Annotated in this window: 107 protein-coding genes, 1 tRNA gene, 2 pseudogenes and 1 other annotated feature (1 of these 111 running past the window's edge); of the genes and pseudogenes, 54 read left to right on the forward strand and 56 right to left on the reverse strand. The window is 53.2% G+C overall.

Features of this window, described 5'->3' with window-relative positions:
* The 7 genes from dnaA to U0026_RS00035 all read left to right on the forward strand — a co-directional run bounded on the left by dnaA (position 1) and on the right by U0026_RS00035 (position 8855).
* Entirely contained in the window at positions 1–1398 is a 1398-nt protein-coding gene (dnaA, locus tag U0026_RS00005; protein ID WP_062776670.1) for a chromosomal replication initiator protein DnaA, read from the forward strand.
* 4 nt (positions 1399–1402) lie between these two features.
* Complete coding sequence (dnaN, locus tag U0026_RS00010) at positions 1403–2503, forward strand: DNA polymerase III subunit beta (RefSeq protein ID WP_062776672.1); 1101 nt, start codon at positions 1403–1405, stop codon at positions 2501–2503.
* Positions 2503–3576 (forward strand): DNA replication/repair protein RecF, encoded by a 1074-nt coding sequence (gene recF, locus U0026_RS00015; RefSeq protein WP_062776674.1) that lies wholly within the window; start codon positions 2503–2505, stop codon positions 3574–3576. Before dnaN ends, recF begins: the two co-directional genes overlap by 1 nt.
* 28 nt (positions 3577–3604) lie before the next feature.
* Positions 3605–6019, forward strand: a complete 2415-nt coding sequence (gene gyrB / locus U0026_RS00020; RefSeq protein WP_062776675.1) for a DNA topoisomerase (ATP-hydrolyzing) subunit B — start codon at positions 3605–3607, stop codon at positions 6017–6019.
* 169 nt (positions 6020–6188) lie between these two features.
* Positions 6189–6590, forward strand: a complete 402-nt coding sequence (locus U0026_RS00025; protein ID WP_062776677.1) for a YidB family protein — start codon at positions 6189–6191, stop codon at positions 6588–6590.
* Between the two features lie 121 nt (positions 6591–6711).
* A complete protein-coding gene (gene yidA / locus U0026_RS00030; RefSeq protein WP_062776678.1) occupies positions 6712–7524 on the forward strand; it encodes a sugar-phosphatase in 813 nt (270 codons plus the stop codon).
* A gap of 104 nt (positions 7525–7628) precedes the next feature.
* Positions 7629–8855: a DUF3748 domain-containing protein gene (locus tag U0026_RS00035; RefSeq protein WP_062776679.1), complete on the forward strand. Its 1227-nt coding sequence runs from the start codon at positions 7629–7631 to the stop codon at positions 8853–8855.
* 1 nt (position 8856) lies between these two features.
* On the opposite strand, the gene U0026_RS00040 is transcribed toward U0026_RS00035, so the two are convergent.
* Positions 8857–9186 carry a YceK/YidQ family lipoprotein gene (locus U0026_RS00040; RefSeq protein WP_062776749.1) on the reverse strand — a complete coding sequence of 110 codons (330 nt, stop codon included), beginning with the start codon at positions 9184–9186 and terminating at the stop codon, positions 8857–8859.
* A 243-nt stretch (positions 9187–9429) separates the two neighbouring features.
* Positions 9430–9506: a sequence feature (ROSE (Repression Of Heat Shock gene Expression) occurs in the 5'-region of heat shock genes and acts as an RNA thermometer to modulate expression.), on the forward strand.
* Here U0026_RS00040 and ibpA point away from each other — a divergent pair.
* The 3 genes from ibpA to U0026_RS00055 all read left to right on the forward strand — a co-directional run bounded on the left by ibpA (position 9500) and on the right by U0026_RS00055 (position 12379).
* The gene (gene ibpA, locus U0026_RS00045) at positions 9500–9913 is read left to right on the forward strand and encodes a small heat shock chaperone IbpA (RefSeq protein ID WP_062776681.1); all 414 of its coding nucleotides are present in this window, start codon (positions 9500–9502) and stop codon (positions 9911–9913) included. Its footprint overlaps the feature before it by 7 nt.
* Positions 9914–10132: 219 nt before the next feature.
* Positions 10133–10561 carry a small heat shock chaperone IbpB gene (gene ibpB / locus U0026_RS00050; RefSeq protein WP_062776682.1) on the forward strand — a complete coding sequence of 143 codons (429 nt, stop codon included), beginning with the start codon at positions 10133–10135 and terminating at the stop codon, positions 10559–10561.
* A gap of 156 nt (positions 10562–10717) precedes the next feature.
* On the forward strand, positions 10718–12379 hold the full coding sequence (locus tag U0026_RS00055; RefSeq protein WP_062776684.1) for a putative transporter: 1662 nt from the start codon (positions 10718–10720) through the stop codon (positions 12377–12379).
* Here the strand turns inward: U0026_RS00055 and U0026_RS00060 are convergent.
* On the reverse strand, positions 12336–13085 hold the full coding sequence (locus tag U0026_RS00060) for a GntR family transcriptional regulator (protein ID WP_062776686.1): 750 nt from the start codon (positions 13083–13085) through the stop codon (positions 12336–12338). The two genes, U0026_RS00055 and U0026_RS00060, sit on opposite strands and share 44 nt — an antisense overlap.
* 298 nt (positions 13086–13383) lie before the next feature.
* Here U0026_RS00060 and U0026_RS00065 point away from each other — a divergent pair, with 298 nt between their 5' ends.
* The 6 genes from U0026_RS00065 (at position 13384) to U0026_RS00090 (ending at position 18763) form a co-directional block, all read left to right on the forward strand.
* Complete coding sequence (locus U0026_RS00065; protein WP_062776688.1) at positions 13384–15006, forward strand: alpha-glucoside-specific PTS transporter subunit IIBC; 1623 nt, start codon at positions 13384–13386, stop codon at positions 15004–15006.
* On the forward strand, positions 15003–16325 hold the full coding sequence (locus U0026_RS00070) for a 6-phospho-alpha-glucosidase (protein WP_062776690.1): 1323 nt from the start codon (positions 15003–15005) through the stop codon (positions 16323–16325). Before U0026_RS00065 ends, U0026_RS00070 begins: the two co-directional genes overlap by 4 nt.
* Before the next feature lie 147 nt (positions 16326–16472).
* A complete protein-coding gene (locus tag U0026_RS00075) occupies positions 16473–16820 on the forward strand; it encodes a YidH family protein (protein ID WP_062776691.1) in 348 nt (115 codons plus the stop codon).
* Complete coding sequence (locus tag U0026_RS00080) at positions 16810–17172, forward strand: DUF202 domain-containing protein (RefSeq protein WP_062776693.1); 363 nt, start codon at positions 16810–16812, stop codon at positions 17170–17172. The genes U0026_RS00075 and U0026_RS00080 overlap by 11 nt, the downstream gene beginning before the upstream one ends.
* On the forward strand, positions 17169–17843 hold the full coding sequence (locus U0026_RS00085) for a radical SAM protein (protein WP_241973920.1): 675 nt from the start codon (positions 17169–17171) through the stop codon (positions 17841–17843). Before U0026_RS00080 ends, U0026_RS00085 begins: the two co-directional genes overlap by 4 nt.
* Positions 17844–17950: 107 nt before the next feature.
* Positions 17951–18763 carry a helix-turn-helix domain-containing protein gene (locus U0026_RS00090; protein WP_062776695.1) on the forward strand — a complete coding sequence of 271 codons (813 nt, stop codon included), beginning with the start codon at positions 17951–17953 and terminating at the stop codon, positions 18761–18763.
* A 45-nt stretch (positions 18764–18808) separates the two neighbouring features.
* On the opposite strand, the gene U0026_RS00095 is transcribed toward U0026_RS00090, so the two are convergent.
* The 4 genes from U0026_RS00095 to dsdX all read right to left on the reverse strand — a co-directional run bounded on the left by U0026_RS00095 (position 18809) and on the right by dsdX (position 24246).
* On the reverse strand, positions 18809–20107 hold the full coding sequence (locus U0026_RS00095) for a BNR repeat-containing protein (protein WP_062776697.1): 1299 nt from the start codon (positions 20105–20107) through the stop codon (positions 18809–18811).
* The gene (locus U0026_RS00100) at positions 20107–21378 is read right to left on the reverse strand and encodes an MFS transporter (RefSeq protein WP_062776699.1); all 1272 of its coding nucleotides are present in this window, start codon (positions 21376–21378) and stop codon (positions 20107–20109) included. Before U0026_RS00100 ends, U0026_RS00095 begins: the two co-directional genes overlap by 1 nt.
* A gap of 190 nt (positions 21379–21568) precedes the next feature.
* A complete protein-coding gene (gene dsdA / locus U0026_RS00105) occupies positions 21569–22891 on the reverse strand; it encodes a D-serine ammonia-lyase (protein WP_062776701.1) in 1323 nt (440 codons plus the stop codon).
* Positions 22892–22908: 17 nt separating this feature from the next.
* Positions 22909–24246 carry a D-serine transporter DsdX gene (gene dsdX / locus U0026_RS00110; RefSeq protein ID WP_062776703.1) on the reverse strand — a complete coding sequence of 446 codons (1338 nt, stop codon included), beginning with the start codon at positions 24244–24246 and terminating at the stop codon, positions 22909–22911.
* Between the two features lie 228 nt (positions 24247–24474).
* Between dsdX and dsdC the strand changes: the two genes are divergently transcribed.
* Positions 24475–25401 carry a DNA-binding transcriptional regulator DsdC gene (gene dsdC / locus U0026_RS00115; protein WP_062776753.1) on the forward strand — a complete coding sequence of 309 codons (927 nt, stop codon included), beginning with the start codon at positions 24475–24477 and terminating at the stop codon, positions 25399–25401.
* 73 nt (positions 25402–25474) lie between these two features.
* Here the strand turns inward: dsdC and emrD are convergent, their stop codons facing one another.
* Both emrD and U0026_RS00125 read right to left on the reverse strand, forming a co-directional pair.
* Positions 25475–26659 (reverse strand): multidrug efflux MFS transporter EmrD, encoded by a 1185-nt coding sequence (gene emrD / locus U0026_RS00120; protein WP_062776755.1) that lies wholly within the window; start codon positions 26657–26659, stop codon positions 25475–25477.
* 177 nt (positions 26660–26836) lie between these two features.
* Positions 26837–27670 (reverse strand): DMT family transporter, encoded by an 834-nt coding sequence (locus U0026_RS00125; RefSeq protein WP_062776705.1) that lies wholly within the window; start codon positions 27668–27670, stop codon positions 26837–26839.
* Positions 27671–27890: 220 nt separating this feature from the next.
* Between U0026_RS00125 and ivbL the strand changes: the two genes are divergently transcribed.
* The 7 genes from ivbL (at position 27891) to uhpT (ending at position 35193) form a co-directional block, all read left to right on the forward strand.
* Positions 27891–27992 (forward strand): ilvB operon leader peptide IvbL, encoded by a 102-nt coding sequence (ivbL, locus tag U0026_RS00130; protein WP_126440945.1) that lies wholly within the window; start codon positions 27891–27893, stop codon positions 27990–27992.
* A gap of 105 nt (positions 27993–28097) precedes the next feature.
* Complete coding sequence (gene ilvB, locus U0026_RS00135; RefSeq protein ID WP_062776707.1) at positions 28098–29786, forward strand: acetolactate synthase large subunit; 1689 nt, start codon at positions 28098–28100, stop codon at positions 29784–29786.
* Positions 29787–29789: 3 nt separating this feature from the next.
* Complete coding sequence (gene ilvN, locus U0026_RS00140; protein ID WP_062776709.1) at positions 29790–30080, forward strand: acetolactate synthase small subunit; 291 nt, start codon at positions 29790–29792, stop codon at positions 30078–30080.
* A 153-nt stretch (positions 30081–30233) separates the two neighbouring features.
* Entirely contained in the window at positions 30234–30827 is a 594-nt protein-coding gene (uhpA, locus tag U0026_RS00145; RefSeq protein WP_062776711.1) for a transcriptional regulator UhpA, read from the forward strand.
* The gene (gene uhpB, locus U0026_RS00150) at positions 30824–32326 is read left to right on the forward strand and encodes a signal transduction histidine-protein kinase/phosphatase UhpB (RefSeq protein ID WP_062776713.1); all 1503 of its coding nucleotides are present in this window, start codon (positions 30824–30826) and stop codon (positions 32324–32326) included. Before uhpA ends, uhpB begins: the two co-directional genes overlap by 4 nt.
* Before the next feature lie 9 nt (positions 32327–32335).
* Positions 32336–33655 carry an MFS transporter gene (gene uhpC, locus U0026_RS00155; protein ID WP_062776715.1) on the forward strand — a complete coding sequence of 440 codons (1320 nt, stop codon included), beginning with the start codon at positions 32336–32338 and terminating at the stop codon, positions 33653–33655.
* Positions 33656–33801: 146 nt separating this feature from the next.
* Positions 33802–35193, forward strand: coding sequence for a hexose-6-phosphate:phosphate antiporter (gene uhpT, locus U0026_RS00160; RefSeq protein WP_062776717.1), 1392 nt, complete (start codon positions 33802–33804; stop codon positions 35191–35193).
* A 138-nt stretch (positions 35194–35331) separates the two neighbouring features.
* Here the strand turns inward: uhpT and U0026_RS00165 are convergent, their stop codons facing one another.
* The gene (locus U0026_RS00165; protein ID WP_062776719.1) at positions 35332–36237 is read right to left on the reverse strand and encodes a LysR family transcriptional regulator; all 906 of its coding nucleotides are present in this window, start codon (positions 36235–36237) and stop codon (positions 35332–35334) included.
* A 105-nt stretch (positions 36238–36342) separates the two neighbouring features.
* Here U0026_RS00165 and U0026_RS00170 point away from each other — a divergent pair, with 105 nt between their 5' ends.
* Complete coding sequence (locus U0026_RS00170; RefSeq protein ID WP_062776721.1) at positions 36343–36795, forward strand: DUF1198 family protein; 453 nt, start codon at positions 36343–36345, stop codon at positions 36793–36795.
* 102 nt (positions 36796–36897) lie between these two features.
* Positions 36898–37422 (forward strand): SRPBCC family protein, encoded by a 525-nt coding sequence (locus U0026_RS00175; protein ID WP_062776723.1) that lies wholly within the window; start codon positions 36898–36900, stop codon positions 37420–37422.
* Positions 37423–37447: 25 nt separating this feature from the next.
* Here the strand turns inward: U0026_RS00175 and U0026_RS00180 are convergent, their stop codons facing one another.
* Both U0026_RS00180 and U0026_RS00185 read right to left on the reverse strand, forming a co-directional pair.
* Positions 37448–37771 carry a helix-turn-helix domain-containing protein gene (locus U0026_RS00180; protein WP_062776725.1) on the reverse strand — a complete coding sequence of 108 codons (324 nt, stop codon included), beginning with the start codon at positions 37769–37771 and terminating at the stop codon, positions 37448–37450.
* Complete coding sequence (locus tag U0026_RS00185; protein WP_062776727.1) at positions 37755–38114, reverse strand: type II toxin-antitoxin system RelE/ParE family toxin; 360 nt, start codon at positions 38112–38114, stop codon at positions 37755–37757. The genes U0026_RS00180 and U0026_RS00185 overlap by 17 nt, the downstream gene beginning before the upstream one ends.
* A gap of 213 nt (positions 38115–38327) precedes the next feature.
* Here U0026_RS00185 and nepI point away from each other — a divergent pair, with 213 nt between their 5' ends.
* Entirely contained in the window at positions 38328–39515 is a 1188-nt protein-coding gene (gene nepI, locus U0026_RS00190) for a purine ribonucleoside efflux pump NepI (RefSeq protein WP_062776728.1), read from the forward strand.
* 110 nt (positions 39516–39625) lie between these two features.
* Here nepI and U0026_RS00195 read toward each other — a convergent pair whose 3' ends face one another.
* The 4 genes from U0026_RS00195 to U0026_RS00210 all read right to left on the reverse strand — a co-directional run bounded on the left by U0026_RS00195 (position 39626) and on the right by U0026_RS00210 (position 43205).
* The gene (locus U0026_RS00195) at positions 39626–41008 is read right to left on the reverse strand and encodes a carbohydrate porin (RefSeq protein WP_062776730.1); all 1383 of its coding nucleotides are present in this window, start codon (positions 41006–41008) and stop codon (positions 39626–39628) included.
* A 162-nt stretch (positions 41009–41170) separates the two neighbouring features.
* The gene (locus U0026_RS00200; protein WP_153741826.1) at positions 41171–41470 is read right to left on the reverse strand and encodes a PTS lactose/cellobiose transporter subunit IIA; all 300 of its coding nucleotides are present in this window, start codon (positions 41468–41470) and stop codon (positions 41171–41173) included.
* 84 nt (positions 41471–41554) lie between these two features.
* Entirely contained in the window at positions 41555–42877 is a 1323-nt protein-coding gene (locus tag U0026_RS00205) for a PTS sugar transporter subunit IIC (RefSeq protein ID WP_062776734.1), read from the reverse strand.
* 13 nt (positions 42878–42890) lie between these two features.
* A complete protein-coding gene (locus U0026_RS00210) occupies positions 42891–43205 on the reverse strand; it encodes a PTS sugar transporter subunit IIB (RefSeq protein ID WP_062776735.1) in 315 nt (104 codons plus the stop codon).
* A 286-nt stretch (positions 43206–43491) separates the two neighbouring features.
* Between U0026_RS00210 and U0026_RS00215 the strand changes: the two genes are divergently transcribed.
* Entirely contained in the window at positions 43492–44439 is a 948-nt protein-coding gene (locus U0026_RS00215; RefSeq protein ID WP_062776737.1) for a LacI family DNA-binding transcriptional regulator, read from the forward strand.
* A 150-nt stretch (positions 44440–44589) separates the two neighbouring features.
* Here the strand turns inward: U0026_RS00215 and U0026_RS00220 are convergent, their stop codons facing one another.
* Positions 44590–44880: a YicS family protein gene (locus tag U0026_RS00220; RefSeq protein WP_062776739.1), complete on the reverse strand. Its 291-nt coding sequence runs from the start codon at positions 44878–44880 to the stop codon at positions 44590–44592.
* Between the two features lie 210 nt (positions 44881–45090).
* On the opposite strand from U0026_RS00220, the gene U0026_RS00225 reads away from it, so the two are divergent.
* Positions 45091–45981, forward strand: a complete 891-nt coding sequence (locus tag U0026_RS00225) for an Rpn family recombination-promoting nuclease/putative transposase (RefSeq protein WP_062776741.1) — start codon at positions 45091–45093, stop codon at positions 45979–45981.
* Between the two features lie 42 nt (positions 45982–46023).
* On the opposite strand, the gene U0026_RS00230 is transcribed toward U0026_RS00225, so the two are convergent.
* From U0026_RS00230 to U0026_RS00265, 8 genes are all read right to left on the reverse strand, one after another.
* Complete coding sequence (locus U0026_RS00230; RefSeq protein ID WP_062776742.1) at positions 46024–46926, reverse strand: EamA family transporter; 903 nt, start codon at positions 46924–46926, stop codon at positions 46024–46026.
* A 91-nt stretch (positions 46927–47017) separates the two neighbouring features.
* Positions 47018–48469, reverse strand: a complete 1452-nt coding sequence (gene murP / locus U0026_RS00235) for a PTS N-acetylmuramic acid transporter subunit IIBC (RefSeq protein ID WP_062776744.1) — start codon at positions 48467–48469, stop codon at positions 47018–47020.
* Between the two features lie 22 nt (positions 48470–48491).
* Positions 48492–49391 carry an N-acetylmuramic acid 6-phosphate etherase gene (murQ, locus tag U0026_RS00240; protein WP_062776746.1) on the reverse strand — a complete coding sequence of 300 codons (900 nt, stop codon included), beginning with the start codon at positions 49389–49391 and terminating at the stop codon, positions 48492–48494.
* 165 nt (positions 49392–49556) lie between these two features.
* Positions 49557–50720 (reverse strand): multidrug effflux MFS transporter, encoded by a 1164-nt coding sequence (locus U0026_RS00245; RefSeq protein WP_062776747.1) that lies wholly within the window; start codon positions 50718–50720, stop codon positions 49557–49559.
* 437 nt (positions 50721–51157) lie between these two features.
* Entirely contained in the window at positions 51158–52522 is a 1365-nt protein-coding gene (locus U0026_RS00250; RefSeq protein ID WP_062779199.1) for an efflux transporter outer membrane subunit, read from the reverse strand.
* 3 nt (positions 52523–52525) lie between these two features.
* The gene (locus U0026_RS00255; RefSeq protein ID WP_062779196.1) at positions 52526–55633 is read right to left on the reverse strand and encodes an efflux RND transporter permease subunit; all 3108 of its coding nucleotides are present in this window, start codon (positions 55631–55633) and stop codon (positions 52526–52528) included.
* Positions 55633–56754: an efflux RND transporter periplasmic adaptor subunit gene (locus U0026_RS00260; RefSeq protein WP_062779193.1), complete on the reverse strand. Its 1122-nt coding sequence runs from the start codon at positions 56752–56754 to the stop codon at positions 55633–55635. Before U0026_RS00260 ends, U0026_RS00255 begins: the two co-directional genes overlap by 1 nt.
* A 134-nt stretch (positions 56755–56888) precedes the next feature.
* The gene (locus tag U0026_RS00265) at positions 56889–57458 is read right to left on the reverse strand and encodes a TetR/AcrR family transcriptional regulator (RefSeq protein ID WP_062779190.1); all 570 of its coding nucleotides are present in this window, start codon (positions 57456–57458) and stop codon (positions 56889–56891) included.
* A 192-nt stretch (positions 57459–57650) separates the two neighbouring features.
* Between U0026_RS00265 and U0026_RS00270 the strand changes: the two genes are divergently transcribed.
* Entirely contained in the window at positions 57651–58067 is a 417-nt protein-coding gene (locus U0026_RS00270; protein WP_062779187.1) for a GNAT family N-acetyltransferase, read from the forward strand.
* A gap of 73 nt (positions 58068–58140) precedes the next feature.
* Here U0026_RS00270 and U0026_RS00275 read toward each other — a convergent pair whose 3' ends face one another.
* Positions 58141–59655, reverse strand: coding sequence for an MDR family MFS transporter (locus tag U0026_RS00275; RefSeq protein ID WP_062779184.1), 1515 nt, complete (start codon positions 59653–59655; stop codon positions 58141–58143).
* A 79-nt stretch (positions 59656–59734) separates the two neighbouring features.
* Between U0026_RS00275 and U0026_RS00280 the strand changes: the two genes are divergently transcribed.
* Complete coding sequence (locus U0026_RS00280) at positions 59735–60385, forward strand: TetR/AcrR family transcriptional regulator (protein ID WP_062779181.1); 651 nt, start codon at positions 59735–59737, stop codon at positions 60383–60385.
* Positions 60386–60434: 49 nt separating this feature from the next.
* Here the strand turns inward: U0026_RS00280 and U0026_RS00285 are convergent, their stop codons facing one another.
* Together U0026_RS00285 and U0026_RS00290 are read right to left on the reverse strand one after the other, a co-directional pair.
* Positions 60435–61832 carry a glycoside hydrolase family 1 protein gene (locus U0026_RS00285; protein WP_062779178.1) on the reverse strand — a complete coding sequence of 466 codons (1398 nt, stop codon included), beginning with the start codon at positions 61830–61832 and terminating at the stop codon, positions 60435–60437.
* A gap of 240 nt (positions 61833–62072) precedes the next feature.
* Complete coding sequence (locus U0026_RS00290) at positions 62073–62330, reverse strand: hypothetical protein (protein ID WP_126440946.1); 258 nt, start codon at positions 62328–62330, stop codon at positions 62073–62075.
* Positions 62331–62498: 168 nt separating this feature from the next.
* Here U0026_RS00290 and U0026_RS00295 point away from each other — a divergent pair, with 168 nt between their 5' ends.
* Positions 62499–63488 carry a lysozyme inhibitor LprI family protein gene (locus tag U0026_RS00295; protein ID WP_062779205.1) on the forward strand — a complete coding sequence of 330 codons (990 nt, stop codon included), beginning with the start codon at positions 62499–62501 and terminating at the stop codon, positions 63486–63488.
* 205 nt (positions 63489–63693) lie between these two features.
* Here U0026_RS00295 and U0026_RS00300 read toward each other — a convergent pair.
* From U0026_RS00300 to U0026_RS00330, 7 genes and pseudogenes are all read right to left on the reverse strand, one after another.
* A pseudogene (locus U0026_RS00300) lies at positions 63694–65790 on the reverse strand (flagellar biosynthesis protein FlhA).
* Positions 65777–66910 (reverse strand): flagellar biosynthesis protein FlhB, encoded by a 1134-nt coding sequence (flhB, locus tag U0026_RS00305; RefSeq protein ID WP_062779175.1) that lies wholly within the window; start codon positions 66908–66910, stop codon positions 65777–65779. The pseudogene U0026_RS00300 and the gene flhB overlap by 14 nt, the downstream one beginning before the upstream one ends.
* Entirely contained in the window at positions 66910–67683 is a 774-nt protein-coding gene (gene fliR / locus U0026_RS00310) for a flagellar biosynthetic protein FliR (protein WP_062779172.1), read from the reverse strand. The genes flhB and fliR overlap by 1 nt, the downstream gene beginning before the upstream one ends.
* A 5-nt stretch (positions 67684–67688) precedes the next feature.
* Positions 67689–67961 (reverse strand): flagellar biosynthesis protein FliQ, encoded by a 273-nt coding sequence (fliQ, locus tag U0026_RS00315; protein ID WP_062779169.1) that lies wholly within the window; start codon positions 67959–67961, stop codon positions 67689–67691.
* Between the two features lie 2 nt (positions 67962–67963).
* Entirely contained in the window at positions 67964–68719 is a 756-nt protein-coding gene (fliP, locus tag U0026_RS00320; RefSeq protein WP_062779166.1) for a flagellar type III secretion system pore protein FliP, read from the reverse strand.
* Entirely contained in the window at positions 68716–69114 is a 399-nt protein-coding gene (gene fliN, locus U0026_RS00325) for a flagellar motor switch protein FliN (protein ID WP_062779163.1), read from the reverse strand. Before fliN ends, fliP begins: the two co-directional genes overlap by 4 nt.
* A complete protein-coding gene (locus U0026_RS00330) occupies positions 69107–69991 on the reverse strand; it encodes a FliM/FliN family flagellar motor switch protein (protein ID WP_062779160.1) in 885 nt (294 codons plus the stop codon). The genes fliN and U0026_RS00330 overlap by 8 nt, the downstream gene beginning before the upstream one ends.
* Positions 69992–70508: 517 nt before the next feature.
* On the opposite strand from U0026_RS00330, the gene U0026_RS00335 reads away from it, so the two are divergent.
* The 11 genes from U0026_RS00335 (at position 70509) to U0026_RS00385 (ending at position 81445) form a co-directional block, all read left to right on the forward strand.
* Positions 70509–71540 carry a sigma-54 interaction domain-containing protein gene (locus U0026_RS00335; protein ID WP_062779157.1) on the forward strand — a complete coding sequence of 344 codons (1032 nt, stop codon included), beginning with the start codon at positions 70509–70511 and terminating at the stop codon, positions 71538–71540.
* 19 nt (positions 71541–71559) lie between these two features.
* Entirely contained in the window at positions 71560–71928 is a 369-nt protein-coding gene (locus U0026_RS00340) for a flagellar hook-basal body complex protein FliE (protein ID WP_062779154.1), read from the forward strand.
* A gap of 10 nt (positions 71929–71938) precedes the next feature.
* Positions 71939–73636: a flagellar basal-body MS-ring/collar protein FliF gene (fliF, locus tag U0026_RS00345; RefSeq protein WP_062779151.1), complete on the forward strand. Its 1698-nt coding sequence runs from the start codon at positions 71939–71941 to the stop codon at positions 73634–73636.
* The gene (locus tag U0026_RS00350; RefSeq protein ID WP_062779148.1) at positions 73608–74633 is read left to right on the forward strand and encodes a flagellar motor switch protein FliG; all 1026 of its coding nucleotides are present in this window, start codon (positions 73608–73610) and stop codon (positions 74631–74633) included. The genes fliF and U0026_RS00350 overlap by 29 nt, the downstream gene beginning before the upstream one ends.
* A 2-nt stretch (positions 74634–74635) precedes the next feature.
* Positions 74636–75394, forward strand: coding sequence for a flagellar assembly protein FliH (gene fliH / locus U0026_RS00355; RefSeq protein ID WP_062779145.1), 759 nt, complete (start codon positions 74636–74638; stop codon positions 75392–75394).
* The gene (gene fliI / locus U0026_RS00360; RefSeq protein WP_062779142.1) at positions 75381–76700 is read left to right on the forward strand and encodes a flagellar protein export ATPase FliI; all 1320 of its coding nucleotides are present in this window, start codon (positions 75381–75383) and stop codon (positions 76698–76700) included. The genes fliH and fliI overlap by 14 nt, the downstream gene beginning before the upstream one ends.
* Positions 76701–76706: 6 nt before the next feature.
* A complete protein-coding gene (fliJ, locus tag U0026_RS00365) occupies positions 76707–77153 on the forward strand; it encodes a flagellar export protein FliJ (RefSeq protein ID WP_062779139.1) in 447 nt (148 codons plus the stop codon).
* Between the two features lie 2 nt (positions 77154–77155).
* On the forward strand, positions 77156–78607 hold the full coding sequence (locus tag U0026_RS00370; RefSeq protein ID WP_241973921.1) for a glycosyltransferase family 2 protein: 1452 nt from the start codon (positions 77156–77158) through the stop codon (positions 78605–78607).
* Complete coding sequence (locus U0026_RS00375; RefSeq protein WP_062779136.1) at positions 78594–79535, forward strand: hypothetical protein; 942 nt, start codon at positions 78594–78596, stop codon at positions 79533–79535. The genes U0026_RS00370 and U0026_RS00375 overlap by 14 nt, the downstream gene beginning before the upstream one ends.
* A 93-nt stretch (positions 79536–79628) precedes the next feature.
* On the forward strand, positions 79629–79961 hold the full coding sequence (locus U0026_RS00380) for a glycosyltransferase family 25 protein (RefSeq protein WP_241973924.1): 333 nt from the start codon (positions 79629–79631) through the stop codon (positions 79959–79961).
* An 86-nt stretch (positions 79962–80047) separates the two neighbouring features.
* The gene (locus U0026_RS00385) at positions 80048–81445 is read left to right on the forward strand and encodes a glycosyltransferase family protein (protein WP_241973925.1); all 1398 of its coding nucleotides are present in this window, start codon (positions 80048–80050) and stop codon (positions 81443–81445) included.
* A 107-nt stretch (positions 81446–81552) separates the two neighbouring features.
* Here U0026_RS00385 and U0026_RS00390 read toward each other — a convergent pair.
* The 9 genes from U0026_RS00390 to U0026_RS00430 form a co-directional block, all read right to left on the reverse strand.
* Positions 81553–82250, reverse strand: a protein-coding gene (locus tag U0026_RS00390; RefSeq protein WP_223364178.1) for an IS1-like element IS1B family transposase whose coding sequence is annotated in 2 segments (ribosomal slippage) — positions 81553–82001 and positions 82001–82250 — 699 coding nt in all. Because the reading frame shifts where the segments join, the coding sequence is not laid out codon by codon here.
* Between the two features lie 74 nt (positions 82251–82324).
* Positions 82325–82888, reverse strand: coding sequence for a DUF6680 family protein (locus U0026_RS00395; protein ID WP_062779862.1), 564 nt, complete (start codon positions 82886–82888; stop codon positions 82325–82327).
* A 189-nt stretch (positions 82889–83077) separates the two neighbouring features.
* Positions 83078–83989, reverse strand: a complete 912-nt coding sequence (locus U0026_RS00400) for a sce7725 family protein (RefSeq protein ID WP_062779860.1) — start codon at positions 83987–83989, stop codon at positions 83078–83080.
* On the reverse strand, positions 83941–84837 hold the full coding sequence (locus tag U0026_RS00405) for a sce7726 family protein (protein WP_062779858.1): 897 nt from the start codon (positions 84835–84837) through the stop codon (positions 83941–83943). The genes U0026_RS00400 and U0026_RS00405 overlap by 49 nt, the downstream gene beginning before the upstream one ends.
* A gap of 405 nt (positions 84838–85242) precedes the next feature.
* Positions 85243–87576, reverse strand: coding sequence for a primase-helicase zinc-binding domain-containing protein (locus tag U0026_RS00410; protein ID WP_126440947.1), 2334 nt, complete (start codon positions 87574–87576; stop codon positions 85243–85245).
* A gap of 14 nt (positions 87577–87590) precedes the next feature.
* A complete protein-coding gene (locus tag U0026_RS00415) occupies positions 87591–87911 on the reverse strand; it encodes a DUF5375 domain-containing protein (protein WP_062779900.1) in 321 nt (106 codons plus the stop codon).
* On the reverse strand, positions 87908–88135 hold the full coding sequence (locus U0026_RS00420) for a hypothetical protein (RefSeq protein WP_062779898.1): 228 nt from the start codon (positions 88133–88135) through the stop codon (positions 87908–87910). The genes U0026_RS00415 and U0026_RS00420 overlap by 4 nt, the downstream gene beginning before the upstream one ends.
* Positions 88132–88689: a host cell division inhibitor Icd-like protein gene (locus U0026_RS00425; protein WP_062779896.1), complete on the reverse strand. Its 558-nt coding sequence runs from the start codon at positions 88687–88689 to the stop codon at positions 88132–88134. The genes U0026_RS00420 and U0026_RS00425 overlap by 4 nt, the downstream gene beginning before the upstream one ends.
* The gene (locus U0026_RS00430; protein WP_062779894.1) at positions 88686–88952 is read right to left on the reverse strand and encodes a helix-turn-helix transcriptional regulator; all 267 of its coding nucleotides are present in this window, start codon (positions 88950–88952) and stop codon (positions 88686–88688) included. Before U0026_RS00430 ends, U0026_RS00425 begins: the two co-directional genes overlap by 4 nt.
* 551 nt (positions 88953–89503) lie before the next feature.
* On the opposite strand from U0026_RS00430, the gene U0026_RS00435 reads away from it, so the two are divergent.
* The 3 genes from U0026_RS00435 to U0026_RS00445 are packed head-to-tail and all read left to right on the forward strand — an operon-like array spanning position 89504 to position 91137.
* Positions 89504–90307 (forward strand): capsid protein, encoded by an 804-nt coding sequence (locus U0026_RS00435; RefSeq protein WP_126440948.1) that lies wholly within the window; start codon positions 89504–89506, stop codon positions 90305–90307.
* Positions 90304–90546: an ogr/Delta-like zinc finger family protein gene (locus U0026_RS00440; RefSeq protein ID WP_062779951.1), complete on the forward strand. Its 243-nt coding sequence runs from the start codon at positions 90304–90306 to the stop codon at positions 90544–90546. The genes U0026_RS00435 and U0026_RS00440 overlap by 4 nt, the downstream gene beginning before the upstream one ends.
* A gap of 15 nt (positions 90547–90561) precedes the next feature.
* Positions 90562–91137 carry a phage polarity suppression protein gene (locus U0026_RS00445; RefSeq protein WP_126440949.1) on the forward strand — a complete coding sequence of 192 codons (576 nt, stop codon included), beginning with the start codon at positions 90562–90564 and terminating at the stop codon, positions 91135–91137.
* Positions 91138–91370: 233 nt separating this feature from the next.
* Here U0026_RS00445 and U0026_RS00450 read toward each other — a convergent pair whose 3' ends face one another.
* From U0026_RS00450 to U0026_RS00465, 4 genes and pseudogenes are all read right to left on the reverse strand, one after another.
* A complete protein-coding gene (locus U0026_RS00450; RefSeq protein ID WP_062775924.1) occupies positions 91371–93155 on the reverse strand; it encodes a P-loop NTPase fold protein in 1785 nt (594 codons plus the stop codon).
* A 33-nt stretch (positions 93156–93188) separates the two neighbouring features.
* Positions 93189–94364 (reverse strand): tyrosine-type recombinase/integrase, encoded by a 1176-nt coding sequence (locus U0026_RS00455; protein WP_062775922.1) that lies wholly within the window; start codon positions 94362–94364, stop codon positions 93189–93191.
* 162 nt (positions 94365–94526) lie between these two features.
* Positions 94527–94621, reverse strand: a tRNA-Sec gene (locus U0026_RS00460).
* A gap of 388 nt (positions 94622–95009) precedes the next feature.
* Positions 95010–95102: pseudogene (locus U0026_RS00465) on the reverse strand.
* 290 nt (positions 95103–95392) lie between these two features.
* Between U0026_RS00465 and U0026_RS00470 the strand changes: the two are divergent.
* Both U0026_RS00470 and yicI read left to right on the forward strand, forming a co-directional pair.
* Positions 95393–96787, forward strand: coding sequence for a glycoside-pentoside-hexuronide family transporter (locus U0026_RS00470; protein ID WP_062775920.1), 1395 nt, complete (start codon positions 95393–95395; stop codon positions 96785–96787).
* An 11-nt stretch (positions 96788–96798) separates the two neighbouring features.
* A complete protein-coding gene (yicI, locus tag U0026_RS00475) occupies positions 96799–99117 on the forward strand; it encodes an alpha-xylosidase (protein ID WP_062775918.1) in 2319 nt (772 codons plus the stop codon).
* Positions 99118–99356: 239 nt separating this feature from the next.
* Here yicI and U0026_RS00480 read toward each other — a convergent pair whose 3' ends face one another.
* Both U0026_RS00480 and U0026_RS00485 read right to left on the reverse strand, forming a co-directional pair.
* A complete protein-coding gene (locus tag U0026_RS00480; RefSeq protein WP_062775916.1) occupies positions 99357–101033 on the reverse strand; it encodes an AsmA family protein in 1677 nt (558 codons plus the stop codon).
* Between the two features lie 120 nt (positions 101034–101153).
* Entirely contained in the window at positions 101154–102545 is a 1392-nt protein-coding gene (locus U0026_RS00485) for a nucleobase:cation symporter-2 family protein (protein ID WP_062775914.1), read from the reverse strand.
* 284 nt (positions 102546–102829) lie between these two features.
* On the opposite strand from U0026_RS00485, the gene gltS reads away from it, so the two are divergent.
* Positions 102830–104032 (forward strand): sodium/glutamate symporter, encoded by a 1203-nt coding sequence (gene gltS, locus U0026_RS00490; protein WP_062775912.1) that lies wholly within the window; start codon positions 102830–102832, stop codon positions 104030–104032.
* A gap of 133 nt (positions 104033–104165) precedes the next feature.
* Here the strand turns inward: gltS and glpK are convergent, their stop codons facing one another.
* Both glpK and U0026_RS00500 read right to left on the reverse strand, forming a co-directional pair.
* Complete coding sequence (glpK, locus tag U0026_RS00495) at positions 104166–105674, reverse strand: glycerol kinase GlpK (RefSeq protein ID WP_062775910.1); 1509 nt, start codon at positions 105672–105674, stop codon at positions 104166–104168.
* A 21-nt stretch (positions 105675–105695) separates the two neighbouring features.
* Positions 105696–106544 carry an MIP/aquaporin family protein gene (locus U0026_RS00500; protein WP_062775908.1) on the reverse strand — a complete coding sequence of 283 codons (849 nt, stop codon included), beginning with the start codon at positions 106542–106544 and terminating at the stop codon, positions 105696–105698.
* 424 nt (positions 106545–106968) lie between these two features.
* Here U0026_RS00500 and zapB point away from each other — a divergent pair, with 424 nt between their 5' ends.
* From zapB to U0026_RS00520, 4 genes are all read left to right on the forward strand, one after another.
* The gene (gene zapB / locus U0026_RS00505) at positions 106969–107208 is read left to right on the forward strand and encodes a septal ring assembly protein ZapB (RefSeq protein WP_062775906.1); all 240 of its coding nucleotides are present in this window, start codon (positions 106969–106971) and stop codon (positions 107206–107208) included.
* 210 nt (positions 107209–107418) lie between these two features.
* A complete protein-coding gene (sbp, locus tag U0026_RS00510; RefSeq protein ID WP_062775903.1) occupies positions 107419–108408 on the forward strand; it encodes a sulfate/thiosulfate ABC transporter substrate-binding protein Sbp in 990 nt (329 codons plus the stop codon).
* Positions 108409–108615: 207 nt separating this feature from the next.
* Positions 108616–109371, forward strand: coding sequence for a CDP-diacylglycerol diphosphatase (locus U0026_RS00515; RefSeq protein ID WP_062775902.1), 756 nt, complete (start codon positions 108616–108618; stop codon positions 109369–109371).
* A 73-nt stretch (positions 109372–109444) separates the two neighbouring features.
* On the forward strand, positions 109445–110749 hold the full coding sequence (locus U0026_RS00520; protein ID WP_062775901.1) for an SLC13 family permease: 1305 nt from the start codon (positions 109445–109447) through the stop codon (positions 110747–110749).
* Positions 110750–110864: 115 nt separating this feature from the next.
* On the opposite strand, the gene tpiA is transcribed toward U0026_RS00520, so the two are convergent.
* Both tpiA and U0026_RS00530 read right to left on the reverse strand, forming a co-directional pair.
* Positions 110865–111632: a triose-phosphate isomerase gene (tpiA, locus tag U0026_RS00525; protein ID WP_062775899.1), complete on the reverse strand. Its 768-nt coding sequence runs from the start codon at positions 111630–111632 to the stop codon at positions 110865–110867.
* A gap of 108 nt (positions 111633–111740) precedes the next feature.
* Complete coding sequence (locus U0026_RS00530; protein WP_062775898.1) at positions 111741–112337, reverse strand: DUF1454 family protein; 597 nt, start codon at positions 112335–112337, stop codon at positions 111741–111743.
* 111 nt (positions 112338–112448) lie between these two features.
* Between U0026_RS00530 and U0026_RS00535 the strand changes: the two genes are divergently transcribed.
* Complete coding sequence (locus U0026_RS00535) at positions 112449–112880, forward strand: DUF805 domain-containing protein (protein ID WP_062775896.1); 432 nt, start codon at positions 112449–112451, stop codon at positions 112878–112880.
* Here the strand turns inward: U0026_RS00535 and fpr are convergent.
* The 3 genes from fpr to recG all read right to left on the reverse strand — a co-directional run.
* A complete protein-coding gene (fpr, locus tag U0026_RS00540) occupies positions 112871–113617 on the reverse strand; it encodes a ferredoxin--NADP(+) reductase (RefSeq protein WP_062775894.1) in 747 nt (248 codons plus the stop codon). The genes U0026_RS00535 and fpr overlap by 10 nt on opposite strands.
* Before the next feature lie 95 nt (positions 113618–113712).
* Positions 113713–114723, reverse strand: a complete 1011-nt coding sequence (gene glpX, locus U0026_RS00545; RefSeq protein WP_062775893.1) for a class II fructose-bisphosphatase — start codon at positions 114721–114723, stop codon at positions 113713–113715.
* A 67-nt stretch (positions 114724–114790) separates the two neighbouring features.
* Positions 114791–115343, reverse strand: the 3' portion of a protein-coding gene (gene recG / locus U0026_RS00550) for an ATP-dependent DNA helicase RecG (protein WP_062775892.1). The gene runs 1529 nt beyond the window's last position; 553 of the gene's 2082 nt are visible here — the last part of the coding sequence; the start codon falls outside the window, past its right edge; the stop codon is at positions 114791–114793.

Below are 115343 nucleotides of genomic sequence, written 5' to 3' on the forward strand. Positions count from 1 at the left end.
GTGTCACTTTCGCTTTGGCAGCAATGTCTTGCCCGATTGCAGGATGAGTTACCAGCCACAGAATTCAGCATGTGGATCCGCCCGTTGCAGGCGGAACTAAGCGATAACACGCTGGCCCTGTACGCGCCAAATCGTTTTGTGCTCGATTGGGTGAGAGATAAATACCTCAATAACATCAATGGATTGCTGAATGATTTCTGCGGTGCTGATGCCCCGCAACTGCGTTTTGAGGTTGGCACCAAACCGGTCACCCAGACCGTCAGAGAGACGGCAAACGTCAGCGCTCCGGCGCAGGCAGCACAGGTTTATGCACCGCGCGTTGCGCCGGCCCCACGCTCGGGTTGGGATAACGTTCCGGCCCCCGCAGAACATTCCTACCGTTCTAACGTCAACGTTAAGCATACCTTTGATAACTTCGTTGAAGGTAAATCAAACCAATTGGCTCGCGCGGCGGCGCGTCAGGTTGCGGATAACCCAGGCGGGGCGTATAACCCGCTGTTTTTGTACGGTGGTACGGGTTTAGGTAAAACGCACCTGTTGCATGCTGTGGGCAACGGCATTATTGCCCGTAAACCCAATGCAAAAGTGGTGTATATGCACTCCGAGCGTTTTGTCCAGGACATGGTAAAAGCCCTGCAAAACAATGCGATCGAAGAGTTTAAACGCTACTACCGTTCCGTTGATGCCCTGCTTATCGATGACATCCAATTCTTCGCCAATAAAGAACGATCCCAGGAAGAGTTTTTCCACACCTTTAACGCCCTGCTGGAAGGTAATCAGCAGATCATCCTGACATCGGATCGCTATCCGAAAGAGATCAATGGTGTCGAAGATCGTCTGAAATCCCGCTTTGGTTGGGGTTTGACCGTGGCTATCGAACCGCCTGAGCTTGAGACCCGCGTCGCTATCCTGATGAAAAAAGCTGACGAAAATGATATTCGTCTGCCAGGTGAGGTGGCGTTCTTTATTGCCAAGCGTCTACGCTCTAACGTGCGTGAACTTGAAGGGGCGCTGAACCGCGTTATCGCCAATGCCAACTTTACCGGCCGGGCGATCACCATCGATTTCGTGCGTGAAGCGCTGCGCGATTTGTTAGCGCTGCAAGAAAAGCTGGTCACCATCGACAATATTCAAAAGACGGTGGCGGAGTATTACAAAATCAAAATTGCGGACTTGCTCTCCAAGCGACGTTCTCGCTCGGTGGCGCGTCCGCGCCAGATGGCGATGGCGTTGGCGAAAGAGCTCACCAACCACAGTCTGCCGGAGATTGGCGATGCGTTTGGTGGTCGTGACCATACCACCGTGCTGCACGCCTGCCGTAAGATTGAGCAGCTGCGTGAAGAAAGCCACGATATCAAAGAAGACTTTTCCAATTTAATCAGAACATTGTCGTCGTGATCCTATGAAATTTACCGTAGAACGTGAACATTTATTAAAACCGTTACAACAGGTGAGTGGCCCGCTTGGCGGGCGTCCGACATTGCCGATTCTGGGTAACCTGCTGTTGCAGGTGGCGGATGGCACGCTGTCGCTGACCGGTACCGATTTAGAAATGGAAATGGTAGCGCGTGTTACGCTGCTGCAACCGCATGAACCGGGCGCGACTACCGTCCCGGCGCGTAAATTCTTCGACATTTGTCGTGGCCTGCCGGATGGTGCGGAGATCGTTGTTCAGCTCGAAGGCGACCGCATGCTGGTGCGCTCTGGCCGCAGCCGCTTCTCGCTGTCCACGCTGCCTGCTGCTGACTTCCCGAACCTCGACGACTGGCAAAGCGACGTGGAATTCACGTTGCCGCAAGCGACGATGAAACGCCTGATTGAAGCCACCCAGTTCTCAATGGCGCATCAGGACGTTCGCTATTACTTAAACGGCATGCTGTTTGAAACCGAAGGTGAAGAACTGCGTACCGTGGCAACCGATGGTCACCGTCTGGCGGTCTGCTCAATGCCGGTGGGACAATCTCTGCCAAGCCATTCGGTGATCGTGCCACGTAAAGGTGTGATTGAGCTGATGCGTATGCTCGACGGTGGTGATACACCGCTGCGCGTGCAGATTGGCAGCAATAATATCCGTGCCCACGTCGGTGACTTTATCTTCACATCGAAGCTTGTTGACGGTCGTTTCCCGGATTATCGCCGCGTGTTACCGAAAAATCCGGATAAACACCTCGAAGCCGGTTGCGATATCCTCAAGCAAGCATTTGCCCGTGCGGCGATTCTCTCAAACGAGAAATTCCGTGGTGTGCGTCTGTTTGTGCGTGAAAACCAGATTAAAATCACCGCCAACAACCCGGAGCAGGAAGAAGCAGAAGAAATTCTGGACGTCTCCTACCCTGGCACCGAGCTGGAAATCGGCTTTAACGTGAGCTACGTGCTGGATGTGTTGAACGCGTTGAAGTGTGAAACCGTCCGCATTCTGCTGACTGATTCTGTCTCTAGCGTACAGATTGAAGATGCTGCCAGCCAAAGCGCGGCCTATGTTGTTATGCCAATGAGACTGTAATGTCGCTCACCCGCCTGTTGATCCGCGATTTTCGCAATATTGAAAACGCGGATCTCGCTTTATCCCCTGGCTTTAACTTCCTGGTTGGCGCCAACGGCAGTGGCAAAACCAGCGTACTGGAAGCCATTTACACGCTCGGCCATGGCCGGGCGTTTCGCAGTTTGCAGATTGGCCGTGTGATTCGCCACGAGCAGGATGCGTTTGTGCTGCACGGTCGTTTGCAGGGTGAAACTCGCGAAACCGCCATCGGCCTGACCAAAGACAAGCTGGGTGACAGTAAAGTCCGAATCGACGGCACCGACGGTCACAAAGTTGCTGAGCTGGCGCTACTGATGCCGATGCAGCTGATTACGCCTGAGGGGTTTACTTTACTCAACGGCGGCCCCAAATACAGAAGAGCCTTCCTTGATTGGGGATGCTTCCACAACGAAGCGGGATTCTTCACCGCCTGGAGCAACCTTAAGCGGTTGCTAAAACAGCGTAACGCCGCGCTACGTCAGGTAACCCGCTACGAACAGCTACGACCGTGGGATAAAGAACTTATCCCGTTGGCTGAGCAGATTAGCCGCTGGCGTGCTGAATACAGCACCGGTATTGCCGAAGATATGGCGGATACCTGCAAACAATTTCTCCCGGAGTTCTCCCTCGCTTTCTCCTTCCAGCGTGGCTGGGAAAAGGAAACCGACTATGCCGAAGTGCTAGAGAGAAGCTTCGAACGCGACCGTATGCTGACCTACACCGCACACGGTCCGCACAAGGCTGATTTCCGCATTCGCGCCGATGGCGCACCTGTGGAAGACACCTTATCGCGCGGGCAGTTAAAACTGCTGATGTGCGCACTACGTCTGGCGCAGGGTGAGTTTCTGACCCGCGAGAGCGGGCGGCGCTGCCTGTACCTGATAGATGATTTTGCCTCGGAACTTGATGATGCGCGGCGTGGCCTATTGGCCAGCCGTTTAAAAGCGACACAATCACAGGTTTTCGTCAGCGCAATTAGCGCTGAACACGTTATAGACATGTCCGATGAAAATTCGAAGATGTTTACCGTGGAAAAGGGTAAAATAACGGATTAACCCAAGATTAAATGAGCGAGAAACGTTGATGTCGAATTCTTATGACTCCTCCAGTATCAAAGTCCTGAAAGGGCTGGATGCGGTGCGTAAGCGCCCGGGTATGTATATCGGTGACACGGATGACGGCACCGGTCTGCACCACATGGTATTCGAGGTTGTGGATAACGCTATCGACGAAGCGCTCGCGGGTCACTGTAAAGACATCGTGGTGACGATTCACGCTGACAACTCCGTGTCCGTGACCGATGATGGCCGTGGTATTCCAACCGGTATTCACCCGGAAGAAGGCGTTTCTGCGGCCGAAGTTATCATGACCGTTCTGCACGCAGGCGGTAAATTTGATGATAACTCCTATAAAGTGTCCGGTGGTTTGCACGGCGTAGGTGTTTCGGTTGTTAACGCCCTGTCGCAGAAACTGGAATTGCTGATCCGCCGCGAAGGCAAAGTACATCAGCAAACTTATGTCCACGGTGTGCCACAGGCTCCGCTGGCGGTAACCGGTGAAACGGAAGCGACCGGTACACAGGTGCGTTTCTGGCCAAGCCACGAAACCTTCACCAACGTAATCGAATTCGAATATGAGATTCTGGCAAAACGTCTGCGCGAGCTGTCATTCCTGAACTCCGGCGTTTCCATCCGTCTGCGCGATAAGCGTGACGGCAAAGAAGACCATTTCCACTATGAAGGTGGTATCAAGGCGTTTATTGAGTATCTCAATAAAAATAAAACGCCTATTCACCCGAATATCTTCTACTTCTCCACCGAAAAAGACGGTATTGGCGTAGAAGTGGCGTTGCAGTGGAACGATGGTTTCCAGGAAAACATCTACTGCTTCACCAACAACATTCCACAGCGTGATGGCGGTACTCACCTTGCAGGCTTCCGTGCGGCGATGACCCGTACGCTGAACGCTTACATGGACAAAGAAGGCTACAGCAAAAAAGCCAAAGTCAGCGCCACCGGTGATGATGCCCGTGAAGGCCTGATTGCCGTCGTTTCCGTAAAAGTACCGGATCCGAAATTCTCCTCTCAGACCAAAGACAAACTGGTCTCTTCTGAGGTGAAAACGGCGGTAGAACAGCAGATGAATGAACTGCTGAGCGAATACCTGCTGGAAAACCCGTCTGACGCCAAAATCGTCGTCGGAAAAATTATTGATGCAGCACGTGCCCGTGAAGCCGCACGTCGTGCGCGTGAAATGACTCGCCGTAAAGGCGCGCTGGACTTAGCAGGCCTGCCGGGCAAACTGGCGGACTGTCAGGAACGCGACCCGGCCCACTCTGAACTGTACTTAGTGGAAGGGGACTCAGCGGGCGGCTCTGCAAAACAGGGGCGTAACCGTAAGAACCAGGCGATTCTGCCGCTGAAGGGTAAAATCCTTAACGTTGAGAAAGCGCGCTTCGACAAGATGCTCGCTTCTCAGGAAGTTGCCACGCTGATTACCGCACTAGGCTGTGGTATTGGTCGTGACGAATACAACCCGGATAAACTGCGCTATCACAGCATCATCATCATGACCGATGCCGACGTTGATGGTTCACACATCCGTACGCTGCTGTTGACCTTCTTCTATCGTCAGATGCCAGAAATCGTTGAGCGTGGCCACGTCTACATCGCTCAGCCGCCGCTGTACAAAGTGAAGAAAGGCAAGCAGGAACAGTACATCAAAGATGATGAAGCGATGGATCAATACCAGATCTCTATCGCTCTTGATGGCGCAACCCTGCATACCAACGCCCATGCACCGGCACTGTCGGGTGAAGCGCTGGAAAAACTGGTTTCTGAGTACAACGGTACGCAGAAAATGATTGGCCGCATGGAGCGCCGCTATCCGCGTTCACTGCTCAAAGAGCTGGTCTATCAGCCAACGCTGACCGAAGCCGATCTGGTTGATGAAGCGAAAGTCACGGCCTGGGTTTCCCAGTTGGTAAACGTGCTGAATGAAAATGAAATGCACGGTAGCACCTGGAATAGCCTTGTCCGTAAAGATGCCGAGTTGAATCTGTTCGAACCGGTTATCCGTGTACGTACTCACGGTGTCGACACCGATTATCCACTGGATAACGAATTCATCACTGGTGGTGAATACCGCCGTCTTTGCACGCTGGGCGAGAAGCTGCGTGGCCTGATTGAAGACGATGCATTCATCGAACGTGGCGAACGCCGTCAGCCGGTTGCCAGCTTCGAACAAGCGCTGGAGTGGCTGGTGAAAGAATCTCGTCGTGGCCTCTCCATTCAGCGTTATAAAGGTCTGGGCGAAATGAACCCGGATCAGCTGTGGGAAACCACTATGGACCCAGACAGCCGTCGCATGCTGCGTGTGACCGTTAAAGATGCGATTGCTGCTGACCAGCTGTTCACCACCCTGATGGGCGATGCCGTTGAACCGCGTCGTGCGTTTATCGAAGAGAATGCCTTGAAAGCGGCGAACATCGATATCTAAACTGTAGGCCGGATAAGGCGTTTACGCCGCCATCCGGCAGCCTGGTAGCGCTACGCTTATCAGGACAACAGATAAAAACGTCTGAATTTTTTCAGGCGTTTTTTTATGTCCGTCATCCGCGAACTATACTTCACCCTGTCTATTGTTAACGCATGACTTGAGGTGAAGTATGGGATTTTTCGATGATGTAGTCGGTTCATTGCTACAGGGTGATTCGGGGAAGTATCAGGCCATCCTGACGTGGGTCAATGATCAAGGCGGCGTTCAGGCTCTGTTAGAGAAGCTGAAAAACGGGGGATTAGGCGATATCGTTTCATCCTGGATCAGCAATCAACACAATAACCAATCGGTTAGTGCCGACCAGATTGAGTCTGCGCTAGGCACACCCGCGGTAGCCGATCTCGGTGCGAAGCTCGGTACCGATGCCAGTTCGGCCTCGTCTTTGCTGGCAGACTATCTTCCAAGGATTATTGATGCGCTTTCGCCGAAGGGTGAGGTTGACTCACAGGCGCACACTGACCTGATTTCAGCCGGTATGAATCTGCTCAAAGGCGGCAAGCCATTTGGCTGATCGACAAACAAAAGGGGAGCACGCATTATGCGATGTATCCCCGTTTAAACCGACCTTACCTGCTGTTTTTTGAGCTAAATCGAGTTAGCATGAGGACAGACTCATCTAACCTGGGGATCTCATGGCTATTAAACTGATTGCAATCGACATGGACGGAACATTGCTGTTGCCGGACCACACTATTTCTCCTGCGGTAAAAAATGCACTCGCCGCCGCGCGTGCAAAAGGAGTTAACGTGGTTCTGACCACCGGGCGTCCCTACGCTGGCGTGCATAGCTACTTAAAAGAGCTGGGTATGGAGCAACCGGGGGATTATTGCATCACCTACAACGGTGCGCTGGTGCAGAAAGCAGGTGATGGCAGCACGGTCGCACAGACGGCGCTGAACTATGACGACTACCGCTTCCTGGAAGAGCTGTCTCGTAAAGTCGGTTCTCATTTCCACGCGCTGGATCGCAATACGCTGTACACCGCTAACCGTGATATCAGTTACTACACGGTGCATGAATCCTTTGTGGCGACCATTCCGCTGGTGTTCTGCGAAGCCGAAAAAATGGATCCGAAGACTGAGTTCCTCAAGGTCATGATGATTGATGAACCTGCTATCCTCGATAAAGCGATTGCCCGCATCCCCGCTGAAGTGAAAGAGAAATATACCGTGCTCAAAAGCTCGCCGTATTTCCTCGAGATCCTCGACAAGCGCGTAAACAAAGGCACTGGTGTGAAATCGCTGGCTGACGTGCTGGGTATCAAACAAGAAGAAATCATGGCGATTGGCGATCAGGAAAATGACATTGCGATGATTGAGTATGCAGGTGTCGGTGTCGCGATGGACAACGCTATTCCTGCAGTGAAAGAGGCGGCAAACTTCGTCACCAAATCAAACCTCGAAGATGGTGTGGCCTGGGCGATTGAGAAGTACGTACTTTCCTGATATTCCCCAATGCCCGGTTAAAGCCGGGCATTCTACTTAAACCCTTATGGGTTAACCTCTGCACATGGTAAAAGTATGCGGTACCTTTTGACCGGAACTCTGCCATGAAACAAGTCACTTTCTCCCCCCGCAACCACCAATTAACGAATACCCGCACCTGGACGCCGGACAGCCAGTGGCTGGTTTTTGATGTTCGTCCCTCTGGTGCCTCGTTTACCGGCGATTCCATTGAGCGCGTAAACGTTCACAGCGGTGAGGTGGAGGTGATTTATCAGGCGCGCGAAGGTGCGCATGTTGGTGTGGTGACGGTGCATCCCTTTGCCGACCAGTACGTGTTCATCCACGGCCCGGAAAACCCGGATGCGCAATGGCAGTATGATTTCCACCATCGTCGTGGTGTCGTGACCACGCTCGCTGAAACCCGCAATCTTGATGCAATGGATATTACTGAGCCTTACACCCCCGGCGCGCTGCGCGGTGGCAGCCACGTCCACGTCTACAGCCCGTGTGGACAGTACGTGAGTTTTACCTATAACGACCACGTGATGCATGAATACGACCCGGCACTGGATCTGCGCAATGTCGGCGTTGCCGCGCCGTATGGGCCGGTGTTGCCGCGCGGACAGCATCCTCGTGAATATAGCGGCAGCCACTGGTGCGTATTGGTCAGTCAGACTACCGCCCAGCCTCAACCTGGTAGTGACGACATCAACCGTGCTTATGAAGAGGGTTGGGTGAGCTCACAGGCGCTGACGTTTATTGGCGATACCGTTTCTCTATCCGGTGAAAAGGTGCCTGAGCTGTTTTTGGTGGAACTTCCGCGCACGGAGTCGGCCTGGAAACAGGCGGGCGATGCGCCGCTGGCGGGGACAGACACCACTCTGCCTGCGCCGCCAATGGGCGTATGCCAGCGCCGTTTAACCTTCACCCACCAACGGGCGTATCCAGGGCTTGTGAATGTGCCGCGCCATTGGGTGCGCTGCAATCCACAGGGGACGAAAATTGCCATACTGATGCGAGATGACAACGGTATCGTCCAGTTATGGTTAGTGTCGCCGCAGGGCGGTGAGCCGCAGCAGTTGACGCATAACACATCAGATATTCAGTCGGCATTCAACTGGCATCCGTCAGGAAACTGGCTGGGCTTTGTGCTGGAAGAACGTATTGCGATTTGTGCGGCAGACAGTGGGGCGGTGACGTTTTTAACGAACGATCATGCTAATCCACCATCGGCAGATGCAGTGGTCTTCTCACCCGATGGACACACAATAGCCTGGATGGAGGAGACAGCCGGTTATCGCCAGCTGTGGACGACGGAGACCGGCCATTAATTTATGGGGCGGACATGGCGGCAGGCGGTATAACCGCGTTAGTCGCCAGTGTTTCCTGCTCGCTCTTTTCGACTCGTGAACGTACAGAGCTGTCTTTGCGGAATAAATCCCACGGCAACAAAACCGTATCCATCACGGCGGTAAAAGGCATATCCAGGGCGATCAGTGATTTGGTCGCCCAGCCATTCTCATCATCACTCAGCATTTCTGTACTGGCGCGCGTACCAGGATAAGTTCCTTCTTTGCCGCCCGTATGTGACATTACGCTGGAACATCCTCCCGATAAGAAGATCCCCCCAACCAGCGCCGTTTTAATCAGAATATTTTTCATCATGAGCTCTTCATTGTTATGAGCATAAAAAAGCTCGTCACCCGGGTTATAGCCACCCGTTGCCAAAATAGAAAGTCCCGGCTTACCGCTCTGTGGCGGCTGTCGCACTTTGACCTTTTGTGCTCTGACCCAGTGTAAGCCTTATCAGAGAAAGTGCAAAAAAAGTCAGACACGAGGACTTGAAAAAGGTTCTTTCTCCCTCATTTTATAGGTGTAGCCAAAGAGAACACGCCTGCGGGGTGTTCGGGCCTCAATGACCTGTCCATGATGGAAGGTTTTAAATTTCTCGCTGATTTTCAGGAGCTATTTGATTATGCGTAACTTTGACTTATCCCCGTTATACCGTTCTGCCATTGGTTTTGACCGTCTGTTCAACCTGTTGGAAAACAATCAAACACAAAGCAACGGTGGCTACCCTCCGTACAACGTTGAACTGGTTGATGAAAACCACTATCGCATCGCGATTGCTGTGGCCGGTTTTGCCGAAAGTGAGCTGGAAATTACCGCGCAGGATAATGTGCTGGTGGTTAAAGGTGCGCATGAAGCAGAGCAGAAAGAACGCACCTATCTCTATCAAGGTATTGCCGAGCGCAACTTTGAACGCAAATTCCAGTTAGCTGAAAACATCCACGTGCGTGGCGCTAACCTGGTGAACGGCCTGCTGTATATCGAACTGGAGCGCGTCATTCCAGAAGCGAACAAACCGCGCCGTATCGAAATTAACTAATTCTGCCGGGCCGCTTGTGCGGCCTGTGTTAAACAATCGACTTGCCGTCAGGGAGTCGAAAGGTATTTTTCGCCCGAAACAATTCACGTTGCAGGAAGGCGGCAAGGGAGTGAATCCCAGGAGCGTACAAAAGTACGTGACTGGGGTGAACGAACGCAGCCAACGCATCTGCAACGGGAAGTGTGAAGGGGAAACTCGCTTCTTAGAAGGAGAAATATTATGCGTAACTACGATTTATCCCCACTGCTGCGTCAATGGATCGGTTTTGACAAACTGGCAAATGCGCTGCAAAGCACTACTGAAAGCCAGACCTTCCCACCGTACAACATTGAAAAAAGCGACGATAACCACTATCGCATCACGTTAGCGGTAGCCGGGTTCCGTCAGGAAGATCTGGACGTTCAGCTTGAAGGCACACGTCTGACCGTGAAAGGGACGCCGCAGCCACAAGAAAAAGAGACCCAATGGCTGCACCAGGGGTTAGTTACCCAGGCCTTTAGCCTGAGTTTCACCCTGGCTGAAAATATGGAAGTCTCCGGCGCCACCTATAACAACGGCCTGTTGCATATTGATTTAACCCGCAATGTGCCAGAAGCCCTCGCGCCGCAGCGTATCGCCATTAGTGAACGCCCAGCGTTAAATAGCTAAGCCAATTTGACTGATTAAGCCCCGAATTTCGGGGCTTTTTTTTACCTTATCGCGCCGACCTTTGTTAGTGATTATTGTGCTTCGTATTACATACAACTCCCCATTCCTTCGTCCATAATCCCTGTTATCAGTAATGTTATTCACAAGGAAAACAGGATGAGTGATATAGCATTGACGGTCAGCGTTCTGGCGCTGGTTGCGGTCGTGGGGCTGTGGATTGGTAACATCAAAATTCGCGGAATCGGCTTTGGTATTGGCGGCGTGTTGTTCGGCGGCATCATTGTCGGCCACTTTGTTGACCAGGCGGGCATTACCCTGAGCAGCCCGATGCTGCACTTTATTCAGGAATTTGGCCTGATATTGTTCGTCTACACTATCGGTATCCAGGTGGGGCCGGGATTCTTTGCGTCGCTGCGGGTGTCCGGCCTGCGGCTAAATCTGTTCGCCATTCTGATTGTTATCCTCGGTGGCCTCGTCACCACGCTATTACACAAAATCTTCGCTATCCCGCTGCCGGTAGTGCTGGGTATTTTCTCTGGTGCTGTCACCAACACGCCTGCGCTGGGTGCCGGGCAGCAAATCCTGCGCGATCTCGGTGAGCCGTTCAGCGTGGTGGATCAAATGGGTATGAGCTATGCGATGGCCTATCCATTTGGTATTTGCGGTATTTTGCTCACCATGTGGCTGATACGCCTGTTCTTTAGGGTAAACGTAGAAAAAGAGGCTCAGCAGTTTGACGAACAGGCGGGTTCTGGCCATTCACACCTTAAAACCATCAATATCCGCGTTGAAAACCCCAATCTGAACCGCATGGCGATTCAGGATGTGCCGGTTCTCAATAGCGATAAAATTATCTGCTCGCGCCTGAAGCGCGGTGAAACCCTGATGGTACCGTCGCCCACGACGATTATTGAAACCGGCGACCTGCTGCACCTGGTCGGGGAAGCGTCCGATCTGCATAACGCGCAGCTGGTTATCGGTAAAGAGGTGGAAACTTCGCTGTCGACGCGCGGCACGGACATGAAAGTGGAAAGGGTGGTGGTCACCAACGAAAAGGTGTTGGGCAAGAAAATCCGCGATCTGCACTATAAACAGTGCTATGACGTGGTGATCTCACGCTTAAACCGTGCCGGGGTTGAACTGGTGGCCAGCAGCAATGCCAGCCTGCAGTTTGGTGATATCTTAAACCTGGTCGGTCGTCCGGCAGCGATTGATGCGGTGGCGTCTGACCTCGGTAACGCTCAACAGAAATTACAGCAGGTGCAAATGCTGCCGGTATTTATCGGCATTGGACTTGGCGTGCTACTGGGCTCCGTGCCGCTTTTTATTCCCGGTTTCCCGGTCGCGTTGAAGCTAGGTCTGGCCGGTGGCCCGCTAATTATGGCGCTGATTCTGGGGAGAATTGGCAGCATCGGCAAGCTTTATTGGTTTATGCCGCCAAGCGCCAACTTGGCGCTGCGTGAGTTGGGGATTGTATTGTTCCTGGCGGTGGTAGGGCTAAAATCCGGCGGTGATTTTGTCGAAACGCTGCTGCACGGTGAAGGCTTAAGCTGGATAGGTTACGGGATCTTCATTACCGGCATTCCGCTGCTGACGGTGGGTATTCTGGCGCGCATCTTCGCGAAGATGAACTATCTGACCCTCTGCGGTATGCTGGCAGGCTCGATGACTGACCCACCGGCATTGGCGTTTGCCAACAACCTACACGCCACCAGCGGCGCGGCTGCACTCTCTTATGCCACGGTTTACCCGCTGGTGATGTTCCTGCGCATTATTACTCCACAGCTTCTGGCGGTGCTGTTCTGGGGGATGGGCTAACGGCCTGCACGCGCCTCAGATGGTAATCCACCTGATATTCACTGGCGTTACGGAACATCACGGAATAGTTAAGGAACTCGCCGCTGTCGCTGTAGGAAAGAGAGGTGATGCGCAGCAGCGGCGTCTGTTCCGGTAGATTCATTGACTGTGCCAGCTGCTTATCCGCCAGCACCGGTGCCAGACTCTCATAATTGCCGCTGATGATAATGCCGCACTCTTTCTCGATATAATCAAACTTCGACCCTTCCAGATGCACCAGTGACAAATTACGGAACAGCTTCACCGGCATGTAGCTGTCTTCCAGCATTAGCGGTTTACCGTCCACGTAGCGTACTCTGCGCGAAAAGTAGATCCGCTCGTTAATCTGAATCCGCAACTGGCTGGCAATCGCCGGGGGGGCCGGCATCACCTCAAACACCAGCACCTTGCTAGATACCTCCCTTCCTTGCTGACGCAATATTTCCGCCAGCCCGGTGAGATTGGTGGTTTCGTGATGAATATCTTTATGCGCCACGTAGGTGCCGCTGCCGTGCCGCCGCACCACCAGACCCCACTCAATCAGCAGATCGATGGCTTTACGAATCGTCATACGAGCAACGCCAAACTCCTCCGCCAGCTTTTTCTCGCCCGGTAATGGGCTGCCAATGTTGAAATCGGATGAATTCAGACGTAAACGCAATCTGTCGGCTATTGATTTGTAGATCACAACTAGACCTCTTCTGACGTCAGGTGAGCAATTATTGAACCGATGTTTCTTATTTAAAACTAACGTATTACAGCGGAATACAGAGATTTCTTCAGAAATGGAAAAATAGTGAGATTGTAGATGTCTACTAATCATCAAAAAAGTAGACAACATTGCGCTAATTAAAACCATGAATGCGATCACGGATTGCAACGCAATAGCATGTTGTTAGATGAGCGAATTCCTATTCTCGTAGCAGGCCGAAGATAAACACCAATAAGGCCACTTACCCTACGAGTTGTTAAATGAGGATTTCCAAATGCTCAGTCAAATACAACGCTTTGGCGGCGCAATGTTTACCCCAGTTTTGTTGTTTCCCTTTGCGGGGATCGTGGTGGGTATCGCCATTATGCTGCGCAACCCGCTGTTCGTTGGTGAGGCGTTAACGGCCTCCGATAGCTTATTCGCTCAGATTGTTCACATTATTGAAGAAGGTGGCTGGACGGTATTTCGTAATATGCCGCTGATTTTTGCCGTCGGTCTGCCGATTGGCCTGGCAAAACAGGCGCAGGGCCGCGCATGCCTGGCGGTTCTGGTTAGCTTCCTGACCTGGAACTACTTTATTAATGCGATGGGGATGACCTGGGGCCACTTTTTTGGCGTCGACTTCTCGCTCGACCCTACGGCAGGTACTGGCCTGACGATGATTGCCGGGATAAAGACCCTCGACACCAGCATCATTGGGGCGATAGTCATTTCCGGCATCGTCACCGCCCTGCATAACCGCTACTTCGACAAACCTCTCCCGGTATTCCTCGGCATTTTCCAGGGCTCATCATTTGTGGTGATCGTGGCGTTCCTGGTGATGATTCCTTGCGCCTGGTTGACGCTGCTCGGCTGGCCAAAAGTCCAGATGGGGATTGAGTCGCTCCAGGTATTTTTACGCGGCGCAGGTGCATTAGGCGTCTGGATCTACACCTTCCTCGAACGCATTCTGATCCCAACCGGCCTGCATCACTTTGTCTACGGTCCATTCATCTTTGGCCCTGCGGCGGTAGAAGGCGGTATTCAGGTTTACTGGGCCGAACATCTGCACGCATTCAGCCAAAGCACCGAACCGCTGAAAACATTATTCCCGGAAGGCGGGTTTGCCCTGCACGGCAACTCTAAAGTCTTTGGCTCCGTGGGGATTGCGCTGGCGTTGTACTTTACCGCGGCGCCGGAAAACCGGGTCAAAGTGGCGGGCCTGCTTATTCCTGCAACGCTGACAGCCGTACTGGTCGGGATTACCGAACCGCTTGAATTCACCTTCCTGTTTATCTCCCCGCTACTGTTCGCCATCCATGCGGTACTGGCGGCGACGATGGCGACGGTGATGTACATGTGCGGAGTGGTGGGAAATATGGGCGGCGGCCTGTTGGATCAGTTTCTGCCGCAAAACTGGATCCCGATGTTCCATAACCACGCCTCAATGATGTTTATCCAGATAGGCATTGGCGTGTGCTTCACGGCGCTCTACTTCGTGGTTTTCAGAGCGCTAATCCTGCGCTTCAACCTGAAAACGCCGGGCCGTGAAGACAGCGAAATCAAACTCTACAGCAAAGCGGATTATCAGGCTGCACGCGGCAAAACCACTGCCGAGGGTGCAACCGAGGGTAAACCTAGCCAGGCCGCAGGCATCCTGCAGGCACTGGGTGGCGCAGCCAACATTGAAAGCGTCAATAACTGTGCCACACGTTTACGAATCGCGCTGGTGGATATGGCGAAGACACAAAGCGACGACGTCTTTAAAGCACTTGGCGCTCACGGCGTCGTGCGACGCGGCAATGGCATCCAGGTGATTGTTGGCCTGCATGTTCCACAGGTCCGCGACCAGCTAGAAAGCTTAATGAAACATTCTCGACCGACCGAACACACCACCATGACGGAGGCAGTATCATGAAAAAATTCTCAGTTGTTATCGCAGGCGGCGGCAGTACCTTTACCCCAGGCATCGTGTTAATGCTGCTGGCAAACCAGGACCGGTTCCCGCTGCGGTCACTGAAATTTTACGACAACGACGGCGCGCGTCAGGAAACCATCGCCGAAGCATGTAAGGTTATCCTTAAAGAGCAGGCGCCGGAGATTGAATTCAGCTACACCACCGACCCGCAAGCGGCGTTTACCGATGTCGATTTTGTGATGGCGCATATCCGCGTGGGTAAATACCCGATGCGTGAAAAAGATGAAAAAATCCCGCTGCGCCACGGCGTACTCGGTCAGGAAACCTGCGGGCCGGGTGGCATTTCTTACGGTATGCGCTCGATCGGCGGCGTGCTGGAACTGGTCGATTATATGGAAAAATATTCGCCGAACGCGTGGATGCTGAACTACTCCAACCCGGCGGCGATTGTGGCGGAAGCGACGAACCGCCTGCGTCCAAACGCTAAAATTCTCAACATTTGCGATATGCCTATCGGCATTGAAGGACGAATGGCGCAAATTGTGGGTCTCAAAGATCGTAAACAGATGCGTGTGCGCTACTACGGCCTGAATCACTTCGGCTGGTGGACATCGATTGAAGATCTGGAAGGCAACGATTTAATGCCGAAATTACGCGAACATGTCGCTAAATATGGCTATGTTCCGCCATCTAACGACCCACATACGGAAGCAAGCTGGAATGATACTTTCGCCAAAGCGAAAGACGTGCAGGCGCTGGATCCGGACACCATGCCGAATACCTACCTGAAATACTATCTGTTCCCTGACTATGTGGTCGCTCACTCTAACCCGGAGCGCACCCGCGCTAACGAGGTGATGGACCACCGTGAGAAAAACGTCTTCACCGCGTGTCGGGCGATTATTGAAGCCGGTAAATCCTCTGCGGGCGACCTGGAAATTGATGAACATGCTTCTTACATCGTCGATCTGGCGACCGCCATCGCCTTTAACACCCAAGAGCGCATGCTGCTGATTGTGCCAAACAACGGTGCGATTCATAACTTCGACGCCGATGCGATGGTTGAAATTCCATGCCTGGTCGGCCACAACGGCCCAGAACCATTGACGGTAGGCGATATTCCTAACTTCCAGAAAGGGATGATGGGCCAGCAGGTAGCGGTGGAAAAACTGGTGGTGGATGCCTGGGAACATCGCTCTTACCACAAACTGTGGCAGGCGATTGCATTGTCGAAAACCGTGCCGAGCGCATCAGTCGCCAAAGCAATTCTTGATGATTTGATTGAGGCCAATAAAGACTACTGGCCGGAACTGCACTAACCTTTCTGACCGGCATCTTCACGGTGCCGGTCGTTTGCTTTTGTCGGCATCACCCCTTTATGACCATTTTATTGAAAAACTCCGCGGCACAATGAGCACGTTTACGATAATGTTAAACGTCTGACTTTTATCGATTCAGGAGCTGTCATGAAGATTTCCCGCCTCGGTGAAGCGCCTGACTATCGCTTTTCGCTGGCTAATGAGCGCACGTTTCTGGCATGGATACGCACGGCGCTGGGCTTTCTGGCGGCAGGCGTTGGGCTTGACCAGCTCGCCCCCGACTTTGCGACGCCGGTCATTCGTGAAGCGCTGGCGCTAATGCTGTGCTTATTCGCGGGCGGCATTGCTATTTATGGCTATCTGCGCTGGCTGAGCAATGAAAAGGCGATGCGTTTAAAAGAGGACTTACCCTACACCCGCAGTCTGCTGGTGATTAGCCTGATGCTAACAATCGTGGCGCTGGTGGTTATGCTGCTGGTGCTCTATGCCGGATAGTCGAAAATCCCGGCGTCAGTACGATCCTGGGCTTCAACCTGAACGAACCTCACTGGCCTGGTTCCGCACGCTGCTTGGCTACGGCGCATTAATGGCGCTGGCGCTTAAGCACAATTGGCATCAGGCTGGTTCTCTTTTCTGGGTGTCGGTGGGCGTGCTTATTCTGGTTGCTGCTATCCTTTGGCATTACACCCGCAACCGTAACGTTATGGATGTCTGTCAGGATGATTTTGCGCAACCCCGCGCGATTCGTGACAAATTTTTGATCTCCCTCGCAGTGTTGTCGCTCGCAATATTGTTTGCTATGACTCACATACGCCAACTTATTATTTTTATGAAGGATTTAGGATGACAGGACGTCAGGCTGAACCCAGTCATTATCACTACGACCTCAACTATGACCACTATCCTGTTCCGTCTGAAGACGCGAGCCTTCTGCTGAACTATGACGCTTATGGCATTGATGAGCGCTCGCACCCACACATTTTAATGCAGCTTCAGGCACAGCCTCATGTGTCCACATTACAAGTGGTCATTCATCACGGCAATAGTCAGCAACCGCAGCATCTTTACCGCTACCTGCGCGGGCTCGGTATCCCTTTTTTGCAGTTTATCCCATTGGTTGCGGTGGATGACGTGGGCAATCTGACCGCCGACTCAGTGCAGGCTGAAGAATGGGGCGCATTTCTGATCGCGGTATTTGATCTCTGGGTACAAAAAGATATTGAACAGATCCACATCCGGCAGTTTGATGCTGTGTTGGATATCTGGCGTGGAAAGTCATTACAGGTTGTTTGCGACAATGCGCCTCTCACGGATGAATGTCGTGAGTGTTCCGTACTGTGTTTTTGCCAGGGTGACTGTCTCGAAAATCGCATTGCCGACGGCGGGAAGAGTGCGCTGTGTGCAGGCTACCACCAATTCTTCACCTACAGCGCACCGTATATGAAAGCGATGCGCGACCTGCTTAAACAACACCGCTCGCCGATGGAATTGATGGCGATGTTAGCTCAGAGCCGATAAGCTTTCTCCGTTTGCCAGTTATGCCCACCGGGTGGCAAACAGAGGAAGGTGTCCGTTGTACATTCTGGTATCACTATTATTCTGAGTGAAATCTGCCAGGAGTGACTATGCCGCTCGTTCTGCCCCAGGACACCCATTTTCACCATCCGCTGGAAAGCGTGGTGTTTCATTTCTGGCATCCGGAAAAGAACATCAGCCATGAACATACCCACGAATACTGCGAACTGTTTCTCGTTGGCAGCGGTAGCGGTATTCATGTTATCAATGAAAAACCCTGGCTGTTGACCAGCGGTACGCTGTGTTATCTGAATCGCCAGGATTACCATCTTTTTGAAGAGATGAAGGATTTACAGCAGGTTAATCTGCTCTATCTCGGACGCGATAATTTCAACTTTATCAAACACATTGATTATCTCTTACCGCAAGAGGGAGAGAGTAACGTCTGGCAAATGGACGTGGGGATCATGCAGCGTGTTATTGACCGTCTCGCCAGCCACAAAGAGGAGGCGTTCGCTGACAAACTTCTGGCTGAAAGCTATAAAGAGATTTTGTTCCTCGAAGTACTGCATACGCTCAACCAATGGCGTTATAAGACTCAGGATTTTCACTCCAGCGACGACCGTATCAGCCAGGTGTTGATTCGCCTGAATGGGCAGTGGCAGCAGCCGCTCGACCTGGACGCGTTGTGCCAGGAATTCACTATCTCCCGGCGCACGTTGCAGCGCGGTTTTAGCGAATATACCGGCGTTTCCCCACAGCAATATCTGGCCCGTATGCGGCTGCTGCAATCACGCTATCAGCTGCGTTTCACTAACGACTCGGTCAATGATATTGCCATTCGCTGTGGATTTGGCGACGTTAGCTACTTTTCGCGTGCGTTTCGCCGCCAGTTTGGTGTGTCACCGAATCAATGTCGGTAGCGAAACCTATCCCGGCGTCGCATTGCTCGGCCGGGAATGTTCGGTTTACTCACCGACGAATTCAACCACCTCCAACAGCGTCGCCCCGGTTTTGGCTTCATGCGCCACATCGCGGAAAATAGGCAGCGCTTCCCAGCGTAACCAGTAGCGGTTTTGCGGGCGGTAATCGCTGTTTTGTGCCGGAATTAGCTGTACTTCTGCCTGTGGTGCAACATTCTGCCGGGGCTGCCATAACTCAGCGGGAAGCCTTGGTATAAGCGGTTTGGTGGCGATGACAGACAGCGTCCGGTCATCAATAATCCACACGCCGCTACCGGCCCATGTTGATGTCCATTCCACCGCCATTTGACCGTTGCCGACAGCACGCGGCACGCTGAGCGTTACGTCTGGGGGAATGGATCCGCCGCCGTTGAAATCCCAACGAAAATCCCACTGGCTGAGCTGCGATTTTTGCCAGCCGCCTCTACCATCCGGGCGGGCCAGATACGCTTGCGACAGCCCCCGGTCATCATAACGATGGTAAATCAGCACCGGGCGCGCCTGATTATCAAAGCCCACCTCCTGCACCATATTAATCAGCCCGCCGCCGATACCTGCATCGTCAACAATCTCACCCTGATGACGGGCAATCGGCAGCACGAGCGGGGTGCCGTCCGATTTCTCCCAGCGCTTAAGATCGCGGCTGCGCACGTAGGAGAGGTTATTGTTGGTTTCGCAGTGCGGCGTTTCGCGCCACATCCACACCATGTGCCAGTAGCCGTCCGGCCCCAGCAGCGGCTGGCGCGCGTAGCCGTTACGCGCCTCCTCGCCGTTGAGCAGCGGCGTTTCCAGAAGCCGTGTCCACTGCTGGCGTTCGGCGTCGAAAATGTTGTACAGGTCGTCGCCGTTGCCGCTACAGCCATCGCGGTAGCGGAACAGCAGGCGTCCCTGTACATCCTTAAAGAACACCGGGTAGGTGGCGCGGGCTTCGCGCTCGCCGGTCATCGCAGGTTCACATTCCAGCGTGGTAACGTCCAGCGGTTGGCGGCTACGGAAGTAAATAAGCGGATCGACATGCATATTGCCGGAAAGATGCAGATATCCGCTGCTATCGACCGCCATCGTCAGATAATTGTGCGAATCAAAATCGGTAATATGGCTATAGCGCTCGCGCTCCGGGATCCAGAAACCTTCTGGCTGGAAGGTCTTCCAGGCGCCGTCTGGTAGTTCGCGCTGGCCGACGGTAATGCGGTGTTCGGCATCATACCAGGCGGCAAACTGATGATTATCATGATTCATCAGGCAATAGAGTACGGTGAAATCTGCGCAGGCGTGAGCCACGGGCGCAACAACGATATCGGTCATCAGACGGTCTCCGGACGGGCAACAAAGGTTTTTTTACGGTGTAAAAAGAAGGCGGCCAGCACCAGCGCGCCGATAGGGTGCAGCGTGGCACCGGCGTAAATCGGCATCGAGTAGCCAAAGTTATCGATTATCGAGCCGACAAAGCCGTTAAAGATAATGGAGCTGACGCCGCCCAGAGCGCTCATCACGCCGATAGCGGTGGCGATGGCAACCCGTGGCGCCAAACCGCCCATCATGATGGTCGCCATGCTGAGCCATGCGGTGCACATAAAGTTAATGACCGTCATGATGGCGACAGCGGCATAGGCATTGCTGATGGATGGCAGCAAAAACACCAGTGGTGCCAGACAGGTAACCGACCAGATAACGGTTAAGCGAGCGCGAGTGGCGTCCATACCGCGCGCCACCAGACGGTCGGAGGCCCAGCATGCTGCCAGCACGCCGAAGACGGCAATCAGCGGCGGCAGCCACATCAGCTTGCCGACTTCCGCCAGCGTCAGGCCAATTTTCTCCTGCATAAAACCGACCTGCCAGTACTGGTAAAAGAACCAGAATGGGTCGGTCAGCAGACGCGCAATCAGCAGCGCCCAGATAGGTTTGGAGGTGAGCACCATTTTGTAGCGGTCAATCAGCGGTACGCTAACCGCCGCTTCCATCACTACGTCTTCCGCCGCTGGCGGCGTTTTACGGCTTGCCAGATACCACAGAATACCGACCACCACGCCCGCCATTGCTGGGATAAAGAACGCCCAGCGCCAGCCGGTAGAGAGCGTCACCCATGCCACGAATGGCGGGGCGATAATCAAACCGACGGATTGAATAATGTTGGTGAGCTGGAAAGCGAAAGCGCGTTGTTCGGCGCGAAACCAGGTAAAGACTGCCAGCGTTAGTGCGGGCACAATCCCCGATTCGGCAAGCCCCAGCAGGACGCGGCCGACAATCAGTCCGGTCATCGAATGTGACAATCCGGTAATCAGCGTGGCAATGGACATCAACACCATTAAGGCGCACAGCACATAGCGACTGCCGAAGCGGTCAACGATGCCGCCGACAAAGAAATACATGAAGGTATAGGGGATCATAAAAGCGCTGATCAGCACCGAATAATCGCTGTTATCCAGCCCCAACTCCTGCATTAGAGTGGTTTTGAGGATGGAAACGATTTGCCGGTCGAGCGAGAAGAAAAACAGCACGCAGCCGAGGAGCAAAAGCAGTACCCAAATCAGCAGGGTAAAGCCGCCACGGCCGACAGATTTTTCAGCCTGTTGCATTGTGTTCTCCAATTTATCGTAGGTATACGAGGTAAACCGGAGTATATCGACGCTGTTATATGAGGGAGGGAGCGGGGGAGAGGAGTGTGACGCGCGGCAATACGCTTTGACCTGTAATGCCACAATTGTTCGGGAACTGGCATGATTGTCATGCAGCATCGCCCGCTAAGGGAGCGATGCTGCATTGAGGTTAACGACCTTTTGCCAGGTACTGCGCCATTTCAGCTTCCGGCACCATGCCGCCGCCGGTGGCCCACACCAGATGGGTAGCGCTATTGAGCTGTTCTTCGCTAAAACCGTGCATTTTCTGATAATCAGCAGAGGTGCATACCCGCTGTGGGCCAGCCATCCCCGCCAGTGCCGACGGCTCAAGGCGAATCCCTTCCTCCTGCGCCAACCAGCCCAGCAGGTCATACATGGTCTGGTCATCCAGCGTGTACAAACCATCGAGCAGACGCTGCATCGCGCGTCCCACAAAGCCAGATGCGCGGCCCACCGCCAGGCCGTCGGCGGCGGTCAGGTTATCAATGCCAATCTCCTGCACGGAAATACCATCGTGCAGCCCGGTGTAAACCCCCAGCAGCATACACGGTGAATGGGTCGGCTCTGCGAAGAAACAGTGTACGTTGTCGCCAAATGCCAGCTTCAGGCCAAATGCCACGCCGCCAGGGCCGCCGCCGACGCCGCATGGCAGATAGACAAACAGCGGATGGTCAGCATCCACCACGCGGCCTTGCTGCGCGAACTGTGCCTTCAGACGCTGCCCGGCCACCGCGTAGCCCAGGAACAGCGTGCGGGAGTTTTCATCGTCGATAAAGAAGCAGTTTGGGTCAGACTCTGCCGCCTTGCGTCCCTGTTCAACCGCCACGCCGTAATCTTCTTCGTACTCAACCACCGTTACGCCGTGGCTGCGCAGTTTGGCTTTTTTCCACGCGCGAGCGTCAGCGGACATATGCACCGTCACCTTAAAGCCAATGCCAGCGCTCATGATGCCTATCGACATGCCGAGGTTCCCGGTTGAGCCCACCGCGATGCTGTACTGGCTGAAGAATTGTTTGAATTCAGGCGAAAGCAGCACGCTGTAATCATCTTCCGTGGTCAGTAAACCGGCTTCCAGTGCCAGTTTTTCAGCGTGGGTTAGCACTTCATAAATACCACCACGGGCTTTAATCGAACCGGAAATTGGCAGATGGCTGTCTTTTTTCAGCAGCATTTCGCCGTTGATAGGCTGCCCGTACTCTTTTTCCAGCCGTTTCTGCATCGCGGGAATGGCCGCCAGTTCAGATTCGATAATACCGCCGGTTGCCGCCGTTTCCGGGAAGGCTTTTGCCAGGTACGGCGCAAAGCGCGTCAGGCGGGCATGCGCGTCCTGAACGTCGTCTTCCGTCAGGCCAACATAAGGTAAACCTTCCGCAAGAGAGGTGGTGCCAGGATTAAACCAGGTCGTTTCCTTCAGAGCGACCAAATCTTTCACTAAAGGATACTGGGCGATAAGTGTTTGAATGTTTTCCATAGTCAGTCTCTTTGCGCTTAGATAATAAAGGAAAGCAGGAATGTGCACGCCAGTGCAATCACCGACGCGATAAATGTCGCGGTCGTATAGTATTTGAACGTCTCATTCAGGGTTGCGCCGCAGTATTGCTTCACCAGCCAGAAGAGGGAATCGGTGACGATCGTGCAGCCAATGGCACCGGAACCGATGGCAATAGCGATGATCTCCGGGCTGACGTTGGGATAGAGTGGCAGCATCGGCGCGACAATTGCCGTCGCGCCCATCATTGCCACTGTGGCAGAACCTACCGCCGCGTGCAGGATCAACGCCACCAGCCAGGCCAGTAGAATCGGGTGCATATGCATGTTTGAAAGAATCAGCGCCAGCGTATCCGCCAGCCCGCTGCTCTTCAGAATGGCGTTGAACGCGCCGCCCGCCCCGATAATCAGCAGGATATTGGCAATGGAGCCAAAGCCATTTTCAGTATGAGTCAGCAGAGTGCCCATGCCGATATGCTGGCGCAGACCGAGAATGTAGTAGGCCACAAACACGGCGATAAACATGGCGGTGATCGGGTTGCCGATAAACTCCAGCAACGTATACACCGCGCTGCCTTTTGCCATGTTCAGTTCTGCGACGGTTTTCATCAGCATCAGGCCAATCGGCAGCAGCACGGTAAACAGCGTGGCACCCAGCGACGGCAGCGTGTTTTCGTCGCGCACCTTCAAATCGGAAAACTCAGCCGGTACCGGTTTAAACGGCAGACGGTTGCCAAGGAACTTCAGATACAGCGGCCCGCCGATAAGTGACGCCATCAGCCCCACCAGTAAACCGTAGACAATCACGGTGCCCAGATCTGCACCAAGTTTATTTGCCACAAATAGCGCTGCCGGATGCGGCGGGACAACGCAGTGCACCGCCATCAGCGCCGTACACAGCGGGATGGCCAGCTTCAGCAGTGAGGTATTGGTTTTTTTGGCAATAGAAAACGCCAGCGGAATCAACAGTACCACGCCGACTTCAACAAACAGCGTGATCCCGCAAATCAGGCCGACCAGCACCATAATCACGTCAGCGGAAAGCCAGCGGCAGCGCTGGAGCGTCAGGCCAATACGTTCTGCCGCGCCGGACACTTCCATCATCTTGCCCAGAATGGTCCCCAGACCGATAACTGCGGCGAGGAAGCCCAGCGTGCCGCCGATGCCACTCTCGATGGCATTGACCATATCTAGCGGCCCCATGCCCATCATGGTGCCCACAAAGAAGCTGGCTAACAGCAGCGCCAGAAACGGATGGAATTTAAACTTCACGATGGTCAACACGATTAACACAATGCTTATCAGCAGCGTGCTCACAACCCAGATTTGAGAGTGCATAACTCACCTTGCCCTGTGATTAATATGCCTATATTGGACAAAAATAAGGCACGTGCTGACAAACGATATAAATCCCCTTTCACATGAATCAGATTGAATCAAATGGGTGATTTACTTCTAATATCGCTTCAATAATGCGACATGATTCACTTTGATTCATCTTTACGCTGATTTTTACAGCGGATTTTTTTACACTCTGGTGAAAGAGTCAGGATGAAAGAGGTGAGTATGGATCCCGTACGCGAGGTCAGAAATCGGCTGCTCAATGGCTGGCAACTGTCAAAGCTGTATACCTTTGAAGTGGCGGCGAGGCATCAGTCGTTTGCGCTGGCGGCAGAGGAACTGTCGTTGAGCCCCAGCGCCGTTAGCCACCGGATTAATCAACTGGAAGAGGAACTGGGCATCCAGCTGTTCGTCCGTTCACATCGCAAGGTGGAACTGACCCACGAAGGCAAACGGGTGTTCTGGGCGCTGAAATCTTCGCTGGACACGCTCAATCAGGAAATTCTCGACATCAAAAATCAGGAGCTGTCCGGGACGCTCACCGTCTACTCGCGGCCCTCCATCGCCCAGTGCTGGCTGGTTCCGGCGCTCGGTGATTTTACCCGCCGCTACCCGTCGATTTCTCTGACCATCCTGACTGGGAATGACAACGTTAATATGCAGCGTGCCGGGATTGACCTGGCGCTCTATTTTGACGACGCACCGTCTGCGCAATTGACGCATCATTTTTTGATGGATGAAGAGATTCTGCCCGTCTGTAGCCCGGATTATGCTCGTCGTTATGATCTGACGGATTCGCTGGTCAATCTGCCGCACTGTACGTTATTGCACGACCGGCAGGCGTGGAGTAATGATTCCGGTACCGATGAATGGCATAGCTGGGCGCAGCATTATGATGTGAATTTGCCGACATCGTCGGGCATTGGCTTCGATCGTTCTGATTTAGCGGTGATTGCCGCCATGAACCACATCGGCGTGGCGATGGGGCGCAAGCGGCTGGTACAAAAACGTATCGACAGCGGGGAGCTGGTCGCTCCCTTTGGTGACAGGGCGCTGAAATGCCATCAACACTATTACGTCACTACTCTGCCTGGCCGCCAATGGCCGAAGATTGAGGCGTTTATTGGCTGGCTGCAAGAGCAGGTTAGATAGGCACGGTGTGCGCCCTCTCCCCAGTGGGGAGAGGGAACCGAACGGTGCGAATATCACTACATCTATCTCAGGGTTAAACTGCCTGCCCCTGCTGTGATAACCGTGACGCCAGCGGCAACCAACAGAGGAAAATCAGCAGCCCCATCAGCGTCATTAACAGGCCAATACTGGCCTGTCCGGTTTGCGGCATCATTGCCGACAGCCACGCCAGCACGCCGGAACCGATATTTTGCAGGCCACCTACCAGCGCCCCTGCGGTACCGGCGAGGAATGGGAATGGCTCCATCGCTCCGCTTGTCGCTAGCGGGAACAGCATGCCAGCGCCAAAGAAGAACAGTGCGGCAGGCACCAGCAGCGTCCAGATATTTATCACGCCAAGCAGGCCCGGGATCCACATCATCAACCCTGCGACCAGGCAGCTAATCACCGACTGCCACATCATGGTTGAGAAGCGTTTGTTTGCTCGCCCGGCAAACCAGGCGCCAAAGAATGCCGCCGGAATCGGCAGAATAAACAGAATACTCACCGTCATGCTGCTTAAGCCCAACACGCCGCCCATCAGCACGCCGGAGGAGGCTTCAAACACCGCAATGCCTGCCAGCCCGCCGATTAACATCAGCAGGAAACAGTTAAAACTACTGTTGCCGAACAACGTTTTGTAGTTACTGATAAGCCGTGTTTTCGGTGCGCCGGTCGGACGTGTTTCCGGCATCCAGCGCGCCATGCTGAAGGTGACACCTGCGCACAGCACCAGCAGAAAACCGTAGCATGCGCGCCAGTTAATTAGGGTTTCCAGCACCCCACCAATCAGCGGTGCCAGCAACGGACTGACTAAAATACCCATGTTTAACAGGCTGTTGGCGTGGCGAAGCTGGCTGCCTTCATACAGATCGCGTGGCAGCGTTCGCGCCATCACGCCACCTACGCCGGTGCCCATTCCCTGCAAGGCGCTGGCGGCAATCAGTACCGTCAGGCTGTTGGTGGTTATCGCGACCAACGTGGCCAGCATAAATATCGACATCCCGACCAGGATCACCGGGCGGCGTCCCACGCGGTCAGACAGCGGGCCGTAGAACAACTGGGAAACGCCATAGGTCAGCAAATAGGCTGCCATCACGCTCTGCACCGCCCCTTCGCGGACGTTGAGGTCGCTCGCCATTTGCGCAATCGCAGGAATATAAATGGTTTGCGCCATCTGCCCCACAGCCACAAGCAACACCAGCATCGCCAGAATATTGACGTTTCTATCTTTTTTCATTTCGCTGATAACTTTATAAAAAATAGGTTTATAAGAATAATTGACCGGGTAAAGCGCTAAAAGCGAGAGGAATCTACCACAACGCGGTGACAAATTAATCATCTGTCATGTAAATGAAATGTGTCATGCAGGCAGGATTTATAGACGTTCAACGGCAACTATTGTTGCCAGTTTTTATCAGGAGAGGCGCAGCAAAATAGCCCCGGCGGCGATGCCCCCAGCGGCGATGAAACGCAGCCCGGAAACCCGTTCTTTCAGCAGCAGCCAGGCGATGATGGCACCGAACAAAATCGAGCTTTCCCGCAGCGCCGCTACTACCGCCAGCGGCGCCTGGGTCATCGCCCACAGCGCCAGCCCATAGGAACCCATGGTGCCAAGACCGCCCAACATGCCCTTTTTCCAGTGTTGCACCAGATAGCGCGAGGCCTCGCGGCGTCGGGCGATCATCGCCCACGTTAGCAGGCTGGAGCCGTTAAGGAAAAATGACCACAGCGTATAACCGAAGGCCGTTCCCGATAGCCGCACGCCGGTACCGTCAATCAGCGTGTACCCGGCAATAATGCAGGCGTTAAGCAGTGCCAGGATGATACCCAGTTGTGACCCTGAGCGGCCATTGAACGCCATCCCAAGAATAGCCGTACAGATCACCGCAATACCACACCAGGCCAGCGGCGAAAGGTGATCGCCCAGAAACAGCACGCTGATTATTGCCACCAGCAACGGCGCGGTGCCGCGCATCAGCGGATAGGTCTGACTCATATCGGAAATCTGATAGGTTTTGGCTACCAACACGGTGTAGATAACCTGCAAAACGGTGGATGCGACCATAAATGGAACGCTTGCGGCTGAGGGCGTGGGCGCAAAAGGTAGCAGCACCAGGGCAATCAATGCTGCCGAGCCGGTGACGCCGATGGCTGAATAGAGTTTGTCATCCCCCGCCTTCACGATGGCGTTCCAGGTGGCGTGCAACAGAGCGGCAAACAGCAAAATGCAGAAAACCGAAAGCGTCATGATAATGCGTGGATTAAGGGAGCGTCAGCAAAACGTAACACAACCCATTGCCTCTGACCAAGGTGAAAAATAGCGCAAAAACCGTTCCTGTCAGAGGATTTTCTTCTGGCTTGAAACGTGATCGCTGACGCATTTTTGTGCAGATGAAAATATTTCCATTGTCAGCCTTAAAAAGCTGTGTTTGTATAAATTCACTTAATGAATTCGAGATAGACCCTTAATGACTCCATCCATGATGACTTCGACCCTACTAAAAACCGCGCTACCAGCCGCGGCGGTCGTCGTCGTGCGTGTGGTGGTCGTCGTCGGCAATGCGCCGTAGGGTCAGGAACGCACACGATTCCAAACCCCGCCGGCGCAAACCGGGCGGGGTTTTTAGTTTCTAAGCCCCCTCCGGATAGCTGGCCCAGAATAAAAGGACTGGAGCATGGCAATTTCGGGCACAACATCACAGACTCGGCGCTTTACCGGCGCGCAATTAATCGTGCATTTACTGGAGCGCCAGGGAATCACCATGGTCACCGGCATCCCCGGTGGCACGGTGCTTCCGCTGTACGATGCGTTAAGCCAGAGCACGCAAATCCGCCATATTCTGGCGCGACACGAGCAGGGCGCGGGCTTTATTGCTCAAGGCATGGCGCGTACCCACGGTAAACCGGCGGTATGCATGGCCTGTAGCGGCCCCGGTGCCACTAACCTGGTGACTGCCATTGCCGATGCGCGCCTCGACTCCATTCCGCTGGTGTGTATCACCGGTCAGGTAGCCTCCTCGTTAATAGGCACCGACGCGTTCCAGGAAGTCGACACCTACGGTATCTCTATCCCCATCACTAAACACAACTACCTCGTTCGCAATATCCATGAACTGCCGCAAGTGATTGCGGATGCATTCCGGATTGCGCAGTCAGGCCGTCCTGGGCCGGTGTGGATAGACATTCCTAAGGATGTGCAAACGGCTGAAATCGACATTAGCGAACTGCCTGAACCGGGCGGTCGCGCGGCGACACCAGAATTCAGCGCGCAGAGCGTGAGCGAAGCGGCAGCGATGATTAATGCCGCCGAGCGTCCGGTGCTTTATCTGGGTGGCGGTGTGATTAATGCCCCTGAGCGTGTGCGGGAACTGGCTGAGATTGCCAACCTGCCAACCACCATGACGCTGATGGCGCTGGGAATGCTGCCTAAAGCGCACCCGCTGTCATTAGGGATGCTGGGCATGCACGGTGCACGTAGCACCAATTTCATCCTGCAACAGGCTGATTTATTGATTGTTTTAGGGGCGCGTTTTGATGACCGGGCGACCGGTAAAGTGGCAGAGTTCTGCCCGAATGCGAAAATTATCCACGTAGATATCGACCGCGCTGAGCTGGGTAAAATCAAACAGGCGCATATCGCCATTCAGGCGGATGTAGACGATGTTCTGACGCAGTTGCTGCCGCAAATTGACGCGCAGCCGCGTGATGCGTGGCGGAGTAAAGTTGCTGAACTGCAACAGGAATTCCCTAGCGCTATTCCACAAGCGGGCGACCCGCTCAGCCATTACGGCCTGATCAACGCCGTCGCGGCCTGCGTGGATGACAACGCGATCATCACCACCGACGTTGGCCAGCATCAAATGTGGACCGCACAGGCGTATCCGCTGAACCGTCCTCGCCAGTGGCTGACTTCCGGCGGTCTCGGCACCATGGGCTTTGGTCTGCCCGCTGCCGTGGGCGCTGCGCTGGCGAACCCGGACAAAAAAGTGTTGTGCTTCTCCGGCGACGGTAGCCTGATGATGAACATTCAAGAGATGGCGACGGCGGCAGAAAACCAGCTCGATGTGAAAATCATCCTCATGAACAACGAAGCATTGGGGCTGGTGCATCAGCAGCAAAGCCTGTTCTACAAGCAGGGCGTATTTGCTGCTACCTATCCGGGCACGATTAACTTTATGCAGATTGCCGCCGGTTTTGGCCTCGAATCTTGCGACTTAAACAACGAAGCCGACCCACAGGCGGCGCTGCAAGTGATCATTAATCGCCCTGGACCGGCGCTGATTCACGTCCGTATCGACGCACAACAAAAAGTCTATCCGATGGTGCCGCCGGGTGCGGCAAATACCGAAATGGTGGGGGAATAATCCATGCAACAACACACTCATGACAACGTTATTCTGGAACTCACCGTACGTAACCATCCCGGCGTAATGACCCACGTCTGTGGACTTTTTGCTCGCCGTGCGTTCAACGTGGAAGGCATTCTCTGTCTACCGATTCCGGGCAGCGACCACAGCCGTATCTGGCTATTGGTTAACGACGACCAGCGACTAGAGCAGATGATGAGCCAGATAGACAAGCTGGAAGATGTGGTGAAAGTGGCGCGAAACCAGTCCGATCCGTCGATGTTTAACAAAATAAGCGTCTTCTTCGAGTAACCCGCTCATGACTTGAACACCAGGGCGCTTATCGTTAAGGTAAGCGCCTTTGCCGGATGGCGGCGTAAACGCCTTATCCGGCCTACAACGGCATTCGCCTGTAGGCCTGAAAGCTGCGTGCCATCAGGCGTTTCCCAGCCCCAGGACAAACCCATGACAACCGTAGCCCTTATCGACGACCACACTATCGTTCGCTCAGGCTTTGCCCAACTGCTTGGCCTTGAGCCTGATTTGCAGGTGGTCGCCGAGTTTGGTTCCGGTCGCGAAGCGCTGGCGGGATTACCGGGGCGCGGCGTGCAGGTCTGCATCTGTGATATCTCGATGCCGGATATCTCCGGTCTTGAACTGCTCAGCCAGTTGCCGAAAGGCATGGCGATCATCATGCTCTCCGTCCACGACAGCCCGGCGCTGGTGGAACAGGCGCTAAACGCCGGGGCGCGTGGTTTTCTCTCCAAACGCTGTAGCCCGGACGAACTGATTGCGGCGGTACGCACCGTGGCGACCGGCGGCTGCTATCTCACGCCGGATATTGCCGTCAAACTGGCGGCGGGCCGTCAGGATCCGTTGACCAAACGCGAACGCCAGGTGGCGGAAAAACTGGCGCAAGGCATGGCGGTCAAAGAGATTGCCGCAGAATTAGGCTTGTCGCCGAAAACGGTACACGTGCATCGCGCTAACCTGATGGAAAAGCTGGGCGTCAGTAACGACGTTGAGCTGGCCCGCCGAATGTTTGACGGCTGGCAATGAATACCGTTCTCTCCCGGTTAATCACCGTTGTCGCCTGTTTTTTTATCTTCTCCGCTGCTTGGTTCTGCCTGTGGAGCATCAGCCTGCACCTGGTGGAACGCCCGGAATTGGCGGTACTGCTGTTCCCGTTTGGCCTGCGGCTGGGGATCATGCTGCAATGCCCGCGCGGCTACTGGCCGGTACTGCTGGGCGCGGAATGGTTGCTGATATTTTGGCTGGCGCACGTAGTGGCGCTGACGCATCTGCCCCTTTTGATGATCGGTAGTCTGCTGACGCTATTACCCGTGACGCTCATCTCCCGCTATCGCCATCAGCGTGACTGGCGTACCTTGCTGTTGCAGGGCGCGGCGCTCGGGGCGGCGGCGCTGTTACAGTCGCTGCCATGGCTGGGGCAGGGAGAAGTCGCGTGGACTGCACTGCTGCTGACCCTGACCGGCGGACTGACGTTAGCCCCTATCTGCCTGGTATTCTGGCACTACCTGACCAGCACCACCTGGCTGCCGCTCGGCCCGGCGGTGGTGTCCCAGCCGGTGAACTGGCGCGGGCGGCACCTGGTGTGGTACCTGCTGCTGTTTAGCGTCAGCCTGTGGTTGCAGTTGGGTTTGCCGGACGAGTTGTCGCGTTTTACGCCGTTTTGTCTGGCACTGCCGATCATCGCGCTGGCCTGGCACTACGGCTGGCAGGGGGCGTTGATTGCCACGCTGATGAACGCCATTGCACTGATTGCCAGCCAGACCTGGCACGATCATCCCGTCGATTTACTGCTCTCGCTGCTGGCGCAAAGCCTGACCGGGCTGCTGCTTGGCGCAGGTATTCAGCGTCTGCGTGAACTCAACCAGTCGCTGCAAAACGAGCTGGCACGTAATCATCGGCTGGCGGAACGCTTGCTGGAAACCGAAGAGAGCGTGCGCCGCGATGTGGCGCGCGAACTGCATGACGATATCGGCCAAACCATCACCGCTATTCGTACTCAGGCAGGTATCGTGCAGCGGTTGGCCCCGGAGAATGCGGGCGTGAAGCAAAGCGGGGCGCATATCGAGCAGCTTTCGCTGGGCGTCTACGACTCGGTACGTCGTCTGCTGGGGCGTTTGCGCCCACGCCAGCTTGACGATCTGACGCTGGAGCAGGCTATTCGCTCGCTGCTGCGTGAAATGGAGCTGGAAAGTCGCGGCATCGTCAGCCATCTCGACTGGCATATTGATGAATCGGCGCTCAGCGAAAGCCAGCGGGTGACGCTGTTCCGCGTCTGCCAGGAAGGGCTGAACAACATTGTGAAACACGCCAACGCCAGCGCGGTAACGCTACAAGGCTGGCAGCAGGACGAACGATTAATGCTGGTGATGGAAGATGACGGCAGCGGCCTGCCGCCGGGTTCGGATCAGCAAGGTTTTGGTCTCACTGGCATGCGCGAACGGGTGGCGGCACTGGGTGGTTCGTTGACGATTTCTTGTATGCACGGCACGCGCGTGAGCGTGTCGTTACCCCAGCGCTACGTGTAAGGAGCGGTGATGCTGACGTTTTTTAAAGCCCCGGCCAATGCGCCGCTTATCACCGATAAACACGAGGTCGACGCCCGCTACCGCTATTGGCGGCGGCATATTCTGCTAACCATCTGGTTGGGTTATGCGCTGTTCTATTTTACCCGCAAAAGCTTCAATGCTGCGGTGCCGGAAATTCTCGCCAGCGGTGTACTCACCCGCAGCGATATTGGCCTGCTGGCGACGCTGTTTTACATCACCTACGGCCTGTCGAAGTTTGTCTCGGGCATCGTCAGCGACCGCTCCAACGCCCGCTATTTTATGGGTATCGGGCTTATCGCTACCGGGGTGGTGAACATCCTGTTTGGCTTCTCCACCTCGCTGTGGGCCTTTGCCGTGCTGTGGGCGCTGAACGCTTTCTTCCAGGGCTGGGGTGCACCGGTCTGCGCGCGCCTGCTCACTGCCTGGTATTCACGTAACGAACGCGGCGGCTGGTGGGCTATCTGGAATACCGCGCACAACGTCGGCGGGGCATTAATTCCCATCATCATGGCAGCCGCCGCGCTGCACTACGGCTGGCGCGCCGGGATGATGATGGCAGGGACGATGGCGATTGTGGTTGGCATTTTCCTCTGCTGGCGGCTGCGCGATCGCCCGCAGGCCATCGGCTTACCGCCGGTCGGTGACTGGCGTCACGATGAGCTGGAAATTGCCCAACAGCAGGAAGGAGCAGGGCTGACTCGCAAAGAAATCCTCACCAAATACGTGCTGTTGAACCCGTACATTTGGCTGCTGTCGCTGTGCTACGTGCTGGTTTACGTGGTGCGAGCGGCGATCAACGACTGGGGCAATCTGTACATGTCGGAGACGCTGGGCGTTGATTTGGTCACCGCGAATACGGCGGTCACCATGTTCGAACTGGGCGGATTTATCGGTGCGCTGGTGGCGGGCTGGGGATCGGACAAACTGTTTAACGGCAACCGTGGGCCGATGAACCTGATTTTTGCCGCCGGGATTTTGCTCTCCGTCGGCTCCCTGTGGCTGATGCCGTTTGCCAGCTACGTGATGCAGGCGGCGTGCTTTTTCACTACTGGCTTCTTTGTCTTTGGCCCGCAGATGCTGATCGGCATGGCGGCAGCGGAGTGCTCGCACAAAGAGGCGGCGGGGGCGGCAACCGGGTTTGTTGGGCTGTTCGCTTATCTGGGGGCATCGCTCTCCGGCTGGCCGCTGGCGAAGGTGATGGAAGTCTGGCACTGGACGGGATTTTTCGTGGTGATCGCCATTGCCGCGGGGATTTCAGCACTGTTGTTGCTGCCGTTTTTAAACGCTCAGGCACCGCGCGAATCGTGACCTATCTCACTTTTCTACGACGAATGACGTAAAACTAGGAAATATTCCCGGTTGCACCAGGACGCTGTCTCAGGCGTCACTTCCGGTTGGTTTTTACAATGCCTGCTATTCGCAGGTAAAAAAATCAGCTCAGGAGCAACCCAATCATGCTGGCCTTCTTAAATCAGGTGCGCAAGCCGACCCTGGATCTGCCGCTCGATGTGCGGCGCAAAATGTGGTTCAAGCCGTTCATGCAGTCCTATCTGGTGGTTTTCATCGGCTACCTGACCATGTACCTGATCCGCAAAAACTTCAACATCGCGCAGAACGACATGATCACCACCTACGGGTTGAGCATGACGCAACTGGGGATGATTGGTCTGGGCTTCTCCATCACCTACGGCGTGGGTAAAACGCTGGTTTCTTACTACGCTGATGGCAAAAACACCAAGCAGTTCCTGCCGCTGATGCTGATCCTCTCAGCGATTTGTATGCTCGGTTTTAGCGCCAGCATGGGGCCGGGCACAACCAGCTTGTACCTGATGATTGCCTTCTACGCGCTGAGCGGTTTCTTCCAGAGTACCGGCGGCTCGTGCAGCTATTCGACCATCACCAAATGGACGCCACGCCGTAAACGTGGCTCTTATCTTGGCATGTGGAACATCTCTCACAACCTCGGCGGCGCGGGTGCTGCGGGCGTGGCGCTGTTTGGTGCTAACGTGCTGTTTGACGGTCACGTCATCGGGATGTTTATCTTCCCGTCGATTATCGCGCTGATCGTGGGCTTTATCGGCCTGCGCTTTGGTAGCGACTCTCCGGAATCTTATGGTCTCGGTAAAGCAGAAGAACTGTTTGGCGAAGAGATCAGTGAAGAGGACAAAGAGACCGAAGAAAACGAAATGACCAAATGGCAGATCTTTGTTGAGTACGTGCTGAAAAACAAAGTGATCTGGCTGCTGTGCTTCTCCAACATCTTCTTGTACGTGGTGCGCATTGGTATCGACCAGTGGTCTACCGTGTATGCCTTCCAGGAGCTGAAGCTCTCTAAAGAAGTCGCCATTCAGGGCTTTACCCTATTTGAAGTGGGCGCGCTGGTCGGTACCCTGCTGTGGGGTTGGCTGTCGGATCTGGCGAACGGTCGTCGCGCGCTGGTAGCCTGTGTCGCGCTGGCATTAATTATCGCCACGCTCGGTGTTTATCAGCACGCCAGCAACCAGTATGTTTACCTGGCCTCGCTGTTTGCCCTTGGCTTCCTGGTGTTTGGCCCGCAGCTGTTGATCGGCGTGGCGGCTGTCGGTTTTGTGCCGAAAAAAGCGATCGGCGCGGCCGATGGGATTAAAGGCACCTTCGCGTATTTGATCGGCGATAGCTTCGCCAAGCTGGGTCTGGGGATGATTGCCGACGGGACACCAGTCTTCGGTCTGACCGGCTGGGCAGGCACCTTCGCTGCGCTGGATACCGCCGCTATTGCCTGTATCTGCCTGATGGCTATCGTGGCTATCTTCGAAGAACGTAAAATCCGCCGTGAGAAGAAAATTCAGCAGTTAAAAATGGCGTAAGTGCGTTGAGTCCGGCTCTACCTCACAATACCGATCGGTATTTTTGTAGGCCGGACAAGCGAAGCGCCACCCGGCAGCATGTTGCAGATTGCCGGATGGCGGCGTAAACGCCTTATCCGGCCTACAGCATGGATTCCCTTATGCCTGCTGCTGGCTGGTTTCATACAGTAACTCGCGTAACCACTGCTGTGCCGCATCACGATGGGTGCGTTCGTGCCAGGCCATGCTTTTGGTGAAGCCGTTAATCGCGACCGGTGGCGTTTGTACGCACAGGTTAGAGTGAGTGCTCGCCAGACGACTCGGCACCACCGCTATCATCTCGCTTATTGCCAGCACTTCTGGCAGCACCAGAAAACTACTCACCGACAGGCCAATCCGACGCTTACGACCGATTTTCGCTAATGCCTCATCGGTGACGCCCCAGAAACTCTCTCCCTCGTAAGAAACCAGAATATGCTCCAGCGCGCAAAACCGCTCAAGGGTGAGTATCGACTGTGCGTCGGGGTGGTTGGCTCGCAGCATACAGACATAGCGCTCTTCGTAGAGCGTGCGGCTGTGCAGGTCACCCGGCGTGGTGTCAGGGGTGAGTAGCGCGAGATCGATTTTCCCCTGCTCGAACTGTGCTGTAAGTCGGTCTGGTTCCACCGGGATCACCCGCACTCGAATACCCGGTGCGCGTACCTTCAGGGCCGCGATAAACGGCACCACGACCGCTTTGAGCGCGTAGTCGGTGGCTGCCAGCGTAAAGGTGAACTCAGCGGTGAGTGGGTCAAATTGAGGCGGTTGGAGCAGTGCGTTGATATCGCTAAGAATTTGCTTCACCGTCGGGGCAAGTTGCTGAGCGCGCAGCGTCGGTACCATGCCGTGTGGGGCGCGAATAAACAGGGGATCGCCAAAATTATCCCGCAGCCGGGTCAGCATTCCGCTGACTGCGGGTTGGGTCAGTGAGAGCCGCGCCGCCGCCCGGGTGACGCTACGCTCATCAAGCAGCGCGTCGAGCGTTTTCAGCAAATTAAGGTCGAGGGTTCTGAGATCCGGTTTCATTATCGACTTCCTTCGGGGAGCTAACGCACATTATGGCACGCCCGATTCTCGACAGGGCGCAATTTCCCATTATGATGTCGGGGTTTAGTTAAGGTGAGAGCGGGCATGATCTGGTTGATTCTGGCCACCCTGGCGGTGGTTTTTGTTGTAGGATTTCGGATCCTGACCTCAGGCTCCAGACGGGCCATCCGCCGTCTGAGTGAGCGACTGGCGATTACGCCAGAACCGGTAGAGTCGATGATCGACCAACTCGGTAAAGCGCAGGGCGATGAGTATATGCGCTATCTGGAGCGACCGAATGAAGTGCACTTGCAGAACGCGGCGCAGGTGCTGCTTATCTGGCAGGTGTGTATCGTCGATGGCAGCGAAACCAATATGCAAAACTGGCATCGTCGTCTGCAAAAAGGGCGTCTGGCAGCGCCGATAACCGATGCTCAGGTGCGGCTGGCGATGAGCTTCCTGCGTGAACTGGAGCCGGATTTCAATGAGCTGAACGCTTTCCAGTATCGCTATAACGCGTTGTTCCACGAAGAGAACGGCGTTCACTGGCTGCACTGATATCACGTAATGTGATATTGAACATTGAAGATGGTGATTATATTTATATCACCGGTGGATGCATGATGAATCTCGTCAACACAATGACTCACGAGGTTCATCATGAAACAGTCTACCCAACAAAGCGCTATCGTCTGGCCAGAAGATTACCTGCCAGGCACCACCGACAACTTCGCTTCCAACGAAATCATCGTTAGCGGCCTGACCGCCACACAAATCTGGGCGCAGCTTGATGACACCACGCTGTGGCCGGGCTACTACAGCAACGTGGCGGATATCCATTTTCATGATGGCAGCGGCCCGCAGCTCAGCGCCAATGCGCGTTTCCGTTTCTCTACTTTCGGCTTTCCTATCGAAGCGCAGATAACTGAATATGTCCCACCGGTTGACGGCCAGGCAGCCCGTATGGCGTGGCACGGCTGGGCGGAGGGTGATGCTGCTACGCGTCTTGACGTTATTCACGCCTGGCTGTTTGAAGATTTACCGGGTAACCGCGTGCGCATTCTGACGCAGGAATCACAGATTGGCGTCCCCGCGCAGGAACTCGCGCGCACCGTGCCGAACCCGATGATTAATGGTCACCAGGAGTGGATTATGGGGCTGGTGAAATCGGCGCGCGGTGAGTGATTTACAGCCTCATCCGGCTTAGTTATTACACCAGTACTTTCAGGCCATGTTTTTGAACTACGCTAAGCAGTTTCAGCGACATCCCACTGGGCCGCTTAGCACCTGTTTCCCATTTTTGTATCGTTGAAACGCTGGTGTTCAGGTAGCGGGCGAAAATGGGCTGGCTGATGTTTAGCTTCTCACGCATCGCTTTTATCTCAATGGGCTGAAGGTCTTGTACGTGACTAATGCACGTTTTATCAAAGTTGCGCATGGTTTCCTGCGGAATCGCATCTACGCTAAACAACCCAGCGGCAGCGCTATGGATTGCTTCGAAGGCAGGGCTTTTGTGTTTATTTTTTGTGGTCATAGAAAACCTCCACCAATTCCTTATTCCTGATTAACGCGATGAGCTTGTCATCGGCGAGGTTAGCGTAGTGCTTTGCTAACTCACGGAACCCAGCCAGCTCGCGATAGCTGATAGTCGACATATCTTGTTTAGCGTACAGAAATGTGTAAAACCAATGTTCACCCCCTTTAGCCAGAACAATGGCACGGTCACGATTCTGATTAAGGCGTTTTTTGAAGACGCCGCCGCCAAGATTGTCGGCTTTCCCTTGCAGCGCAGCCTTGATAGCGCAGCATAATTCATCATCATTAATCGCGTGAGAGTGAGCTTCCTTGTTAAACCATTTGGTTTTGAAAATACGCATTGAGTGACATCCTGTAACCGTAAATATAGCACTTAGTGTTATAGTAAGCATTTGTTAAGGGCTTTAAACGGATAAATAAAGAATTTTGCCCAGTGCACGAGCCTCCTCGCAAAACGTAGTTCAACGGCGACAGTTGCCAAAACGTTAAATCCATCACATTTAAAATGTTACACTGCGTGACTTTTCTACAAAAACACCTCGCAGGTAACAAAAATGAGTGAACATATCGAAGAAAAACCTCGCGCTGAGGCCGTTGCCCGGCCCAACTGGTCGGCGGTTTTTGCCGTGGCATTTTGCGTCGCCTGCCTGATTACCGTTGAGTTTTTACCCGTGAGTCTGCTGACGCCAATGGCGCAGGATTTGGGTATTTCAGAAGGTGTCGCTGGGCAGTCGGTCACCGTGACGGCATTTGTCGCCATGTTCGCCAGCCTGTTTATTACCCAGGCAATCGGCGCGACTAACCGCCGTTATGTGGTGATTCTGTTCTCTATCCTGTTGACGCTCTCGTGCCTGCTGGTGTCATTTTCCAACTCGTTTACGTTGCTGCTGATCGGGCGCGCCTGTCTGGGCCTGGCGCTCGGCGGATTCTGGGCGATGTCGGCATCGTTGACTATGCGATTAGTGCCGGTACGAACGGTGCCGAAAGCGCTGTCGGTAATTTTTGGCGCCGTGTCGATTGCGCTGGTGATCGCAGCACCGCTGGGCAGCTTTTTAGGCGGCATTATCGGCTGGCGCAACGTCTTTAACGGCGCAGCGGTGATGGGCGTGCTGTGTACGTTTTGGGTGCTGAAAGCCCTGCCTTCTCTGCCGGGTGAACCGGCGCATCACAAGCAAAATATGTTTAGCCTGCTGCAACGTCCGGGTGTGATGGCTGGGATGATTGCCATCTTCCTGTCCTTTGCCGGGCAGTTTGCCTTCTTTACCTATATCCGTCCGGTGTATATGAATCTGGCGGGCTTTGATGTGGATGGTTTGACGCTGGTGCTGTTGAGTTTTGGTATTGCCAGCTTTGTTGGCACCTCGTTCTCGTCGGTCATTCTGAAGCGTTCGGTTAAGTTGGCTCTAGCTGGAGCGCCGTTTGTGCTGGCACTCAGTGCGCTGATATTGGTGCTATGGGGCAGTGATAAGATTGTCGCGTCTGGGATTGCGGTTATCTGGGGACTGGCGTTTGCGCTGGTGCCGGTCGGTTGGTCGACGTGGATCACCCGCTCGCTTGCAGATCAGGCAGAAAAAGCCGGGTCTATTCAGGTAGCGGTCATTCAGCTGGCCAATACCTGCGGTGCAGCCATTGGTGGTCTGGCGCTGGACCGACTGGGGCTCACGTCACCGCTGATCATCTCTGGTGCGCTGATGTTACTGACGGCGCTACTGGTGACGCTTAAAGTCAGAATCAAATCATAATCGGGAAAACCCCGACGGCGCTGCGCTTGGCCGGGCTACAGGGGTTGTAATATTTGTAGCCCGGACGAGGTGCGACAGTGCCGACTCCGGGGAGTCAACGCATGGTCTACTTAGAACCAGGCCTCAAACATCCCGCCTACGTTCAGCGAATCCAACTGCTGGTCTTCGGTACCGTTGACCTTCGCCGTGCGCTTGTTGTCGACCTGACCGCCGGTCACGTAGAAGCGCAGCATCGGACGGAATTCTGGCCCCATACCGATAGCAATGTTCTGCGACAGCGTCAGCTTCCAACCGTTATTGTCACCGCCCTGATCGTAATCAACACGCTGGTAACCCGCTTCAAGCCAGGTGGAGTGCACGTCGTTCCAGAAGTACATTGGGCGCACGATCACACCGTAGTTTTTACGGTTGTCGGTTTTATCTTTGCTGTTATCGTAGTCATGGAAGGCCAACAGGTATTCAATTTGCGCTTGCTGGGTAAATTTATGCAGACCTTCGAAGCTGGCGTAGATAGCGGTCAAATCGTCAGTCTTGTTGTAGACGCTGTTATCTGAGTTATCCGAGTAGCGCAGAATCACTTTGTTGATGCCGCTGTCGTTGGTATGGCTCAGCAACAGACCGCCCTGCCAGGCATCAAGCTGCTTGTCGTTGTCCACGGCTTTCGAATCGAAACCGTAGTTGGCATACACCTCAACGTCGATTGGGCCAGCTTTGATATTGTGCGTTTTGGTGGTCAGCGCATAGTGACCGTCATCGCCGGTGCCGGAGCTGCCGGTACAGGTGATGCGTGATGGGTTGGCTTCGTCGGCCATGACTTCCGGGCTACAGGAATCAACCTGCGATACCCCAGCCACGTCAAACTGCACGCCGCCAATATCAAAGTTTTTCACCCCTGCGCCCTGGCCATCGTGGTTCATCCAGAAGTAGTCGTTGATACCCTGTTGCGGACGTTGGTGGAAGTCACGACCCGCCCAGATATACGCGTTAGGGTTGGACTCCAGCACGTTGGTCACGCCAACGTAGGCTTTTTTCAGGTTAACTTCGTCGCTCCAGTGATCAAACATCACGTTGATATCCCAGATAGCGCCTTTGCTGCTTTTAAACGCTTTGGTTATCTGGAATTCGCCGCCGTTGCCTTCGTTACCCAGGCGGCCGATAGCCGACGCACCGTTATAAGATCCGTCAACGCCGACATATTTCTGATCGCCGGTCTGGAATTGCGCACCGTAGCGGGCGTAACCGCTAAATTTCAAACCGAATGGAATCGCCATATCCGGCGACTGTGCAGCCGTTTGCGGGTTGGTCACGACGTCTACTTTCTTATCGGCAGCCGCGTCCATCTTGGCCTGGCGGTCCGCCAGCGCTTTATCGACAGCCTTAGCCACAATGGCGTCGATTTGTTCCTGAGTAAAATCTTGTGCCATTACTGAGGAAATTGGGCAAAGCGCGGCGATAACCGCCATAGCTAAAGGAAGTTTTTTTACAGTTTTCATGGTTATCTCAAATTAATTAATTATATTTTCAGACAATAACCATCCCGTTCCAGTGGAAAGACAGCGCGGCCACTAAAACAAGCTGATTCTATTTTTAATTTTGTAGGATACAGTTAAATAATTAGCGTATTTAATATCTCCATAGCCAGATAAAGTTAAATATTAACGTTGATACAGATGAATAATCTCTTCTGATAATTCACGGGCGAGCAATGAATTCATCAAATGATCCTGTGCGTGCACCATACTCAAGGTCATTGGCTGGCGAGTCCCCGCATCCTGTTCAATCAGTCTGGTCTGCATATGGTGCGCCTGACGAGCGTAACCGTCGGCTTCGCGCAGCAGATTTCTGGCTTCTTCCATCTCGCCCTGACGTGCGGCGTGCAATGCTTCGAAGCACAATGACCTGGATTGACCCGCATTAATGATAATTTCCATTACCGTGTCTTCTAACCCAACCATAATAAGGCCCCCTGACTGGTTAAAGTCATTATTTATGAAGGTCGGAAAATAATGTATTACTGCTTAATATTAAAATCGTCTGACTTAACTGATTGTTTCTGCCAGAGGTGCTGCTGCTTTTAATTTCTGTTCTTCCGTTTTCATTAATGAGCGCTCATAGGCGCGGAGGAACGGTAAATACATGGCGGCAGAAATAAACATACAGATAATGCACATAATGACCGGACTTAATGCCCAGTTTGCCGCCCAAGATGCACCAATTGGCGCGGGTGTTGTCCACGGCGTCAGTGAAACGACCTGTGCCAGCCAGCCCAGACGGGTTGCGCCATAAGCGATGATGGCGTTGATCATCGGAATACAGACAAAGGGAATAAACATCATCGGGTTCATAATAATCGGCGCACCGAACAGAATCGGTTCATTGATATTAAAGAAACTCGGCACGACGCCCATTTTACCGATAGTCCGCAGATGCGCGACGCGGCTACGCAGCAGCAAGAAGGCCAGTGGCAAGGTGCATCCTACGCCGCCAATCAGCAGATAGTGATCCCAGAATCCTTGCAGGTAAACGTGCGGTAATGCAGCCCCCGCCGCCAGCGCGGCCTGGTTGGCGGAGAGGTTTGCCATCCAGAATGGATTCATAATCCCGGTCACAATCAGCGAGCCGTGGATCCCGGCAAACCAGAAAATCTGACACATCAGCACGGACAATAAAATGGCGGGCAGGGAGTCAGAGGCTGAAACCAGCGGTGCCAGCACATGCATAATCGCCTGCGGCAGAATCATCCCCGTTTGTGCTTCAATAAACAGGTTCAGCGGGTGCAGCGTACCCATGACCACCACAACCGGGATCAGAATTTCAAATGAACGTGCCACACCGGTCGGCACTTCTTTTGGCAGGCGGATGGTGACGTTGTGTTGCTTGAGCCACGCATAAACGCGGGTGGAGTAGATGGCGGTAATCAGCGCGGTAAAAATACCCTGCCCGGAAAGATACTGGGTGGAAATCTTACCGTCAGCATACGGAGCGGCTACCAGCAGGAAAGCCATAAACGCCAGCAGGCCGGACATCACCGGGTCGAGATTAAACTGACGCCCCAGGCTTGCACCAATACCTACCGAGATGAAAAAGGTCATCACGCCCATACTGAGGTTAAACGGCAGCATCAGCTGTTCGCGATACTGCGTTGAGAAATCGAGCCAGCCGCGCGCAAAGCCGTTGGTGGTATCCGGCGAGAACGGCGGGAAAATAAACACCAGCATAAACGAGCCGATGATCATAAACGGCAGTGCGGCGGTAAAACCGTCGCGGATCGCAATCACGTATTTTTGTTGCCCCAAACGACCGGCCAACGGGGTGATCGATTGTTCAATCACGGCAACCATAGACTGATAGAGAGAACTCATTGGGATACCCTATTTAGTTCGTCGCACTAATCAGCGACAGAGCATAATCCAGGACTTTGTCACCCCGTTGCATCCCGTAGTCCATGGTATCAATCGCCTGGACGGGAATATTCTGGGTGGCGGCTTTGTCGGACAAACTTTTTAACATGTACTTCACCTGCGGCCCCAGCAACACCACCTGATACTGTGGGTACTGGGTGTCAAACTCGGACACACCGTAGGCGTCAATCTTTACCGGTAAATCCCGTTCTTTCGCGGCTTCCACCATCTTTCTAACCAACATACTGGTCGACATTCCGGCAGAGCAGCACAGCATAATCTTGTACATCGACGACCCTCGTTTAAATGTAAAAAGTTGTTGCGAGCTTGATTTGATATGAAACTGAAACCGGTTTCTATTCATAAAAATTAGATCTGTGATACTCATCAATTTCTCCCGCTTATCGGTCTGATTATTTCGTCCTGGCTCACAGAATTTATGTCGATTGAGATAAAACGGATATCAAATGGATAATCGGTTTCCATGAAAAAATGGAAACGGATATACTGCACAGAGCTATAATTTGAGTCGTGGCTGTAGAGAGGATCTACAGAAGGCCTGTCTGGGGAAAAAGATGTCGACAATCAACGATGTTTCACGTTTGGCCGGGGTATCAAAGGCCACAGTTTCACGTGTGTTGAGCGGTTCAAGAGGGGTGAAAGAGGCCAGTCGATTGGCGGTATTGCGGGCCGTTGATGAACTGAATTACCGTCCCAATGTGATAGCCCAATCGCTGCTGAGTCAATCGACTGGCTGCATTGGTGTTATCTGCGCGATGGACAACATTAATCAAACTACCGGCTACCTTTTTGCGCTGGAAAAACAGTTTAGTCAGCATCAAAAACACCTGTTGCTGCGCTTTGCCAACACGCGAACGGCGGTGATGTCAGCGCTGGATGAACTTTCCAGCGGGCTGTGTGATGACGTGCTGATTATCGGGGCACGCTTCGCGCTGGAGATTGATGACGAAAACGTGGTGCTGATCGACTGTCCTGAGGCGGACACGGCCAACAGTATCCAGTTTGACCACCTTTTTGCGGCGGAAACGGCCTGTAACTATCTTGCCAGTCAGGGGCGCCGTCAGATTGCGTTGATTCAGCCGATGGGCAGCGGTTTTACCGATGATGTGCTGCTGGGCTATAAACACGGGCTGGAGAAAAATTTCCTGCCGTTTAATCGTAATCTGGTGTTTATGCACAGTATTTCGTCCACCGTTGCGCTGCAAGAATTGCTGAACAATGGCAGTACAGTGAATTTCAACGCGCTACTCGTGGCCGATGAACAAGAGGCGCAGAAAGTGATTCCGCAGCTTCAGGCGTTCAACAAGCGGGTACCGGAAGATGTTATGGTCTTTAGCCTTGCGGGGACAGTGCATTTGCCGGGTGTGCCAACGATACCGGCGATTGAGTATTCAATGGATGCCATTGCTGCACGGATAGTGCACTGGCTGGAAGAGAAAACGCAGATGCCGGGCAATACCGCGTTTCGCGGTGATTTGATTCTCCCCGATAGCCGTCGGTAAATCTTCGCTTGGGCTGTAGGCTGGATAAGCTGCGCGCCATCTGGCATTGTGCGTGGTTATGCTTGATGGCGCGCAGCTTATCAGGCCTACAGCCGTATATTAAACGGTAGCCCGGGCGAGGTGTTCACACCGACAACGGGGCAGCACCCGCTATTTTGTCGGGCACTGAATGTTTTTAATCGCCTTCTGATAACCCGCTTTATCATTCTTATCCAGGGCTCGCGTGGCGCTCTGCACCGCCGTTTTATTCTCCGCTGACTCCAGCAACTTATTGGCAAAAACCGCATCGCTAAGGCCGCTACTCGCCGGGCAATTCAGCTTCACATCTTTCACCACCTGTTGTTTTTGCTGCTCAAACTTCAGTCCTTCCAGCGGCGCAGCCATTGTCACAGTGGGCAGCATCAGGCAGGCAACAAAGGCCGCAGTATGAATCTTTTTCATTGGGGATATCCTTATAGTTAATGCGTTGGGTTAACTATAAGCCGCAATCGCTCCCGCGTCATTTTGCGTAACGGTTTCCATGAAAATGAATCTGTTGCAAAGGTTCGCCGAAATCTTTCGTGGCGGTGCGTAAAGCGGAACGTTGTGGGCTGTCGTTTGTTTTATGGATGCGTACAGTGCGGTTATCTGCTTCCAGGGTGACGGACCGCCATGACAACACACGCTACCTCAACGCCGCATGATGCGGTCTTTAAACAATTTTTATGCCATCCGGACACGGCAAGAGATTTCCTCTCCATCCATTTACCCGCAAAGCTCCAGGCGCTTTGTAATTTGCAAACGCTGAAACTGGAGTCTGGCAGTTTTATCGAAACCGACCTGCGCGCCCGGTATTCTGATGTGCTGTGGTCACTAAAGACGGCACAAGGGGACGGCTATATCTATGTGGTCATTGAACATCAAAGTTCGCCAGATGCACATATGGCGTTCCGGCTGATGCGCTATGCTCTCGCCGCCATGCAGCGCCATCTGGATGCTGGGCATGAAAGCCTACCGCTGGTGATCCCGATGCTGTTTTATCACGGGATGCAAAGCCCATATCCCTTTTCGCTGTGCTGGCTGGATGAATTTGCCGACCCTATCAACGCGCGAAAACTATTCACTGCGGCCTTTCCGCTGGTGGACATCACGGTGGTGCCGGACGATGAGATAATGCAGCACCGACGAGTGGCGCTACTGGAGTTGGTGCAAAAGCATATTCGTCAGCGCGATCTGCTGGGGCTAGTGGGGCACATCGCCACGCTGTTGGTTAGCGGATGCGCTAATGACAGTCAGATAAAAGCGCTGTTTAATTATTTGCTGCGGTCTGGGGATGCGGTTCGTTTTCACAGATTTTTGCAGGCGGCAGTAGAACGTTTACCGGAACACAAGGAGAGGATGATGACCATTGCGGACAGATTGCGGGAGGAAGGTATGCAGCAAGGAAAGCGCGAAGAAGCGCTACGCATAGCCCGTACGATGTTTGAAAACGGTATCGACAGCACCATGGTGAAGTTGATTACGGGGCTTTCAGAAGACGAACTGGCTTCAATGAACCCTTGAGTCTCAGCCCGATACCTGAAGGTTATCGGGCAAAACCTTGCTCTACGCCGTTTTCGTGCGACGCCGTGAGTCCAGCGAAATGAGTATCACCGAAGACAGGATCAGCAGCGTCCCCAGCCAGTCTGGCAGGGTGAAGCTAATTCCCAGCAGTAGCAGCGATAAAAACGCGCTGCTCAGCGGTTCTGCGCAGCTTAGAATGCTGGCTTTTGGCCCGCCGATCATCTGCGCTCCTTTCAGGTACAGGCTAAAGGTGAGGGATGTGCCAATCACCACCAGATAGAAAAAGGCCAGCAGCAGATTGCCGGTGATGACCACCTGCGCGCCATCTCCGGCGTAGAACGGAAGCAGCATTGCGCCACCCAGCAGCATACTCCAGCCGACGATAGGCAGTGTGCCATAGCGAGCAATAAGCGTAGATGGATAGGTAGTGTAGAAGGCTGCGGCAAAGGCCGAGGCGATGCCCCAAAATAGCGCGGCAGCGGAAATAGACAGCGAGGTCGGATCGCCATGGGTCACCAGCAAGAAGGTACCAATCAGCGAGGTGCCGATGGCGGCACAGACGAAAATCCCCGGTCGTGCCTTACGCACGATGGCAAACCAGGCCACGATAATGGTCGGTGAGAGAAATTGCAGAACCGTCGCGGTCGCCGCGTTCGATTTTTCTATCGCCATCAGGAAGGTGAGCTGTACCGTCATGGCACCGACGAGGGAGAACAGCAGCAGGCTGGCTATATCTTGACGGTTTTTCAGAATGCGGAAAATGCCGTCGCCGTGTAGAAATGAAAAGGTCAGCAGGATAAAGCCACCGGAGAGCAGGCGGATCATCGTCAGAAACGGTGACTGCATCTGGCTGTTTTCCATAATGTACTGCGCGCAAACGCCTGAACTTCCCCACAATATGGCGGCAATCAGTACGTTCAGCATCCCTTTTCTGGTGGTGCCCATTTTTCCTCTACCCTGTCATATGATTTTTTTCTGACGGGCATCATAGCATGGCGAGAGTTTTGCCCCCAGCGGTGCGCCGGGGGCAAAAGGGTTAGCTGAGATCGACGTTTTTACTGCCGAAAAGCCAGGTCAGCAGGAAGCCGAAGAAGTAAGCCACGGCCAGTCCCACCGCGTATACCGCCATCCCGGCGTAGATACCGCTGCCGGAGGTCATCAGCGGAATAGCCACCAGCCCCGATGGGCCGAAGACCGTATTCAGACCTACCGGCAGGCCCATCCAGGCCACCAGACCGATAAAGAACCCGCCGCAGGCTCCGCCAAGACAGGCGGTCACGAAAGGCTTCATGCGCGGTAAGGTGACGCCGTAAATTAGCGGTTCGCCAACGCCCAACAGGCCGGGGATGATAGCCCCTTTAATCTGCGTACGCAGCAGTGAACCCTGCTTTGCGCGGTAGTAAAGCGCCAGCGCCGCGCCCACTTGCCCGGCCCCGGCCATTGCCAGAATGGTGAACAGTGAGTTAAAACCCTGCGCTTCCATCAGCGCGAAATACACCGGTACAAAACCCTGATGCACGCCGAACATCACCGCCAGCAGGAACAGCCCGGCCAGCACCGCAGAACCAAACGGGTTGCCGTTAAGATGCAGGAACAACCAGGACATACCGGTAAACAGGTAGCCGCCAAGCGGCATAATCACCACGAAAGTGACCGCGCCCATGATAAGTAACGTGACCGCCGAGGTGAGGATCATATCGAGGTTGGCCGGCATTATCCGCCGTACCTGTTTCTCAACCCATGCGCCCAGAATGGCGGCAATCAGCACCCCGATAATATTCCCGCGTGGATCGATCGTATGGCCGAAGAAATCGGAGATCCCGGAGTAGAAGCCGACCGCCGCTTTCGGGTCGTAGCCCAAAATAAACAACGCAGCGATAATCGCCCCGTTGACGCCGGATCCGCCAAAGGCTTTCTGGGTGTTATAACCAATTAGAATGCTCAGGAAGGTAAACATGCCCTTACTGAACACTTTCATATAGTTGATGATATCAACCAGCGTGGCGTTCGGATGGGCGTTCTCCAGTACGAACAGCTGTTCGGCCAGCGTTGCAAAACCCAGCAACAGACCCACGGCGATAAAACCGGGGATAAGCGGCGTAAAGATCGTCGCAAATTTCGCGAGAAACTTCTGCAACCTACCGGTCTGCTTGCCTTTCAGCTCCTGTTTTTTTGCCTGAGCGATATCGGCCAGCGACGCGTTAGATACAGTCTCTTCCTGCGTCATCGGCGCTTCTTCCAGCAGCAGATTCATGATCTCTGAAGCGGTTTGGGCTTTGCCAGGGCCGAGGATTATCTGGAACTGCTCGTTGCTGACCACCACGCCCATTACGCCTTCTACCTGACGGATGGCGGTGACGTCGGCATGTTCCTCATTACGCAGCGTCAGGCGCAGGCGTGTCATACAGTTGCCTGCCTGCACCACGTTTGGCGCCCCGCCAACCAGAGCAAGGAGGCGCGCTATCATCTCTTTATTTATTTTTGCCATTCCACTCTACCTGTGTAGGGAATTATTTTTGTAATGCCTGGCGGATAAAGCCGTTATTGTCCGCCAGCAGCGTTTTGGCTTCGGTGGCGCTCAGATTGGCCAGCACCATCACAATGGCGGTTTTGCAGTGGCTACCGCAGGCATTCAATGCGCTTTGAGCAGTCTCGCGGTCGCATTCGGTGGCTTCCATGACGATAGAAATCTGACGTTCGATAAGCTTGGCATTGGTGGCTTCCACGTCGACCATCAGATTGCTGTAGACCTTGCCGCTGCGAATCATTGCCCCGGTAGTAATCATGTTTAGCACCAGTTTTTGCGCAGTTCCTGCCTTCAGGCGAGTAGAACCGGTCACCACTTCCGGGCCAACGACCGGGGTGATAGTGATATCGGCACGTGCTGCCATTTCACCGTGCGGGTTACAGCTGACAATGGCGACCAGCGCATTTTGCTGGTGGGCATATTCCATCGCGCCGAGAACATATGGAGTTCGACCGCTGGCGGCGATCCCGACCAGCACATCATGCGCGTTAAAATTGAGCGCCTGTAAATCTGCCGCGCCTTGTGCGGCATTATCTTCGACGTTTTCGACCGCTTTCAGAATCGCGGTATGGCCACCGGCAATCAGCCCAACTACCTGCTCTGGACGGGTGCCGAAGGTCGGTGGACATTCGCTGGCGTCGAGGATGCCCAAACGACCTGAGGTACCCGCCCCGATGTAAATAAGACGCCCACCCTGACGAAAAGCGGCGGCTACCCGGTCTACTAACTGAGCAATTTGCGGAATGTATGGCGTGATCGCGTGGGCCACCAACTGATCTTCTTTGTTAATGACCGTCAGCATCTCTTCGGTTGTGAGGGTGTCAATATTGGCGCTATTAGCGTTGCGTCGTTCAGTCAGCAGTTTGCTCAGATCGATACTCATCAAAAAAAACCTCATCATTCACAGTGGCGGGCAGTATAAGGAATTAATTATTCCATTCATGTGAAGGTTATCACGATTGGTGTTGAAGGGGTAATAAGAGATTTGTAGGCAGGGCGGGGAAAGCGACGGTAACAAAGGTGGAATATTTTATTACCGCAGCCTGTTTTACTGCACCGAATGAGACCTCATAAGACCAAAAAGCAGGGCGATAGCGTAGGAAATGGCCATGGCAATACTCATTTTGAGCATCGTTTCACCGCCGAATCCGGCCAGCGGTGCGGCAATACCGCCGCAGACAAACATCAGCGTGCCCATCAACGCCGAAGCGGTGCCCGACTGTGCGCTACTGACCGCACTCATCGCCTCGGCCCCGGATACGGTGCTGATACCGCTCATAAACGATACGGTAAAGAACAGACCTACCAGCGCCAGCATCGGTAAATGAAGCCAGGTGAGAAGGACGGTGATTGCCGCACACAGCACCGCCAGCAGCAGGCCCCGTCGCAGCAGCGTTTCTGCGGCGACACGACGTGCCAGTTTCGAGAAGATTAGCGCGGCGATAATCAGCCCAATCCCGTTGAGACCAAACAGCAGGCTAAACTGCATGGCGCTCATGCCGTATTCGCTTTGAATCACGAAGGAGGATGAGCCGATGTACGAGAACAGCCCGGCCATCATAAAGGCCTGAATCAGACAGTAGCGCATAAAGCGGCGGTTCTTCAGCACCGGCGTTTCCTTTGGCTGTGGTGCAGTGCTAGCGGTTTTAGCTGGGAGCGTTTCGTGTAGCACGCTTAAGCTCAGGATCAGTAAAATTACGCCGATTCCGGCCATCGCCCAGAACAGAACCCGCCAGTCGAATGCGGTGATGATGTAGCCGCCGAGCACCGGCGACAACACCGGCGCGATGCCGTTAACGGTCATCAGCAGGGCGAAAAATTGCGTTAACAGCGTGCCCTGATAGCGGTCGCGAGCAATGGAGCGTGACAGCACCGAACCGCCCGCGCCCGCAAAGCCTTGCAGGAATCGCCAGCCGATGAGCATATGGATATCGTGAGTAATGGCGCACATCGCAGAGGTGAAGATAAACAGCAGCAGTGAAAGCGCCAGCGGTTTTCTACGACCAATGCGGTCGCTAAGTGGGCCAAAGAAGAGCTGACCGAGGCCAAGGCCCAGCAGCGCGGCGGTGAGCGAAAGCTGAGTCTGCGTGCCGGTGGCGTTGAGCTGCTCTGTTATCTCCGGCAGTGCGGGCAGGTAAAAATCGGTACACAGTGGACCAATGGCGCAAAGCAGGCCCAGCACCACAACCCAGGATGGGGAAATACGCGGCATGAAAACTCCTGTTAATGATTGATTGTTAATGGGGAGCGGTGCGCGTTGTACCCTCACCCCGGCCCTCTCCCTGGAAGGGAGAGGGAGAAAACCAGCGCCGCAACTCACCGACGACACCAAACGGTCCCCTCGCCCCAGAAGGGAGAGGGAGAAAACCAGCGCCGCAACTCACCGACGACACCAAACGGTCCCCTCGCCCCAGAAGGGAGAGGGAGAAAACCAGCGCCGCAACTCACCGACGACACCAAACGGTCCCCTCGCCCCGGAAGAGAGAGGGGGAAAACCAGCGCCGCAACTCACCGACGACACCGAGCGATCCCCTCGCGCCGGAAGGGCGAGGGGGAAAACCAGCGCCGCAACTCACCGACGACACCGAGCGGTCCCCTCGCCCCTTTGGGGAGAGGGTTAGGGTGAGGGGGAACCCCCGCGCTAATGCCTCAACTAACCCCACCACCCAGAGACTGCCAAAGCGTAATGCGGTTAGCCAAATCCGTCTCCTGCAACGCAATCAACGTCTGCTGTGCTGACCATAACGTGCGCTGTGCCGTCAGTGCGGTCAGGTAATCCCCAACCCCTGCCTGATAGCGCTTCATCGCCACATCCAGCGTCTGCTGCTCTGCTGCCACGTACTGCCGCTGCGCATCCATCTGCTCGCTCAAGGTCTGGCGACGCGCCAGCGAATCCGCCACGTCTTTAAACGCGCTCTGAATGGTCTTCTCGTAGGTCGCAATCAGCCCTTTTTTCTCGGCCTCCGCATAGCGCAACTGCGCCAGATTGCTGCCGCCGGTGAACAGCGGCAGGGAAATTGACGGTGCAAAAGACCAGACGCTCATACCGTGGCTAAACAGTGAAGACAGCGTATCGCTGCCCACTCCGGCGCTGGCGGTGAGGGAAATGGTGGGGAAGAAGTTCGCCCGCGCCGCACCAATATTGGCGTTGGCGCTCAGAAGGTTATGTTCCGCTTCCTGAATATCCGGGCGCGCCAGCAGCACCGACGAAGAGATGCCTGCCGGGACCAGTGAGATAGTATTGGCTGTCAGGCTCTCCAACGTGCCGGGCAGTAAGGCATCCGGTACGGTGTCGCCCGCCAGCAGATTAAGGGCGTTCTTATCCTGCATCACCAGCGTTTGATAATTGGCAACGCTGGCGCGTGCCTGCTGGTAAACGCTCATTGCTTCACTAACGTCGGTGGCTGCCGCCGTACCCACCTGCTGCTGGCGTTTGACGATTTTCAGCGAGTCGGCGGCGCTCGCCATAGTTTGCTGTGCCAGCGCCAGGTTGCTGTTATCCGCCGCCAGCGTCACCCAGGCGCTGGTCAGCTCGGCAATCATCGTTAGACGGGTATTTTGTACGGTGAATTCGCTGGCAAGCCAGGTTTCACGAGCTGCGCGGGAGAGGCTTTGGTTACGGCCAAACAGATCCAGCTCAAAACTGGAGACCGCACCGTCGGCCTGCGCCGTGGTGCTGATTCCACTGGTTGTGGTGCGGCTACGGGTATTGCTCAACTCGGCGTTCACCGTCGGCATTAACGAGGCGCGGGTTTCGCCATATTGCGCGCGGGCGGCATCGATATCGGCAATCGCCTTTTGCACGTCGCGGTTGCTGTTAAGTGCCTGGCTGACCAACTTTTGCAGACGTATATCGTTCACCACCTGCTGCCAGTTACCGACCACCGTGGTGGCTTCGCCGTGGCTGCCAGGCAGGCTTGCCGGGATAGGGGCTTCCGGGCGCGTGTAGTTGGGGTCCATTGACACGCAGCCCACGCTGAGGAGAGCAATGAATAAAACGGATAAACGAAACATAACTTACTCCTGACGCGCGCGTTTACCGGCGAACAGACGCTTCACCAGCACAAAGAACAGAGGGACAAAGAAAATAGCCAGCAGGGTTGCCGTCAACGTACCGCCGATAATGCCGGTACCGATAGCGACGCGGCTATTCGCGCCCGCACCGGTAGCGACCGCCAGCGGCATGACGCCTGCGATAAATGCCAGTGATGTCATGATGATAGGGCGCAGGCGGGTTTGTGCCGCCCGCAGCGCCGCCCGCGAAAGTGAGTAGCCTTGCGCCACCGAAGCTTCAGCAAACTCAACGATCAGAATGGCGTTCTTCGACGACAGCCCGATTGTGGTCAACAGCGCGACCTGGAAATAGACGTCGTTGCTCAGACCGCGCATCCACGCTGCCATCGCCGCGCCCAGTAGACCGAGAGGAATGACCATAATCACTGAGAATGGCACCGACCAGCTCTCGTAGAGTGCCGCCAGGCATAGGAAGACCACCAGAATCGACAGCGCATACAGGCTCATCGCCTGACCGCTGGCCAGTTTTTCCTGTAATGACAGGCCGCTCCAGGCCCACGTTGTGCCTGCGGGTAGGCTGTTGGCGAGCGCTTCCATTTTCGCCATCGCTGCACCGGAGCTAAAGCCGCTGGCGTTTTCACCCTGAATTTCATAGGCGGCAGAACCGTTGTAGCGCACCAGGCTTTCCGGGCCGTATTCCCAGCGGGTCGTGGCGAAGGCGGAAAACGGCGTCATGCTACTGTCGCTACCGCGGACGAACCATTTCCCAAGGTCGGACGGCACAGCTCGGGCATCGCTATCGCCCTGGATATAAACCTTTTTCACGCGACCACGGTCGATAAAGTCATTGATGTAGGTTCCGCCCCAGGCGCTGGAGAGCGTGGCGGTTACATCGCTTAATGCCAGCCCCAGCGAGACCGCTTTGTTATTGTCGATATCAACCTGAAGCTGCGGCATTTGCGGCAGATCGTTGGCGCGCACCGCGTGCATTGAAGCATCGCCGTTGGCAGCCTGAATCAGCTGGTTACGCATTTTCAGCAGCGTGTCGCGGTCGGTTGCGCCGTTCGCCATCAGCTCAAAGGTGAAGCCGTTACTTTGTCCCAGACCGTCCACGGCAGGTGGTGTCATGGCGAACAACGTGGCGTCACGAATAGTGCTCAACTCCTGGGTGGCGCGAAGTGCGATCGCCTGGGCGCTATTTTCTTCCCCCGGGCGTTCTGACCAGTTTTTTAATGCCACAAACGCCATCCCCGCGTTCTGTCCGCTACCGCTAAAGCTAAAACCATCGACGGTGAAAATTACGTTGGTGTTGGCTTTCTCTTTGGTCAGGAACCAGTCAATGACCTGCTGGCGTACCTCAGCGGTTCGTGCGGCGGTCGCGCCTGCGGGCAGGGTGTACTGCACCATGACGTCGCCCTGATCTTCCACCGGCAGGAAGCTGCCCGGCAGTTTCCACATCGCCAGCGCCATGCCGCCGCAGATGGCGAGATAAACGGTCATCACCACGCCGTAACGACGCAGCACGTTCATCACCCGATGCTTATAACCGTGCTCCGTGGCGTTATAAAAGCGGTTGAATGCACCGAAGAAGCCTTTTTTATGCGGCGGGGTATGGCGCAAAATTGAGCCGCACAGCGCGGGCGTCAGGGTGAGTGCGACCACCACTGACAGCATCATGGCGGAGATAATGGTGACCGAGAACTGACGGTAAATAACTCCGGTCGAGCCGCCGAAGAAAGCCATTGGCAGAAAGACCGCCGACAGCACCAGTGCGATGGCGATAAGCGCCCCGGAAATCTCCCCCATCGATTTTTCAGTGGCTTCGCGGGCGGGCAGCCCTTCGTCACGCATAATACGCTCGACGTTTTCCACCACCACGATGGCGTCATCGACCAGAAGCCCTATTGCCAGCACCATCGCAAACAGCGTCAGCGTGTTGATGGAGTAACCAAAAAGCGCCAGCACGCCAAATGTGCCGAGCAGGACGACCGGCACCGCCAGCGCGGGAATCAACGTGGCGCGGATATTTTGCAAGAACAGATACATCACGCAGACCACCAGTGCGATAGCCTCAAATAGTGTTTTCACCACGTCCTCAACGGAAATTTTGATGAATTCTGTACTGTCTTTCGGGAAGGCGACGTCGTAGCCCTGCGGCATGTTGCGCTGGAACTCTGCGATTTTATCCTTCACGCGGGTGGCGGTATCCAGCGCGTTTGCGCCCGGCGCCAGCATCACTGCAACGCCTGCGGCCGGATGACCGTTCAGATTGGCGGTAGCGGTGTAATCTTCGCTGCCCATCTCAACGCGCGCCACGTCCCCAATCCGCACCACCGCGCCGTTTGACTGGCTTTTGACGATGATATTTTTGAACTGCTCAACGGTTTGTAGCCGCGACTGCGCACGTACCGTTGCCGTCAGCTGTTGGGTATTGGGCGACGGCAAAGCGCCAATTTTCCCCGCAGAAACCTGCACGTTCTGCGCTTCAATGGCCGTTTGTACATCGGATGGCATCAGCGAGTAGGAGGACAGCTTCGCCGGGTCTAGCCAGATACGCATCGCGTATTCCGCGCCAAATACCTGTAGGGAGCCGACGCCTTCAATACGCGCCATCGGGTCTTGCATGTTGCTCACCAGCCAGTCGGCAATATCCGAGCTGGTGGCTTTGTTAGTGGTATCAAAGACCGCCATGATAAGCAGGAAGCTGCTCTGGGATTTCACCACCGTCACGCCCGCCTGCTGAACTTCGCTTGGCAAGCGTGATTCCGCCTGCTGCACTTTATTCTGCACCTGTACCTGTGCGGTATCCGGGTCGGTTCCCTGCTCAAAGGTGACGTTAATACTCACTGAACCATCTGAGCTGCTGGTTGAGGAGAAGTAAAGCAGGTTATCCAGCCCGGTAAGCTGCTGCTCAATCACCTGGGTGACGCTGTTTTCCAGCGTATCGGCGGAGGCTCCGGTGTAGGAGGCAGAGATCTGAATCGTCGGCGGCGCAACGTCCGGGTACTGCGCGACGGGCAGCGTTTGGATCGCCAGCATCCCGGCGAGCATAATCAATATGGCGATCACCCAGGCAAAGACCGGGCGGCGCACGAAGAAGCGGGAAAACATCAGGCTTTGCCTCCGTTTTTCTGCACGGTAACCGGGTTGACCGTCTGCCCAACGGTGACTTTATCGGTGCCTTCAACAATCAACCGGTCGCCGTTCGCAAGCCCGCGTTGCACCAGCCACTTATCGCCGTAGGTGCCGTCGGTTTCCAGCGTGCGCTGTTCAACTTTGTTATCCGCGCCAACAATCATCGCGGTGGCATTGCCCTTCACATCGCGAGTGACGCCCTGCTGCGGCGCCAGAATTGCATCGCTCATTACCCCTTCATCAATGCGTGCGCGAACAAACATACCGGGCAGCAGTTGCTGTTGTGGATTCGGGAATACGGCGCGAAGGGTGACCGAGCCGGTAGACTCATCAACCGCGACTTCAGTAAGCGTCAGGCGGCCTTTCTCGCTGTAGGTGCTACCGTCTTCCAGCGTGAGAGTGACGCCAAGGGTGTCGCTGTTGGTGGCGAGCGACTGTTTACGCAGGCGCAGTAAATCGACGCTGGAACGGGTGAGATCGACGTAAATCGTTTCCAGCCCGCGAATGGTCGCGAGCGCGGTATCCTGTTGGGCGGTAACCAATGCCCCTGGCGTGACGGACGAAATCCCAATGCGCCCGTCAATTGGCGCGGTGACGGTGGTCCAGTTGAGGTTAATGCGCGCGCTTTCCTGTGCCGCTTTTTTTGACTCGACGCTGGCTTTATCCTGCGCGCAGGTTGACTGTGCGTCGTCCGCATCCTGGCGGGACACGCCATTATCTTTCACCAGCAACGCGTAGCGCTGTGCTTTCTGACAGTCGGCGACGACCAGAGCCTGCGCCTGTTTTAAGGCGGCGGCCGCTTCGTTGTAGGTGGCGCGAAAACTGGCGGGATCAATCTGATACAGCGCTTGCCCGGCTTTCACGTTATCGCCTTCATTAAAAAGCCGTTTCTGGACGATACCGGATACCTGCGGGCGTACTTCTGCGCTTAGCGCCGCGGTGGTGCGTCCGGTGAGATCGCTGACGATAGAAACGGGTTGGCTTTTTAATGTGACGATGCCGACCTCCTGAGCTGGACGTTCCGGGGAGGCGGTAGGAGCATTATCGCATCCGCTCAGGAGAAATAATGCAGCGATGGTGGTTGTGATGTGTTTCATATTTTTCTCGGGGTGAACGACGTCCTCCTCGCGAATTAAGGCGAGGATCATTAGGGTGAAGAAATCCGCGTCTCTGGAAGGCCAGAAACGACAAAAGGGGGAAAAATATTCCCCTGATGATTAAGTGGTATTAATTACTTTGGCAATACGAGCATATTAATGATGTCCTGATAGATTTTTTCCATCTCTTCTGATGCTACCTGCTGCGGGATTTGACGACGATAAATCGTTCCTTCAACCATCACCGCCATTACCTCAACGCAGCAGCGAATACGCGTTTCACTAAGATGTGGATACGCCTTACGCAGATGGTCACAGGCGTTGTCGAACATCCGTTCATCGGCTTCTTTTAACCAGGCAGCGACCTGTGGATTGCGGCTGGCTTCGGCGGACATTTCCAGCATCAGCGCATCGTCGTCTTCATTCAGCGTCACGCGCCACGCCAGCATATGCGGCATCAGATGGGTCTGCGTTTTGCCTTCCATTTCGGCAATACGATGATCGATGACCCGACGGATAAGCGCTTCGATAATGGCGTCTTTGTTACTGAATTCACGGTAGATTTGCCCGACGCTCAGTTTCGCTTCGGCGGCAATTTTTGACATGCTGGCGGCGTGAAAACCGCTTTGACGAAAACAGCGACGGGCAGCGGTCAGGATGTCGTCCTGACGGGCTTTTTGTCGGGCTTCCAGTTTGCTGCTCATTGCGTATCTCCGCCGTGTTGAATGTTGAGAATGATCGTTCTCATTTTTCGTCAATTATACGTTTTCAGGCGTCTTTGAAAAGTATTATCTGGAATATTTCTGACGCTGCTTTTTCTCGCAGAAAATAGTGGAGGAAATAAGGATTTTCTGTGAAATTAAATTGTGGATAGCACGAAATTAAGCGGGTAAACGATGGAATTATTAATTAAAGATATAATAACCGAAGATGACAAAGCAGAACTTCTGACCGGACTGCGCGCTTATAACCGCCAGTTTGTCGATGCCGCTAGCTGGGGCGATATCTGCGTTTATCTCCGCGATGAACAGGGTGTGATGCGCGGTGGCTTGATTGGGCAACGCAAGGGCGACTGGTTAAGCATCGACTATCTGTGGGTCTGTGAAACCGTACGCGGTGAGGGGGCGGGTAGCCAGCTTATCAAAAACGCAGAGGGCGTCGCGCGGGAGAAAGGGTGTCGGCATGCGCTGGTGGATACCATCAGCTTCCAGGCCCTGCCGTTTTATCAAAAACAGGGCTATCAGTTGGTGAACACGCTGGAAGATTTTCCGTTAGTGGGGATGGCGCGGCATTATCTTACTAAAGAGCTTTAAGGGATGGCTGCTTTGCCTTATCCGGCCTACGGAATCGAGTAGGCCAGATAAGCGCAGCGCTATCCGGCACCCTCTACTCATGCCGCGTTTTCAGCGGCGCTTCCTGCAACAGCCACGACAGCACGAACGCCACCACCATAATGCAGGCCGCCATAATAAATGCCGCGTGGATCGCCGCACCAAAGGCATCGAGATAGTCGGTGCGAATCATCTCAGGAAGCTGATGAATGGCGACCGGATTCATTCCCTTCGGCATTCCTACCCCTTCAGGCAGCAGGCTGGTGAGCCGCGATTGCAGCACCGAGGTGAAGACCGCGCCAAACAGCGCCACGCCGATCGACCCGCCAATTGAGCGGAACAGCGTTACCCCGGACGTGGCTACCCCATAGAGGTTGGCGCTCACCGTGTTTTGCACAGCCAGCACCAGCACCTGCATAACCATCCCCAGCCCCATGCCCAACACGCCGGTGAACAGGTACAGCTGCCAGGTTGGCGAGTCGATGGTAATGCGCGTTAGCAGCACCATCCCAATGAAGCCCATTAAGGTGCCGACAATCGGATAGATACGGTACTTTCCGGTGCGGCTAATGGCGCGCCCGCTGATAATCGAGGTCAGCAGCAGCCCGCCCATCAGCGGAATCAACTGTAGCCCGGCTTCGGTCGGCGTGGCATTTTTCACTACCTGCAAATAAAGCGGCAGGAAGGTGACCGACCCAAACAGCGACATACCGATGATAAAGCCAATCAGGCTGCATAACAGGAAGCTGCGGTTGCGGAACAGTGACAGTGGAATAATCGGCTCCCACGCCCGTTTTTCTTCGTAGATAAACCCGGCAATGCCAATCAAACCAAAGGCCAGAATGCACCACAACTGCGGGTCGCTCCACTCGCGCACCGTGCCGCCTTCAGTGGTGAACAGGATGATGCACACCAGTGCCATGGTCAGGTATAGCGCGCCCAGCCAGTCAATTTCATGCTGGCTGCGCTTGTTACTGGAGTGGAATACCGCGCCGATAACAAACAGCGCGAACAGCCCCAGCGGCAGGTTGATGTAGAAAATCCAGCGCCAGGAGGCGTGCTGCACGATAAAGCCGCCGATAAGCGGGCCAATTACCGTTGCCAGGCCAAACACTGCGCCGAATAGCCCCTGGTAGCGCCCACGTTCAGCGGGTGGGATCACATCGGCGACGGCCGCCATACTAATCACCATCAGCCCGCCGCCGCCCAGCCCTTGCAGAGCGCGCATCAGCACCAGTTGGGTCATATTCTGCGCCAGTCCGCACAGCGCGGAGCCGACGAGGAACAGCACGATAGCGATTTGCAGCACCCGTTTGCGGCCAAACAGATCGCCAAACTTACCGTACAGCGGTACAACGATAGTGGAGGTGAGGATATAGGCCGTCACCACCCACGAGAGTTTGTCGAGACCGCCCAACTCACCGACAATGGTCGGCAGCGCGGTCGAGACGATAGTCTGGTCGAGTGCGGAGAGCAGCATCACTAACAGCAGCGCGCTGAACAACAGACGGATGGAGGTGACCCCCGTCTGCTGCGGTGGCTGCGCGTTCGTCGATATTTCGGACGCCATTATGTTCTCGCTTGAAATTAATTAAATGTATAATTAATATTTATTGAAGATCATTCAGAGGTCAAGAGATCCCGTCACTATGCCAGCACAAAAAGACCCTCTTCAGCCGCGTAAACCTGGGCGTCCACGTGGCAACAAGCCTAATGCCGACAATCGTGAACAGTTGATTGGTATCGCGCTGCGGCTGTTTTCCCAGCAGGGGATTGCCCGCACTTCACTAAACGCCATCGCCCGTGAAGCAGGCGTCACGCCAGCAATGTTGCATTATTATTTTAATTCACGAGAGCAATTGCTCGATGTGATGATCGAAGAGCGATTTTTGCCGCTACGCGCCGAAATTACCCGCGTGTTTGGCGAATATCCCGATTCCCCGGTGAAGGCGTTAAGCGAGATGGTGAAGACGCTGGCCAGCATTGCCGCGCAGCATGAGTGGTTTGCGCCGCTGTGGATGCAGGAGGTGATTGGCGAAATGCCGATATTGCGCCAGCATCTGCATGCCCGTTTTGGCGAGGAGAAATATCACGCCACGCTGGCGATGGTGAAACGCTGGCAGGAAGAGGGCAAGGTGAACCCGAATCTGACGGCGGAGCTGTTGTTTACGACGTTACTGAGCCTGGTGCTGGTGCCGTTCTCGCGGATGCGCAATGACGAGCGGCTAATGATGCTGACGCCGGAGGTTATCGTCAGCAATGCGTTGGCAGTGCTGTTGCAAGGGATTAGGCCAATATAGTTACGGTTTGCTCCCTCTCCCTTTTGAAGGGAGAGGGGACCGATAGGTGTTACTTGATGCTGAACTGATTATTTTCCGCCAGTTCCTTAAACCATAACCCATTGCGCTTAATCTGCCGCGCCCCGGTGTCGAGGTCGAGGCGATAAAAGCCATAACGACGCTTAAATGAGTTGAGCCAGGACCAGTTGTCGATAAACGTCCACTGGTGCACACCAAAGCAATTCGCTCCGTCGGCAATCGCACGGTGCAGCTGCACCAGATGCTCCTCCATCAGCCCAATACGAAAACCATCTTCAATCACGCCGCTTTCCTGCACTGGCCCTTCAGATTCCAGATCCATCGCAATGCCAATTTCGGCGAGATACCACTTAATATTGCCGTAATTGTCGCGGATATTGGCGGCAATATCGTAAATCGCCTGCGGGTGAATTTCGTTGTTATCACGATACGGGTTGAAGCGACCGTTCGGATCAACGTAGTTCTCGAAATAATACTCAGGTGAGAAATAGTCGAGGGTATACGGCGTCTCGCGCGCCTGAACGCGGCGTGGCACATAGTAGTTCACGCCGAGGAAATCGATCTGCGAATCGGTGATGAGATCCACCTCATCTTTGGTCGTTTCCGGTAAACAGTTATGCAGCGCCAGCAGTTCGCACAGCTCTTTTGGGAACTGATGTTTCACCAGCGGGTCGAGGAAACTGCGGTTAAACAGCAGGTCGGCATACCATGCCGCTTTCTTATCCTCCACCGAGTCGCTGCGGGTATAGGACGGCGTCAGGTTAAGCACCACGCCAATCTCGCCCGGCAGATTTTGCTCGCGGTAGCACTGTACCGCTTTGGCATGCGCCAACATGATGTTGAATGCCACCTGTGATGCCAGCTTGCCATCTTTTTTGCACGGATAGTGGAAGTCATACAGATAGCCGCCTTCCACCGGCACAATCGGCTCGTTGAAGGTTATCCAGTATTTGATTTTGTGGCCGAACAGGCGAAACGCCGTGGCGGCAAAACGGGCGAACAGATCGGTAACGTGTTTGGACTCAAAGCCCCCATAGCGCTTTTGTAACGCTTCTGGCATATCGAAATGGTAGAGATTGATCATTGGCTCGATGCCGTTTGCAATCATCTCGTCAAAGTAATCGTGATAAAACTGGACCGCATCGGCGTTTGGCTCGCCGGTTTCCAGATTGTCAATCAGCCGTGACCACTGAATCGAGGTACGAAACGAGTTAAAGCCGATGTTTTTCATCAGAGCAACATCTTCTTTGTAGCGATTTAGTGTGTTGCATACCGTCTGTGGGCCAATCCCATTGTAGAAACGTTCCGGCTGCTCGGCGTGCCAGCTGTCCCAGATAGAGCGGTGCGGCTTGCCTTGTGCGCCTTCGGTTTGCGGGCCAGAGGCAGCCGCGCCCCAGAAGAAATTTTGCGGGAACGTGTAGGTGGTCATGGGATCTCCTGAATAAACAAAAAAACGGCGTCGTGCACGGCGCAGAAAAAAGATGATTCATCTTCGCTGGTTAGCGGTTTTTTGTCCGCGCGCGCGATCACCGTTTACGGGCTTGCTTTCAGGTCCGAGAGCAGACTATTACGCTACTAAAAAATGAGATACGCGGTAAGAGATATTATTCTTACCGCGATGAGTACAGGACGTTAAATTAATTTTCAGTAGTGAATCATTAGTTAAATATTAGATCTCAGCTTCCTGATTCAAGTCATACTGAATTAACGACCATGTTGCGGGTTTACCTTGATAATAAGGCATAACGTCGCCTCTACGTAGGCTGACAACGGCTGAAACTGCCGCGCTCGAAAGTTGCCAATGCCCGCCTTGTGGGCTGTATTGTCCGCTTTCACGGGTAATGCCCAGCGGTTTACGTTCGGTGTTTTCCAAAGATGTGATCGAAGAAAGTGCCGAAAGCGTGTAATTGATACTATCTATCTTCATAACCGGATAATCCAAAAGAATGAACACTCAGCCTACAAGCGACAATATTTGTTGATAACTTAAACCGGTTGTAAATTATTTGTGTGGTGAATTATTTAAGGTGATTTATTGCAATAAGTTATGGTTTTAGCCAAAATACCGTTCTCTTCTGCACAAAAAGTATCCTTAATGATTAAGCGCCTGATTCATTTATTGATTATTGCGATGGCCTTGACTGCTTCCAGCGCCTTTGCTGTGAATTGCCAGCGCGCGTCAACGCCGCTTGAAAACACCATTTGTAATAACGACAACCTGAACTGGCTGGATGACACCATGTCGAACGTCTACCGTGCGATGCTGGTCTACCGCGATGCACGCATTGTGCACGCCGAGTACGTCGCGTGGGAAAAGTCGTTGGATGAGTGTTCATCAAATGATTGCATTGAGCGCGCCTACTATGCCGGAATCAGCAAAATAGCCGAAGTCGAGTCCGATTTTGAGTGGGATGGGCGTTGGTGGAACACCAGTTCGGCCAATATGAGCGGCGGACGGGTGCAGTTCAGCCATAGCGCAGATTGGTCAATTACTGCCGATATTCGTATCTGGGCAGGGATAAATAAGGATGAGTTTACCGCCGAGGCGCGCAAGGTATATGGCATGGTGCTGATTGACGATATGGTCGATAGCAAGCAGTGTAAGGTGTTGTTTATTCCGCGTAAAAGTGGAGCCATACAGGCCTACAGCAATGCAGGTTGGGGCTGTCGTCTATCGATGCCAAACGGCGCGTTTATTGATGGCCGCTATTTGAAGTCAGATACCGACCCGCGACCTAAAGCGACACTCCAGTCGCTGAAAATTTTTGCCGATACGAAAATGGACGAACGTTTTCGCGCGCTGGTTGGCGATGATTATCAGAAGTTTGTCGACACGGCGAATATTTATATCTACACCGAGGATATCGATAACGTGGGGGCGACGGTGGTATCAATGTGGGTTCGAGGTGCTGCCAACACCCGCACAGCCATTGTGATGTACACCGGCGGCAATATCTGGGCGGCGCGGATCCAGCCTGACAGCAAAGGTAAGCTGGTGTTTTCCTATTTCAGCACGCTGGGGAATGATGCGGCGCTGATGCCGCGCACTATCGCTGAATGGAAATTGCGCTATTTAGATCAGTAGATACTGTGAGCATTGACAACATGCAGGCCTGATAAGCTACGCGCCATCAGGCATAACCGCGCACATTGCCGGATGGTGGCTTTGCCTTTTCCTGCCTACGTCCACAGGTAGCCCGGCCAAGCGAAGCGCCGCCGGGATTAGTTCCCGAGTCTCCCCGGAGTCGGTGCTTGCGCACCTCGTCCGGGCTACAAATGCCTCGGGTGGGCTACGCTAATGTCCCCACCACATTCAAATCGGCGTCGTCCGGCACTTCATTGTATGACAGTACATGCAGCCCGCTGGCAAACAGTCTTCCATAGCGTGAAATTACCGGGCGCAGTTGTGGCGTTACCAACAACAGCGGCGGTAAGCTTTTCGCTTTCATCTGCTCGTAAATCATCGGCATCGTATTTTGCAATTGGGTCAGAATATTAGGGTCGACCGGGAAGCTATCCAGCGTCACTTTACCGGCCTGCTGTGCCTGATTGAGCGCACCCAGCAGCATATTTTCCAGCTGATTATCCATGGTATAAGCCGCCAACTGTGGGCGATCTCCGTTGATGTTATGCACAATGGCTCGACGCAGCGCGTAGCGCACGTCTGCCGTTAGCAGCACCGGGTCTTTGGTCACCGCCGAACTTTCCAGCAGCGTGGAGGCTATGGTTACGATATCTTTCAACGACACCTGTTCCAGCAGCAGTTGGCGATAAATACGCAGCAGCTGACTGTAGTTGAGCGCCGCGTTTAAATCTTCCGCCAGCTTCGGTGCCTGGAGCGCCAGACGAGCATGCAGATGCGTAATATCGTCGTAGTTAAACAGGTCTGGTAAGTGTTCGCGGGCGACCTTATTGACGTGGGTGGCCACCACGCTTGCGCAGTCCACCACCTGATAGCCAAGGTTCAGCGCCTTGGCTTTTTGCTCCTGGTCAATCCATACAATCGCCATGCCGTAGGCCGGGTCGGTATCCAGCACGCCATCAATTTCACCGTACAGTTCGGTGCCGGGGATCGCCATCAGCTTCTCGGCATTCACCTCGCCTAACGCGGTACGAATACCGTTGATATGAATCGCATATTGCGCGGGCTTGAGGCGGAAATTCTCCCGGATACGGATCTCTGGCAACAGCACGCCGCACAGCTCTGAAATGACCTGACGCACCCCGCGCACGCGCAGGGATAGCGGGCTGCCTTTCGCTTCATCGACCATCGTCACCAGCTTGTAGCCGAGGTTCAGGCCAATGGGTTCGACTAGCGGAATGCTGTCCCAGGTGATCGCAGGCGTCGCGTCCGGGGCTAACGCCTCGCTTATCGCCTCCATGTCGGTTTCTTGTGGTGCCGGTTGTACGGCCTTGCTTTGTCGCCAGGCCGCAAACAGCAGCAGGGCGGTAAAGCTCAGGAAGGCGATGTGCGGCATGCCCGGAACCACCGCAAGGACGAACATCACGAAGGCGGCGGTATACAGAATTTTCGGCTTGGAGAGTAGCTGGGTTTTGATTTCGTCGCTGACATCGGTGCCTTCGCTAACGCGAGTGACGATAATCGCCGCGGCGGTTGCCAGCAGCAGTGACGGAATCTGTGCAACCAGACCATCACCGATGGTCAGCAGTACGTACTGGCGGAAAGCATGACCGGCATCGAGATCGTATTTGAAGATACCGATACAGATACCGCCTATCACGTTGATGATAAGCACCATGATCCCGGCAACGGCATCACCACGGACAAACTTTGACGCGCCGTCCATTGAGCCATAGAAATCGGCCTCTTTAGCCACTTCCTGGCGGCGAGTACGCGCCTGCTACTGGTTAATCAGACCGGCGTTAAGATCGGCATCGATAGCCATCTGTTTACCCGGCAGGGCGTCCAGCGTAAAGCGTGCCGAGACTTCGGAGATACGTTCCGCACCCTTGGTGACCACCACGAAGTTGATGATCATCAGGATGATAAACACCACGAAGCCCACGACAAAATCGCCGCCAATCACTACCTGACCGAAGGCTTCGATAACCTTACCGGCGGCCCCCTCGCCTTCATGCCCTTTTAGTAACACCACGCGCGTGGAAGCGACGTTAAGCGTCAATCGCATCAGCGTGGTTATCAACAGCAGCGTCGGGAAGATAGCAAAGTCCAGCGGACGCTGCATATTGACCGCGACCAGCAGCACGATAACCGCCAGTACGATGTTGAAGGTAAAAAGAATGTCCAGCATCAGCGGCGACAGCGGCAGAATAACCATCGCCAGCACGCAGAGAAGCAGGATAGGTACAGCAATCTGCCCCTTGCGGAGCACGCTGAGCGCGTTGCGCATCTTACTGTTCGCCATTGGCTTTTAATACCTCTTGAGGAATGTCTATATGCCTGTTCAGGCGGGGTTTTTGCTCGGCGCGGCCTTCACGCCAGGATTTAAGCTGCATCACGTAAGTCAGCACGTGAGCGATGGCGCGAAATAGTTGCGCCGGGATTTGTTGATTAACGCGAGTGGTGTAATACACCGCTCGCGCCAGCGGTGGAAACTCCACCACTTCGATGTTATGGCTGGCACCCACTTCACGGATCCACAGCGCCACGTCATCAATCCCTTTGGCGACGATATAGGGCGCTTCCGCCTTGTTTGGGTCGTACTTCAACGCCACGGCGTAGTGGGTGGGGTTGGTGATGATGACGTCGGCTTCCGGTACGGTGCGCGATATTTGCCCCATCGCCATCTGGCGCTGCAACTGGCGGATACGGCCTTTAATCTGCGGGTTCCCGTCGTTGTTTTTATGCTCTTCTTTCACCTCTTGCTTGGTCATGCGCATTTTCTTGGTGAACATAAATTTGCTCAGCGGCACATCTAGCAGGGCGAAAATAACGATAACGGCGACAAAGTAGCTGATAACGTGATGGAAAATGGCAAAACCGTGACCAATGGCCTGGTAAAGATACAGCCGCTGGAGGTGCAGCAGGCTGTCCATCTGGTCATGCACCATCGTGTAGATAACGGCGAGGATCGTCGCACATTTCAACATCATCTTGCCGACTTCGGTGTAATGGCTGGCGGAGAACATGCGTTTTACACCGCTAATCGGGCTGAGCTTCTTGAAGTCTGGTTTTAGCTTATTGGGGGTAAAAATCCAGCCGCCAGGCACCAGGCTTGCCACAATGCAAGCGAGAGGAATTGGCACCAGCGTGGCGATAAAACGCAGCAATACCCACAGATTCAGACGCAAAAACTGGTTCAGTACGTTGGGATTATCCAGATCTCGCGCCAGCGTACTCGCGGCGGTAAATGACTCGCCAATTAACTGCTGGTAGTAGGGCAGGAAGGTCGCCAGAGTGAAGAACGAGGCCACCAAACCGACCGCCATGGTCAAATCTTTTGAACGGGGAATGTCCCCTTTTTCCCGCGCTTTGCGCAGCTTCCCGGCTGTGGGTTTTTCGCTTTTATCGCCGCTGCTGGCCATTACTGCACCCTCACGGCATCAAGCTTCGCCAGAACTTCATTGGTTAAATGGAGATAGTGCTCAGGAATGTTGGTGACCAGCATCGAAATACACAGCAGGCCAAACAGCATGCTGATGGGGAAACCCAGTGAAAACAGGTTCAGCGTCGGTGACACGCGGTTAAGCAGGCCGAATCCCCCCTGCACAATCAGCATCACAAAAGTGGTGGGTAAGGCAATCAGCGTCGCGGAGGCCATAATCCAGCCGAGCCCTTGAATGATTAATAATAATGTCGGCTGATTAATTGCCTGACCGATTGGCCAGTAGCTAAAGCCTTTAAACAGAATGGTCACCAGCAGCAGATGCCCATCCATAATGAAAAATAGCAGAGCGCAGAAGACATAAATAATCTGCGAAATCACCGTGGTGGAGCTGCCGTTAACCGGGTCATTCATCATCGCCATACCCAGCCCCATATTCATCGACAGAATATTTCCCGCCGTTTGCAGCGCGACAAACACCAGCTGGAGCGCGGTGGCAAACAAAAATCCCCACAGCAGTTGTTCACCAATCAGCAAAATGGCGCGCAGGGAGATAAGTTCGGTTAGCACCACGTTATTGGGCAACATGGGAGTAATAATGATGGACAGCGCAATGGCGAAGCCGACTTTGATACGGCGTGAGAAGACGCGGTTATCCAGCACCGGAACAAACTGCAGGAATGCCAGGATGCGAAAGAAAGGCAGCACCAGGGCTAAAATGGGCGTCCAAAGCGCCTGAATATCGATTCCCATATGGCTTAACCGACCAGCGCCGCCGCCTGATGAAAAATCTGCACGGTAAAGTCGACCAGTTGCGTCAGCATCCACTTTCCGGCAAAAATCAGCACCCCTAACGTGACGACCAGACGCGGCAGGAAACTCAGCGTCTGTTCGTTAATCTGGGTGGTGGCCTGGAAAATACTCACGCACAGGCCGACCAGCAGGCTGGGGATAATCGCCACGGCGGAGATCATCAGCACCAGGTGAATACCCGATGCCATGATGTCACCGGCGGTGTCCATATTCATCATCGCTATATTCCCTGTACGCTGGCGGTGAGCGTGCCGACAATCAGCGTCCAGCCGTCGCACAGCACGAACAGCATCAGCTTAAACGGCAGTGAGACAATAAGCGGTGACAACATCATCATCCCCATCGCCATCAGGATACTGGCGACGATCAGGTCGATAACCAGAAATGGAATGTAGATCATAAAGCCAATCTGGAAGGCGGTTTTCAGCTCGCTCAGTAGATAGGCGGGGGTCACGATGGTCAGATCCTGCTCGCGTGCGTCGCCTTCAATGCCGGCGATACTCATTATCTGTGCCATCGCTTTATTACTGGTCTGGGCCAGCATGTATTTCTTCAGTGGCGCTTCCGCTTTCACCAGCGCCTGCTTAAGGGTTATCTGGTCGTTCTGGAATGGCTCTACCGCATCGGCGTAAATCGTCGTCCACACCGGGCGCATCACCAGCAGCGTGAGCGCCAGCGCAATCCCGGTAAGGATTTTATTAGGCGGGCTTTGTTGCAGACCCAGCGCCTGACGCAGGATCGCCAGTACGATAATAAAGCGGGTGAAGCAGGTCATCATCAGCATCATCACCGGCAGCAGGCCGAGCAGAGTCATCAGGATCAGGATTTCAATTTTGACGTTGTAATCCTGGCCTGCGCCGCTTGCGGTGGTGCTAAAGAGCGTGATGTCGCCGTTCGCTGCCAGTACGGGCTGGGCGAACAACAGGCCGATGAGCAGCAACAGTGAAAAACTGCTGCGGTAGAGCGTGCGGTTCATCGGGTCAGCTCACCCAGCTCTTTGGCGTTGAACTCGATGATGCGCAGGCCGTACTTGTCGTTTAAGACAACCACCTCTGCTTTACCAAAGGCAATGCCGTTGACTTTAATATCCAGCGGTTCACCGGCCATTTTATCCAGCTCGATGACAGAATCGCTGTTCACCGCCATCAGTTCAGCCAGCGAAATATCGACGGAAGAGACTTCCAACGTCAGCGTCACAGGGATACGGCTAAACAGCGCCATGCGACGAACGTCGGTCAGCGGTGTGTTACGCATTTCTGGCTGCAAATCGAGGCGGATATTGCCCTCAACGGTCTCGTCCTGTGTCATATCACTGAGGTTCAGGTCGTCCAGATCCAGGGACTGGCTCAGCTCATGTTGCAAATCACTCATATTGCTTCTCGGTTGTCTTATCATGGATATCGCACAAGAAAAGCTTGCTGCGATCTTCGGCGATAGCGGCTTCAAAAATCTGTTCTTTACCGATAAAGACCGGTAAAGGTTCATTAATTGCGATAGGGATAATGTCCCCAGGTTTGATGTCAGCAATCTGCGCGACGGTCAGATTCAGGCTGGCCAGGCGGCCGGTAAGCGTCAACGGCAGACTGTCGAACAGGCGTTCGATTTGCCCGGTGCTTAAGGTTGTGCTCTTTTCAATGTCGCGTTCATGGGCATCCGGCGTGCGTAAAGTCGCCAGCATCTGGTCAACATGGTGGTTGTCGAGCAGGATGGAAAAGCTGCCGTTGCTGTACCCTTCGAGCGTAAAGGTGATACACCACGCCCACTGACTGATGACCGTGGAATAATCGACTTTAATATCCAGGTCTTCACCAAAGGTCTCTTTGCAAATAGCCAGTGAGGTGAGCTCCTGGCCCAACTTACTTTTTAGACGTTCTTCTGTTTTGGTGATCGGTAGTGATACATCAGGCTCAATTTGGCTGCTGTCTTTGCTCAGACCATAATAATCATGAAGAATATTTAACAATAAAATACGGTCGATAACAAAAGCGATATTGCCATAAGGTGTTGAGAATATTTGGGCATTTTTATAATGCTGGTCGATAGCAAAGCTCATAGATTCTAACGCGGCGTTAACACGTAGCTTCTTCAGAAAGTAAATGCTCAGACGTGCATCAAGGATATCAAAATTATCGTTCATTAACTTAGGCAGTTTATGCCATGGACGACCGAGTTTGCTGACATCGAGTTTTACCAGATCGGGAAGATTATCCTGATGATGGATTCTGATTCTCTGTGAAGCAGGGTACATGATTATTCCGCTTTGCTATAAATGCCTGATGAGACTATTGCCCGTGCTTTTTGTTAACGGACAATGGGCACGAAATTATTTCCTGGTTGCATTTGAGTTTTGAGAATGTTGTGACGCTTTACCTCAGCATCGAAGATTCCCCGATGACAAAAAACTCGCACACCTTTTTATTCAGGGTGTGGATTAAACCTTTATACTCTTTTTATTGCAATAGAATTTCGTTTATTAATCCATTATTTTTCCGCTATCTCGCAGATTAATATCAATCTTAAATTGTTGATTTTTATGAATTAATGTTTTAATACTCATTAAAAATGGGACAATTCTTAGTCGCTGGGTATACTAGGCGGAATATTTCCACGGAAGAGTATTTTCCCCGTGTAGATATCGCAGTATTAAATCTTTATTAGCATTATAAATGTGCTTTTAACTCTCCGTGTAGCAATGTGGTTTTATCATGCCGCTAATAAATGTTTAACCTATTCTTCTATTTGTTCTTTTTTACTGGTACTCCAAAATGAGCATTATCATTGAACGTGAAGACCGTAATGGAAATAGCTTTGTGGCTGTTTCCCCTGCCAGCGTGGGCGTAATCTCATTAGCTCGTCGCGTTGCCAAGTATAATGTTTCCGTATTGGTTACCGGCGAAACCTGGACAGGTAAGGAATGCGTTGCTAAATATATCCATGAACACGCCTGTGGCAGCGATGCTCCGTATGTTGGGGTTAACTGTGCGGCTATTCCAGAAAGTATGCTGGAAGCCGTTTTATTCGGTTATGAAAAAGGCGCATTCACCGGTGCAGTAGCAAGTGTCGCCGGTAAGTTTGAACAGGCAAACGGCGGAACGCTGCTGTTGGATGAAATTGGTGATATGCCACTTTCATTACAGGCGAAGTTATTACGCGTATTGCAGGAGCAGGAAGTCGAACGTTTGGGAAGCCATAAACGTATTCCCCTCGACATTCGTCTGGTGGCTTCAACCAATAAAGACCTGCAGCAAGAGATTGCCGAAGGCCGTTTCCGCCAGGATCTGTTTTACCGTATTTCGGTGGTGCCGATTCACATCACGCCATTACGTGAACGTAAGCAGGACATTTTACCGCTGGTTCAGCGTTTTATCGCCAAGTACCGCGCCTTCCATAAAGGCGATGTTCGCTTAAGTGATGATGCCCGAAATGCCCTGCTCGGCTATGACTGGCCGGGAAATGTGCGTGAGCTGGAAAACGTTATCCAGCGCGGCATGATCCTCGGTAACGGTGACGAAATTAAAGCCGCTGACTTCGGTCTGGTACCGCGTGTTCCGCTGCCGGAAACCCCGGCTGTGGGCATGATGCCCGCTTACCGTGAACAGGATACGGGAAGCTCGGCGATTCGTGACGTCAAACTGCACGGACGTCTGGCGGAATATCAGTACATCATCGACCTGCTAAAACGCCATCAAGGCAACAAATCTAAAACGGCGGAGTTCCTGGGCATTACGCCAAGAGCACTGCGCTACCGTCTTGCGTCCATGCGTGACGAAGGCATTGATATTGAATGTTATTCCTGAGGCCAGGAAGGAAACAATAATGGACAAAATAGCTGCCGCAGGTATTAACACCGCGCAACAGGCGCTGCTCGGTCGAATGGAGCAGACCGCCATGCTGGCTTCTGCCGGTACGATAAATTCCTCGCAGGAAATAGCCCCGGCAAACGGTGCATTTACCCGCATGGAACCTGTCTCGTTTTCCAGCGTTCTGAACAACGCCATCAACAATGTTGATGCGCTACAGCACAGCGCAGGGGCAAAACAGACCGCCATTGATATGGGTCAGAGCGACGATTTAGCCGGCGCAATGATTGAGAGTCAGAAAGCCAGCGTGGCCTTCTCGGCGATGATGCAGGTGCGCAATAAGCTCAATAGCGCGCTGGACGAAGTGATGAATATTTCGCTGTAAGGTCTGTACCGTGTTAAACAAAATCAAAAATCGTCTTCCTGCCCTCCCAGTCCCTGCTGGCGTGATGAATCCTAAGCTGCTGATGATTGTTGGCGGCGTGGTGCTCACGCTGGCCATTGTGGCATCGCTTTGGAAAAGCAATCAGGGCTACGTTGCGCTGTACGGCGCACAGGAAAGTATTCCTGTCTCTCAGGTGGTTGAAGTGCTGGGGGCGGAGAATATCGCCTACCGTATTAACCCTGATAACGGCCAGGTGCTGGTCACCGAAAATAACCTCTCTCGAGCACGTATGGCGCTGGCGGCAAAAGGCATTAGCGCCGCGTCGCCAGACGGCTACGAGCTGATGGATAAAGAAGAGATGCTCGGCAGCAGCCAGTTTATTCAGAACGTGCGTTACAAGCGCAGTCTGGAAGGCGAACTGGCGAAAAGCATTATGGCGCTAAACCCGGTTGAGCATGCGCGTGTGCACCTGGGACTAAGCGAATCCAGCTCCTTTGTCCTGACTAATAAACCCAATAGCAGCGCCTCCGTGGTGGTGCAGCTGCGCTATGGCAAACAGCTGGATGAGCAACAGGTCGCTTCCATTGTGCAGTTGGTCTCCGGCTCTGTACCGGGAATGGCGGCGGCGAGCGTTCGTGTTGTCGATCAGATGGGGAACTTACTGTCTGACGGCGTTGCTGGCCCGGATGGCACCATGGCGGGCAAACGCATGGGCGACGACGTGATGCAGCGCATCCGTGAAGACACGAGCAAAAATATCTCGAGCCTGCTGACCTCACTGGTGGGTGCCGGTAATTACCGTATTAGCGTGGCGCCGACCGTTGATTTAAGCCGTGTGGAAGAGACTCAGGAGCGTCTGGGTAAAGATCCGCGCGTCAGCGATGAGCAGCTTAGTCAGGAAAATACCACCAACGAAATGGCCTTCGGTATTCCAGGTTCGCTGAGTAATCGCCCGGTAAATCAGAATCCGCAGGCGGCTGCCGCACAGGCAGCGGGTGCAGATGCGGCGGCTCCGGCTCCGGCGGCGAACACGGCATCGACCAATACCAGCGATCCGCGTTCCTTGATGAATCGCACTCAGGAACAGCGCAAGTATGCGTTCGACCGCGATATCCGCCACATCCGTCATCCGGGCTACAAGCTTGAGAAGATGAGCGTGGCTGTTGCGCTCAATCAGACGGCGCCTGCGCTCGCCAATATTACACCTGAGCAACTGACCTCCATCACGCGTCTGGTGGAGAGCGCCGCCGGAATCGATAAGCAGCGTGGTGATGCGCTAACGCTTGATGTGCTGGCCTTCACGGTACCCGTGGCAGACAGCGTGCTGAGTGAGAAATGGTGGAAAGACCCGGATATGCAGTACTGGGGACAAAGCGGCGGCATAGGCTTGCTGGCGTTGCTGACCCTGCTGTTTGGCGTGCGTCCGCTGGCGCAACGTTTCGGTCGTCGTGAGCGCGTTGTTAAGGATGCCGGTCAGCGAGACCAGAATCTGCTGACCGATGACTCCACGGTGGTAGAAGACAATCTCTCCGCACTGCCGAAAGTGGGCTTTAACAATAATGATGAGCTGCTGCCGCCGCAAAGCTCTGGCCTTGAAACCAAAGTGGAGTATCTCCAGGTTCTGGCCCAGAGCGAAACCGAGCGCGTCGCAGATGTTCTGAAACAATGGATCAACAGCAATGACCGAAGCAACAGCAAGCAAGACTAATAATGTCAGCAGCCGCAGCCGCCTTGAGCAGGCGGCGATCCTGCTGCTAAGCGTAGGTGAAGAAGCGGCCGCGCAGGTCATGCAGAAACTCAACCGCGAAGAGGTGGTGCTGCTGAGCGAAACCATGGCGCGCTTACATGACGTGAAAGTAAATCAGGCGCGTCAGGCGATGAATAACTTTTTCTCTGATTACAGCGAGCAGAGTGGCATCAATGGCGCATCGCGCTCTTACCTGCGAAGCATTCTGGAAAAAGCGCTGGGTGGCGAAATTGCCCGCAGCGTGATTAACGGTATTTACGGCGATGAAATTCGCTACCGCATGGCGCGCCTGCAGTGGGTAGATACCCCACAACTGGCGGCATTGATTGAGCAGGAACATCTGCAATTGCAGGCAGTGTTCCTCGCCTTTCTGCCGCCGGATATTGCCGCCAGCGTGCTGAGCGTTCTGCCGCGCGAGCGCCAGGATGAAATTATCTACCGCGTTGCCCGCCTGGACGACATCAACCGTGATGTGATTGATGAGCTGGATCGCCTGATTGACCGCGGAATTGCCGTGCTCTCCGAACACGGCTCGAAGGTTGTGGGCATCAAGCACGCCGCCAATATCGTCAACCGTATTCCCAACAACCAGCAAGAACTGCTGGATCAGCTGCGTGAACGTGATGAGAGCGTGGTGGACGATCTCCAGGACGAAATGTATGAATTCTTTATCTTAAGTCGCCAGACGCCGGTGACCTTGCAGCGCCTGATGGATGAAGTGCCAATCGACGAATGGGCGGTGGCGCTCAAAGGCACTGAGCCGGTATTGCGTCAGGCTATTTTCAACGTGATGCCAAAGCGCCAGGTGACCTTGCTGCAAAGCACTACCAACCGTCTGGGGCCTGTGCCCGTCAGTCGTATTGAGCAGGTGCGTAAAGAGATTATGCAGACTCTACGCCAGCTGGTCGCTGAAGGTGAAATCCAGGTACAGCTGTTCGCAGAGCAGACGGTGGACTAAGCATGTTTAAGAAACGCAGCTTTCCGCTGGAGGCGCTGACCTCTCGTCGCCAGGCCGTGGTGAAACCGCGACTGCACCAATTTCCTCCGTTACGTAAGCGTTGGGCAAATCCTCACGCACCCGTCGAAGAGGAAACCGGCGCGGGCGCCGATCCTGCGGCCTATCAGCAGCAGTTGCAGGAAGGTTTTCGCGAAGGCGTTAATCAGGGCTTTGCCCAAGGGATGACCGAAGGGAAAGAAGAAGGTTACCAGGAAGGCGCGCGTCTTGGCTTTGATGAGGGAATGCGTAAAGGTCTGGCGGAAGGTAAACAGCAGGCACGCCAGCAGTTTCTGGAAGCCGCTGCGCCATTTGAGCGTGTGACCGCTGACGTTCAGCGTTTTCTTGAAAGCTACGAACAGCGCCGCCGTGAAGAACTGATGCAACTGGTGGAAAAAGTGACTCGTCAGGTGATTCGCTGTGAGCTGGCGCTTCATCCAACCCAATTACTTGCACTGGTTGAAGAAGCGCTAACCAGCCTGCCGCAGCCGCCGGAGCAGATCCGCGTGCTGCTTAACGCCGAAGAGTTCCGCCGTATCAATGAGGCGGAGCCGGAGAAAGCACGCGAGTGGGGGCTTACCGCCGATCCCGCGTTAGAGCCGGGCGAATGTCGCGTGGTGACCGATACCACTGAAATGGACGTGGGATGCCAACATCGCCTCGACCAGTGCGTCGCTGTGCTAAAAGACAATCTGCTGCCGGAAGCGGTCCATGAGCAACCTTGATTTCGAGCAGGCGCTGCGCTCCATAGAGCATATCGATCTCGCCCGCGTGGCCGGGCGTCTGGTTCGCGTCAACGGCATTTTGCTGGAGTGTGTCGGCTGTCGGTTGGCGATTGGCCAGATGTGCCATGTCGAAAGCATCGAGCAAGAGATGATAGAAGCGCAGGTAGTCGGTTTTGACCGTGAAGTCACCTACCTGATGCCGTTCAAACAACCTTCCGGCCTGATTGCCGGTGCCCGCGTTTTTCCTGCTGGAAAAAGCGAAGGCGTGATGATTGGCGATCAGTGGCTGGGGCGCGTGGTCAACGGCCTCGGCGAGCCGCTGGATGACAAAGGTAAGTTGGGTGGTGAGACGTTACTGCCGCAGCAGCTGCCGCAGATTCACCCATTAAAACGTCAGCCGGTGGAAGCGCCGTTGGATGTGGGCGTACGTGCAATCAACGGCTTGCTGACCATCGGCAAAGGCCAGCGCGTGGGGCTGATGGCGGGGAGCGGCGTGGGCAAAAGCGTGCTGCTGGGGATGATCACGCGTTACACCCAAGCCGAAGTGGTTGTGGTGGGGCTAATCGGCGAACGCGGTCGCGAAGTCAAAGAGTTTATCGAAAACTCGCTCCAGGCTGCCGGGCTGGCGAAGTCGGTGATTGTGGCGGCACCGGCGGATGAATCGCCGCTGATGCGTATTAAGGCGACCGAGTTATGCCACACCATCGCCAGCTATTACCGCGATAAAGGCAAAGACGTGCTGTTGCTGGTGGATTCATTGACCCGCTATGCCATGGCGCAGCGCGAGATTGCACTGTCGCTCGGTGAACCGCCCGCCACCAAAGGTTATCCGCCTTCAGCCTTCAGCATGATCCCCCGTCTGGTGGAGAGTGCGGGAAACAGTGGAAGTACAGGATCGTTGACCGCCCTCTACACCGTGTTGGCGGAAGGCGATGATCAGCAGGATCCGATTGTTGACTGCGCGCGTGCGGTGCTCGACGGCCATATCGTTCTGTCGCGTCATCTTGCTGAGGCAGGACACTATCCGGCCATTGATATCGGGCAGTCTATTAGCCGCTGTATGAGCCAGGTCACCAGCCGTGAACATCAACTCGCTGCACGAACGCTTAAGCAACTGTATGCCGAATATCAAAGCATTAAACCGCTGATCCCGCTCGGAGGGTACGTTGCCGGGGCCGATCCGCTGGCCGATAGGGCCGTGCGCCTCTCCCCGGCTATCACGCAGTTCTTACAGCAAGAAGTGCAGGATGCGGCGCTTATGGATTCCACCATCACCGATCTACGCACGTTGGCGCAAGCAGGGTAATACGCGATGAGCAAATTGATTTCGACACTTGAACAGCTTCACCTGCTGCGTCACCGCGCGGTGGACGATTTAAGCCTCAAGCTGGCGACGCAAAAGCAGGTTTGTCAGCGTTTTGAGAAAAACATTGATGCGCTGACGTCGTTGGCTACGGGACTGGTGACGCAAAGCGCCAATAGTGCGGCGATGATGATTAACCAGTCGAAATATAAACACAATATTCAGCGTGTTATCGATTGGCAAAAGCAGGAGCAAGCGCTGGCGCATCTCGAAGCCCAAAAGATTCAGGGTAACCTGCTGGCCGAGTCCCGGCGGGAAAAAAGCCTTGAGCTGGTGCTGGATGCCAAACGTAGCGACCGTCTGATGGAAATGAACCGCCGCGAGCAAAAAATGACTGACTCTATCTCCGCCCAATGCTGGCTGCGCCAACAGCAGGCCACTGCCCGCCAACGATAACGATGATGACGACGACCAAACCTACTTTGATGTCGGCGCTTCTGGCACGCCAGCAGCGCACGCAACCGCAGCCAACGCCGTTTGTGAGCGTGGTGTGTCCAACCTATAACCGTCGCGAGTTTCTGCCCTATCTGCTTTATATCTGGCAGTACCAGGACTATCCAGCAGACAGGCGCGAGCTGATTATTCTCGACGATTCGCCGACCAGCAACGCCGACCTGATTGCGATGATGAGCGACCCTTCACAGCCGAATGTGCGCTATATCCACAGCCCCGAACGGCTGACGCTGGGCAATAAACGTAACCGCCTCAACGATCTTGAGACCGGTGACTACATCATCTGCTTTGATGACGATGACTATTACGCGCCGAACAAAATCGCCCACCAGGTGGCGCAGATGCAGGCGAACAACGCCCTGTTCTCCGGCAGTGACCAGATCTACATCTGGTATAGCCATCTGGACAAAATCTACCTGACCCACTCGTTCGGACAGCGCCACGCGTTAAACGGTACTTTCGGCTATCACCGCAACCTGCTGAAAAAGCATCGTTATGACGATGAAGCCACGAAAGCGGAAGAGGGCGGATTCCTCAATAATTTTACGACTCCGGTTCAGCAGATTGACCCAAAGCAGGCGATTTTGTGCATCTCGCACAGCAGCAATACCTACGACAAAGACTTTATTCTCGACAGCTCTACGCCGGTGGATTTAACGCTGGAAGATTTCGTCAGTGATGCCAATTTGCTGGCGCACTATCGCCGTCTGAGCACCGCGCCGATGAGCACCCAGGTGAACTGGACGGCGTTTGAAAAAATTGTCGTGCTGTATGACTCGCAACAGGAAGCCGGGTTGCCTACGTACTGCGAGTTTCTGTTGGCGCTGGGCGTACAGGCAGGACAAATCGTGCCGGTTGCTAAAGTCCCGGCGGAGTCTGCCATCGCTGCCGAGCGTTTAACGCATTATCAGGTGCTTGAACAAGCGAAGCAGCAGGAGTGGCAAAACGTCGTGCTGCTTGATGCCGAGCTGCAATTTGTCAGAAAAGAGAATGCCGTGAATAACATCAACAAGCTGCTAAACGGCCTGAATCAGGTTGACTGGCAGATGTTGTTGTTGGGCGGCCGCTACGAAAACTTTACGCCGACCCAGTCTTTACAAGGGGTTGCGCGGATCTATAACGCCGGGTGCGCATGCGCCTATGCGGTGAATGCGGGCTATTACGGGGTGCTGTTGGATGCCTATCGTCAGGCCATCGAACAGGACGTGAGCCTTGATCGCTGTTGGACGGCGTTGATGAGTAAGAACGCGATGTGGCTGGGCTTTAGCCCAAGCTTCGCCTTCTTACAGCATCACCCGCACCCGACAACCGGCGAGCTGATTGACTGCACGCATTGGTTCTTCCGTAAACACCGTGAACCCGAGACTGCTAAAGAGACCCAACATGGAACTGATTGAACATTACCAACCTGAATTCGTCTCACGTTTCGATGCGCGCGAGACGCCATGCGCCTGTCCGGCCTGTCAGAGCAGCGATGAAAGCTGGCCGCACATCAGCATGAAGCTGAAAAGCCAGCAGCGTGAAAGCCTGGATATTGGCTGCGAAACGGCGGCCAAAGAGATGTTGTTCAACCCGGAGGCCTTTGTGCTGCATACCGAAAAAGCGGCGGCGCAGAGCGATGAGCCGCTTTCGGCGTGGAACGAGATGCTTAATCAGCAGTGCATCAACTTGGCGGTGCATCCGGCGCTGAATCTTGATGTGAGTCTCTATGCTATCGGCGTGCTATTGAGTAAAGCACAGCAGCATCGCGATAACGGCGAGAACGATCCGGTCCTGCTCTCCAGCATGGGCGAACAGCTGGCGCAGCTTGCGGAACAAGGCGTATTGGCACAACAGTTTGCCATGCTGCCGCCGATTGCAGAAAACCGTATTGCCGCGCTCAAAGAGATGGGAGCGATGCGCCTGAATCTGAACCTGCCGATGGTTGAGAAAATGGGTATGGCGCTGAAACTTAGCGAGCTGTCGATTATGCAGGACGCTCGTCTGGCAGAACGTCAGCAGCAGCTGGAATCTGCGTGGAATGACATTGCGTTGTTTGATGAACAGCCGCATGCTCTACGCAACACCCTGATTTATCAGCTCTATAGTGGCATTTTCCCCGGCCTGAACGTCAGCAACTACGGTGAAGCGTTCCTCGGGCTGGCGCGTCAGTTCTTCCATATCAAAATGCTGTGTGCGATTCGTCACGAGCAGGGGACATTAACTCAGGATGACGTTGCGCTGTTAATGAGCGCGCTACGCGGCTGGCAGCAGCAAAACCCGTTTATTGCTGAGGCGGGCAATACGGCGGATTATAGTTTGCTGTGTGGGTTATCGCTGTTGTAGGTGCGGTATCAAACTGTCTAAAAATACCGCTCAAATTAGCGGTATTTTTTCATCTCTATTTTAACAATCAAATTTAATAAATAATTAGAAAAGATGACGTTAATTAATTGGAAAATTATCGATAAAGTTATTTTTATCAATCTGAATCATCGGAAAGATCGTCGTGTACGTATGTCCAGACACTTAAAAAAAATGGGTGTAGAAAAAGAAAAAATAGTACGACTGGAAGCGATTGAACATACGCCCGGTTTTATCGGTTGTACTCTTTCTCATATTGCTGCACTGGAATTGGCTCAGCAAAACAAATGGCAGCGAGTACTTATTCTGGAAGATGATTTTTCTTTCAATGAAACAGATGAAAACCACGCCAATTTAAATAGATATTTTGATGCGCTAGAAAAAGTGAACTGGAATGTGGCTTTTTAGCCGCCAATTATGATCGGGTGACGCCGCTCAAAAGCGTTGATTACATCGTCAAAGCTGAAAAGGCCTGGTGCGCATGTGCCTACATTGTGAATAGTACCTATCTCGATAGGTTGATCTACAACTATCGCTCAGGGTTACAAGCTTTACTCCAGGGAGGAATGCAGCAAGAGTTTGCATTGGATGTTCATTGGCATAGATGTATGCAGGAAGATCTGTGGATTGGTATTTTCCCTAATAGCGGTTACCAGCTCCCGGACAAAAGCGATATTGAAGGGAAGGTTGTTGACTATGAACAACTTTTTAATAAGCCATTAAACAGTATTACCGTTCCTGAGAAGTTTACTCCTTCAACATCAGGACCGATCAAAGTTGATTTCTATTTTCAATGGTCACCAGGGTGGACTAACTTTGAGTCAGTGATCCAGACCATGATGAATAATCCTGCCTTTGATTGCCAGGTGGTAGTGGTACCTTACCTAAACTGGAAGGCGACAGATATTAATGGTGATATCCAACGCCGTATTCTTAGTAAACAACATATTGAATATATTGGATTTGAGGATTACTCGCTGGAAACCAGAAGACCAGACGTCGTCTTTTTGCAAAATCCCTACGATGAAGCTCGACCAGAAACTTTCCGTAGCCAATATTTACACCAACGAGGCGTAAAAATAGCCTATATCCCCTATGCTCTTGATACCGGCATAGGCGAAGAAAGTATGGTCTATCAATACAATCTATTATGCCAGAATATTGCAACGTGGATTTTTGCCCGATCGCAGCGGCATAAAGATGAATTTGCAGTCCAATGCCAGGCGGGTAATAAACATGTCCATGTTACTGGGCATCCAAAGTTTGATTATTATGATGCACGCTATAACAAAAAAAATGCTGCATTTCAAAATCAAAGAAAAAAGACACTGCTGTGGACAACACATTTTGTGCTGCCAGGTGAGGTTAAAATGTATACCACGTTTAATCTCTATTGCCGTGTTTTCATGAAAATAATGATGCGTGATGATATTCATCTTATCATCCGTCCACATCCTTTATTTACACAATGGATTGATGCTGCAAGTCAAAGCGCACGGGATAATTATCAGAAACTTGTTACTCTTTCGGCGACCAGAGATAATGTGACTTGGGATACGAGTGAAAATTATCAAGACTCATTCTCAAAATCAGATGCACTCATTGCTGATGCAGGATCATTTCTACTCGAATATCTTCCGTCGACAAAACCAATTCTTTATTTAACACATGAAACATGTCATGGCTTAAATAAAACAGCTGATTTTATTTATTCTTCCTATGATGTTGCCTGGCATGAAAATGATATTAATAAATTTGTTGATAATGTTGTAAGTAATAATGATTTGATGAAACCACTTCGCGAAAAGGTACTAAAGGAAGAACTTTGCATTGATGGGGTCTCGGCTGCCGAAAAGATTGCAAATGTAATATTAAAAACCTTACGTGACTGATGTCTAGTGATTATTTTCTTAAGAATTAAAAGGGTAGCGTGAAATGAAAAATATTGCCGTAATTCTTTCTGGTGGTGTGGGGGCTCGGTTCGGGTAATGACTCCAACTTATTGATAGTGTTTTATGTTCAGATAATGCCCGATGACTTTGTCATGCAGCTCCACCGATTTTGAGAACGACAGCGACTTCCGTCCCAGCCGTGCCAGGTGCTGCCTCAGATTCAGGTTATGCCGCTCAATTCGCTGCGTATATCGCTTGCTGATTACGTGCAGCTTTCCCTTCAGGCGGGATTCATACAGCGGCCAGCCATCCGTCATCCATATCACCACGTCAAAGGGTGACAGCAGTCTCATAAGACGCCCCAGCGTCGCCATAGTGCGTTCACCGAATACGTGCGCAACAACCGTCTTCCGGAGCCTGTCATACGCGTAAAACAGCCAGCGCTGGCGCGATTTAGCCCCGACGTATCCCCACTGTTCGTCCATTTCCGCGCAGACGATGACGTCACTGCCCGGCTGTATGCGCGAGGTTACCGACTGCGGCCTGAGTTTTTTAAATGGCGGAAAATCGTGTTGAGGCCAACGCCCATAATGCGGGCGGTTGCCCGGCATCCAACGCCATTCATGGCCATATCAATGATTTTCTGGTGCGTACCGGGTTGAGAAGCGGTGTAAGTGAACTGCAGTTGCCATGTTTTACGGCAGTGAGAGCAGAGATAGCGCTGATGTCCGGCAGTGCTTTTGCCGTTACGCACCACCCCGTCAGTAGCTGAACAGGAGGGACAGCTGATAGAAACAGAAGCCACTGGAGCACCTCAAAAACACCATCATACACTAAATCAGTAAGTTGGCAGCATCACCAAATTCTGGAATGGAATAGTTAATTTTCATGCCTTTTTGGGATGCCTACAATTTCCATCTTCAAAGGATGCTCCCCTGAGAACACTGACGCCAAACCCTTTCTTATCCTCATATTGTCATTCTCGATTTCTCCATGAGCAACCGGGGAATAAATAGCTGTTTGCAGTTGTACTCTTTCGAAGTTGTAACCAATGTCTTTAGCGATTTCTGAGAGTAAATCTAAAAATTTCGTATTACTTTCTTGATTCCATATGGCTCCCAATGTTTCATTATCAGGGTATGGGCTATTTAAATGTGTAAAATATAGATTCCACGCTGAAATTACGCGGCCTTCAGATTTGGTTCTCTTTGCCCTATCTTTCTTAATTTTCCCATAAAAAGCTAGATCAATCATATTCAATGCATTTACATGGTTACTCGATAACCGTGCTTTTTGTGAACGGGTTGACATTAGTTGTTTAAAAATTTCAATTTTTAACGACTTAGCTTCTGTGTATCGTTCAATGAGTTTTTGGGATTGAACGGCTAATAGGGGACTAATTAGGGTTGCAGCAATTGCTATGATAGTTAGCGCGATATTCATTTATTCATCTCGTATGCAAAGCGAGAATAATATGAAAATAAATGGATAAAGTAGATAGGCCGAATGGCCTGTAAATGATAATTGGCGGAAGATCACAGGAGTCAGTATTGGCGGGTAACATACTAATATATATAATTTTATTAGGGTGATAACCGCCAAGTTATACACTTCTATATACATACGGAACAACTAGATTGCGATGAAGTTGCAGATTGTTTCAATATGGTGTTCCATCGAAAATTGCTTGACCTGGCCAAGCCCAGGGTAATGTCTACGTGAATGAAGTGCTTTAAACTCACGTAGGCCTAATGTGTTATCAAAGAAACCGGGATAAGTTTGATCATGCACGACAAGCTTTTCTAGAGCTTGCTGGAATTTTCCTGATGGATTCGAGGGGGTGCCATCATCGATTGATGAAAAATGTTTAACGGACATTGCATCAAATTCATCACTATCCAAATAGCTAGCATGAATAGTCACCACGTATGCAGGGCCGCCAGATTCTGCATAATCTGAACCCGCAATATTGAAATCTCCAAAACCAATTACTGAATTGTGGACACCTTTATAACGGACATGCAAATCTGAGAAGTATGAATTTGACGGATAATCAGCATTCCTTTTTTTCTTTTTAAATGGGTCATCCATTAATACAATATTTGATAATTGCTGTAGCACAATGTTAGGTGAACCTTCAGGAATGATATTAATTGTAAATGTTTTTAAACGAGATACCAAATCTCGGGTAACACCACTTTCAACATATGATGCTTTTTCCCCTTTTATAAGACCATTTAATCTATCAAACTCCTGAATGTTATCTATATATTTAATGCAGGGGGTGAATGATATACCTTTGATTTTATATAGTTCATTAATGAATTGATCAGTCTTTCCTTTGAGTTCTCCTATCTCTGAATTGACAATAATAAGTGGCGTAATATTGTTTTTGTTCAATGAGTTAATCGTAGTTTCGAGCTGCTTTGTGTTTTCTCGTACGGGCTCAATAACTGGTTTAAAAAGGCTATTGGGCACAATAGCCGATAGTTCTCTTAACGCTGTAAACTCGAACTGTTTACCTCTGAGTAAAGGGAAGTACATATATCATCCTTTTCAATGTAGCTTGATAGTATTTTGGTCAGTGATCTCTGACGAGACTGATTGATACTAAAACTAATTGCTGATGATTTTAGTGATCTAGGTAACGTATTAATAAAGCTAATGTTGTTTGCTCTATGTATCTTGAGTGAGTCACGGAAGTGCTTTCTTAGAGTTTGAGAGTCTATGTTCTCGAATATTTCTAGGCAAAAAGAATATACATCCATGTTTGGGAGGTCGATTCTCATCCCGGATATTTTTTCGGCCATATGTTTATACTCTGCAATTCGCATAGAACTAATCATTAATTTCGGATTAATTTCCGAATCGATGATCGATGCAGGCTTTATTTCATCCAACTTATTTTTTTCTGTTAGTTCAATGATGCCAACAGTTTCAGGAATTAAAAGCTTGATTTTTTCAATGTGAGTCTTAGCCGCTACGACATAGACCTTATCAAATAAATTAATATATGAGTCTAATTGTTCTGGTAATCTTTTTAGATTATCTAGTTCGGTTTTTATTTCATAGCAAGTTGATAATCCATTTAAAATTACGCAATCTGCTTTATTTGTACCAACTCTAAACTCAGAGAGCATTACTGCTTCGTTTTTCTTATGTTTTTTCAAAAACACTTCGTTTGCTATAATGTTTTTGAAAAAATACTCTGATTTATATTCATGAGATAGCTTTTTAAAAGCTATATCGAATATTTCGGAAACCTTAACAGGGAAAAATTTCGGAGTTAAAGTAGTCGCCGCTAATTCGTGAAGTAACGAAAAATCACCATCTGCAACGGCGTTTATAGCTTGGCTTGTAAATAATTGTCCAATATTCTTATTATTCATCATCTTAACATCAATCTCACTCTGCACCTTTAGCCAAAAATCAGCATTAGTAAACGCTAAGATTAGCTTGATTTCCCTGATCCTCTCAACATTATTAGAGAATTTAAAATTTTTGACGAGTATCGTTAAATCGGCAAATATAAATTAATTGTAGATATATCAATGTGATATTTGGAATCTTCATTGAATACGCAATCATCCTAAACTGACTTCTACTCACTTTAGCCGTACCGGACTCCTCCCTTAAAAGTTTTTTTAGGTTTTACTGTTCACTCTGTTCATCTTTCAATTTTATGTAATTTATTCATTGGCTTAGGTGGTGATTAGACAGTGAAGGGTGAACAGTCGATTGTTCACCCAGCAGGATAATCAGATATAAAAAGACCGGCGATTGCCGGTCTGAGTGGGTTATGTCGCTGCGGTTTCGTCGCACTTCGGCAGCCAGTCGCCATTGCTGTCTTCCCTGAGCGTCAGGTTGGTTTGCGTCCCCTGCTTGGTGTGCCGCTTCTCGTAATTCATCCCGTACTCTTTCAGCATCATCGGCAACCCCAGCCCGAACATTTTCAGGCTCAGCACATGCTTGTAGCCGTTGGCCTCCATATACACCAGATAGGCGTGATAGAGATAATTTCGGGGCTGTCGCGGGATGATATTGGCGTTTCCCATAAACATCCCGTTCGTCTGCGGCAGCGCTTGCAGATAGCCGCAAAAATCAAACGTCGGGTCAGCGTCGCGCTTGATGCTGAGTGCCTCGTCAGAATTCTGCTGTGACTGGAGCAAGGTACGCGCCGTCATCGGGTCTCTAAACTGCTGCATAAGCTGGCGCACGATGATGGCCAGCTCGCATGCGATTTTATCCCTGAGCTGCGGATCGCGTTCCTCCGGGGCGATTTGCTCGGGGAAGTGGATGATTACCCGGCGACGTGATACGCCCCCGCTGCGGTCGGTGAAGCGCATCGGGTTATTGTTCACGGCCAGAATCACCGCCGGGATATAGGCCGAATAGGCGTCGCGGTATTTCGGGTCAACCGACACGGCATCGCCGCCGGTGATGGCCTTAAGTCCTGCGCCGTCCCCGCTCCATTTCTCCTGGTCCGGCAGTCGTATCAACGAGAATCCAATCAGCGCGGCGCGCTCACGTGGTGATTCCAGCGTCTCGATGGTCGCTGACGTGGCGTTGTCTTCCCCGGCGAGCAGGGTCGCAATTTCGGCCAGAATACTTTTTCCGCTCCCGCCGGGTCCGGTGACTTCGAGAAAGAGCTGCCAGTCATAGCGGTTCGCCAGCACCATAAACAGCGCGGCAAGTATCACATTACGTTTATCAGCGTTGCCGCTGGCAGCCCGGTCGAGCCAGCGCCAGAAGTTTGGCGCGTGGGTTTCCAGCGTTTCGCCCTCCACCGGCGGGGTAAAATCCACGTCACACAGGGTGCGCAGCCAGTGCGATTTGCTGTGCGGGCTGAACTTGCCGGTCAGTGTATCGAGTACGCCATTGCGAAAACCAATCAGACGACGCGCCGGGGCGGCCTGCTGCGGGATAATCAGTTTCAGGGTGTCGACCACCGAGGCAATTCGCCCTGACGAGAACGGGGCGCGCAGACGCTGGAATAGCCCGGCCACGTCGCGTGCAAAGTCCGACGGTGGAATGATTTTCCATGTCCCGGCTTCATAGCGTGAGAGGAGCTGGCCGTTCGCATCCACGGCTAGCGCCTCGCCGTAATGCTCATGCACCCGCATCGCCTTTTCACTGGTACTCATGGCGGTAAATTCCGCTTCGCTCATGGTGTCGAAAGGGCTTTGCGCCGCTGGCCTGATGGCACTGTAAATCGCTTTGCGCGTTGCGTCCTCACCTTCCAGCGAAAACGCATCATTCCAGTCACCGAATACCGGCGGGAGGGCAACCGTGCCATTACAGGCCTGTGCGGCCGCTGCGGCTTTGGTCTGGCCGTTCCCGCTGAGGTCGCGGTCGGCTGCGAGGATAATCTGACAGGCCGGGTGTTTCTGACGGGCAAGGCTCGCCAGAGAAAGGAGGTTAACAGACGAGAAAGCCACCATGACGGTTTCGCCGGTCAGGTGATGCACGGTGAGCGCGGTCGCATAGCCCTCCGCTATCCACAGCCGTTTTCCAGCTTCTTTTTTCCCTTCAATAAGGTGATACGCTCCTTTTACCGCTCCGCCTCTCAGGGTGCGTTTGAGGCCGTCAGAATTAATAAGCTGAACGTTAACCAGAGCGCTGGTATCGTCCTGCAGCGGCACGATTAAATCACCGGCGCGGTACGTCACGCCGCCGGTTTTGTGCGTGGTGGTCAGCGTAAGGCATTCGAACGCTGGAAAGCCCTTGAGGGTCAGGTAGGCATTGCCGGTGGCCGGTCGGGTTTTCTCCAGAAGCTTTGCGGCAAGCGTGGCTGCGGCTTTGCGGTTGGCATCAGTTTCAGCCTCAGCGACAGCAATCATGTCCTCAGCAACCGGCGGCAGGCTGCTGGTCAGGGCGCTCACCTTCCCGGCGGCCTCGGAGGGCGACACTCCGAACACCTTCTCGATCAGTTTCAGCCCGTCACCTGCGCCGCACTGGTTGCAGAACCACGTTCCGCGTCCCTCTTTATCATCGAAGCGAAAGCGGTCAGAGCCACCGCACACCGGGCAGGCCTGATGCTGGTTTTTAATCACCTTCACACCCAGAGCCGGGAGAATGCGCGGCCAATGGCCGCACGCCTGTTTTACGGTTTCTGTTACGTTCATTTTCATTGTTATTTTCTCCCTCAGTGCACAACCGGCGCGGCGATATGACGGGCGCAGAGTTCATCCATGACGGCCATCCCGAGAAAGGACAGCGACGGCGCGGCTTTTAGTGGTCCGGCTTCCATTAAATCTTCGAGCAGCGCACAGGCAATCTGACGGCCTTTTACCTCGCCGTGCTGGCGCAGATAAAAGCCCTCCAGTTCGTTAGAAATGGCGTTTTCCAGCGCGTCGAGGGTGAGGTGTGGATAGCGTTGCTGTCGTTCGCACAGGGTCAGCCATGCACAGGCGATGGCACGACGGTAAAGCACAGAACGAAGAGTAGGGGATAGTTCGGTTTTCATACGTTGCCCTCCCCGGCCAGCCAGCGCTGGTTGCATCGTTCGACCACACCGTCGAGCTGGGCAGTCATGAGATAAATTACGGAGGTGAGCTGTAACTGCTGTGCCGGATCACGGCGAATGGTCGTGCAGTCCTGCGCCTGCATCAGATTGCCGACGAGCTGTCCGACATTACGCATATGCTCAAGGCATTCGAGGTCAGGGGAGGTAATAGTAACGTGTCTCATGCGCGCACCTCCGCAACCGGCAGACGGCCAGCGAACGAAAGGACGTAATCGCGAACGAGGGAAAGACGTGCGGCATGTTCATCACCAGCAACAGTGCGGAGCATACAGATACGGGGCTTACGGTCTGCACGACGAACGGCGGCAAACACGAAGACAAATTGCGGGTGAGACAGGGTGAGGGTAGTAGCCATAAGGGCAGCCTCCAATAAGTAGCGGTTATTGCTACCACCGGAAACGCCAATTTCACTGGTGGTAGCCCGAACGGGGTTGGCGTAACCGGCCTTATTGGAAACCGGCCAGCCCGAAGGCTGCCCCGCCCGGACTACCATTATCTGACAGGAGCCACGGTGTATATGCAAACACCACAGCCCGGAAAATGGGTGTGCCTGAGCTACGACGTAAAAAAAGACGCAAGACGCGTCTAAGGTCGCCAATAAGTTAAACGGAACGCCAATTCCGGCTGCCGATTTTGCGACAGCGGGAAAACTATACCTGGAAACGGCGAACGGAAGCAAGCCAGAAAAAGGGGCTTTCAGAAAAACGGCCATCATCATGCGTCACAGCCCCGGTTACGGTCGGCGATCCGCTCGGCCATCCATGCGGTAATTTCTGACTGCGCCCACGCCACGTTTTTACCGCCAAGTGAGATCTGTTTCGGGAAAGCCTCCCGGCTGATGAGGTCATAAATCGTGGAGCGGGACAGGCCGCACAGGTGCATCACTTCGGGCAGGCGAATAAAGCGCTCCTGAGCGGCGTCAGAAAACGGTATTGGTGGGGCGACTGGCGCAGAAGACGGGGAAGAAAAAGCGATGTGCATTGGGCTACCTCATAAAGTCCATACAGTGCCGGTCGTGTCTGCCCGGCTTCAGGTAGCTCCTTATTATGGTTATATTTTTCCTCAGGTCATGTGAGATTTTTATGAAAACAAACATTGACTTTACGCTTATGAAAGCAATGGCAAACATTGGCAATCGTTGACAATTATTGATAACAAAATGGTAAACCGCTGATTGCTTTTATTTATATATTCCATTTTTTTAATCGCCAAAAAGTCTAACGGATTGATTAGCTGAAAAAACTGAAGGGTGAACAGTGGTGAACAGTGGTGAACAGACGGTGAACAGTCACTCTCCAACTGTTCACCCTTTAATTTACTGTATTACTTATCTTTTTTATTAAGGTGAACAGTGGTGAATAGTTATCAGTAAAAAAACAAATGATGAATAAGGGTTTTCCTGCGACCTTTCTCTGGCAAGCCGGGTTTTTAAGTCCTGTTTGTGTCGTGGCTGCTACAACCTCAATGAATCGAGTTGTTGTCTGAGGGGCGGCAGAATGGCGTCAGGTTGAAAACACACAGAGAGCCCGACGATGAAACCAGAGTTATTTACTTCAGTAATGAAAACCATTGGTCACACGCAGAATGAGACTATCCGTACGGCCATTGAGAATGCACTGGATACTATTAATGAGAAAGCAAACCAGAACGCAGAGACCACAATAAACAACGCACTTGATGCGTTTAGTCAGGCTAAATCCGCACACACGGAAAATATGCTGAAACTGAATGATATCGAGGCCGCCATTACCCGCAGCGAGAAAGAACGCCAGAACGCGCTGAATGAGAGTGCTGAAGCTGAGCAGAACTGGCGTACCCGTTTTCGCGAACTGCGCGGCATGATGACCCCGGAGCTGAAAGCCGAACATGGTCAGCGGGTGGCCGGTCGTGAGTTGGCGGAAGAATTCACTGCTCTGATTGCTGAACTGGAAGATGATAAGACCCGTACCATGCTGGCAGCCTGCGCATCAGGAGATAAGTACGTCGGCACCCATTTTACGGTATTCTCTGCCTATGCCCGAAACGAGTGGGCAGCCATGATGAAAGACATTCCTCCTGCACTGGTACGCGCTTTTGCTTTGCGTCTGCGTGAACTCAAAATGAGTGGAGAAGAACACCCTCACAATATTCTGATTCAGGAGCTGGGCGAGAACGTACTGGCACAGAGCCAGTATTACGCATTCAGCATGGAGCATGAGCCGGTAATTTCACAGACTGGACTTCACCGCCCGGCACTCACTGGCGTGGATATGAAACTGTATAAAAGCCCTGCTCAGAGGATGTTACGGGCTAAAGAACTGGCACAGCAGAAACAACCGCAGGGGGTGAAGCCATGATGCGCTGTCCGTACTGCAAACAGGCCGCCCATGTTCGCACCAGTCGTTACCTGTCGGATAACGTCAAACAGAGCTATCTCCAGTGCGTGAATGTCTTCTGCTCCGCGACCTTTCGCACCATCGAATCTATCGATGAGGTGATTCGGCCACCGGCAGAAGAAAAGCCTACCCCGTCACCAGCAGCACCCGTGACGCCGCCCCGTATTCTGGACTGCGCCCGTTCATCACTGCGCCACTGATTCAGGAGAAAAGAAATGATACGAGCACCACTGGAGCAGGCCTTTGAGACCTGTCAGAAGAATAAAACAGACTGGATGCACAGCAAGTCCGCGCTGGCACAGGCAGAAATGGCGCTGAAAGAGCATGAGCTGACCTGCATCCGTTATGAGCCAGACGCAGCACAGGCGCTGCGTGATGATATTGACCTGAAAAAATGGGCAGTAAACCAGTCAGCCGGTCGGTATATCCGGTCACATGAGACTGTGCAGCGTATCAGCATGCGTCGCCAGCTCCACGCCTTTATGCAGGTCAGTGGCGACCCGCTAGCCGCAGCACTGGCGCCGGAATTAATGCACCTCAGCGAACAACCTGAAATCGTCAGAGAACGGGCTCTCGACCGGGCGGCCGACAGCATTCGCGAAGCGCTATCAGTCCATCTGGCCAGCGGAAGAGATATTCATTATGCGCAGGATGATCGGGATATTCTGACGACCATAGGGTTCCGACCTGACAGAGCCTCCAGAGAGGACAACCGGGCAAAATATACACCTGAACAAAGTCAGATTTTCATATGCCGACAGGCCGCGCAGACCCGCAAAAAATCCGCATAAAACGCCCCGAAAATACCCGTCTTTTTAAGAAAAATAGCCATGCATGCATACGCTGCATGGCTTTGCATGAAAAACCCTGAATTTTCCACCCCCCGCCGCACCAGTGCTGGCGCGGCCTGAAGCCCTTCATGCACCTGCATTAAAAGCGCCCCCGGAAGCGGGCAGGCGAGGAGGGGATAGCATTGCGCGCGCCGACAAGAATGTTTTTTGCTCTCATGCTCATTAATTCAATATCAATTTCCCGGAGATTGGCTGTTAAACGTTAAGGATTTAGCGGCAATACTATCTTCTAAAGCCTTCTTCACAATTCCAACCGTATCCGTTAATTGCATAACTGCGCCTTTTCGAAAAGATTTTGATAATCCTTTATGATGAGAGATTAAGGATGAATGTAACTTCCTGAGATGCGGTAACTCACTTGATAGGAAGTCAGATAAATTTGAAAAATTATAGAGTGATGCTAGATGATTGGAAAAGGTATTGATGTCACGAATGGTCCACTTATTTTTTATTGCGGAAATGATTAAGTCTACATTTAACTTTTCGAGCAAGTTGAATTTAAATTTTGACTGATAAACATCTGCGTCTATAGCAGACCAACCATCATTAATCATTTTATCTTTTAGCTGGTTTATTTTTTCAAAAGTTTTTATATCTTTGTATTTATCAACAAAAAAATTATGTATATCATCATTATCTCTTCTTAAAATGTGAAGAGGTATGTCATCGATGTTAGGATTTAAATCAGAAAAATATGTCTTTATTTCCTCATCACTAAAGGTTGTTTTTTTACTTAAAATTACTTTCTTCGTTAACCCTTTTCTTTTTGAAAGATAACTTGACTGTGATAATCTAATGTAATTATGTGTGGCCATCAACCAAATGGAGAGTTTTGGGTTGTCTTTTTTGAGAATTACTTTTTCAACTTCATCTAAATAATCTTTTTCTGAAATATCGAACAACTCAGGTTGCGCTAAACCAGCATAATCACTTTTTTGTAATTTTTGTCTTCTTGGGAAGAGATATGGAAGGATATCATTTTTTGATATTGCATTGAAACAATATGGAGCCATCAGATTGTTGTAAGATTTGTAAGCAGTGATGTTTAATAAATTGCTTTCTTCTTTACTAATCTGCTTGGTCTTATCATCAGATGTACTTGAGAGCGTTTTAAGGGATGATGATAGATAATTTTCATGATAATCATCTTTTTGATATGCAAATTTTTCCTTAAGTATTATATGCGCACATAATGAGCTTACTAAGTTCTTAATGTCTGCATCCCAAATCTCCTCATTTATCTCTGATACCTCAATAAGAGGTAATAATTTTACAACTACTCTATTGATTATTCTCAAGTTAGTTTCTTCAAAGTCTATTATAACTTTCGTTATAGTGTCTCTGCGCTTTTCATCTTGGCATTTTAGTTTTTCCGCTAAAATCTCTGAAATATTGCTGATCGAGAAATGAATTTCATCGCTTATCACTTTCTCTTTGTGATTTAATATTTGCTCGCTTTGCTCTGAGAAATTGCCGACTAAAATGTAATGGAGTAGTCTATTTTTTTGATATTGTTGTAAACAATAGGTCGCTATTTCATCTCGCAATTCTTTGGGGATTCTTTCAAGGTCGTCGATAATAAATATACCAGATAGGTCTTTAAGAACGTAATCTCTCATCGCACCCGAAAAGATTGTAAGAACCTGATCGGTAAGCTTTCCAAAACTTTCTTCTTGGGAGAACGCGGATGTAGCACTTGCAGTTAACTCACCAAGTTTTTCTATCTCGGATGAGTTTTCTAAATATGTCACACTGAGCATTCTATCCTTGAAATCTTGCAAGCTATTTAAACCTAGTGCAGACATATAAAAATGGCTTACATCATTATAAAATTTTTTGAACTCATGCTGTAAAAAATGAGTTTTACCAACACCCCATCTTCCATTTATTAATATAAGTCCGTCACGAGGCTCCTGTAAAATTCGGATCAATACACTAATTACGGTTTCTTTATTCACAATGTAGTCCTTTAATATTAATTAAAAGGTTTGTTAATTATTAGAGGGATAAAGTAAGTTATTATACCATTGCATCATTTGCAGTCTTTTCTCTAAATACAGCGCATGATTATAAGTCCCTCGAATACTATTCTTATCCACATGCGCTAATTGCATTTCGATCCAAGCACTATCAAATCCCTGTTCATGCAGGATTGTCGACATCGTGTGTCTAAATCCGTGACCTGTAGCACGTCCTTTGTAGCCTAGCAATTCAATCACCTGTGACACACTTTCTTTAGAAATGGGTTTACTACGGTTGTTTCTACCAATAAAAATGTAGGGATAATGTCCGGTAACAGGCTTTAGCTGCTTGAAAAGTTCAATCACTTGGGTAGATAAAGGAACAATGTGAGGCCTACGCATTTTCATCCGTTCAGCGGGGATTTCCCATATCTCTTTTCCGAGGTCTACTTCTTCCCACGTAGCAAAGCGCATCTCCTGCGTTCTTACACCAGTCAGCATGACTATCTTCGTAGCATTTTTAGTGATGATGCTACCGGTATACGCTTCGAGATCCCGAATAAAATGAGGCAATTCCTCGGCAGATAGAAATGGATGATGTTTTTGCTTCGGAACGGCCAAAGCGATTGCCAAATCAGGTGCTGGGTTGTATTCAGTGCGGCCAGTGATAATTGCGTATCGATAAACCTCACCGCATCTTTGGCGCACTTTTCTGGTCTTTTCCAGCGCTCCACGCTTTTCTATTCGTCGTAGCACCTCAAGCAGTTCCAGCGGCTTAATCTCACTTATAGGGCGCTTACCAATGTACGGAAAAACATCTTGCTCAAATGTCTTCATAATTTCTTCGCGGTAGGCCACTGTCCAGCGATCGGCTTTATTTGAATGCCACTCCCGACATATAGCTTCGAATGAGTTTTCTGTAGAGAGCTGCTGCGCCAGCTTTTGAGCTTTACGTTCTTCGACTGGGTCGATGCCATTTGCTACCTGCTTGCGTGCTGTTTCGCGTTTGTCGCGAGCCTCTACAAGCGAGACGAGACTGTAGGAACCGAATGACATTAACCGGGCTTTACCTGCAAACCGATAGCGAAATCTCCACCCTTTGGTCCCATCTGGATTTATGAGCAAGGATAAACCTTGTCCATCATTGAGGGTGTAGGGCTTGTCCTGTGCCTTAGCGCGTCGAATTTGTATGTTTGTAAGAGGCATGTGTATAAGTGAAATCTGTGTATAAAAAATTTATACACAACACTATACATATTTTTCGTGGATTTAGGGAGATTGTCTCGGACTTATACGGACGAGGCTATTAGATAACTTGCTGTAAATAATGGTTTTAAAGGACTTTGTCGGATGTGGTTAGATGAAAATTGGCGGAAGATCACAGGAGTCGAACCTGCCCAGGACCGCTGGCGGCCCCAACTGGATTTGAAGTCCAGCCGCCTCACCGGAGACGACGATCTTCCGCGCCTCTATTGCTACATGGAGGCAGCGCGCATTATAGCTACTTTCAATCATTTACCACATCCCCCAGGCACATTATTTATCGCCTGAATGATGCTCCCATTCTGGACTTAGGATAAAACCCTTCCTTTTCCAGAGGTTACCTTTGTGCATGGCAAAACGTTTTTCACCGCCGTCGTACATTATCTCGCCATTACTCCGACGATTAACGCGAATCTATCCAAAACTGCCCTATTTTTAACCACATAAGTTCAACTGTGGCGATGTTTTATCAGCCACTGCCAGCGTATGGGAACAGCGTAAACGTACCGGGACAGGTAATAACAGGTTTGAATGCAGCTTGAGGAAAATAGCGAGCAGGGAGGTAAAGCCGAAAAGAGAAGCGAAATTTGGCGGAGACCGCAGGAGTCGAACCTGCCGGGAGCCGTGAACGGCTACCACTGCAATAAAAGCCAATCGTCTCACCGGAGACGACGATCTTCCGCGCCTCGATTGCTACATGGAGGCGGTGCGCATTATAGCTACTTTCAAGCAGTTACCACATCTTTACTTACATTTATTTCGCTTCTGCTTTACGTCGTTAGCATCAAATAAACAGAAATCCCCACAAAATCCGTAAGTTACACTTCGACACACTCTATCCCCCTACCCAGATCACAGAAATTAAGAAACGTAATTTGATAACGAGATATCGCAATTCACCTTATAGCGCGGATGGTTTACAAATCGTGTAACCGGTTCCGGCGTGGACTCGGTGCAAAGGGGTTTGAAAGATGAAGAGTGAAGTATTATCTGTCAAAGAGAAGATTGGTTATGGCATGGGCGATGCTGCCAGCCATATCATTTTTGATAACGTCATGCTGTACATGATGTTTTTCTATACCGATATTTTCGGTATACCCGCAGGCTATGTTGGCACCATGTTCCTTTTGGCGCGTGCGCTGGATGCAATCTCCGACCCGTGCATGGGGCTGCTGGCCGACCGCACGCGGACTCGCTGGGGCAAGTTCCGCCCCTGGGTACTGTTTGGCGCGCTGCCGTTCGGTATCGTGTGTGTGCTGGCGTACAGCACGCCAGACCTCAGCTATAACGGCAAACTGATTTATGCGGCAGCCACCTACACGCTGCTCACCCTGTTCTATACCGTAGTCAATATTCCTTACTGTGCGTTGGGCGGCGTGATCACCAATGACCCGACACAGCGTATCTCTCTGCAATCCTGGCGCTTCGTTCTGGCCACGGCGGGCGGCATGCTCTCTACCGTATTGATGATGCCGCTGGTGAATTTGATTGGCGGCGACAACAAAGCGCTGGGCTTCCAGGGCGGGATTGCGGTGCTCTCGGTGATTGCCTTTGCGATGCTGGCTTTCTGCTTCTTCACCACCAAAGAACGTGTGGAAGCGCCGCCAACCAACAACTCGATGCGTGAAGACCTGCGCGACATCTGGCAAAACGACCAGTGGCGTATTGTCGGCCTGCTCACCATCCTCAACATCATGGCGGTCTGCGTACGCGGAGGCGCGATGATGTATTACGTCACCTGGATCTTAGGCTCCCCGGCGCTGTTTACCGCTTTCCTCACCACCTACTGCGTCGGCAACCTGATTGGCTCGGCGCTGGCAAAACCGCTAACCGACTGGAAATGTAAAGTCAGCGTCTTCTGGTGGACCAACGCCATTCTGGCGGTGCTGAGTCTGGCGATGTTCTTTGTGCCGATGAGAGCAGACATCATGATGTTCGCCTTCATCTTTGCGATTGGCGTACTGCACCAACTGGTGACCCCGATTCAGTGGGTCATGATGTCCGACACCGTTGACTACGGCGAATGGCGCAACGGCAAACGCCTGACCGGCATTAGCTTCGCGGGCACGCTGTTCGTGTTGAAGCTGGGTCTGGCGCTGGGCGGCGCGATGATTGGCTGGATGCTGGCAGGTGGCGGTTACGACGCCGCGGCCAAAGTGCAGAATCCGACCACCATCAGCATCATTATCGCCCTGTTTACTATCGTACCGGCAATTTGCTACCTGCTGAGCGCCATTGTGGCGAAACGCTTCTACACCCTGAAAACTCCGTTCCTCGTCAACATGATGGCGGAACTGGCGAGCGGTGCGCATCGCAATCAGCAGGACTTTGAAAACGTATCTATGAATCAATCTTTAGAGCATTAAGAGGACGAACTATGAAGATCAGTGATGGAAACTGGATGACCCAACCGGGCCTCAATTTGATTCATCCGGTCCAGGTGTTTGATGTTGAACAGCATGGCAATGAGATGGTGGTTAACGTGGCACCGCGTGATGTGCGTGAGCGCGCAGCACAGCTGGATACGCCGATGTTTGCTATCCGCTTTTTCTCACCGCAGGAAGGCGTGATTGGGGTGCGTATTCAGCACTTCCTGGGTGCGCTGGAAACCGGCCCGCACTATCCGCTGAACGTGCTGAAAGATGTGAAGGTGCAGATACAAGACAACGCAGAATTTGCCGAACTGAAAAGCGGCAACCTGAGCGTGCGCGTCACCAAAGGCGAGTTCTGGTCGCTGAACTTCCTGCGCAACGGCGTGCGTATTACCGGCAGCGAGTTGAAAAATAACGGCTACGTGCAGGATACCAACGACAATCGCAACTACATGTTCGAGCGTCTGGACCTGGGCGTTGGCGAAACGGTCTACGGCCTGGGCGAGCGCTTTACCGCGCTGGTGCGCAACGGTCAGAACGTGGAAACCTGGAACAAGGACGGCGGTACCAGTACCGAACAGTCCTACAAAAATATTCCGTTCTACCTGACTAACCGTGGCTATGGTGTGCTGGTGAATCACCCGGAAAACGTCTCCTTCGAGATTGGTTCTGAGAAGGTTTCTAAAGTGCAGTTCAGCGTGGAAGGCGAGTATCTGGAATACTTCGTCATCGACGGCCCAACCCCGAAAGAGGTGCTGAACCGCTATACCCAGTTCACCGGGCGTCCGGCGCTGCCACCGGCCTGGTCATTTGGTCTGTGGCTGACCACCTCATTCACCACAAACTACGACGAAGCAACGGTAAACAGCTTTATCGACGGTATGGCGGAGCGTGACCTGCCGCTGCACGTCTTCCACTTCGACTGCTTCTGGATGAAAGCCTTCCAGTGGTGCGACTTTGAGTGGGACCCGGTGACCTTCCCGGATCCAAAAGGCATGATCCAGCGCCTGAAAGAAAAAGGGCTGAAAGTCTGCGTATGGATAAACCCATACATCGGCCAGAAATCACCGGTATTCAAAGAGCTGAAAGAAAAAGGTTACCTGCTAAAACGTCCTGACGGTTCTATCTGGCAGTGGGATAAATGGCAGCCGGGCCTGGCGATTTATGACTTCACCAATCCAGAAGCCTGTGCGTGGTACGCAGACAAGCTCAAAGAGCTGGTGGCGATGGGCGTCGACTGCTTTAAAACCGACTTCGGCGAGCGTATTCCAACGGATGTTCAGTGGTTTGATGGCTCTAACCCGCAGAAAATGCACAACCACTACGCCTTTATCTACAACGAAATGGTGTGGGACGTTCTGAAAGAAACCGTCGGTGAGAAAGAAGCGGTGCTGTTCGCCCGTTCTGCCTCCGTGGGTGGCCAACAGTTCCCGGTTCACTGGGGCGGCGACTGCTACGCCAACTACGAATCGATGGCGGAAAGCCTGCGCGGGGGCCTGTCGATTGGCCTGTCCGGGTTTGGTTTCTGGAGCCACGATATCGGCGGCTTCGAGAACACCGCGCCTGCGGATGTTTATAAGCGCTGGTGTGCGTTTGGTCTGTTCTCCAGCCACAGCCGCCTGCACGGTAGCAAATCCTATCGTGTGCCATGGGCGTACGACAACGAGTCCTGCGACGTGGTGCGTTACTTCACTGAAATGAAGTGTCGCATGATGCCGTACCTGTATCGTCAGGCGGCGCTGGCCAACGAGCAGGGCACGCCAATGCTACGAGCGATGATGCTGGAGTTCCCGGACGATCCGGCGTGTGATTACCTCGACCGCCAGTATATGCTCGGCGATTCTCTGGCCGTTGCGCCAGTGTTCACCGAAGCGGGCGATGTGCAGTTCTATCTGCCGGAAGGCCGCTGGACGCACCTGTGGCACAACGACGAAGTGCAGGGCAGCCGCTGGCATAAACAGCAGCATGATTTTATGAGCCTGCCGGTTTACGTGCGCGACAACACTCTGCTTGCGATGGGTAACAATAACCAGAAGCCGAACTACGCATGGCATGAAGGCACGGAGTTCCAGTTGTTCCATCTGGAAGACAGGTGTGAAGCGGTGTGTGAAGTGCCAGCGGCGGACGGCTCGGTTATCTATACGCTGAAGGCGGAACGTCAGGGCAATACTGTTACCGTGAAAGGTCATGGTCAGGCGAGCGGCTGGACGCTGTGCCTGCGCAACGTTCAGCAGATTGCTGGCGTACAGGGCGGTACTCAGGCGGGTAGCGAGCTGGGCGTGGTGGTGACGGCGCAGGGTAATGACTTGGTGATTACACTGTAAGTTTGAGCTTGCCCCCTCACCCTAACCCTCTCCCCATTGGGGAGAGGGGACTGTTTTGTGCCGGTTTGCTCCCTCTCACTTCGGGAGAGGGGACCAGTTTGGTTTGCTCCCTCTCCCTTTGGGAGAGGGCCGGGGTGAGGGAATATTGGCTCGTTCAATCCAGTAGCCCGGGCCGGGTACGTCAGCACCGACCCCGGGGTTGCTCAGGGAAAAATCCCGGCGGCGCTCCGCTTGGCGGGCTACTTTATTTCACCACCCTGCATTTGCTGCGTTACTTCCTGTTTCCCCATATTCACCGCATGAAGCTGCCCATTCACCGTCGGCTTAAGCGGTGCATCGGCCTGAACGCTTGCGCTGGCGGTGAGCTGAATATTCCCATCCCCGCCAATAGCGAGCTGCGGCCAGCCCCATTGTTGCAGGATATTCAACGGCACGCCGCGTCCGTTTAACGTCACGCTGGTGTGTCGCTGCGGTTGCTGCGATACCGTGGCGGTGGCTTCCAGAATCCCTTTTTCGGTAAAGGCACTCAGCTCGGTCACGTTGACGTTCGAGGCATCGGCATTCAGCGCCATCGACGGCCGTCGAATGTCCACGCGATTAAAGGTCGCCGCAGCGCCGTTCAGCGTCGCACTGCCGCCCCAGACGCCCCACTGACGGTTTTTCACCACCTGGAGGTTTGCGCCATAGCCGTCCAGCGCCGTGACCTGCCAGGGGAATTCAGGGTCAATATCAATCACCAGATTACGACTCGCCCCGAATTTTTTCAGGGTGATGCTTTGCAGCCATTCAGGCAGCGGCGTCATCCACAGCGTTTTCCAGTTCTCCGGCAGCGTATATTCCAACCCGGCGATGACTGCATCGTCCAGCACCAGTGCGTTACCGGAACGCAGCCAGTTACCGGAACTGCGTACCATGCCACCTTCCCAGCGTGAGGTGAACTGGCGCAGCGCAATCCCCTGCGGCGAGAGTTCGGCATTGAGGATGGGGTCAAGCAGATGCAGCGAGCCGTAGATAAACTCGCTGGCATTCAGCGAGATCTTGCCATCGGTGCTCTGCCATCCGCCGTTGCTGAGCGTCAGGTTGCGCAAGTTGAGGTCCAGATCGGCTATCGCCCAGTCTGGGCCTTGCAGGCTGGCATCGGTCACGTCCAGGCGGCCAATTTGCAGAGAGGGCACGGTGGTCAGTGGTGCCATGAAATTGAGCAACGATTTGTCGCTTTGTAGACGGATGTCGTTGAGGCGCAGATTGTCCACCACCCAGCTACCGTCGGCGTTACGCCGAGCGTTGCCGGTCAGCGAACCGCGTGCCATATCAGCCCCGACGGTGGTTAACGTCACTTCGCTGCCGTTAATATCACCTTCAATTAACGCGTTGGTGGCTGGAACGCCGTTCAGCGAGAGCGAGCCTGCGCTCATCTGAATATGCGCTTTTTTCCCCAGCACATTCCCTGCTTCTGGCGACCATGGCGCTACGCCGCCGAAGACGCGTTGAGCACTGAGCTCCCAGCCGGTTTCCGGGCTGTTGAGCGCCATATTTCTCAGTTGTAAACGGTCGGCGGCAAATGGCAATGGCGCGTTGGACGGCGAGAGGTTCAGCGTCCCGTCCTGCAACAAGATGGTATCCACATGCAGTGGGTCGGTTATCTGGCGCGAGCTAAGGCCAATATCGACATCTTTGGCAACCAGCGTCGCGGGCTTGCCATCACGGCCAAACGTGACGTTTTTCAGCAGGATATGCGACGGGGAAGAGAAGCGATGATCCATCGCATCAAAGGTGACCTGATAGGCGGTGTTATCGCTTAGCCAATGGCTAATCTGACGTGCGCCCCAGCGTGTTTGCAGCAGAAAGTAAAAGGCCAGCATCACCAGCAGCAGGGCGATCAGTAGCCAGATAAGCAGCTTTCCAAGAAATTTCATGATCTTCCATCCTGAGCAGGGCACATAAACCTGTTATGCATGATTTATGCGCAATGCTCAAGGCGGGAATCGTATTATTCGATGTCAGCGGCAGTGGGCAAAGCCACTGCCGCATCGGGCTTACTCTTTCTCTGGCGGGAAGACCAGGTTCAGAATAATCGCCGTGATCCCACCGGCAGCGATGCCGGAAGAGAGCAAGTTTTTCAGCCAGTCCGGGGCGAACTGGAGGATTTGCGGCTGCTGAGAAACGCCAAGGCCGACGGCCAGCGACAGTGCAATAATCAGGATTGCGCGGCGGTTCAGCGGTTCGCGAGAGACAATACGCACGCCGGATGCGGCGATGGTGCCGAACATCACAAGCGTTGCACCGCCGAGAACCGGTTCCGGAATATGCTGGACGAAGCCGCTGACCGCCGGGAACAGGCCGAGAACGATCAGCATTAGCGCAACCACAAAGCCCACGTAGCGGCTGGCGACGCCGGTCAACTGGATAACGCCGTTATTCTGCCCGAAGCAGGAATTTGGGAAGGTGTTGAACACGGCGGAAACACAGGAGTTAAGGCCGTTTGCCAGCACGCCGCCCTTTAGGCGCTTCATGTAAAGCGGGCCAGAGACCGGTTGTTCAGACACGTCGGAGGTGGCGGTGATATCGCCAATGGTTTCCAGCGAGGTGATCATAAACACCAGCATCAACGGCAGCAGCAGGTTCCAGTCGATGCCTAAACCGTAGTAGAGCGGCGTTGGAACCATAATCAGAGCGCTGTTGGTGGGTGCGGTATTTTGCGGCAGCATATCGAGTGCCCAGGCCACCAGGTAGCCTGCCGCCATGGCGATGACCAGTGAAGCGATGCGCAGGTAAGGGTTGCGCTGACGGTTAAGCAGAATAATGATGGCGAGTACCACGCCCGCCAGCAGCAGGTTTTTCGGCGCGCCAAAGGTGTTGTTCGCCATCGCGGCATAGCCGCCGCCGATGGACGTCAGACCAACCTGAATCAGTGACAGACCAATAATCATCACCACCACGCCGGAGACCAGCGGAGTGATCACGCGGCGAGCCAGATGCAACACGCGGGATAGGGCCATCTCAGTGAAGCTTGCCAACATCAATGTGCCGAACAGCGCTGCCATCATCGTTGGTACATCGGCACCGCCGGTTTTCAGCGCCGTTCCGCCCATAATCAGCGGGGCGACAAAGTTGAAGCTGGTGCCCTGAATCGACAGCAGGCCAGAGCCAACCGGGCCCCAGGCTTTAATCTGAATGATAGATGCCACACCGGAGGCGAATAACGACATGCTGATAATGTGCTGGGTGTCTTCGGCGGGAAGCCCCAGTGCCTGACAAATCAGCAGCGCGGGGGTGATCACCGCGACAAACATTGCCAGCAGGTGCTGAAGTGCGGCGAACAGGGTTTGCGGAAGCGGCGGGCGATCTTCCAGACGGTAAATTAATTCGCTGTTGTGCTTCGGCGCAACCGGTTGCGCTTCGACGTGTTCGAGGGTGTTAGCGGACATCTTTTCAGGCCATCTCGTGTCGGAAAAGTGGCGATTTTAGCGGACTGGCTGGTAAAAGCAATCGGTTGCTTTGAAGTCGGGGAAAATATTGCGGCAAATACCCGGATAAAAGATACGTATTTGGTGGCAGGGGTTAACGAAATTGATGAGTAATAGTACCTTTTTCTATCACTTTTTCCCTTTTCTTGCTTACACTTTGGGCCGACGCCTCATGATGAGGCTCTCACGACATCGGAAATTTGTCGCGTATGAATGGATCATGCGTTTAGTAAGGAGCTGCACTTATGTTTCATCTCGATACCTTATCGACGCTCGTGGCCGCAACGCTGGTGTTGCTGCTCGGACGACAGTTGGTCCAGAACGTCCCCTTCCTGAAGAAATACACTATCCCCGAACCCGTTGCGGGCGGCCTGCTGGTGGCGCTGGCGTTGCTGGTGCTAAAGAAAAGCATGGGTTGGGAAATTGACTTTGATATGGGGTTGAAAGACCCGCTGATGCTGGCGTTCTTTGCCACCATTGGGCTTAATGCCAACATTGCCAGCCTGCGTTCAGGCGGGAAAGTGGTGGGCATGTTCCTGATTGTCGTTGTCGGCCTGCTGTTACTGCAAAACGCATTGGGCATCGGCATGGCAAAGCTGCTCGGTCTTGACCCTATTATGGGCCTGTTGGCGGGCTCAATTACGCTGTCGGGTGGTCACGGTACCGGTGCTGCGTGGAGCAAACTGTTTATCGAGCGCTACGGTTTTACCAATGCCACCGAAGTGGCGATGGCGTGCGCAACCTTCGGTCTGGTGCTGGGCGGGTTGATTGGCGGCCCGGTGGCGCGCTATCTGGTGAAGCATTCATCGTCACCAAACGGTACGCCGGATGACCAGGAAGTGCCGACCGCATTTGAGAAGCCGGATGTTGGGCGTGTCATCACCTCGTTAGTGCTGATTGAAACAATCGCGCTTATCGCTATCTGCCTGACGGTCGGTAAGGTGATTGCGCAACTGTTGATAGGGACGGCGCTGGAGTTGCCAACGTTTGTCTGCGTACTGTTTGTTGGGGTAATCCTCAGTAATGGTCTGGCGCTGGTGGGCTTTTACCGCGTCTTTGAGCGCGCGGTGTCGGTTCTGGGCAACGTGAGTTTGTCATTATTCCTGGCCATGGCGCTGATGAGCCTGAAGCTATGGGAATTGGCGGATCTGGCATTGCCGATGCTGGCAATCCTCGCGGTGCAGACCGTGGCCATGGCACTGTACGCCATTTTTGTGACCTATCGTTTGATGGGCAAAAACTACGATGCAGCGGTACTGGCAGCGGGTCACTGCGGTTTTGGTCTTGGCGCTACGCCAACAGCGATTGCCAACATGCAGGCGATTACCGAACGTTTCGGCCCCTCGCATACCGCGTTTCTGGTGGTGCCGATGGTGGGGGCGTTCTTTATTGATATCGTCAATGCGCTGGTGATTAAGCTGTATTTAATGTTGCCGATGTTTGGTTGAAATAAAAATGCCGGAGATAATCTCCGGCATTTTTTTTGCCTGATGGCGCTACGCTTATCCGGCCTACGGTTAGGTATCGTTTGTAGGCCGGATAAGACGCGTTAGCGTCGCCATCCGGCATCCCTTTCGGCGCTTACTCGTCGTGATCTTCCCACGCTAATGCGCGTTTCACCGCTTTCTTCCAGCCGCTGTAGCGGAAGTTACGTTCGGTGGTTTCAATCCCCGGGCGGAACTCGCGCTCAATGACCGCTTTCTCCTGCAACTCATCCAGATTCTGCCAGAAGCCGACCGCCAGACCGGCCAGATAGGCCGCACCCAGCGCTGTCACTTCACGCACTTCTGGACGCTCAACGCGCGTACCCAGAATGTCGGACTGGAACTGCATCAGGAAGTTGTTGGCTACCGCACCGCCGTCCACGCGCAGGGCGTGCAGACGAATACCGGAGTCAGCCTGCATTGCTTCCAGCACGTCACGGGTCTGGTAGGCGATAGATTCCAGCGTTGCGCGGATGATGTGGTTAGAGTTCACACCACGGGTCAGGCCGAAAATTGCACCGCGAGCATACGGGTCCCAATATGGTGCGCCAAGGCCAGTAAAGGCGGGCACCACGTAAACGCCGTTTGTGTCTTTCACTTTGGTGGCGAAGTATTCGGAATCGAACGCATCGCTAATCAGTTTCATTTCATCACGCAGCCACTGAATGGATGCACCCGCCATAAACACCGCGCCTTCCAGCGCATAGTTCACTTCGCCACGTGGGCCACAGGCGATGGTGGTCAGCAGACCGTGGCTTGAGGCCACCGCTTTTTCACCGGTGTTCATCAGCATAAAGCAGCCGGTGCCGTAGGTGTTCTTTGCCATCCCTTCTTTCACGCACAGCTGGCCAAACAGCGCCGCCTGCTGGTCACCGGCAATCCCGGCGATAGGAATACGCGTACCGCCTTTACCACCGATGTTGGTCTGGCCGTATACTTCTGACGACTTGCGCACGTCTGGCAGCATGGCGCGCGGGATATCCAGCACCTCCAGCATCTTGTCATCCCACTCTAGAGTGTTGATGTTAAAGAGCATGGTACGCGAGGCGTTGGTGTAGTCGGTGACGTGTACGCGTCCCTGGGTCATTTTCCAGATAAGCCAGGTATCGACGGTGCCAAACAGCAACTCGCCACGACGTGCGCGCTCACGGGAACCTTCTACGTGATCAAGGATCCACTTTACTTTGGTGCCGGAGAAGTACGGGTCAACCACCAGTCCGGTGGTATCACGCACATACTCTTCCATACCGTCACGTTTTAATTTTTCGCAAATATCCGCAGTACGACGGCACTGCCACACAATCGCGTTGTAAATCGGTTTGCCGGTTTCCCGCTCCCACACCACCGTGGTTTCACGCTGGTTGGTAATACCGATAGCGGCAATCTCGTCAGAGCTAATGTCGGCTTTTGCCAGCACTTCGACCAGCGTGGAGCTTTGGGTGGCCCAGATTTCCATCGGGTCATGTTCAACCCAGCCTGGCTTTGGATAAATTTGTTCGAATTCGCGCTGTGACACGCTGACGATGTTGGCGTCATGATCCATAACAACGGCGCGGGAACTGGTGGTACCCTGGTCGAGCGCAACGATATATTTTTTGTCAGTCATAATGAGCGTTCCGTAGTCAGATTACAGCGAAGCATTGTGTTGGTTTTGGCTGGAGACCGCTTTCGGCTCTTCAACCTCGCAGGTGTCACACGGCAGATGGCGACCAATCAGCTTACGATAGCTGAATGCGCCCAGCGCGGCACCGACGATTGGCGCACACAGCGGCACCAGGAAATAAGGAATATCTTTGCCGCCGGTGAAGGCGACGTCGCCCCAGCCTGCCAGCCAGGCGAAGGCTTTTGGTCCGATATCACGTGCCGGGTTCATCGCAAATCCGGTCAGCGGCCCCATGGACGCCCCGATAATCGCAATTAGCAGACCAATCAGCAGCGGTGCCAGCGGCCCACGTGGAACGCCGTTACCGTCATCGGTCAGCGCCAGAATCAAGCCCATCAGGATAGCGGTAATCACCATTTCTACCGCGAAGGCCTGCACAAAATTGATATGTGGGTTTGGATAAGTGGAGAAAATTCCAGCCAGTTCAAGACTTTCTACACTACCGCGTACCATATTGTGCGTGTGTTCGAAGTCGAAGAAAAGGTTGTAGTACAGCCCATACACCAGCGCAGCGGCGCAAAATGCCCCGGCAACCTGGGCGACAATGAACGGTACGACTTTGCGGCGGTCGAAGCAGGCGAACAGCCATAATGCGATGGTGACTGCTGGATTAAGGTGCGCACCGGATACGCCAGCGGTCAGATAAATGGCCATTGCCACACCCAGACCCCAGATAATGCTGATTTCCCATTGGCCGAAGCTTGCGCCCGCCACTTTCAGTGCGGCAACGCACCCTACGCCGAAAAATATCAGTAACCCGGTACCAAGAAACTCTGCGATGCACTGGCCTTTTAAGGTCGATGTCTGGCTCATAATCGGAATCCTGAAGACAAATTAATGATTATTGTGTGCATGAGCATTTAAGACGCTCACGTTGCCATGTAGGCATAGTGTTAATTTATCGTTAACGAGCGTAAACGAGAAATATCGAAATCAAAATGTGTGTACCTCGTCAAGAAATGAGCGTTTTCGCGCCAAATAATGAACGTTTTTGGAACGAAAAGTGTGAGGCAGGAAACATTCGGGTGGCTAAACCGTTAACAATCTAACGAGAAAGTGCGCAAACGCTCCAGGACCAGGCCGAAAATGGCGGAGAACCGTAATCTACAGGCTCTGACGCTGGACAGGGGCGACGGCGCTCCATACAATCGACTACAAGCCGTGCGCTTATTTGGGTTAAGGCGTCACCGGGGTTCCGGGACGAGATCAACGCCTTGCAAGATCAGGAGATAGGACGATGTCATTAGAAGTGTTTGAGAAACTGGAAGCAAAAGTTCAGCAGGCGATTGATACCATCACGCTGTTGCAGATGGAAATCGAAGAGCTGAAAGAAAAGAACAATACGCTGGAGCAGGATGTTCAGGCTGCACAGCATAACCGTGAAGAGCTGGAGCGTGAAAACGGCCAGCTGAAAGAACAGCAGAATGGTTGGCAGGATCGTCTGCAGGCTCTGCTGGGCCGCATGGAAGAAGTTTGATTCCAACTCTCCCTGGGCCGTTTTGTTAGCGGTCTGGGGAAGCTCCCCCTCTGATTTTCCCTTCTGAGTGAATTCGAGCAAACGCGCATCGCCGTGTTTTCGCTTCTTATATTTCAAAACTGCATAATCAATCTTTTTTTATTCTTTAATCATCGGTTCGATTTCTGTCAGGCTAGCCTTATTACAACACAACAGATAAGAGAGCGGGCGATGAACAAGTGGGGCGTAGGGTTGACTCTTTTGCTGGCTTCCACCAGCGTACTGGCTAAGGATATTCAGTTACTTAACGTGTCTTACGATCCGACGCGTGAGCTGTATGAGCAATATAACAAAGCTTTCAGCGCGCACTGGAAGAAAGAGACCGGCGATAACGTGGTGATTCGTCAGTCGCACGGCGGCTCTGGCAAACAGGCTACTTCAGTGATTAACGGTATTGATGCCGACGTGGTGACGCTGGCGTTGGCTTATGATGTTGATGCTATCGCCGAGCGCGGTCGTATTGATAAAAACTGGATCAAGCGTCTGCCGGATAACTCCGCGCCATACACTTCCACCATCGTGTTCCTGGTGCGTAAAGGCAACCCGAAACAAATTCATGACTGGAACGATCTGATTAAACCGGGCGTCTCCGTTATTACCCCGAATCCAAAAAGCTCCGGCGGTGCTCGCTGGAACTATCTGGCCGCTTGGGGCTATGCCCTGCACCACAACAACAACGATCAGGCCAAAGCACAGGACTTCGTGAAAGCGTTGTATAAAAACGTGGAAGTGCTGGACTCTGGCGCACGTGGTTCAACCAACACCTTCGTGGAACGTGGTATCGGCGACGTGCTGATTGCCTGGGAAAACGAAGCGCTGCTGGCGACCAATGAACTGGGTAAAGATAAGTTTGAAATCGTGACCCCGAGCGAGTCTATCCTTGCTGAGCCGACCGTTTCCGTGGTCGACAAAGTGGCTGACAAAAAAGGCACAACGGCGGTGGCACAAGCCTACCTGAAGTACCTGTACTCACCGGAAGGTCAGGAAATTGCGGCGAAGAACTACTATCGCCCGCGTGATGCTGCGGTCGCGAAGAAATATGAAAATGAATTCCCGAAACTGAAACTCTTTACGATTGATCAGGAATTCGGCGGCTGGACGAAAGCGCAGAAAGAGCACTTCTCTAACGGTGGCACTTTCGACGAAATCAGTAAGCGTTAAGTCTCGTAACCCGGCCGAGCGAAGCGACGCCGGGATTTTGCACCGAGCTTTCCCGGCGGCGCTCCGCTTGGCCGGGCTACCGTCTCGTAGTCCTGATAAGCGAAGCGCCATCAGGCAGCGTAAAATATCCCCCCTTCTTGCCTCAAATGTTCTGTTGGTCACAAAACTGCGTTACTCTCCCTCCTCGGTTTGAAACGGGGAAACACGATGAAAAAGTTAAAATATTTGCTGGTGACGCTGCTAATCCTGGTGATAGTGGTCGGTGCTGGCGGCTGGTATTGGCTGCATTCCAGTAGCCGGGATGCGCTGCGCCAGACTGCGTTGCAACAATGTGTCCCCAATCAACAACTGCATCGCACGCCTAAACCGTGCGTCGACGTTAACCCGAATGGCGGCTACGTACTGTTTAAAGACCGTAATGGGCCACTGCAATATTTGTTGATGCCCACCTACCGTATCAACGGTACCGAAAGCCCGCTGTTACTTGACCCACTCACGCCGAACTTCTTTTGGCAGGCCTGGCAGCGACGCGCCATCATGAGCGACAAACGCGGCTCGGCAGTCCCGGACAGCGCGGTGTCGCTGGCCATCAACTCCCGCACCGGGCGCTCACAAAATCATTTCCACATCCATATTTCCTGCCTGCGAAAAGACGTCCGTGAACAGTTAGACGGTGATATGTCGGCCATCAGTAGCCGCTGGCTTCCGCTGCCGGGCGGTCTGCTCGGACATGAGTATCTGGCGCGCCGGGTAACTGAAAATGAGCTGGCGCAACGCAGTCCGTTCTTGATGCTGGCGGAAGAGGTCCCAGAAGCGCGCGATCATATGGGGAGCTTTGCCCTGGCGCTGGCACAGCAAAGTGACGGCTCGCTGGTGTTGCTGGCAACCCAGCGAAATCTTCTCGCCCTGAACCGCGCTTCTGCCGAGGAAATTCAGGATCATCGCTGCGAAATTTTGCAATAACCCCACCATATCTGGCGTTTACCTGTCATTCCTGTCGTCGTATTCTTGCTGAAAAAAACGACAGGAGACAGGTATGTCGCTCTGGTTTACTCACCCTCTGTTCCTTCCCTCTATCATCGTTGGCGTGACTATCCTGCTGTGGGCAACATCGCTGCTGCCGGAATTTATTACCGCACTACTGTTCTTCGCCGCTGCGATGACGGCCAAAATCGCCCCGCCGGATGTGATCTTCGGCGGCTTCGCATCATCGGCTTTCTGGCTGGTGTTCAGTGGATTTGTTCTCGGCATCGCCATTCGAAAAACGGGACTTGCGGACCGTGCCGCCCGTGCCCTGTCGTCACGGCTGACTGATTCCTGGCTACTCATGGTCGCCAGTGTGGTCCTGCTAAGTTATGCGCTGGCGTTCGTGATGCCGTCGAATATGGGGCGTATTGCGCTGTTGATGCCGATTGTAGCGGCGATGGCGAAGCGTGCCGGGATTGAGGACGGGACTCGTGCGTGGTACGGATTGGCGCTGGCGGTAGGCTTCGGCACCTTCCAGCTATCCGCGACCATTTTACCGGCTAACGTTCCCAATCTGGTGATGAGCGGGGCGGCGGAAGGTGCTTACGGTATCCACCTGAACTATGTCCCCTATTTGTTGCTACACACGCCGGTGCTGGGCTGGCTGAAAGGGGCGGCGCTGATTGCACTGATTTGCTGGATGTTCCCCGGCAAACCGCATCCACCGCATGAGATGGAACCCTTACCTCCGATGAGCGGGGATGAGAAGCGCCTGGCATGGCTGCTGGCGGTGGTACTGACCTTGTGGGTGAGCGAAAGCTGGCACGGTATAGGGCCCGCGTGGACGGGGCTGGTGGCCGCCGTGGTGACGTTGCTGCCGCGCGTTGGATTTATTAATGGTGAAGAGTTTGCCAGTGGCGTGAATATGCGCACCTGCATCTACGTCGCCGGTATTCTGGGGCTGGCTATCACTGTCACGCAGACAGGGATTGGGGCGGTGGTGGGGAATGCGCTGCTGCATATCATGCCGCTCAGTGAGGATGCGCCATTTACCAGCTTCCTCGCCTTAACGGGCATTACCAGTGCGCTGAACTTTATTATGACCGCCAATGGTGTACCGGCGCTGTATACCACCTTTGCTCAGAGTTTTTCCGATGCCACCGGTTTTCCGTTGTTGAGCGTAATTATGATTCAGGTGTTGGGGTATTCCACGCCGTTGTTGCCGTATCAGGCGTCGCCAATTGTGGTGGCGATGGCGTTAGGGAAGATACCTGCAAGGGCGGGAATGCTGCTGTGTCTGGCGCTGGCGGCGGTGAGTTACCTGCTGCTGTTGCCGCTGGATTATGTTTGGTATCAGGCGTTGGGTAAATTATAAAAAAAACCGGCCTGAAGGCCGGTTTTACCCGGCGGCGCGCAGCGAAGCCGGGCTACATTAATCTGTAGCCCGGACGAGGCGAATGCCGACTCCGGGGAGGCTGTGCGCGAATGTCTTACGCGTTTTTAGCCGCTTCAGCCGCTTTAACGATTACCGCGAAAGCGTCAGCTTTCAGGGATGCGCCGCCAACCAGCGCGCCATCGATGTCCGGCTGGGTGAACAGCTCAGCTGCGTTGCCCGCGTTCACGGAACCGCCGTACTGGATGATGACCTGTTCAGCGATTTTCGCGTCAGCTTTAGCAATGTGGTCACGAATGAATTTGTGAACTGCTTGTGCCTGCGCTGGGGTTGCAGATTTGCCGGTACCGATAGCCCATACTGGTTCGTAAGCGATAACAACGCCTTCGAATGCCGCAGCGCCCTGAGTTTTCAGAACCGCGTCAATCTGACGTGCGCAAACTTCTTCAGTTTTGCCCGCTTCGTTTTCTGCTTCGGTTTCACCGATGCACAGTACTGGGATCAGACCCTGCTCTTTCAGCACAGCAAATTTCTTCGCGATCAGCTCGTCAGATTCTTTATGGTAAGTACGACGCTCTGAGTGGCCGATGATGATGTAGGTTGCACCAACATCTTTGAGCATTTCAGCAGAGGTTTCACCGGTGAATGCGCCGGACAGGTTCAGGTCAACGTTCTGCGCGCCCAAGTGGATGTGGCTGCCCGCAGCTGCGTGTTTAGCCATATCGATGTACATTTCAGGCGGAGCGATAGCTACGCCACAGCCAGAAACACCAGCCAACTCGGTGCGCAGGTTAGCAACCAGTTCGTGTACCATGTGGCGGCTGCCGTTCAGTTTCCAGTTACCCATCACTAAAGGATGTCGCATTTCGATTCTCCACGCTTGTTAGCGAATTAAGGAATATGGCTACCCGTTAGGGCAGCATGGTCTGTGAATCAGTATAGAGATTGAAAGGCATGAAGGCTTTGCTTTTTATCATTTATTCTCCCCTTCAAGATTTTCAGATAGCGCCAGCTTAATCGGTTCAACGGCGAAGGTCAGTCCTTTTTCGCCATTATCTGCGACAACATAGCGGACGGCACCCTCGGTGCTGGTAAAGTAATGTTTACCTTTTCCCTGGGCGAGAAGTTTTTGCAGTTTTTGCAGGCTTTGCGGTTTGGTTAGCGTCGGAAGTACCGCGCGCATTAAGGCGCTCATATACTCCTGCGCTTTATTCTTCGCCGCCTTCTGCTCTGGCCCCTGAATGGGTAACCAGGTTATCTGGATAGATTTGATTTTCAGCGTGCCGCGCTCAAGCGCCGTTGAGGCGTAAAGGTTCTCATTAATTTTGCTGGCGGCACGGGTAATATTCATCTGATCGCGGCTGGAGGTGATTGAGCGGAACTCACCCAGCGGCAGGGTTGGGTTGTCGGTATTGAATTTCTCACGAAACTGGCTGATGGAGAGATCGAATGCCGGGGCGCCGGGCAACAGGTACGGGGCAACGGCTGTAGACGTTTGTGCCGACAGCGCAGACTGACCGGTAAAGAGCGTGATAAGCCCGACCAGACACAGCGTTATCCATTTATTCATGCCAATCGTTCTCCTCTTTGCAGATGACGATTAAAACGGGAACCGACGCGCTTGTCAAAATGTGCCCGCTCCAGGGTAAACTACGATCATGACGAGAATAGGAAAAGGTACATGACTCTACAGCAATGGTTATTTTCCATCAAAGGGCGTATTGGGCGCCGTGATTTCTGGATTTGGATTGGCCTCTGGGCCGTCACGATGGTGGCGCTGTTTAGCCTCGCGGGCGGTGGCCTTATCGATCTACAAACGGCGGCATTTATGTTGGTTTGCCTGTTGTGGCCGACGGCTTCGGTCACGATTAAGCGTCTACACGATCGCGGGAAATCGGGCCTGTGGGCGCTGTTGATGGTGCTGGCGTGGATGCTACTAGCAGGAAACTGGTCGATGCTGCCCGGCGTCTGGCAGTGGGGCGTTGGACGTTTTATCCCAACGCTGATTATCGTGATGATGCTTATCGACCTGGGCGCGTTTGTCGGCACCCAGGGTGAAAATAAGTACGGTAAAGATACCCAGGCCGTGAAGTACCGCGCCGATCACCAGTAGTGTTCAGCAGTCATATGGCCCGGCCGACGACGTAAATGTTTGGTCATCTGTCGGGTCTCTTTTAGTAACTGCTGGGTATCGCGTACCATCTGCGGGTTACCGCATAGCATGATGTGGCTGGTTTCGGCGTTTATCGGTAAACCGACAGCCGCTTCCAGTGCACCGCTTTCAATCAGTGCCGGAATGCGCCCGGTAAGCATCCCTGGGACGTTTTCACGACTGACCACCGTATGAATTCGCAACTTATCGGCATAACGCTCAGCCAGCGCCTGCATCTGTGGTAGATAGCTTAAATCCGCCGCATAGCGCGCAGCATGAACCAATACCAGATTTTTAAAGCGCTCGAGGTCTTTGCCTTCTTCCAGAATCGACAGGTATGGGCCAATCGCGGTGCCGGTCGCCACCATCCATAGCGTCTCGCAATCAGGCACTTCATCCAGCACAAAGAAGCCGGCGGCTTCGCTGACAATTTGTACGTCATCACCCGGTTGTAGCGCCGCCAGTCGCGGGCTAAGCTTGCCTTCCGGAACGGTCACCAGATAGAACTCAAGATCGGGGTTGCTGGGGGCGTTAACGTAAGAGTAGGCGCGCTGCACACGTTCGCCGTCGATATCCAGCCCCAGCTTGGCAAACTGACCAGCGGTGAACGGATTAACCGGTGCGTGGACGGTGAGGCTAAACAGAGCATCGGTCCAGTTTTTTACTTTTACAACTTTTCCTGTTACCCAGTCTGCCATGGCGTATCTCCTCTCATTCGCGTTATCTTATCTTCACCGTGACGGCAGAAGATTTCCAGCCCGAAAAGGCTGGAAAGCTCGATTGATCAAATGAATTACAGAATGTGACGCTGGATTTCAGTGTCTTTGCGATCCAGGTAGTGAATCGACTGAATACGGCGAATGGTGCGTGATTTACCGCGGATCAGCAGCGTTTCAGTGGTGGCGATATTGCCCTTGCGGGTGATGCCATCCAGCAGGTCGCCTTTGGTGATACCGGTGGCGGAGAAAATGACGTTATCGCTACGCGCCATATCGTCGAGAGTCAGCACAACGCCAGCTTCGATGCCCATCTCTTTGCAGCGAGCGAGCTCGCTTTCACCAATGCGGCGGTTCTCTTCGCTATCGCCTTTAACATCATGACGAGCCAGTAATCGACCGTGCATATCACCGTCCAGAGCACGGATAACGGCTGCTGAAATTACACCTTCCGGCGCACCGCCAATGCCGTACATCACGTCAACTTCGCTGTCTGGCATGCAGCTCAGAATAGAAGCCGCCACATCGCCGTCGGGAATGGCAAACACGCGCACGCCCAGTTTTTGTAGCTCAGTAATCACTCCGTCGTGACGCGGCTTGGCGAGAATGGTGACCGTCAACTCACCAAGCGGCTTGTCCAGCGCACGAGCGATGTTGCGCAGGTTCTCTTCCAGCGGTTTGTTCAGGTCGATAGCGCCTTTAGCGCCCGGGCCGACAATCAGTTTCTCCATATACATGTCAGGGGCGTTGAGGAAGCAGCCTTTATCGCCCACGGCCAATACGGCCAGAGCGTTAGACTGGCCCATAGCGGTCATACGGGTGCCTTCAATCGGGTCGACGGCGATATCAACCGCATCACCTTGACCGGTGCCCACGGACTCGCCGATGTAGAGCATTGGCGCTTCATCGATTTCGCCTTCACCAATGACAATAGTGCCGTCAATGTTGACCTTGTTAAGCATAATTCGCATGGCGTTGACGGCCGCGCCGTCGGCGGTGTTTTTATCACCACGACCAAGCCATTTATAGCCTGCCAGCGCTGCCGCTTCAGTAACGCGCGAAAATTCGATAGCCAGTTCTCTTCTCATTACAAACTCGTCCAGGAAGTAAAATTGTGCGAAGTTTAGCACAGCCCTTTACGGGCTGCGGGTGCTACTACGCGTTGGAATAGCGTTCGGTTTCCGGCATCCAGCGCTCAATTAAAGCGTTGGCTTGCTGCGGGTAACGTTCGTGAATATGACGTGCCAAGCGCTGAACTTCGGGGATCATTGCCTGATCGCGCAGCAGGTCGGCAACTTTAAATTCGGCGCTGCCGGTCTGACGTGTTCCCAGCAGTTCACCGGGGCCACGAATTTCGAGATCTTTTTGCGCAATGACGAAACCGTCGTTACTGTCCCGCAGTACCTGCAGGCGCATCTGTGCAGTTTTGGAGAGCGGCGATTTGTAGAGCAGCACGCAATGTGAGGCCACCGCGCCACGGCCTACGCGGCCTCTGAGCTGGTGCAGCTGTGCCAGCCCCAATCGCTCGGGGTTTTCAATAATCATCAAACTGGAATTGGGCACGTCGACGCCGACTTCAATGACCGTGGTGGCGATCAGCAGATGCAGTTCACCCTGTTTAAAGGCCTGCATCACCGCCTGTTTCTCCGCGGACTTCATTCGCCCGTGTACCAGGCCGACATTGAGCTCCGGCAGCGCCAGTTTGAGT

Origin of the sequence: Kluyvera intermedia, assembly GCF_034424175.1 — a bacterium.
Taxonomy (GTDB): Bacteria; Pseudomonadota; Gammaproteobacteria; order Enterobacterales; family Enterobacteriaceae; genus Kluyvera; species Kluyvera intermedia.

Bases quoted from the DNA above. Each gene is read 5' to 3' on its own strand.
- dnaN (WP_062776672.1), top strand. From the start codon at position 1,403: ATGAAATTTACCGTAGAACGTGAACATTTATTAAAACCGTTACAACAG.
- recF (WP_062776674.1), top strand. From the start codon at position 2,503: ATGTCGCTCACCCGCCTGTTGATCCGCGATTTTCGCAATATTGAAAAC.
- gyrB (WP_062776675.1), top strand. From the start codon at position 3,605: ATGTCGAATTCTTATGACTCCTCCAGTATCAAAGTCCTGAAAGGGCTG.
- U0026_RS00025 (WP_062776677.1), top strand. From the start codon at position 6,189: ATGGGATTTTTCGATGATGTAGTCGGTTCATTGCTACAGGGTGATTCG.
- yidA (WP_062776678.1), top strand. From the start codon at position 6,712: ATGGCTATTAAACTGATTGCAATCGACATGGACGGAACATTGCTGTTG.
- U0026_RS00035 (WP_062776679.1), top strand. From the start codon at position 7,629: ATGAAACAAGTCACTTTCTCCCCCCGCAACCACCAATTAACGAATACC.
- U0026_RS00040 (WP_062776749.1), bottom strand. From the start codon at position 9,186: ATGAAAAATATTCTGATTAAAACGGCGCTGGTTGGGGGGATCTTCTTA.
- ibpA (WP_062776681.1), top strand. From the start codon at position 9,500: ATGCGTAACTTTGACTTATCCCCGTTATACCGTTCTGCCATTGGTTTT.
- ibpB (WP_062776682.1), top strand. From the start codon at position 10,133: ATGCGTAACTACGATTTATCCCCACTGCTGCGTCAATGGATCGGTTTT.
- U0026_RS00055 (WP_062776684.1), top strand. From the start codon at position 10,718: ATGAGTGATATAGCATTGACGGTCAGCGTTCTGGCGCTGGTTGCGGTC.
- U0026_RS00065 (WP_062776688.1), top strand. From the start codon at position 13,384: ATGCTCAGTCAAATACAACGCTTTGGCGGCGCAATGTTTACCCCAGTT.
- U0026_RS00070 (WP_062776690.1), top strand. From the start codon at position 15,003: ATGAAAAAATTCTCAGTTGTTATCGCAGGCGGCGGCAGTACCTTTACC.
- U0026_RS00075 (WP_062776691.1), top strand. From the start codon at position 16,473: ATGAAGATTTCCCGCCTCGGTGAAGCGCCTGACTATCGCTTTTCGCTG.
- U0026_RS00080 (WP_062776693.1), top strand. From the start codon at position 16,810: ATGCCGGATAGTCGAAAATCCCGGCGTCAGTACGATCCTGGGCTTCAA.
- U0026_RS00085 (WP_241973920.1), top strand. From the start codon at position 17,169: ATGACAGGACGTCAGGCTGAACCCAGTCATTATCACTACGACCTCAAC.
- U0026_RS00090 (WP_062776695.1), top strand. From the start codon at position 17,951: ATGCCGCTCGTTCTGCCCCAGGACACCCATTTTCACCATCCGCTGGAA.
- U0026_RS00095 (WP_062776697.1), bottom strand. From the start codon at position 20,107: ATGACCGATATCGTTGTTGCGCCCGTGGCTCACGCCTGCGCAGATTTC.
- U0026_RS00100 (WP_062776699.1), bottom strand. From the start codon at position 21,378: ATGCAACAGGCTGAAAAATCTGTCGGCCGTGGCGGCTTTACCCTGCTG.
- dsdA (WP_062776701.1), bottom strand. From the start codon at position 22,891: ATGGAAAACATTCAAACACTTATCGCCCAGTATCCTTTAGTGAAAGAT.
- dsdX (WP_062776703.1), bottom strand. From the start codon at position 24,246: ATGCACTCTCAAATCTGGGTTGTGAGCACGCTGCTGATAAGCATTGTG.
- dsdC (WP_062776753.1), top strand. From the start codon at position 24,475: ATGGATCCCGTACGCGAGGTCAGAAATCGGCTGCTCAATGGCTGGCAA.
- emrD (WP_062776755.1), bottom strand. From the start codon at position 26,659: ATGAAAAAAGATAGAAACGTCAATATTCTGGCGATGCTGGTGTTGCTT.
- U0026_RS00125 (WP_062776705.1), bottom strand. From the start codon at position 27,670: ATGACGCTTTCGGTTTTCTGCATTTTGCTGTTTGCCGCTCTGTTGCAC.
- ivbL (WP_126440945.1), top strand. From the start codon at position 27,891: ATGACTCCATCCATGATGACTTCGACCCTACTAAAAACCGCGCTACCA.
- ilvB (WP_062776707.1), top strand. From the start codon at position 28,098: ATGGCAATTTCGGGCACAACATCACAGACTCGGCGCTTTACCGGCGCG.
- ilvN (WP_062776709.1), top strand. From the start codon at position 29,790: ATGCAACAACACACTCATGACAACGTTATTCTGGAACTCACCGTACGT.
- uhpA (WP_062776711.1), top strand. From the start codon at position 30,234: ATGACAACCGTAGCCCTTATCGACGACCACACTATCGTTCGCTCAGGC.
- uhpB (WP_062776713.1), top strand. From the start codon at position 30,824: ATGAATACCGTTCTCTCCCGGTTAATCACCGTTGTCGCCTGTTTTTTT.
- uhpC (WP_062776715.1), top strand. From the start codon at position 32,336: ATGCTGACGTTTTTTAAAGCCCCGGCCAATGCGCCGCTTATCACCGAT.
- uhpT (WP_062776717.1), top strand. From the start codon at position 33,802: ATGCTGGCCTTCTTAAATCAGGTGCGCAAGCCGACCCTGGATCTGCCG.
- U0026_RS00165 (WP_062776719.1), bottom strand. From the start codon at position 36,237: ATGAAACCGGATCTCAGAACCCTCGACCTTAATTTGCTGAAAACGCTC.
- U0026_RS00170 (WP_062776721.1), top strand. From the start codon at position 36,343: ATGATCTGGTTGATTCTGGCCACCCTGGCGGTGGTTTTTGTTGTAGGA.
- U0026_RS00175 (WP_062776723.1), top strand. From the start codon at position 36,898: ATGAAACAGTCTACCCAACAAAGCGCTATCGTCTGGCCAGAAGATTAC.
- U0026_RS00180 (WP_062776725.1), bottom strand. From the start codon at position 37,771: ATGACCACAAAAAATAAACACAAAAGCCCTGCCTTCGAAGCAATCCAT.
- U0026_RS00185 (WP_062776727.1), bottom strand. From the start codon at position 38,114: ATGCGTATTTTCAAAACCAAATGGTTTAACAAGGAAGCTCACTCTCAC.
- nepI (WP_062776728.1), top strand. From the start codon at position 38,328: ATGAGTGAACATATCGAAGAAAAACCTCGCGCTGAGGCCGTTGCCCGG.
- U0026_RS00195 (WP_062776730.1), bottom strand. From the start codon at position 41,008: ATGAAAACTGTAAAAAAACTTCCTTTAGCTATGGCGGTTATCGCCGCG.
- U0026_RS00200 (WP_153741826.1), bottom strand. From the start codon at position 41,470: ATGGTTGGGTTAGAAGACACGGTAATGGAAATTATCATTAATGCGGGT.
- U0026_RS00205 (WP_062776734.1), bottom strand. From the start codon at position 42,877: ATGAGTTCTCTCTATCAGTCTATGGTTGCCGTGATTGAACAATCGATC.
- U0026_RS00210 (WP_062776735.1), bottom strand. From the start codon at position 43,205: ATGTACAAGATTATGCTGTGCTGCTCTGCCGGAATGTCGACCAGTATG.
- U0026_RS00215 (WP_062776737.1), top strand. From the start codon at position 43,492: ATGTCGACAATCAACGATGTTTCACGTTTGGCCGGGGTATCAAAGGCC.
- U0026_RS00220 (WP_062776739.1), bottom strand. From the start codon at position 44,880: ATGAAAAAGATTCATACTGCGGCCTTTGTTGCCTGCCTGATGCTGCCC.
- U0026_RS00225 (WP_062776741.1), top strand. From the start codon at position 45,091: ATGACAACACACGCTACCTCAACGCCGCATGATGCGGTCTTTAAACAA.
- U0026_RS00230 (WP_062776742.1), bottom strand. From the start codon at position 46,926: ATGGGCACCACCAGAAAAGGGATGCTGAACGTACTGATTGCCGCCATA.
- murP (WP_062776744.1), bottom strand. From the start codon at position 48,469: ATGGCAAAAATAAATAAAGAGATGATAGCGCGCCTCCTTGCTCTGGTT.
- murQ (WP_062776746.1), bottom strand. From the start codon at position 49,391: ATGAGTATCGATCTGAGCAAACTGCTGACTGAACGACGCAACGCTAAT.
- U0026_RS00245 (WP_062776747.1), bottom strand. From the start codon at position 50,720: ATGCCGCGTATTTCCCCATCCTGGGTTGTGGTGCTGGGCCTGCTTTGC.
- U0026_RS00250 (WP_062779199.1), bottom strand. From the start codon at position 52,522: ATGTTTCGTTTATCCGTTTTATTCATTGCTCTCCTCAGCGTGGGCTGC.
- U0026_RS00255 (WP_062779196.1), bottom strand. From the start codon at position 55,633: ATGTTTTCCCGCTTCTTCGTGCGCCGCCCGGTCTTTGCCTGGGTGATC.
- U0026_RS00260 (WP_062779193.1), bottom strand. From the start codon at position 56,754: ATGAAACACATCACAACCACCATCGCTGCATTATTTCTCCTGAGCGGA.
- U0026_RS00265 (WP_062779190.1), bottom strand. From the start codon at position 57,458: ATGAGCAGCAAACTGGAAGCCCGACAAAAAGCCCGTCAGGACGACATC.
- U0026_RS00270 (WP_062779187.1), top strand. From the start codon at position 57,651: ATGGAATTATTAATTAAAGATATAATAACCGAAGATGACAAAGCAGAA.
- U0026_RS00275 (WP_062779184.1), bottom strand. From the start codon at position 59,655: ATGGCGTCCGAAATATCGACGAACGCGCAGCCACCGCAGCAGACGGGG.
- U0026_RS00280 (WP_062779181.1), top strand. From the start codon at position 59,735: ATGCCAGCACAAAAAGACCCTCTTCAGCCGCGTAAACCTGGGCGTCCA.
- U0026_RS00285 (WP_062779178.1), bottom strand. From the start codon at position 61,832: ATGACCACCTACACGTTCCCGCAAAATTTCTTCTGGGGCGCGGCTGCC.
- U0026_RS00290 (WP_126440946.1), bottom strand. From the start codon at position 62,330: ATGAAGATAGATAGTATCAATTACACGCTTTCGGCACTTTCTTCGATC.
- U0026_RS00295 (WP_062779205.1), top strand. From the start codon at position 62,499: ATGATTAAGCGCCTGATTCATTTATTGATTATTGCGATGGCCTTGACT.
- flhB (WP_062779175.1), bottom strand. From the start codon at position 66,910: ATGGCCAGCAGCGGCGATAAAAGCGAAAAACCCACAGCCGGGAAGCTG.
- fliR (WP_062779172.1), bottom strand. From the start codon at position 67,683: ATGGGAATCGATATTCAGGCGCTTTGGACGCCCATTTTAGCCCTGGTG.
- fliQ (WP_062779169.1), bottom strand. From the start codon at position 67,961: ATGATGAATATGGACACCGCCGGTGACATCATGGCATCGGGTATTCAC.
- fliP (WP_062779166.1), bottom strand. From the start codon at position 68,719: ATGAACCGCACGCTCTACCGCAGCAGTTTTTCACTGTTGCTGCTCATC.
- fliN (WP_062779163.1), bottom strand. From the start codon at position 69,114: ATGAGTGATTTGCAACATGAGCTGAGCCAGTCCCTGGATCTGGACGAC.
- U0026_RS00330 (WP_062779160.1), bottom strand. From the start codon at position 69,991: ATGTACCCTGCTTCACAGAGAATCAGAATCCATCATCAGGATAATCTT.
- U0026_RS00335 (WP_062779157.1), top strand. From the start codon at position 70,509: ATGAGCATTATCATTGAACGTGAAGACCGTAATGGAAATAGCTTTGTG.
- U0026_RS00340 (WP_062779154.1), top strand. From the start codon at position 71,560: ATGGACAAAATAGCTGCCGCAGGTATTAACACCGCGCAACAGGCGCTG.
- U0026_RS00350 (WP_062779148.1), top strand. From the start codon at position 73,608: ATGACCGAAGCAACAGCAAGCAAGACTAATAATGTCAGCAGCCGCAGC.
- fliH (WP_062779145.1), top strand. From the start codon at position 74,636: ATGTTTAAGAAACGCAGCTTTCCGCTGGAGGCGCTGACCTCTCGTCGC.
- fliI (WP_062779142.1), top strand. From the start codon at position 75,381: ATGAGCAACCTTGATTTCGAGCAGGCGCTGCGCTCCATAGAGCATATC.
- fliJ (WP_062779139.1), top strand. From the start codon at position 76,707: ATGAGCAAATTGATTTCGACACTTGAACAGCTTCACCTGCTGCGTCAC.
- U0026_RS00370 (WP_241973921.1), top strand. From the start codon at position 77,156: ATGATGACGACGACCAAACCTACTTTGATGTCGGCGCTTCTGGCACGC.
- U0026_RS00375 (WP_062779136.1), top strand. From the start codon at position 78,594: ATGGAACTGATTGAACATTACCAACCTGAATTCGTCTCACGTTTCGAT.
- U0026_RS00380 (WP_241973924.1), top strand. From the start codon at position 79,629: ATGACGTTAATTAATTGGAAAATTATCGATAAAGTTATTTTTATCAAT.
- U0026_RS00395 (WP_062779862.1), bottom strand. From the start codon at position 82,888: ATGAATATCGCGCTAACTATCATAGCAATTGCTGCAACCCTAATTAGT.
- U0026_RS00400 (WP_062779860.1), bottom strand. From the start codon at position 83,989: ATGTACTTCCCTTTACTCAGAGGTAAACAGTTCGAGTTTACAGCGTTA.
- U0026_RS00405 (WP_062779858.1), bottom strand. From the start codon at position 84,837: ATGATGAATAATAAGAATATTGGACAATTATTTACAAGCCAAGCTATA.
- U0026_RS00410 (WP_126440947.1), bottom strand. From the start codon at position 87,576: ATGAAAATGAACGTAACAGAAACCGTAAAACAGGCGTGCGGCCATTGG.
- U0026_RS00415 (WP_062779900.1), bottom strand. From the start codon at position 87,911: ATGAAAACCGAACTATCCCCTACTCTTCGTTCTGTGCTTTACCGTCGT.
- U0026_RS00420 (WP_062779898.1), bottom strand. From the start codon at position 88,135: ATGAGACACGTTACTATTACCTCCCCTGACCTCGAATGCCTTGAGCAT.
- U0026_RS00425 (WP_062779896.1), bottom strand. From the start codon at position 88,689: ATGATGATGGCCGTTTTTCTGAAAGCCCCTTTTTCTGGCTTGCTTCCG.
- U0026_RS00430 (WP_062779894.1), bottom strand. From the start codon at position 88,952: ATGCACATCGCTTTTTCTTCCCCGTCTTCTGCGCCAGTCGCCCCACCA.
- U0026_RS00435 (WP_126440948.1), top strand. From the start codon at position 89,504: ATGAAACCAGAGTTATTTACTTCAGTAATGAAAACCATTGGTCACACG.
- U0026_RS00440 (WP_062779951.1), top strand. From the start codon at position 90,304: ATGATGCGCTGTCCGTACTGCAAACAGGCCGCCCATGTTCGCACCAGT.
- U0026_RS00445 (WP_126440949.1), top strand. From the start codon at position 90,562: ATGATACGAGCACCACTGGAGCAGGCCTTTGAGACCTGTCAGAAGAAT.
- U0026_RS00455 (WP_062775922.1), bottom strand. From the start codon at position 94,364: ATGCCTCTTACAAACATACAAATTCGACGCGCTAAGGCACAGGACAAG.
- U0026_RS00470 (WP_062775920.1), top strand. From the start codon at position 95,393: ATGAAGAGTGAAGTATTATCTGTCAAAGAGAAGATTGGTTATGGCATG.
- yicI (WP_062775918.1), top strand. From the start codon at position 96,799: ATGAAGATCAGTGATGGAAACTGGATGACCCAACCGGGCCTCAATTTG.
- U0026_RS00480 (WP_062775916.1), bottom strand. From the start codon at position 101,033: ATGAAATTTCTTGGAAAGCTGCTTATCTGGCTACTGATCGCCCTGCTG.
- U0026_RS00485 (WP_062775914.1), bottom strand. From the start codon at position 102,545: ATGTCCGCTAACACCCTCGAACACGTCGAAGCGCAACCGGTTGCGCCG.
- gltS (WP_062775912.1), top strand. From the start codon at position 102,830: ATGTTTCATCTCGATACCTTATCGACGCTCGTGGCCGCAACGCTGGTG.
- glpK (WP_062775910.1), bottom strand. From the start codon at position 105,674: ATGACTGACAAAAAATATATCGTTGCGCTCGACCAGGGTACCACCAGT.
- U0026_RS00500 (WP_062775908.1), bottom strand. From the start codon at position 106,544: ATGAGCCAGACATCGACCTTAAAAGGCCAGTGCATCGCAGAGTTTCTT.
- zapB (WP_062775906.1), top strand. From the start codon at position 106,969: ATGTCATTAGAAGTGTTTGAGAAACTGGAAGCAAAAGTTCAGCAGGCG.
- sbp (WP_062775903.1), top strand. From the start codon at position 107,419: ATGAACAAGTGGGGCGTAGGGTTGACTCTTTTGCTGGCTTCCACCAGC.
- U0026_RS00515 (WP_062775902.1), top strand. From the start codon at position 108,616: ATGAAAAAGTTAAAATATTTGCTGGTGACGCTGCTAATCCTGGTGATA.
- U0026_RS00520 (WP_062775901.1), top strand. From the start codon at position 109,445: ATGTCGCTCTGGTTTACTCACCCTCTGTTCCTTCCCTCTATCATCGTT.
- tpiA (WP_062775899.1), bottom strand. From the start codon at position 111,632: ATGCGACATCCTTTAGTGATGGGTAACTGGAAACTGAACGGCAGCCGC.
- U0026_RS00530 (WP_062775898.1), bottom strand. From the start codon at position 112,337: ATGAATAAATGGATAACGCTGTGTCTGGTCGGGCTTATCACGCTCTTT.
- U0026_RS00535 (WP_062775896.1), top strand. From the start codon at position 112,449: ATGACTCTACAGCAATGGTTATTTTCCATCAAAGGGCGTATTGGGCGC.
- fpr (WP_062775894.1), bottom strand. From the start codon at position 113,617: ATGGCAGACTGGGTAACAGGAAAAGTTGTAAAAGTAAAAAACTGGACC.
- glpX (WP_062775893.1), bottom strand. From the start codon at position 114,723: ATGAGAAGAGAACTGGCTATCGAATTTTCGCGCGTTACTGAAGCGGCA.